Consider the following 115,343-nt stretch of genomic DNA (forward strand, 5'->3'; position numbering starts at 1 on the left):
GTGTCTTTGTGTAAATTTACGAACAAAGGATTTTTCTGCGGATCAAAAACGATGATGGTGCTTTGCTCCCAGATATCCTGTGGGGTGGGCAGTTCGATGATCACTTCCTGGCCGTTTTCGCGGCGGAAAAGCAAACTGTCGTTTCCCGCCATGTGTCTTTTGTACTGGTGCTGATCCAGGTAATCGGTCAGTTCCTTCCGCAGTTGCAGCACGGAATCTGTCAGCGGGTTGGAGGCTGGCTTGAATTCGCGGTACACGTAGCATTTTTCGGTGATAACGTCGTAGGCAGACCTGTCGGTGGTGCGCTCATCGTTACGGGTAGGGTTACAGGCAAACAGCAACAAAGAAATGCCCAGGAGTGATAATATTTTTTTCATGATCTCATAGCTTTAATGTTCGTAACAATCATAGTTGCGTTGGCGGTAAATTTTCCCGTCGCGGAATTCTATGATGGTGCAAATGAATGCTCTCATTATTTGTCCCCGGCGGAAATGACCGGCGTCCACCCCTATTTCCCCTGTCCATTTGGCTTCTACCACCAGGGTATTTCCCGATTCCACTACTTTCAGCACGCTGAAGTGCTGCGATTTCAAAATTATTTTATTGGTGGCCATGCTTTCCAGCATGATCTCAAAGTTCCGTTGTTTAATTTCATTCGAGAGCTGATTTGGATATTCAGTCTGAATAATATTTGGATGAAAGATCCTGGCAAATTCAACGGGATCTGCTGAAAAACTCTCCAGCAGCTGGAAATACCGGTATATAAGCGCCAGTTTCTCGTCCATTTAAAGGGATAAATTGAAATTTTGCGAATGACGTATTTATGCGAAAATATACATTTCGCACTTATATGTAACCTGCAAATTTTGAAGCGATCTTAATTCGGGTAGCTCACTGGATGCTGCTGAACGCGAGTTTATCCCTGTTATTTGTTTTGTCGATGATGTTATACACCAGCTTCAGTACATGTAGGGTGCCGTCGTAGTTCACTTTGTTTGCGGGGGTGGAGGTATTTTTGCAGAAATAGAGTACCGGTATATTTTTTTTGTAGAAAGATGCATGATCAGAGTTGCTGATACCGCTGGAATCATATACCAGTGGCAGTTCTTTGGAAGCGGCTTCCTGAATGATGGCCGACCAGCCGGGGGAAGTACCTGTACCGCCGATCTGTAATGCAGTACCCGGGTTCAGGGCGCCGATACCATCCATGTTAATCATGTAGTTTACCTGTGAAAGGTCTACGGTGCTGTGGGAAGCAAAGTAGGAAGAACCTGATAATCCCTGTTCTTTTCCGGAAAAGGCGATAATAATATAATTGTTGTTATGAAGACGGGAGCCTTTCAGTAAGCGGGCTATTTCCAGTATGGCGGCGGTGCCGCTGGCATTGTCCTCCGTTTTGTCGGTGGTTTCCCAGCCGCGGTAGTCGTAATGCGCGCCAATCACAATGGTTCTGGGGGCTTTGTTGTTGATATAGCCGATTACGTTGGTGCCATTACGTTTAATGGCTTTGAAGGCTACCTGCATGTGGATGGGGAATCCATCGGCATCATCGGCGCTCAGTTTTTTGCTGACATCGGCATTGAGCCACACGGCGGGGATGCCCGCAGCTTTGGGGCGTTCGGCCAGCCATTTCATTACTTCGGCGGCAGTTTCCCTGCCATTATAAAATACCACACCGGTAGCGCCGGATTTTTCGGCGGTCTGTGTTTGTTGCAAATACTGTTCTGCCATGTTTTTGCGGCTGTCGGTATCCAGGTCGGCTACATTGATCAGCCAGATGTTATCCGGTTCGTTCACCCCGGGAATGGCCTCCCCTTTGGCCGATTTGCCGGCGCTGAAGGGCAGTGGCACAAATTGTTTGCCCGCCTCCAGTTTGCTTTCACCAATGGTCATCTGGCAGTCTGCCGATGGCTCACGGGTTTCTTTTACGGTAAATGCCTGTAAAAAGCCATCTTCGCCCATAGGTGCAAGTCCCATTTTCTGCATTTGTGCAGAGAGGTAGATGGCAGCCAGCTGTTCGCCGGGAGCGCCGGTGCTGCGGCCTTCCAGCTTGTCGCTGCTCAGGTAACTGATGTGTGTTTGCAGGTTACCAATTGTTTTGCGATCTTCCTTTTTCTGGGCATGAACGTGTAAGGTTATAACTACCAATGGTAACAGCCAGGTTTTCTTTTTCACAGCAAATCTGTTTTGGGTGTTGCAGCAAAATTACGAATTACGGACGGCCCAAAGTGCATTGGCTCCTAATTCTTTTGACTATAGTATTGTATTTTAAGTAATTATAATGTATACCTTTCGTCTTAAAACAGTCATACGCCGTTTTATATTGGCCGTTCATAATTTTCAAATCGCTATTTTTGCCCCGTTTTAAAAACAAAGTATGAAAAACACGCCTTTTACAGAGAAACACATTGCGCTGGGCGCCAAGATGGCTGCCTTTGCGGGTTACAACATGCCTATTTCCTACACTGGTATTAACGATGAGCATCAGGCGGTACGCACCAACGCCGGCGTGTTTGATGTAAGCCACATGGGCGAATTTATTCTAAAGGGTGAAAATGCGCTGGACCTGATTCAGCGTGTTACCAGCAATGACGCCTCCAAACTCACTGCCGGAAAAGCGCAGTACAGCTGCCTGCCAAACAACGAAGGCGGTATTGTAGATGATCTGCTCGTTTATTGCATCGAAGAAAATAAAGTATATATGCTGGTGGTAAACGCCAGCAATATTGAAAAAGACTGGAACTGGATCTCCCGGTTCAACACCAAAGGGGTGGAAATGCATAACATTTCCGATAAAACCTGTTTGCTCGCCATCCAGGGGCCCAACGCTACCAGCATCCTCCAGCCGCTCACAGAAGTAGACCTGGTAAACATGAAGTACTACACCTTTGCCAAAGGAACCTTTGCAGGCGTACCGAATGTAGTGATCAGCGCCACCGGGTACACCGGCGCAGGCGGTATTGAAATTTATTTTGAAGATACGGATGGTGCAGCAGATAAGATATGGGAAGCCATCTTTGCTGAAGGCGCTCCAAAGGGCCTGAAACCTATCGGTTTAGGCGCACGCGATACCCTTCGCCTGGAAATGGGCTTCTGTCTTTATGGAAATGATATCGACGATACCACTTCTCCAATGGAAGCCGGCCTGGGGTGGATTACCAAATTTACCAAACCATTTACCTCCAGCGAGTTATTCGCCAAACAAAAAGCAGAAGGCGTTACCAAAAAACTGGTAGGCTTTGAAATGGTAGATAAAGGCATTCCGCGTCACGACTACGAAATCAAGGATGCCGCAGGCAACGTAATTGGCCGCGTAACTTCTGGTACCCAATCGCCCTCTATGCAGAAGGCTATCGGTCTTGGCTATGTGAAAACGGCTTTTGCAGCGCAGGATACAGAAATTTTTATTGCGGTAAGAGACAAGGCGCTGAAAGCAAAAGTGGTAAAAGTGCCTTTCCTCAGCTAGGAATATGTATGAATAGCCGGTTAAAGTTGTTAATTTCGGTGCCTGGAAAGTTTTCGGTGCACCGGAATTTTTATATTTTATTACCATATCTATGCCTTCTATTCATTTAACTACCGTTATCTATGCCCCCCTGGAGCGGGTCTACGACCTGAGCAGGAGCATTACGCTGCATAAGCGAAGTATGTCGCACCGGCAGGAAGATGCGATAAAAGGTCGCACCAATGGCCTGATATCCTATAATGAAACAGTGACCTGGAGAGCAAAGCACCTGGGAAAAATGAGGGAACTGACCACTAAAATCACCGCCATGCGTCAAAACGAGTCTTTTACCGATGAGATGACCGACGGGGATTTTACCCATATGAATCATGAACATTATTTTAAACCAATAGAGAATGGCACCGTGATGATTGATATCATGGACTTTGGCACCCCTTATGGCTGGTTTGGAAAAGTATTTGAGCGGCTTTACCTGCAAAAATATATGACCAGGCTCCTGCGGGAAAGAAATAATACCATTAAGGATTATGCAGAAAGTGAAAAGTGGAGGGTAATCCTTGATTAAAGCAAAACGAAACTGAATGACAGATAGCAACAAACCCAGCCTGGAAGTGTGTTTATCTCCGGCATTATTACATTTGTTTGATGTAAAAAACAGTATCGTAGTTATCATAGATGTACTACGCGCTACCTCTACCATCTGCACCGCCCTGTACAACGGCGCTTCCCGTGTAATACCGGTAGCCAGTGTGGAAGAATGTGTGAACATCGGCCGAGCTATCAGTGGTATCACCGCCGGTGAAAGAGATGGCAGGATAGCAGAAGGACTGGCATACGGCAATTCTCCCTTTGAATATCCGCGTGAGTTCGTGGAAAATAAAACGCTGGTGCTCACTACCACCAACGGTACCAAATTACTTCACATGGCTAAAGACGCCATACAAATTGTTACCGGCTCCTTCCCCAACATCAGCGCTGTTTGCGACTACCTGGTTGCACAAAACCAGAATGTAATCCTGGGTTGTGCTGCCTGGAAAGATCGTGTAAACATGGAAGATACCTTGTTTGCCGGCGCCGTGGTAAGCCGCATCAAAGAACACTTTGATGTAAACTGCGACTCCGCCATTGCTGCGGAAACACTTTATCATTCCGCTAAACACGACATCTATACCTTTATGAAACAGGCCTCCCACTACAAACGCCTCGCGCAGTATGGCCTGGAAAAAGATATTCACTATTGCCTTACTCCAGATGGCGCCAACGTGCTGCCCCTGTTCAGAGACGGAGAACTCATTGCAGGGTAAGCGGAGGTTGTCTTATTCAGGATTACGCTGATTATACTGATTAGCTTTTTGTGATTTTGGGAGATTGGAGCGGAGGTTGTCTTATTCAGGATTACGCTGATTATACTGATTAGCTTTTTGTGATTTTGGGAGATTGGAGCGGAGGTTGTCTTATTCAGGATTACGCTGATTATACTGATTAGCTTTTTGTGATTTTGGGAGATTGGAGCGGAGTTTGTCTTATTCAGGATTACGCTGATTATACTGATTAGCTTTTTGTGATTTTGGGAGATTGGAGCGGAGGTTGTCTTATTCAGGATTACGCTGATTATACTGATTAGCTTTTTGTGATTTTGGGAGATTGGAGCGGAGGTTGTCTTATTCAGGATTACGCTGATTATACTGATTAGCTTTTTGTGATTTTGGGAGATTGGAGCGGAGGTTGTCTTATTCAGGATTACGCTGATTATACTGATTAGCTTTTTGTGATTTTGGGAGATTGGAGCGGAGGTTGTCTTATTCAGGATTACGCTGATTATACTGATTAACTTTTTGTGATTTTGGGAGATTGGTGGGGATAACAGGGGGTGAATAAACACTGCTTAAAGGTGGACTGGGAAATGCTTCACTTATACTTTGCATATGCTTAGCACATGCTTAATACATGGAGATGCCCCGGAGGTGACGTGGAGGGGATGTGGACTTGATCATGGAACCCTTTACCACAGAGCGTTACAGGCGAAAAAGTACAGCGTGCTTATGCGGGTACTACCATATTAATGAAATGGTAGGCTTATATACCGGTAAAATTGCGTGAGCGGCATTCAATAAGCATTGCTGTTAAGGGTCGCTCATCTTTTTAAATTATTTAAGGAATAGCGATGGTAAAGCCCTTTTATTTTACTGAATTTTCCGAAAATTCTATGAAAAGCCAAAAATAAATCAATTTCCCCAAGAGAAAATATTAGATACTGAATTAAAATCTGGCCAGCACACTCATCTCCCAAAATCACAAAAAGTTAATCAGTATAATCAGCGTAATCCTGAGTAAGACAACCTCCGCTCCAATCTCCCAAATCACAAAAAGTTAATCAGTATAATCAGCGTAATCCTGAATAAGACAACCTCCGCTTACCATACAATGCTGAACTTGCCCCCTTTACCCAAAAAATCCTATATTCTGTTTTCTAAAGATGAAGACATGACACACTATCTCTGTTGCACCTGCGGGGTGCAATATGGCGCAACAGACAAGCCGCCTGCGCAATGCCCCATTTGCGAAGATGAACGGCAGTATGTAAACCCAGGCGGACAAAGCTGGACCACCCTTGAACAAGTGCAGAAAACTCACCGGAACATTATAGAAATGGTGGCGCCCAATCTTTACGCTATTTATACAACGCCGGATTTTGCCATCGGGCAGCGGGCGCATTTACTGATCACTCCGTCCGGGAATATCCTCTGGGATTGCATTGCTAACCTCGACGCCTCTACGATAAGTATTATTGAGAAACTGGGCGGCATCAAAGCTATTGCCCTCTCCCATCCGCATTATTTTTCCACCATTGTGGAATGGAGCCATGCGTTTGGCAATATCCCCGTTTATGTGCACCAGCTGGATGCTCATTGGCTGCAGCGCCACGACGGCGTGATTAAATTATGGGCGGGCAATGAACTGCTGTTGTGGAACGACATCAGGCTGGTATTATGCGGCGGGCATTTCGACGGAGGAAATGTATTGTATTCCCCGGAAGGAAAGGGTTGTTTGCTGGTAGGCGATGTTGTACAGGTGTCTTCCGACAGGAAAACAGTATCGGTGATGTACAGTTATCCGAATAACATTCCGTTATCAGCCACCGAAATTAATACCCTGCATGCCGCCATTAAACCGCTGAACTATGATGCGATGTATGGTGCTTTTGGAAAATATATTAAAACAGGCGCCAGGGAGGCCGTGGATTTTTCTCTGGAAAGATATCGGAAACGTATCCGGTAAATGGTTGATAAACAGGCTTCTATATTTAAAAAAAAGAATGTTGAAAAATAGGCGTTACACCGCCATAGTAAACGGAGAGCGGTTAATGGGTTGTTAATGAGTGAGGCGCGGGTTATTAGAAATTTTCTGCTTACTTTTGTGGATTGCCTTTTTATCAGCTGTTAAGTTTTTTTGATATATCTAGTAACCCTTTTGCTGATAATAAAAAGCGGGCAACAACGTATAGTATGTCGCTACCCCATTTGCTAAAATATGTTTACAACAACGGCACTGATGAAGTGATCCGCAGGGGGAAGCGTATTTTTTCGGCCGGGGGCGTTGAACTCATCGAGGCAGACCCGGTGCTGAAAACAGCTACCTTCCGCGTTAAGAGCGACACACATGCCAATTATTACCGTGTTTCCATCAATAAGTATGGAGAAACTACCGGTATGTCCATCCGGTGCCAATGCCCTTACAACCTGGGCGACATCTGCCGGCACGAGGCGGCAGCACTGTTCCAGCTCCAGGAAATGCTGGACAAAAATCATTTCGAGAGCTTCGACACACAGTTTGATCAGCAGCATACGCTGATTAAAATGAAGTCTATCGATATTAAATCCATTAAACTGCTTACCTCCGGTACTATACTGGCGGAAGCAGAGGAAATTGCCAAGAAACATCCCGCCAAAATAAGCCTGGCAAAAGATGAGAAGGTAGAAGCCCTGCTGAAAGTTAATGGAGAAGAGTTTCCACTGATCATTCAACGGAACGAGGAACGTTTTTTTGATACACATTGCACCTGCGATGAAACAGAACACGCACTATGCGTGCACAAAACAGCCCTGTTCCTGCAACTCCTGCAGAAAAACGGCCCGTTTTATTTCGATACCCTCCGCAACTGGGACAAGGAAAAGAATAAGCTGCTATCCTTATACGGCTATTCCCTTACCGACGACCTGGACGGAAAGTTTGCCTTCTCCTACATGGATGGTAAACCGTTTTTACGTGTACTGGACCCTACCATCAAACGGGTAGATGGCGCCGCCGCAGGCCGCAGGCAGCCGGTTACGGCTCCCCCACCCCCGGAAGAAACCATCACCATTACACAACGGCTGGCAGCAGTTTTTAATGCCAACGAAACATTATATCCTTATTTTAAAATAGACCTCGTAAGCGGCGAAATAAACGAAGAACAAACCGCCTTCGTATCTCTCGCCAGCAAACTGGATCTTACTAAATATGTTGACTTCTACCAGTTCAAGGAGAAAGACCGGGAACTGATAGCGCCTATACGAAAATTGCAGGGCAGCGAAGTCAGTAAATTCCTCAGCAAAAATTCTCCGTTTGCAGGTATCTGGGAAAATATTACGCATGAAAATGCGGAAGAACTTCCTACCGAAACAAAAGAACTGATGCTGGAATACCTGCATCCTAAACTTGCCAAACTGTTCCCTCAGCTGGCAGAACACGGACTGGTATTTGAACTGCCCAACCGGCAGGCGTTTAAAACAAAGAACCTGCAACAACTGCAGATAGGCGCCGACAGGCTCAAACTGGTCATTAAAACCAACACCGGCGATACGCATGTAGACATTAACTGCTACGTGACCATCGAAGGCGAATTGGTAAATGTGTCTGAAAGCGAATGGGAAAGCCCGTTACTGTTCCTGCACAAACAAGTGATCTATTTGTTTGAAAGTCCGCAGGATGCCCTGCACGTGGAACTCTTCCGCCAGAATGGTCAGCTGCGCATCGCTAACAAAGACTGGCCCGCTTACCTGAAAGATTACCTGCTGCCGCTGAGCCGTCAGTACGATATCCAGTTCGATAAAGGACTGCTCGCAGAACTGAAAGATGTAATGCCTGAACCCCGGGTGTTCCTGAAAGAACTGGGCGAAACCTTTATCATACAACCGGGATTTGCTTACCGCGGCCAGGAAGTGGAATGGAACGATGAGAGCAAGATCACCGTACAGGAAGGAAATAAAGTGCTCATCATCCACCGGAGTAAAGAAGCAGAAGAAACTTTTGTAAATAAACTCCGCACTTTACATACCAACTTCGCACAACACGATAACCACAATTATTTTTACCTGCGCGCCAAAGAAGCGCTGAAAAATAACTGGTTCTTCCTGTTCTTCGATGCACTGAAAGAGATGAACGTGCGGGTGTTCGGATTCGATAACCTGCGTAACTTTAAATTCAGCTCGCATAAGCCGGTTACCAATTTACAGATCAGCTCCGGCATCGACTGGTTTGATGCACAGATCGAAGTATTGTACGGCGATCAGAAAGTAAGTATCAAGGATATTAAAAATGCGCTGGCCAACAAACAGAACTATGTTCAGCTGGCAGATGGCTCCCTGGGGCTGTTGCCGGAAGAATGGCTGCGCAAATACTCCCTGCTCTTTAAAGTTGGGGAAGAAAAAGACAAAGGACTCAAACTCAGCAAATATAACTTCAGCGTAATCGATGAACTTTATGAGTTTATTGATGATGAAGCCGTAGTGCTGGAACTCGAACAAAAGCGCCGCAAGCTGCTGCAGTTCGATGAAATCCGCAACATTGCCCTGCCGGAAAACCTGCAGGCAACCCTGCGCCCTTACCAGGAAAGCGGCTTCCAGTGGCTCAACTACCTCGATGATATCAAATGGGGCGGTATCCTCGCGGATGACATGGGGTTGGGTAAAACCATCCAGGCGCTTACCTTCCTGCAATATTACAAGAATAAGCACGGCGGTAAAACAATGGCGCTGATTGTTTGTCCTACCACGCTGATTTATAACTGGGAAAATGAAATCAGGAAATTTACGCCTGATATCAGGCATCATATCCACCACGGTCCTGCGCGATTAAAATCGTTTGAAGAACTGGGTAAATTTGACGCCATCATTACCACTTACGGCACGCTCCGCAGTGATATTCAGTTGCTGATGAAACTGGAGTTTGATTATGTCATCCTCGATGAATCACAGGCAATTAAAAATCCGCAGTCGAAGGTTACCAAAGCCGCACAGCTGCTCCAAACAAAGAACAGGCTGGCGCTGAGTGGTACCCCGATGCAGAATAATACCTTCGATATTTATGCCCAGATGAACTTCCTGAACCCAGGTATGCTCGGCAGCGTAGACTTTTTCCGCAACGAATTTGCTACGCCGATCGATAAATTCCAGGATGAAGAAAGAAAGGAACATCTGCGTAAACTGATTTATCCGTTTATTCTTCGCCGTACCAAAGAACAGGTGGCGAAAGACCTGCCGGAAAAAATAGAAACTGTGATCTTCTGCGAAATGGATGCGGAACAACGGCATATTTATGATGCCTACCGGAATACCTATCGCTCCAAGATTCTTGGTGTTATTGAAGATCAGGGTATGGAACGTTCCCAGCTCACCATTCTGCAAGGTTTGATGAAGCTGCGGCAGATTTGTGATTCACCGGCTATCCTGAATGATACGGAACAGTATCCGAACCATTCTGTGAAACTGCATGAACTTACCCGTGAAATCTCTGAAAATATTGGCAACCACAAAGTGCTGATCTTCTCCCAATTCCTGGGAATGCTCGGATTGATCCGCGACCGGATGCAACACCTCAAAATACCTTATGAGTATTTTGATGGCAGCACTTCGACCGTTGATCGGGAAAAGGCTATTCAGAACTTCCAGAACAACGACGAATGCCGCGTGTTCCTCATTTCACTGAAAGCCGGTGGTGTGGGGTTAAACCTCACCGCAGCCGACTATGTATACATTGTAGATCCGTGGTGGAACCCGGCCGTAGAGCAACAAGCCATTGACCGTACCCACCGTATCGGGCAAACGAAGAATATCTTTGCTTACCGCATGATCTGTAAAGACACTGTGGAAGAAAAAATATTGCAGTTGCAGGAACGTAAGAAATCACTGGTGAAGGAAATTATTTCTGACGACAGTGGTTTTGTGAAGAAGCTGACGAAAGAAGATGTATTGTATTTGTTTAGTTGAGGATGTCTTTTGAAAACCTCTTTTGTCGTAAATTTATTACGTGGAAAAAATCGGCTACATAGAAATCAGGATAACCGGCTCCAAGGGCAACCTTGATTTAACCAGGGATAACTATGATATCCGGGAGGTCAGGGATATGTTGGATCAGGCTGAAGGTCTCTTAATGCCTAATGATAAGAAGGAAAGACCCATAATTAGTTATCAGTTGGAAAATGGGTCTGTCAGACATATTTTTAAGACATCAATACAATATATTATAGGGTTTAATGCCATTCTTGGTCAAATTGCCGCTGGTAAGTCAATAGATTTTCTGGACTTACCAACGGCAAAGGCGTTCGAAAAATTTCAGGAAGTGGCAATAAGGAAGCAGTATTCATTCGAGATAAATACTTCTATTGACCATTCCAATACGGTCAATATTGATGCAACTACGAAATTCTCAAGAACAGTTTCTATTTGGGCGAATGCCGAATTCTACTTTTATGGTAGAGTTATCAGTATGGGAGGAAAGGATAAATCTAATATCCACTTAGCCACAGGAGATCAGGGTATCGTTATAATTCAAACGAATAAGGAGTATCTTGAACAACTGGAGAATAATCTCCTTTATAAATCTTACGGCATAAGAGTTATAGGAAAGCAACATACAGAAACCGGCGAAATTGATAAATCAACTTTGAAGTTCCTGGAATTGATTGATTACCAGCCAAAGTATGATGAGGGATATTTGAAAGAACTCAGAAAGAAGGCACGTAATAATTGGTCAGGTGACTTCAATGCAGACGATTGGCTCAAAGAGATAAGAGGAGGGTATGATGCATAAGGGAGTTCTGATGGATACCAGTTTCTTTATTCGATTTCTGAACGAGGCGGATCCCTTGTTTCCCAATGCGGACGGCTATTACCGTTATTTTATTGAGCAGGATATTCCAATGTTTATTTCTACCATTTCGATAGCTGAATATTGTGTTCTTGGGGATGTCAATGAACTGCCATTAAGAAATCTTCAGATTGTGCCCTTTAACTTATCCATGCAATGCGTACCGGGGAATTTGCCAAAATTGTTTTTAAAAACAAAGGCAGGTTGAAACTTAATGAACGGAATATAATTCCCAATGACGCCAAACTTTTTGCAACTGCTGATGTAGAAGCAACGATCACTTGTTATCTGTCCTCTGATGGGGAGAGTTATAAGATTTATTCGCTTTTAAAAGAACTTGACGCTGCCCCTAAATTTCATTTTATTGATTTGAAAAATAAGCACACGACAACCTTTGGTCTGCTCGATTTCTAATTGTGTCATTACGCCCATTTCCGGTTTAAGCTTTTCATTTTTTGCATACACCCTACCATTTCTGCATGGTTTGGCCAATGAATAGCTTCTCCCTATCTCCCCCAAATATTATTTAATATACTGATTAATAACCGTTTGTGTTCGTTTGAAAGGCTCTTTCCCAATGCTGGCACTCCGCTGGCATTACCCCATTTGTATCAAAACAATTGATTCATATGCTACCAGACTCAAAAATCTCTCAATTGATAGGTTTACAGATTCCGGGGTTAACATTTCCCGCAGAACAGCAACAGCCTGCAAAGGGTTCTATCAGTAAAGTGATCCACACTTTTGCTGATTATACCGGCCGGATGATCCGGAGTGAACAACTTCATGAGGTGAAACGTTGTTTTAATGTGGCCGCTGTATTGTATCATAATGGGAGCAGTGCCTTGCGTAACGCCATCGAAAGCGCGTTTATGTATACCCTCTCCCCCCTGCTCTGCGGAAAGCATAAGGAACTACTTCCCATATCACTGAAGAACGTAAGGATTCAACATTTACAAACTATAGCTATTTAAAACACTTTTTATGATGATGACTATTCTCCTGGTGCTGGCAGGATTGGCCTGCTTCGCCGTATTCTTCAAATCGGTCGACTATTTCGAAAAGATCTAACTAAAACGCCTGTTATTATGAATGCATTATTTGTTTTATCACTTTTCGTTTTCGGCTACATGATCTATGTACTGTTGAAACCTGAAAAATTCTGATTGGAGATTTTACTCCCACGCCTATACGCAAAGCTTATTTAACTGACTATAGAAATGACAACAGAAATCTTAGGCGTAATCGCCACCTACGGCATTACGCTTTTACTGGCCTGGCCACTGTCGAGGTACATTGTAAAGGTATTCAGGGGTGAACGGACCTGGTCCGATTTTATGGCGCCCCTGGAACGCCTCTTCTTTAAAATTTCCGGTATCAATCCTAAGGAGGAAATGAACTGGAAAGAGCATCTGAAGGCATTACTGACCATCAATTTGGTATGGTTTGTATATGCCTTTTTTGCACTTTTCTTCCAGGACAAGTTGCCGCTGAACCCGGACGGGAACCCCGGCCAGTCGGCCGATCTGGCGTTTAACACCGCCATCAGCTTCATGGTGAACTGTAACCTGCAGCACTATTCCGGTGAAACAGGCCTTACTTATTTCACCCAAATATTTGTACTGGCCTTCCTGCAGTTTGTGAGTGCCGCTACCGGTATTGCTGCGCTGATTGTGGTGTTCAAAGCCATGAAGGAAAAAACAACCACTAAGCTGGGTAACTTCTGGGTTTTCTTCCTGAAAACAATTACCCGCATACTGTTACCAATAAGTATTGTGATTGCGCTGATCTTTGTTTTCAATGGAATGCCCGCCAGCTATGCCGGCAAAGAAGCCATTGTTACCATGCAGGGCGACACCGTGAACGTTTCTCATGGCCCGGTAGCGGGCTTTGTGGCGATCAAGCACCTCGGTACCAATGGTGGTGGATGGTTTGGCGCTAACTCCGCACATCCGCTGGAGAATCCTAACTATTTTACCTGGATGACGGAAATGGTGGCGCAGGTCCTCATTCCTATCGCAATGGTATTTGCACTGGGGATGTTTATACAACGAAGGAAATTTGCAATGGTGATCTTCGGGGTCATGACCATTGGCATGATATGCCTGCTGATTCCTTCCATGCAGCAGGAAATGGCCGGTAATCCTGCCATTGCCCATATGGGTATCCAACAGGCTACCGGGGCTATGGAAGGTAAGGAAGTGCGGTTTGGAGCCGCCGCCACAGGGTACTGGAGTACAGTAACTACCATTATTTCTACCGGTTCTGTATGCGGCTTTCACGATAGCACCATGCCTATGACGGGTATGATGCAGCTGCTGGGCATGATGCTGAACTGCTTCTATGGCGGTTGTGGCGTAGGTATCCTCAACTATTACATCTTTATTATTATCGCGGTGTTTATATCCGGACTCATGGTAGGCCGTACGCCTGAATTCATGGGACACAAACTGGAAGCGCGGGAAGTAAAGATCGCCGCTATCATTACGTTGTTGTCGCCGTTCCTGATACTGGCCGGTACCGCTTTATCATCGTGGGTATTATCGCACCATCCGGATGCCAACTGGGCGGTGAAGCCATCGGCCTGGTTAAATAATCCCGGCTATCACGGCTTCTCTGAAATGCTGTATGAGTATACTTCTGCCAATGCCAACAACGGTTCTGGTTTTGAAGGTTTGGGAGATGGAAACGTTTTCTGGAATGTATCTACCGGCTTTATAATGATCCTCGGCAGGTTCCTGCCTATCATAGGACCGGTTGCCATTGCGGGTTTAATGGCTTCTAAAAAATATATACCTGAATCCGCCGGTACGCTGAAAACAGATTCACTCACTTTTGGCGCCATGACTTTCGCGGTGATCGTTATCCTCACTGCCTTGTCTTATTTCCCCGCGCTGGCACTGGGTCCGATCGCAGAGTATTTTTCCCTGTAATTTTTTAATGACTGACTACCATGAAGCATGATAATAAATTGTTTCCGAAAGAATTGGTGATGGAGAGCCTGAAGCAGTCTTTCGTAAAACTGAATCCAAAATTAATGATCAAAAACCCGGTGATGTTCACCGTGGAAATAGGTACTGCCGTAATGCTGATAGTAGCGCTGTATGCGCTCTTTACCGGCAATAAAGAACAAGGCAGTGGGGCGTATAATGTCGCCATCTTTGTAGTACTTTTCCTTACTGTGCTGTTTGCCAACTTCGCCGAAGCCATTGCAGAAGCGCGTGGTAAAGCACAGGCCGAGAGCTTACGTAAAACAAGGGAAGAAACACCGGCAAAGAAAATAGAACTCGTAGGTGAAATTTTCACCAACGAAATCAAAATCGTATCCTCTTCTTCCCTGCGCAAAGGCGACATCTTTGTATGTGAACCGGGCGATATTATCCCCGCCGACGGTGAAATAGTACAGGGCCTCGCCAGCATCGACGAATCTGCCATTACCGGCGAAAGTGCGCCGGTGATCCGGGAAGCCGGCGGCGATAAATCCAGCGTGGTAGGCGGTACCAAAGTTTTGTCCGATCATATTAAGGTACGGGTGAGTACAGAACCAGGTGAATCTTTCCTGGATAAAATGATTGCCCTCGTAGAAGGCGCCAGCAGGCAGAAAACGCCTAATGAAATTGCGCTGACCATCCTGCTGGCCAGCTTCACCCTGGTATTTATCATTGTATGCGTAACGCTGAAACCATTTGCAGACTACGCGCAAACACCGATCACCATTGCGGCCTTCATCTCCCTGTTTGTATGCCTTATCCCTACTACCATCGGCGGTTTATTATCGGCCATCGGTATTGCGGGAATGGACCGTGCTTTGCGTGCCAACGTGATCACCAAATCGGGTAAAGCTGTGGAAACCGCCGGTGATATAGATGTGTTGTTGCTGGATAAAACCGGTACCATCACTATCGGTAACCGTAAGGCCACCAACTTCTACGCCACCAACGGCATTTCTACCGCAGAATTTATCCGCCTCTGCGCACTCAGCTCTTTATCTGATGAAACACCGGAAGGTAAATCCATCGTGGAGCTGGCAGGTAAAGATGTGGTAAGTAAATTATCGGTGAGTGGCTCCAGCCTGGTGAAGTTCACCGCCGAAACCCGCAGCAGCGGTATCGACCTGCCCGATGGCAGCCGTATCCGTAAGGGCGCTTATGATGCCATCAGGCGACTCGCGGAAAAAGAAGGATTTACTTTCCCGGCGGAAACACTGGCTAAAGTAGAATCTATTTCCAACGACGGCGGTACGCCACTGGTAGTAGCGCTCAACAGTAAAGTACAGGGCGTTATTGAATTGCAGGATATTATTAAGCCGGGTATCAGCGAGCGTTTCGACCGCCTGCGTAAAATGGGTGTAAAAACGGTGATGGTGACCGGTGATAACCCGCTTACCGCTAAATATATTGCCAACAAAGCCGGTGTAGACGACTTCATCGCCGAAGCCAAGCCGGAAGATAAAATGAGCTATATCCGTAAGGAACAAAATGAAGGTCGCCTGGTAGCTATGATGGGCGACGGTACCAACGATGCGCCCGCCCTGGCCCAGGCAGATGTAGGCGTGGCCATGAATAGTGGTACACAGGCTGCGAAAGAAGCCGGTAACATGGTGGACCTCGACAACGACCCTACCAAGCTGATTGAAATTGTGGAAATCGGTAAGCAGCTGTTAATGACACGCGGTACCCTTACTACTTTCTCCATCGCCAACGACGTAGCAAAGTACTTCGCTATTGTGCCTGCGTTGTTTGTAGCGTCTATACCAGCATTGCAGGGTATCAACATCATGAAACTGCACAGTCCTGAAACAGCGATCCTGAGTGCCGTTATTTTCAACGCCATCATCATCCCGATGCTGATACCGCTGGCCCTTCGCGGGGTGGCTTATAAGCCTATCGGCGCCAGTGCGTTACTTCGCCGCAACCTGCTGATTTATGGTGTAGGTGGTATCATAGCGCCTTTCATCGGCATCAAGCTGATTGATATGCTGATAGCGCTTTTCATGTAATTCTAAACTGATAAATTTTAAAGAGATGAAAAAATATCTTTGGCCTTCTGTAAAACTCACACTGTTACTGGTGGTATTACTGGGAGGATTATATCCGCTGTTTATTGCTGGTGTGGCTAAAATGGCTCCCGGTAAAGGCGATGGTATCAAAGTGACGCATAACGGAAGAGTAGTGGGTTATGAAAACATTGCGCAGAAATTCAGTGATGATAAATATTTCCAGCCCCGTCCTTCTACCGTGGATTATAATGCCGCCGGTTCCGGTGGTTCCAATAAAGCGGCGGGTAACCCGGATTACCTGAAAACCGTACAGGAAAGAATTGATTCCTTCCTGGTACACAACCCGGATGTGAAAAAAGAAAACATCCCGGCAGAACTGGTCACCGCTTCTGCCAGCGGTTTAGATCCGCACCTCACTCCTGCTGCGGCCTATGTACAGGTACCGCGTGTAGCGAAGCTAAGAGGCATTCCTGCGGATAAGCTGAAACAACTGATTGATGCCAACACCAAAGGCCCTTTAATGGGACTGTTTGGTTTATCTACTGTGAATGTGTTAAAATTGAACATAGCGCTCGATGATATGAAGTAGGGCGCAGTCCTGTTATTCCTTTAGCCTGTGAATGTCTTATGAAAAACCTTTTACCTGGTAGTCTGTCGCAGCAGATTACCAGTGATGCTAACAACACGAACCTATATATTTAAGATGAAGAAAATTTTATTACTGGCCGGCGCCCTGGCAGCTGCTACTACTATGTTTGCACAGGACGCACCGCCACAAGAAAAAGAGAAAGGAAAAGTGACCTTTTCCGGCTATGCCGAAGCGTATTACAGTTATGATCTGAACAACCCGGCGAATCATACAAAGCCCGGGTTCCTGTACAACTACAATCGTCATAACGAATTAAACATCAACCTGGCGATGGTAAAGGCCACGTATACATCGGACCGTATCCGGGCCAACGTGGGACTGATGGCAGGCACTTATCCGCAATACAACCTGGCATCGGAACCTACCCTGATGCAGTATGTATACGAAGCTAACGTGGGTATCCGTGTAGGGAAAAACGTTTGGATTGATGCAGGGGTAATGCCTGCACATATCGGTTTTGAAAGCGCCATCGGAAAGGATTGCCCCACCCTCACGCGGAGCATCCTCGCAGAGAACTCGCCTTATTATGAAACCGGCGCCAAAGTAACGTGGACGCCTAACGACAAATGGTCGTTTGCCGCCATGTACCTGAACGGATGGCAAAGGATCAAAAAGGCGGATGGTAACCAAACCCCTGCTTTTGGTACACAGATCACCTTTAAGCCAACAACAAAAATATCGCTCAACTGGAGCACTTATATCGGTAATGATCTCCCGGATAGTGTACGCCAGATGCGCTACTTTAATAATGTTTATGGTACCTTTAGCATAACGGATAAATTTAGTGTCATTGCAGGATTCGACTATGGATTACAGCAAAAGGCCAAAGGATCATCCGACTTCAACAGCTGGTACAGCCCTGTTGTAATTGCCCGGTACGCATTTACAGATAAATTTGCGATGGCAGGACGTGTAGAGCATTACAATGATAAGAACGGCGTTATTATCAGCACCGGTACACCGGATGGCTTTCAAACCACCGGCTACTCTCTTAACCTGGATTTTACCCCGGTGAATAACGTGATGTTCCGGCTGGAAGGCAGAACGTTTAACGGAAAAGACAAAACATTTATGAAAGGAACAGAACTGAAAAACACCAATACTGCCATCACGGCATCACTGGCCGTATGGTTCTAACTAAATAATAATGACAGAAAAAGAACACTCCGTACAGCAATTTCTTAACCTGGCTAACCGCGCCGGCAGAGGGAAGTTTAAGATCTATATTGGCATGAGCGCCGGTGTAGGTAAAACATACCGTATGCTGCAGGAAGCGCATGCCATGTTAAGAAATGGGGTGAATATCCAGATCGGTTATATTGAAACACATGGGCGTGCGGAAACGCATGCCCTGCTGGATGGACTGCCCCAGATACCCCGCCGGCAGGTATTCTACAAAGGAAAAATGCTGGAAGAGATGGATCTTTCCACTATCCTGCTCCTGGCGCCCGACTGGGTAGTGGTAGATGAACTGGCGCACAGTAATATCCCCGGCTCCAAAAATGAAAAACGCTGGCAGGATGTTGTGGATCTGCTGAATGCAGGGATCAATGTTATTTCTGCCGTGAACATTCAGCACATCGAAAGCATTAACCAGGAGGTGAAATCCATTACCGGTGTGGAGGTGCAGGAACGCGTTCCTGACCTGGTGCTGCAAATGGCTGATGAGGTGGTGAACATCGACCTTACCGCTGATGAGCTGATTACCCGCTTAAAAGAAGGTAAGATTTATGACCGCTCTAAAGTAGAGAGCGCCCTGAGTAATTTTTTTCAGGCAGATAAAATCCTGCAATTACGTGAGCTGGCACTGAAGGAAGTAACCACACAGGTAGAACGGAAAGTGGAGATCCAGATTCCGCGTAACCTGCAGATGCGCCATGAGAGCTTCCTTGCATGTATTTCTACCAATGATGAAGTGGCCCGGAAAGTAATCCGAAAAACAGCCCGGTTGGCTGCTTATTATCACGCCGACTGGTTTGTATTGTATGTGCAAACCCCGGGCGAAAGTGCAGATAAGATTGCGCTCGCTGCCCAACGTCATCTTATTAATAACCTGAAACTTGCTACAGAGCTCGGCGCGGAAGTTATACAGGAACATAACGCCAATGTATCGGAAGCTATCATTAACATTGCATTGGAAAAACATGTTACCACCATTTGTATGGGAAAGCCGCATATCAGTCTTTTCCGTATCATTTTGCGCACTAACCTGTTTAACCAGTTATTGAAAACGCTTTCTTCCAACGATATCGACATTATCATATTATCATGAGTACGTTCAGATTAAAAACAAAGATTACGCTTGGTGTACTGTTCCTGTACATCATGCTGCTGGTGGTGAGCATACTGGGCTATTACTATCTGAACCGCCTGAACGAAAAGGCGAAATTCATTCTCAAGGATAACTATGAATCGCTGGAGTATTCGAAAAATATGCTGGTAGCTTTGGAAGATCTGCCGGCTCATCGTGCAGCTGCTATGCAAACTTTTTCCGTTAATCTCAAAAAGCAACAGGCTAACGTAACGGAAAGAGGTGAGAAAGATGCTACCGAAGCAGTGACCCGTATTTTTGAATTGCTGAAAAAAGATTCTACCGTAGAAGCAGGCGCTATAAAGAAAAATATCTACACCATTATGGACCTCAATATGGCGGCCATTGTAGGTAAAAATGAAAGAGTAAAGAAAACAGCAGATAACGCGCTGCTTTATATTGCTATTATCAGCGGGCTTTGCTTTGTGCTGGGATTCACTTTTGTTTATAACTTTCCCGGGTACATTGCCAACCCAATAGATGCGCTGACACAGGGGATTAAAGATATTGCCAACAAACAATACGGCAAAAGACTTTACTTTAAATCCGGCGACGAATTCGGCGATCTGGCCACCGCTTTCAATACAATGGCCCAGCGGCTGGATGAGTACGAACACAGCAACCTGGCGCGTATTGTATTTGAAAAGCAACGTGCGGAAGCTGTGATCAGTAGCCTGAAAGATGCCACCATTGGACTTGATGTAAATAATGTGATCCTGTTTGCCAATACTCCTGCGTTGCAGTTGTTGAACATACCCGAAAAGGATCTCATCGGACAACCGGCGGAAGAAATCGCCAAACGTAACGACTTGCTGCGTTTCCTTGTGAATACAAAGGAAAACGCCCCCCTTAAAATAGTGGTGGACGGGAAAGAATGTTTCTTCACCCGCGAAACAACCGATATCAGGCATGAAGAAAAACGTATAGGCTATGTAGTGATTCTCCGGAATATTACCACTTTCAAAGAACAGGATATTGCCAAAACGCATTTCATTGCCACCATTTCACATGAGCTGAAAACGCCGCTGGCAGCATCTGATTTCAGTATTAAGTTGCTGGAAGATGAAAGGACGGGTGTATTGAGTACGGAACAGAAAGAGTTGCTGGACAGCCTGAAACAGGACAACCGGCGCATGATAAAAATTGTGAGTGAGCTGCTGGACCTGTCGCAGGTAGAAAGCGGCAATATACAATTGCAGCCGCAGCCGGTTACTGCGATGAACATTGTGCAATACGCGATGGACACTGTGCAGAAACAGGCCGCGCAACGAGAAATCACCATCCGCACACAGGTGCCTGACACCCTGCCAAACGTACTGGCAGACGTGGAAAAAACTGCCTGGGTACTGGTGAACCTCTTAACCAATGCGATCCGTTACTCTGCCCACGGCGCCGCCATAGAACTAACGGTAACGCCTACCGGAACGGAAATGGTATCGTTTGTGGTACAGGATTATGGGAAAGGTATTCCGGAAGCCTTCCGGAGTAAAATTTTTGAAAGGTTTTTCCAGGTTCCCGGTATGAAGGGCCAGGGAAACGGGCTTGGACTGGCCATTTCAAAGGAATTTATTGAAGCCCAGGGCGGTATCATTGGCGTAAACAGTGAGGAAGGAAAAGGCAGCCAGTTTTATTTTACTTTGCCTGAGGCATAGCGCTGTCAGGGTTGTTCAATGTGCGCCTTTACGAGGTGTACATGCCGGTAATAGATAGCGGTAATTTCCTGCAACCGGGCAGGAATGCTGTCGAGATTTTCTTCGAGCCGGGCATCTCTTTCAACAGACAAGGCTACATCCGATGCGTATTGCATGCCTACCATGTTCAGGTTAAATTTCATCTGGTGCGCGAGCATATAAAGCGGTTGCCAGTCTTTTTCAGCCAGCAGTTGGGTCATCTCTGAAAGTTTTTGTGGAATGCAGTCCAACAGCTCTTCCAGCATTATTTTCACATGTTCTTTTTCGCCGGACATCATGCTGTATACGGCGGAGAAGTTTAGTTCGCTGAAAGGTATTTCAGCGGGTTCTTTTTTTTCAATGATTGCTTCCGGTATTTGTTCTCCCAGTCCTTTCAGGATTTTATGAAACAGGTCGGTGCGGTCGAATGGTTTGGAAACATAGTCGTTCATCCCGGCAGCCAGGCAGCGGTCTTTTTCTCCTTTCAATGCGGAGGCGGTCATGGCAATCATGTAGGTCCGGATGCCTTTCCGGCGGATGGCCTGTGTAGTTTGGTAGCCATCCATTCCTGGCATCTGGATATCCATAATGATGCAATCATAAGATTTGTAATCCAGCATTTCAAGGGCCGATTTTCCGCTGTTAACCACATCTGTTCTGGCGCCGGCATTGCGGAGCGTATGGAATACCACCTGTTGATTGATATCGTTGTCTTCCACTACCAGTATGGTTTTCCCTTGCAGTGGTTTTTCTGCATGGTGCAGGTGTCCTTTTTCATCTTTACCGGTAACTTCCTCGTTGTTGCGGGCAAAGGGAAGCTCAAAGTAAAAAGTGGCGCCTTCGTTCAAACGGCTGTTTACCCGGATGAAGCCATGTTGAAGGGTGATGAGTTCTTTGGTGATGGCTAATCCCAGGCCGGTGCCGCCAAATTTGCGGGTATTGTCTGCATGTGTTTGGGAGAAGCTTTTAAAGATCATCTCATGTTGTTCCGGATCGATGCCTATGCCGGTGTCTTTTATTTCAAAGCCCAGCTGAAGGGTGGATTGTTCTTTATTTTCCTTTACCAGTGATACTTTCACGGTTATTTTTCCACTGTGGGTAAATTTAATGGCGTTTTCCACGAGGTTGGTCAGGATCTGGCTGAGGCGTACTTCATCTCCTGAAAGATAAGGTGGGATGGCGGTATCTATCTCATCAAAAAACAACAGCTCCTTTTGTTGTGCCTGTAGTTTCAGGGGGAAGAGTGCATTGTCTATTACCTCGTAAATATCAAATGGTTCGTGGAGGAGCAGTAGCTTACCCGCTTTTATTTTTGAAAAGTCGAGGATTTCGTTGACGATCACCAGCAGGTGGTTGGCGGATGTTTTGATGGCGCCGGCATACTCCAGTTGTATGGGGGATAGCTGGCTTTGCTGCATCAGGAGGTTGGTCATGCCGATGATACCGTTCATGGGGGTACGAATTTCGTGGCTCATATTGGCGAGGAACATTTCCTGTGCGCTGATGGCTTCCTGTGCCAGGTTATTGGCATTTTCAATAGCGGTGATATAGTTGTTTTTTTCGGTGAAATCCTGTCCTATAGCGCAGATGCCGATCATTTCACCTTCCGGATTCCGGAGCGGAAATTTGGTAATAAGAAAGTGATAGGTCTTGTCGTTCACGGTAATGCTCTGTTCTGATTTTACCCTGGCGCCTGTTGTTCTTACTTCAAGATCCAGGCTGGTATAACGTTGTACCCAGTCGTAAGGCAGCTCTGCATCTGTTTTGCCAATAATATCTTTTTTATCCACGCCATGTATTTCGGTAAAACGGTTGTTGACGAGCAGGTACTTGCCGGGCATATCTTTTATGAACATCATAGATGGCATAAAGTCGAGGATGGCGTCCAGGCGTTTCTGGAGATACATCACCTGGTCTTCGTTTCTTTTTTTCTTATCAATATCCCTTACTACGCATTGAAATTCCTTTACCCGGCCATCTTCTCCGTATACCAGTGCAGCCATTTGTTCCACCCATTTTTTTGTGCCTGACCTGGTAATGATTTCGAATTCCCGGGAGGTGTAGTCGTCGCCTGTTTTCACCTGGTTCATATAAAAAGCTTCGAGTTGTTTCCAGGTATCCTGTTCCAGGAACAGGGAGTAGTGTTTGCCTACCAGTTCTGTGTTGGGGTAGCCGGTCATTTCGGCGGCGCCTTTGCTCACGTAGGTAAAGATGCCGTTTACCCGCGATTTATAGAGGATGAGTTCTGTTTCTTCAGCCAGGCGGAGGAAGGATTGTTCTCTTTTGTAAAGCTGGTTGGTTTTCAGCTTCAGCTTTTTGAACATCCGGTATAAATACCGCGATTCGCCCAGTAGCAGTACCAGGGTGAAGAGGCTCATGACAATGGTGGTCCAGAAGGAATACAGGGTATAGCGATTGTCTTTGTCGATCCGCTCAATCAGTTTACGCCGGTTTTCCTGCATAAAATTATTCACGGCTATTCTTACGCTATCACGGAACAGGGTGTTTTCGGGGGCAGTGATCAGTTGTTTGGCCAGTGCCGGTTGGGTGGCTGCTATGGCGAGTATCCGCTGATGATAGCTGATTTTTTTTTGAAGAAGGGTACTAAAATTATCCAGTATTTTTTGAGAGATGGTATCACCGGGCATACTGGCTGAAACAGCCTGCAGGAGGTGTAGCACACTGTCCGGCAAGGCATAATTGGCGGCGGGAGTGCGGGACTGCCCCATGAGCAGCATGTCGCGGATGCTGTTAGTATAGTTATTATCCAGTACGGCTACGGTTCTTACCTTATCTATCAGCAGGTTGGTTTGTATCATGTTTTCCGCCGCGCTCCTGCTTCTTTTTTTAACCATCCAGGCATAATATACAAAACCCATGAGCGCCATAAATACCACCAGGATAAGTACCAGAACTGTATTTACAATTTTTTTCATGCGTAGGCTTTTCAGCGGCTCTTTAATAGCGTTGGCAGGGGTTATGAGCTGGGTGACGGATTATTTATTCAAATTAGGATATTTTGCGGCAATATTGTTGTTCATCTTGTTCAATCCAACGTATGGATTTGGAAAAGATTATGGCGGTCAGTATTTCTTTTTCTGTTACTTTCGGCGTGCGAATGTATTACGGGGTAAATGTTTTAGCAATACTTTAACGGATTGTCTTTACAATCATTCCATTATATTTGCCTAATATTCTTTTTCCTAAGTATGTATATTATATGAAGAAAATAATTTTTACCCTGGGTCTGATAGCTGTTTCTATTGGAGTTTTTGCGCAGGAGGGCGGCTCACCGATGAATAAAGCGGTTAATAAAGTTACCCATTCCAACGACTTTTTAATGGTACAGTTGTCATACGATGGCTGGGCGGGTGCGCCTGACAGTATTAAGAGCGGCCTTAACAGGGGTTTTAATATTGCCCTGATGTACGACTTCCCGTTTAAGAAATCCAAACTGAGTATGGCAGCGGGTTTAGGTATCAGCACCAGTGGTGTTTACCTGAAAGATCATACGATGGACATCCAGGGAAAGCTGAATCCTAACCAGGTGTCTTTCCCTACTTCCACAGCTAAAAAGAATAAAGTGGCTACCACTTACCTGGAAATTCCTATTGAATTAAGATATCGCAGTGTGCCGGACAACGCCAACAAGGGCTTCAAAGCCGCGGTGGGTGTGAAAGTAGGCGCCCTGGTGGATGCTCACACCAAAGTAAAATATACCGGCGCCAATGGTAGCAAGGATATTGATAAAGATGCCAACAGGGGATTTTTTAACCCGTGGCGCTTTGCGGCTACTGCCCGTGTAGGATATGGTAACTTTGCCTTATTTGGCGCATATTCCCTGAATCCATTGCTGAAAGACAATGCCAACAATAACCTGGATATCAGACCTTACCAGATCGGTATTTGTTTAAGCGGATTGTAACAGCCTCCGGGCTTTTATATAGAGAAAACGGCCCGGGTTTAACACCTGGGCCGTTTTTTTATTATGAGATGATCAGAGCGACCTCTTATCTTTTACCGGTTACTCACCTTTGAATACGGGCTTTCTTTTTTCGAGAAAAGCCTGGATCCCTTCTGCGTTATCGGCGGAGTTGCCGGCAATTTCCTGGCAATAGGCTTCGTATTCGAGTACTTCATCCAGGTTATCCGTCATGCCTTTGGTGAGCATTTTTTTCATGAGTGCAATGGCTTTCGTAGGTGCGGCAGCGTAGTAAGCGGCTTCCGCCTGTACGGCGGCATCCAGTTCGGCAGCGGGCACCACTTTGTTTACCAGTCCCAGTTTCAGTGCTTCCGCCGCGCTTACTTTACTGGCTTTGGTAGCCAATTCAAAGGCCCGGTGGTAGCCCACTGTACGGGGCAGGAAGTACGAAGAGCCGGAATCAAGCACCAGCGCGATGTTCACAAAAATTTCTATCATGGTGGCTTCCTCGCTGGCAATGATCAGGTCGCAGGCCAATGCGAGGGAGCATCCTGCGCCGGCCGCCACGCCATTGAGCCGGCAGATAACCGGCTTGGGCATATTGCGGATGGCGCGAATGATCGGGTTATAGCGTTTGTGCAGCGATTCGCTCAGGTCGCGCTTTCCGGCCTCCATAGAGGCCTTTAGGTCCTGACCACTGCTGAAAGCTTTGCCGGCGCCTGTTAACACCACCACTCGCACTGCCGGGTCTTTTTCTGCTTTTTTTAATGCGTCCTGCAGCTCATAGCTGAGCGGGTCATTGAACGCATTGTATACTTCAGGTCTGTTTAATGTGATGGTAGCAATACCATCCTGAATATCCAGTAATAAAGCAGCCATGATAATATGGTTAATAAGTGATTTACAGGGTTTCTTTCAGCCAGTTAAAGAATTCGCGCTGCCATACAATGGCGTTCTGCGGTTTCAGTACCCAGTGGTTTTCTTCCGGGAAATACAGCAGTTTGCTTTTAATGCCTTTCAGCTGTGCCAGCTGGAATGCCTGCAGGCCCTGCTCAATAGGAACGCGGAAGTCGATGCCCCCCTGGATAATAAGAATGGGCGTATTCCATTTATTGGCGTATTCACTTGGGTTGAAATGTTTGTAGCCGTTGGCATTGGCAGCATCCCAGTAAGCGCCGATATCCCAGTTGGCAAACCATAACTCTTCGGTGGTGCCGTACCAGCTTTTCAGGTCAAATAAACCGTCGTGTGCAATAAAGCTTTTGAAGCGGTTTTCGTGCACGCCTGCCAGCATGTATACGGAATAACCGCCGTAACTGGCGCCTACAGCGCCCCGGCGTGCTTTGTCCACATAGCTTTCCTTGCTCACATCATCAATTGCGCTCAGGTAATCGCGGATTGGTTGTCCGCCCCAGTCCTTGCTGATAGCCGCATTCCACGCTACGCCATGACCCGGCATCCCTCTTCTGTTGGGAGCCACCACGATGTAACCCTGGGATGCCATCAGCTGGAAATTCCAGCGGTAGGAGTAAAACTGTGATACGGCCGACTGCGGGCCACCCTGGCAATACAGCAGGGTAGGATATTTTTTAGCAGGGTCAAAACCCGGCGGGAAGATCACCCAGGTAAGCATGTCTTTACCATCGGTGGTTTTTACCCAGCGTTTTTCAATTTTGCACATGCCTATTTTATCGTAGGCCGCTTTGTTTACGGTGGTAAGCGGGGTAAGGGCGCCCTTTTGCAGATCTACTGTAAACAGTTCCGCTGCATGGTTCATATCTGTGCGGGACACTACCAGGGTGTTACCGGATTGTGCCAGCATGTTGTTGATATCGAAGTCGCCGGTGGTTACCTGGCGTATATGCTTCTCCGTTGTCTGGGCGATATTTTTCTGCAGGGAAATTTCCAGCAGTTGCTCGGTGCCTTTTATTACGGCGAGGAAGTATATTTTTTTCCCGTCGTTGCTGAACCGGGAGGAAGCGGCGGTGCCATCCCATCCTTTGGTAAGGTTGGTGATAACGCCGGTGGCGTGGTCCATGATGATCACGTCATTTTTATCTGCTTCATAGCCATCGCGGGCCATGCTTAGCCAGGTGAGGTATTTGCCATCCTGGCTGAAGGTGGGCGCCACATCGTAGCCCATCATTCCTTCGGAAAGGTTGCGGGTAGTTTTGGTATCCAGGTTATATTCGTAGATATCTGTATTGGTGCTGATAGCGTAATCTTTCCCGAATTTCTTCTTACAAACATAGATCACACTTTTTCCGTCGTGGCTCCAGATCATATCTTCAGGGCCACCGGAGGGCATTTGCGGGCAATCGTAGGGTTCTTCCGCCATAATATCTACGGGAGTGCCTACTTCGCCATTATTGTAAGTGGCATAAAAAACGTGCGAGAAATTACCATCTTCCCAGGTATCCCAGTGACGGTAGTTCAGGTTATCGTAGATCTGTACATTGGATTTCGGAAGATCCGTGTAATGATCGCTGCCGGAGATCTTCTTTACTTTTACTTCTTTCGAAAACAAAATATGTTTCCCGTCGGGAGAAATGCGGATATTCTGCATCCCGCCGTCTACGTTGGTTTTCTGCACCGGATCGGAGCCATCGGCATTCATTTCATACCACTGTTCTTTCAGGGAGAAACCAATTTTATTGCCGGGTAATACGGCTACATCTCCTTCTGCGCCGGGAGTTTGGGAGAGCTGCTTTGCAGCGCCGCCTGCCAGCGGGATAGCATAGAGGTTCTTCTCGCTTTTGTTCTCTGTCATATTGATCTGAGATACGCTATAGATAACGGTTTTGCCGTCAGCACTCAACGCCTCTCCACTCACCCGTCCAAGTTGCCATAGCAATTCGGGTGTCATCTTATCCTGGGCTACAGCCATAGTTGATATTAATAGTCCTGTCAGTAAAAAAGGTTTAAACATGATATCGAAAGGTTGTTTTGGATCGGGTAAATGTAGGAAGAAATGGCGTAGCGATTAAATTCTCTGTAAATTTGCTCCAAATTCTGAAATAACTTGATTGACAAAAAACAAGTAGTACAAAAAGAGGAAAGAGCCGTTATAGTTGGTGTTATCACCAAAGACCAGACAGAGCGCCAGGTGAATGAATTCCTGGATGAGCTGATGTTCCTGGCGGAAACGGCGGGGGCTACGGCTGTTAAGCGCTTTACCCAGCGGCTGGCACACCCCGACAGGGCTACCTTTGTTGGTAAAGGTAAGCTGGAAGAAATCCAGCAGTTTATTGCAGGGAGGGATATATCACTGGTTATATTTGATGATGAGCTTACCGGCTCACAGATTGCCAATATTGAAAAGGTGCTGAAAGTAAAAGTGATCGACCGTAGTGACCTGATCCTGGATATCTTTGCCCGCCGTGCCCGCACAGCACAGGCAAGGGTACAGGTGGAACTGGCGCAGTACCAGTATATCCTGCCACGTTTGCGTGGTATGTGGAGTCACCTGGAAAGACAGGGAGGCGGTATCGGCAGCAGGGGGCCTGGTGAAACGGAAATTGAAACGGATCGTCGTATTGTAAAAGACAAAATAGCGCTCCTGCGTAAACGCCTGGAGGATATCGACCGTCAATCCCTTACCCAGCGTAAGGAACGCGGCGAATTTATCCGTGTGGCACTGGTAGGTTATACCAACGTTGGAAAAAGCACGCTCATGAACCTGCTCAGTAAAAGTGAGGTGTTTGCAGAAAACAAACTGTTTGCTACCCTGGATACCACCACCCGTAAGGTAGTATTTGATCAAACGCCTTTCCTGCTCAGCGATACGGTAGGGTTTATCCGTAAACTCCCCCATCACCTGGTGGAAAGCTTCAAATCCACGCTGGACGAGGTACGCGAAAGCGATATCCTGATTCATGTGGTAGATATCTCCCATCCGCAGTATGAAGAGCAGATTGAAGTGGTGAACCGCACACTGCAGGAACTGAAAGCGTTTGAGAAGCCCACCATTATGATCTTTAACAAGATGGACCTGTACGAGGCCAACACCTTTGATAAATGGCTGGAGCCGGAAATTAAACAGGATATCCTGGATACCCTGAAACAGGACTGGGAAACAAAAACCCAGGGGAACTGTGTATTCATTTCCGCATTGGAAAAAAGGAACATCGAGGAATTGCGCAAAACCATCCTGGACAAGGTAACCCAATTGTACAGGGAGCGCTTCCCCTATAAAACCGAATTCTTCTACTAATGGCCAAAGAATATTCCTGGTATAAATTAGAAGAAGGCCGTTTGCCCTTTGCAGAGAAAGAGATCAGCGTAATGGAGGTAAATGGCAAGAAAATTTGCTGTACCCTGCACCAGGGACAGCTTTTTGCCTTTGCATATAAATGTCCGCATGCCGGTGGCATTATGGCCGATGGAGTGATAGATGCCGCCGGTAATGTGGTATGCCCGCTGCACCGTTATAAGTTCAGTCTTAAAAATGGGTACAATAGCAGCGGAGAAGGATACTACCTGAAAACCTACCCTATAGAACAGCGTGAAGACGGGCCCTGGCTGGGCATGGAGAAAAGTGGCTGGTTCTGGTAAAACAATTATCTTTTTGTTAAGAGTGATCGTCATATTTGAAGTAACCGGCAGATGCCTGTAACTTTTCGCTATGCTGTCTACAACTGTTACACGCTCATTTGTTCTCTCTGAGAAGCAAGTATGGCTGCTCATCACCGCTATGCTGGTACTATTGCAGTTTAGTGCCCTTTTTGTACCCATCCTGGAACCCGACGGCGCACTATATGCCGGTATTGCCAAAACAATGGTGATAAAACACGACTACTGGAACCTTTATGCAGATGGTCACGACTGGCTCGATAAGCCCCACTTCCCTTTCTGGATGGCGGCTATCAGCTTTCAGCTCTTCGGCATCCACACCTGGTCTTATAAGTTGCCTGCCATTCTTTTTTTGCTGATGGGCGCCTGGTATACCTACCGCTTTGCGCTTCATTTATATGATGAAAAAATAGCCCGCTGGGCAGTGTGTATCCTGCTCACGGCGGAACATCTGGTTATTTCCAACAACGATGTACGGGCAGAGCCTTATCTCACCGGGCTGATCATCGCGGCAGTATATCATTTCTACCGCCGCGGTATCCTCCTGGGCGCCCTTTTTACGGCCTTCGCCATCATGACGAAGGGGTTGTTCGCCCTGGTGCCGGTTTGCGCCGCTATTGGCGGCCATTTGCTGTTTACGCGCAACTGGAAGGAGCTGTTCCACTGGCGCTGGGCGCTGGCAGCAGTATTAATAGCGCTTTTCATTACGCCGGAGCTGTATGCACTGTACCGGCAGTTCGACCAGCACCCCGAGAAAACCGTATTCGGCGCCACCGGCGTATCGGGCATCCGCTTTTTCTTCTGGGACAGCCAGTTTGGACGCTTCATGAACACCGGTCCTATCAAAGGCTCCGGCGATCCGCTCTTCTTTTTTCATACCCTCCTGTGGGCTTTCCTCCCCTGGTCGGTGATGCTATACGCTGCGGTCATCATCTTTATAAAAAAATGGAAACAGCAAAAGGAATATTACTGCATCTGCGCAGCCCTGGCCACTTTTGCACTGTTTTCACTTTCCCGGTTCCAGCTGCCGCATTACCTGAACATCATCTTTCCTTTTTTTGCGATCCTTACCGCACAATATATTTTATCGCTGCAAACAGAAAAAGGGCTGAAATTTTTCCGGGTGACGCAGTACACCATCATCATCGTGATAGCCGTTGCCGGCGTGGTAATCGATCTCCTGTACAAGCCGGCTATGCATTACGCGTGGCTCCTGCTGGCCGCGGCCCTGCTCCTGCTCTACCTCCTGTTGCACTACTGGCTGGATAAATCTACCCGGCAGGCGGTATTTTACCGCACCATTTCCATCAGCATTTTACTGAACCTCTACCTGAATACTATTCTGTACCCCGATATGATGCAGTACCAGAGCGGAAGTACAGCCGCCGCCTACGCCAATACACATCTTCCCGGTAAAAGCATAGCGCTGTATCAGGCGAATTCCTACGCATTCGATTTTTATATGCAGGCGCCGGTGTTACGCTCCGATTCCGCCACTGCACTCATTTTTACCACCCCCGATGCAGTGGCCTCCCTGCAACAGCAAGGATATACCTGCACAGTGATCCGGTCGTTCCCGCATTTTTATGTGAGCAAACTGGATTTGCCTTTTGTCCGCAAGGCGACGCGGGCGGGCGCTTTAGGGGAAAGACAGCTGGTAGCGGTGAAAAAATAGTATTGTTTAATCCGCTGTGGTGGCGGGGTTTTAAATTTTTTCTCAAAAAAATGAAATAAGATTTTGCAAAAATGAAAATTTACCTATTTTTGCAATCCCAAATCGCGCAAACGATACGGGAAACACTCCTCCTTAGCTCAGTTGGTTAGAGCATCTGACTGTTAATCAGAGGGTCGCTGGTTCAAGTCCAGCAGGGGGAGCACTACTAGACAAAGGTTCAGAATTTTCTTCTGAACCTTTTCTTTTTTCTCTTAAACCCTTACTGGTTCTAAGTAAGAGATCAACAGGGATCAAGTTGAAAAGTTGGGGGATAGTGTAAATTTTAAGCATACAGTTTAGTTAATCTATAAAGAAAGAATTCCACATCCCGTACCCCTCTTAGGGCGTTTCTAAAGGACTTTATTTTTGCATTAAAAGATTCGGCAGCGGCGTTAGTAGCCCTGTTATTGAAGAAGTTGAGGATGCCCAGATAATGAGTTCTGATAGTCCTGGCAACGGTTTTGAAGGATAATATCCCCGCTTCCTCTACGTCATTATACCACAAAGCCAGTTTCTTAAATGCTTCTTCTTTACACTTGCAGTGCTTATAAACCTCACCCCATCGAAGGGATAGCTGGTAAGATTTATGAATAAGAGGATAGTTACTAAACAAGAGCTCCGCTCTCTGCCGCTGCTCCCTGGTCCATAGCCTGGGATGTTTAAATAGCAAATATCTGCTTCTGGCTAACAGCTGCTTAGCGGTGTCGCCATTGGGTAGCTTGACAGGCTCATATTTTACTGCTGTTCGTTTTGCCTGTTCATATTCCAGGTTCTCCTGTTCCAGAGCCTCCCAACGATGTTTTATTCTTATTTCCTGTACCGCTTCAAAAGCCAGGTGTTGTACGTGGAAACGATCTATTACCCGGTGAGCATTAGGGAAACAGGCTTTTACTGCCTTATTCAAACTGCCGGACATATCAACAGTGACTTCGTGTACTTTCCCGCGAAGACGCTTAGGAATTTTAAATAGAATTTCTTTCAGAAATTCAGACTGAGTACCCTTGATCATAGCCACTATTGAGCCTTTACGTCCTTTAGCTAGCTTATTAGTAACGATGGTATACAGTTCTCCACTTGAAAAGGCTGTTTCGTCTATGCTTAAAGTGGTGCCGATATTTTGCTCGAATAGCATCCATTCACAAGCGTGTTCCTTTTGATCCCAGGTTGTAAAATCACTAAGATGATGCTTGTATTGCTGGCCTAACTGTTTTCCGTCTATCTGATAGAAATGGCCTAATTGTACTGGGCTTACAGGATATTTATCTAAGTAATCCTTTTAAAAAAGCACCGAACTCTGGAGTCATTCGCGTGCCTTTTTTTACTATTTCCCAATCTCTTGTTATTATTTCTCCATCCTCTAAAACCTCCCACCGCCGCCGCTTGGCATGTAGGGTGACCCTTTGACCACGTATAGGAAAATCTTGAATTGCAATTTCTGAGAAGAAGCCTTTGGAGTGTGCTTTTTTATGCTGATGTTCTACTGGAATCTTATTCTTTTCCTCCAGATATATATTTATACCCTCTTGGTCCTGGCTTGAATCTATTAAGTCAAAATACTCTAAAACCCCTGCGGGTAATAGCATCTCTACAAGTTTACGAAAGTTCTGATCCATGTGCGTCGTTGGCTAATCTGCTGCAAAACAACTATTTTCTACGCTATCCCCCAACTTTTCAACTTGATCCATCAACAGCCGGGGTATAAGTGGGAGTTTGATAAGTATTATTTTCAAAAATTAGCTTGTCCTCCAAAATCACCCCTAGAATTCTCCGCTTAATTTCAACATTGCTGTTCTTATAAGCCTCGGAAAGATTCTTTAAAAGAATTGAGGTCTTAGCCAGATAGTTTTTGAATTGATGCTTCATATTACCCGCTAATGTTGTTTTCTGATTAATTAGGTCATTAATGTAGCCATCTAACCTTTTTCTGGTGCTATTATAGACGTCCGCTGGAATCCGTTCATTAATGTAGTCATCTTCCTTATTGCTCCGCTTCTGCTCATAATCGACTATCTGCTTATTAATATCTTTAAGCTGATTTTTTATGTTTTGGAACTGCTACCTTTGAGTGGACATATAGTTAAGCTCTTTCCTTAACTTTGATTACAATGAGTAAAAAAGAAAGAAGGAGGAATTGTAATCAGTTTTACCTTCATAAATTTTTAAGTTTATTGTTTTAAAAAAATATTTCTTTTGTTCCAAAAACCCCATCATTTGTAAGGTTTAGTGATAATTTGGAATTGGATTTTAAATAATCAGATACTCTTGCATTAGAATCGAATTTCCTATCTTTCTCAATAGCAGAGCCTTTCTTGATAGTGGAGCCATCTATTTTTAATTTAATCACCTTGATACTTTTAGTGAAAATTAATTCAATGATAACTTCAATTTTCTTCTGACTTTGTTTATCTAATAGCTCCCATCTATCTATAGAACTATTACATGAATCACTCTGAAACCCTTTATTGACATATGTTTCATTGTAAAATTTTTCATTCAATACTTTTTTGTTTCTCATTTATTTTTTCTGCGATTTTGATAAAGGTGATGGAGGAAAAAATAGAAAAGAAATATTTTGACTTTTTTTTTGAACTTTATTTTTAAAAGGTTTCTTAAAAAAATTTGTTTTTTATATTTCGTATAGTGGCTGTGGGTTTGAGCTTGGAAAGAAAATATGTATAGTTTTTATTATCAATACATCATTAGAATTAATGATTTTTGGAAAAGGAAATAATAAAAAAGCCGTTAGATAAATAACGGCTTTGAACATTCACATCATACATTAAGAAGCATAAATTAACTACTAAAAATGCCAAACTTAAATTCATACATTAAATACATCATGTTAATACAGGTTAATATCCATCCAGCTATTCTTAGCCCTTTACCTTTTAGACTCTCATTCTCTTTAAGTCGATAATAAGAAACAATACCGGCAATAAAGCCAACAGGAATAAACAGTATAGGAAGAATAGCAAAACCTCCTAATCCCGCTGCAAACGTTATGATCACAAATGGATCTGTTTTCTTTTGTTCTTGTTCCATAGATTAATTGATTTTTGAAACGGTTCTAACGCTACCGTTGGGATATTGCGCTATTGCTATTTTTTTTGCCTCAAGATCAGATGTGGCTTCAATAATTGGAGTAATGGTACGGGAAAAGCCATGACTGTCCTTAATTACTACCATAACGGAGAATTTGTATGTGGTTGCCATATTTAGAGGTTTTTATTGTCACAAATAAAATACACATACCTGTATGTGTGAAATATTTTTTGGGACAATGATTCTTTGTGGAACTAAAAAGTTCCATCAATGGCTGAAACCTTGCATAGTCGTATAGAACAGTATGTAATAGATAAGGTAAAAGAGAAAAGAATAGAGAAAGGCTATTCTCAAAAGGAATTGGCCTATATGCTTGATGTATCGGTTGGTTTCATTGGAGATGTAGAAAATCCGAAATATAGAGCCAAATATAACCTTAATCACATAAATGAACTCGCTAGAATATTTGAATGTTCTCCCAGAGAATTCTTGCCAGATACACCTTTTTGATTGAAGGGAATTGGCTTGTGTATAGCGACTGAAGTTTTAGAAGATTGAAAATGTCAAGATAATTATTTGTGCAATAATGGAATAAATCTTATATTAAGGGACTCTATAACCGTAACCACCCCTAAAATGAATATTGACTTGAATAACGTAAATCCCCCTATGACATTTGAGAAGCTTCATCAGGATACCAGTTGTAATTGCATAGAAGATAGCTGCTTTGAAGATGCGCAATCTCATTGGGGCATCAAGACAAATAAAGAATTTCTTAGAGAAGCTGATTTTCGCTCAAAGCATGAAAAAGGACAGACAGAGGAGGGAAAGACCTATGATTGCGGCGAGTTGTGTTCACTAAAAGGCGTGTCAATGAGTATTATTAAAAATAGTGCGCAAGATCATAAAGAGAATATCCTCAAGATATATAAGCAACTTTTTCCATCATCACCCAAATACAAGCCGTACTTAAGTATTATAAAATTTAAAGAAGGCTTGGGGGTCATTAAATTTACCCCCTTAGAGAATAATCCTTTGCATCATGATTTTTATAAATGTGATGTCTTTAATCATTCTGAAGTGGAATTAATTGAATCAATTTCATTAGCTGGCAATGTTTGAAGTTAAGCCACATAAGGTCATCATCAAGGATTTACATAAAATTGTAAATAATTATTCTCCGTTGGTAAATGATGGAGAATACGATGTGATATATACTGGCACTAATGCCTATGGTAGCCAAATTTTAGGAGTAATCATGTTTGATGATGATGACAATTCCTTTCTGCGATTTATTCATACATTGGTTACAGACAAGCAATATGGTGACTATGTCAATAGAAAGATTTCTTTGCGCAGTATACTCGAAGAAAATAAATCCGTTTTCCTTGTAGACAAAAAGTATAATGGTTCAGAGATTGCCGTAAATATTGCGAGCTTAGAAGAAATACCAGAAGAATTTTTGCCACTTGAAAACTCATATTGTCCTGATTTCCTTCTAACATCGACTTTCAACTATGCGGTAAGTTTAAAGGGAAATTTGGCTGATTTGCATTTAGCTGAACCTGAAGATGTGAATAATGTGAATCACCATATATCATCATTTATAAAGACTGCAACGGACTTCATAAATGATTTAGCATTAACTAGAAGGATATATGTGGAGGCTATGGCAGCAGGGAGTTTTAAAATAAATTTTAAAGTAGAGATAAGCCATGTAACGGCTAATTCTTTGTTTAATGTATCCTTAAATGATGTAAGCTTGTTCATGACCTCATATTTCAAATATGTTTTTGAAAAATTACCTAAAGAAAATGTGGATGCACTTAAATCTGCTGAAATTAAATCGGAGGACTTTAAAGGGTTAGAACAAGCATTTCATTCCTTACATAATTCTGCCGGAAATCTGCCTGCTGCTGGGGTTGAACAGAAATTGATAGATAACATGAATTATGCAATAGAAAATTTAAAAGATATCCACTTTGGGAGGAGCTTTAATCGTATTGAATTTATTAATTATACAACTTCAGGAGCTGAAGTTCCAACTGGCTTGATAGATGAGAAATATTATGAATCGGTAAGTGACAAGTTCTTTCCTGTGGAAAAAGTGAATAAGGAAGATATAGTAGAAATAGATGAATATCCTAAGGAATACTTAATTCAAGTATATTCTCTTAATAAGGAAACTGGTAACGGCTGGGCTTATCTAAGCGTAAATAATGGAATACAAAAGATTGGTCTGCATTTAAGAGGCCGACCTAATTATCAGAATACAGTATTTACTCATAATATGGATGAAATAGAACCTCAACTAATGAATATAAAAGCAATAGCTAAAAGAGTAAATGGACATATAAAGGAGATAACCTATACATTTGATAAATTGTAGCATGATTGATTGCTGGTAGTAAAATTCAAGCAATAAGCTTAATAGCACCAACATATGTTTCTAACGCTTTTCACATAATAATTATAAATGGCGCAATTTTTTGACATTTCTGATTGGAGCGAATTTTCATGGTTCAATACGGGTGGAACACGCGCTAAGAAATTTGTTCAATCACCCAATGGAGAGTTTTATTACTATAAAAGATCGCAGTACAAATCAGCGACTTCAACTAAGCCAGGCAAAGATTTTAAATATGAGTTTTGGAGTGAGATTATAGCTCACCATGTTGGCGTACATTTGGGATTTAATGTACTGAAATATGATATCGCATATGATGGATCAACTGTAGGCTGTATAAGTAAATCCATGGTGAACCCTGAAAATCAACATTTTTTAGAAGGAATCAGATTTCTTCAAGGATATAATCCTAATTATGACCCAGAAAATAAGGCCCATAGGAGTTTGTATAATTTTCAAGCCATAGAAGCAGCTTTGGACAAGTTCGCAATGGCAAGATTTAATAAAGATATCGTTGAAACAATAATTTTTGATTCTATTATTGGGAATGGGGATCGGCACCAAGAGAATTGGGCTATAATATTAGATCATACCGCAATTCCAAATGCTTTAAATAGATTAGCTAATCTACCCCAAGATGAGCGAAAAAATATTGATAAGAACACCCTATTTGAGCCATCGAGCATGGTTTTTGCTCCAATCTATGATTCAGGAAGTAGTCTTGGACGAGAACTTACTGAAGAAAGAGTGCATGAACTATTACAATCAGAAGTCAAATTAAATTCCTATATTCAACGAGGCTTGGCTGAAATACACTGGAATTCAGATAAGGTATCCCATTTCAATTTATTACAAGAACTTCTGCATTCTAGACACGATTTCTTTGTTTTGAGTGTACTAAAACGGGTATTTAATATAGATTATGCCAGTTTTATATGTGAAGTGATTGAAGACATAGATACGGAAGTACCTGAATTTCTGAAAGAGCACAAAATTCCCAAACACCGGAAGGAATTTATTGCTAAACTAATTATCACAAGGATAGATGAATTAAAGAAGCTATGCAATGAATGAATTTGATACCATATACTTGAGTTGGAGAGCTGGCCAAGGGTCACGCCGATTTATTGTTGGAAAACTCCGCCGACTAATAGAATCCAAAGACAAATACGAGTTTAGCTATTTTCCACAAGAGATAGAAAAAGCGTTGGAATTTGGATTTTCACCATATACAGAGTTCCCTGATATCAATATTGCTTATACCGGCAATGTGTTAGATGTTTTCGCGCAAAGGCTAATAAAAGCAGAAAGACCGGATATTCAACGGTTTTATGATTTTTGGGAAATAAAAAGCACATATGCAAATGATAAATTTTATTTATTAGGACATACCCAAGGCCTATCACCGACTGATAACTTTGAATTTTTAGCAGATTACAACCCTACAGAGAATTTAAGTTTTATTACTGAATTAGCTAGTCTATCAAAACAAAACCTTCCCAGCGATACAATATCTGTTGGAGATATATTAGATTTTGAATTTGAGAAAGACAACTTGTATGATCCTAATGCAATTAAAGTTTTTAAGGATAATCGACTTCTCGGATATATAAAACAGGTGCATTGTCGTTTTTTTCACAAAATAGAATCCGATAGGATTGTATTAAATGTAAAGGCTATTGAAAAAAATGGAATAATAAAACGTGCATTTGTTAAAGTTAGTATTAAAGACAGCAATAGTAATTAGCTGAATTCTAGGAATTAGGCATGTATTGGGGTATCCCTTATTTAGCGGTTTAACTACAGCATCCCTAGTATATTTCAACACTATTATCCAGCGGTAATTAAGCTGGTGCTAATTGTTCTAAAGCCACTGCCAGTGCATTTAACTTTTTCAGGCTCTCATATAAAGAGTTTAATATTAGTCCAGTAGACGGAGCGAAAAAATAAAACATTTAAAAGGTCGCAATAGCGGCCTTTTTTGTTTTTTGCCAACAATGTGCCAGCAAGGTGTATAATGGTCCCCGAAAAAAGGTCCGGTATTTAAGATAGAAAAAATCATCTTAAATTGCCAAAGTAATGACTAAAAAGAGCAGACGTAAATTTACCGGGGACTTCAAAGCAAAAGTTGTATTAGAAGCCCTGAAGGAACGCAGCACAATTGAGGAGCTGGCGAAGAAGTATGAGCTACACCCAACACAAATAAACACGTGGAAACGGGAAGCTGCCGCGAAATTGGCTGGAGCATTTGACTCTGACGCTCCCACCAGCAATAGTGAAGACCAGGAGGCACAAATGGAGAAACTATATGCCCAAATCGATCAATTGAAGGTGGAGAATGATTTTTTGAAAAAAAAGTTGCGGTGAAGTCACTAGTCTCTCGTAGAAAAATGATTGAATCTTCAAATCCATCAATAAGTATTCGTCAGCAATGTCGACTATTGAGTTTGCATCGTAGTGGATTATACTACCAGCCGCTTGCAGAAACGGAGGAGAATCTGACAATAATGCGCTTGCTTGATGAGCAGTACTATAAGACTCCATTTTTCGGGGAACGAAAGTTAAAGATCAGGTTGCGTGGCCTGGGATACTTCGTCAACCGCAAGCGGCTTGGCCGCTTAATGAAGCTAATGGGCTGGGAGACGTTATATAAAAGACCTGGTACAAGTGATCCGAATACATCACATAAGGTATACCCCTATTTACTTAAAGGGTTAGCGATTACGAGGGCCAATCAGGTATGGGCAACGGACATTACTTATGTGCCCATGCGTAAAGGCTTCATGTACCTTTGTGCGGTAATTGATTTGCATACCCGGTACGTAGTAAATTGGAGTGTCAGCAATACGATGACCGCAGACTGGTGTAAAAGCGTAGTTGAAGAAGCGATAGCGACAAGTGGTAAACCTGAAATATTCAATACTGATCAAGGGAGCCAATTCACCAGTGAAATATTTACCAGCATCCTGAAAAAGCATGAAATACAGATCAGTATGGATGGAAAGGGAAGAGCGATTGACAATATTTTTGTTGAGAGGTTATGGAAAAGCGTGAAGTATGAAAATATTTATTTGAACGTATACGAAGACGGAGTAAGTTTGTATCAAGGATTGCAACAGTACTTTGAGTTTTATAATACAGAGCGCTTCCATCAATCACTGGGATACAAAACACCAGCGGATCTTTACAGAAAGATTGCTGCCTAGCCCCTGACGGGGCTTATGCTAACAAAACAGATGCGCAGGCGCATCCATTTTGTTAGCACTTGAAAAAGCTTAGATCTACAAATTATCGGTCCTGACATTGGGGACCATTATAATTTTACCTTGTTTTTCTAACGCCCGGTCGCTTGGTAATTTCTTCGGGTCATCCTCTGGCTTTCACCTTTTTTCTTCAAACCGTTCTCTCACAGTAATGTATTTGTAAAAAATTTATGATTAAATCGGTTAATATCCGATTTGTTAGTGGGTTTTCAACATGTAGTTGTTAATTTTTTAGACAAAAATCGGATTATTTCCGATTTTTGCATTAAATTCTTACAATATGAGATTCAAGGATGCCGTATATGAATACGCGGAAGAGCCACTCACCAGGCAAATCATGATGGATCTGTTAAAGGATTTCAAACGTCCAAACGACAAAATAAATGAGTTGATCAAAAAAGGAGAATTGACAAGCATAAAGAAAGGGCTATATGTGACTGGACCTAAAATCAATATTGCCAGGCCCGAACCTTTTCTAATAGCCAATCACCTCTGGGGACCAAGCTATGTATCCATGGAAGCGGCCCTTTCATACTGGGGATTGATTCCCGAAAGGGTATTTGAAATCAGCTCCCTTACTACCAAAATATCGAAGATGTATAAAACTTCAATTGGTAGATTTAGTTACATGAATGCCCCATTACCTTATTACTCCTTCGGGATTAAAAGTGTTCAACTTACTCCCAAACAGGTTGTTTTAATCGCCTCTCCGGAAAAAGCGATTTGTGATAAAATAATTACAACATCTGGTATAATTCTACGTAGCTCCAGGCAAGTACGGGAATATTTGGTTGATGATCTAAGAATAGATGACGAGAAATTGCACGAACTTGACCTGGTGGCTGTTAGTTCCTGGATCAAGGATGCACCCAAGAAAGAAAGCTTATCTATGCTGGTAAAAACAATCAAGAGCTTATGATAAAGGAATGGATTCAGGAATATAATCCTCAAAATAAAGAGCAAGCGGAATCCGCATTGCGGGAAATCATGCAGGAAGTCGCCCTGGCAGGTTTACAAAGAACAGGCTTTTTTGAGAAAGCAGCTTTTTATGGTGGTACTGCCCTCAGAATATTCTACGGTTTAAACAGGTTCTCTGAAGATCTGGATTTTTCCCTGCTTGAGGTAAACCCGGACTTCTCTCTTGAGTCATATTTTGAAGGTATCATCAAGGAGTTTGAGGCTATTGGAATGAAAGTAAGCATTAGAGAGAAAAAGAAAACCAATCAAACGAACATAGACTCCGCATTTCTAAAATCTGAGACCGTTTGGAAAGAGCTGATCCTTGACGGAATTATACCACAAGCAGGGGTACAAGCTTCTCCAAGCATAAGGATTAAAATAGAAATAGATCGTGAGCCTCCTCTTGGTTTTGAAACAGAAGAGAAGCTATTATTGCGCCCCTTCTCTTTTTATGTGAAATGCTTTACGTTGCCGAACCTCTTTGCCGGGAAAATGCATGCATTGCTTTTTCGAAAGTGGAGAACGAGGGTGAAAGGCCGGGATTGGTACGATCTCGAATGGTATATCAAAAAGGGTACAATACTTGACTTGCATCACTTTCTACTTCGTGCGCGGGATACTGGTGATTGGACTGACGACACCATCACCCAAGATCAATTGATTGAATTATTAAAAGCAAAAATCGATGCTGTTTCCTTTAATAGTATCCGGGAAGATATTGTAAGGTTTATCCCAGATGCTTCTGTACTTGACATTTGGAGTCCCCAATACTTTAAAGACCTGGTCGATAAGCTAAAGACAAAGTAAGCCGTTAATTATTCCTGCAATGAAAGGCCATAAAATGAAATAGTCACATTACGTTGGGAGAAATAAATGAGGTACCAAGAAAGTCTCAAATGTAGAACAACACAGATGGCCGTGTTGGAATCTCTAATCTGAGCCACTTTTTTGAAATTGGCTCAGATTAGCAAACAGCCTTCCAGGCGATCAATTGATTCACGATTTATGAATACCGTCAGAAACCGGGATAGTAGTCTTTAAAAGCCACTACCTTCAGTGAATATTCCATTTTGACCTACTTCTCGAAACTATCGAGGTAACTCTCTGTAGTCTTCATTCTGGTATGACCCAGTGATTCCTGGATAAACTCCGTACTTAGGCCAGATTTTTTAAGGATAGTCGGGAAAGTATGCATGGCCACGTAAGTAGTCACTTTTTCTCAATGCCTGGTTTCTTCCTGATCTTGGCCATCCAGTCATTGTATATGAAAATAAGTGTAATGCTAATTATACTTCAGCTTAATAGTCACTTTCCAAATCCCTTCTTTAAGAATAGATATGTCAAATCAATAATTGAAATAGTCGCCATTGATTTCATCAACACCTGCCCTGCTACGAATGGCAGCGGGAGCCCGGCTATTTCCAGCTCCAGGAGATCCGGGAATTCAGTGTATTTGGTAGGATTGTTCAGACCGAGGTTATTCTCCACATGGAATTTTAGTAAAGAAACATAGCAATTCTCTTATACAGGTCCGCCGACAGCATCCCTCCCGCCGGAACGATTTATACATCACCCAATAAAAATCAATATAATCTGCACATTTAATCAAATATTTAACTAGATTTGCCGCCGATGTTTACAAAAAGGTGATCATCTTCACTTGAATAGGCTTATAGTCATATTCCTCCTTAGCTCAGTTGGTTAGAGCATCTGACTGTTAATCAGAGGGTCGCTGGTTCAAGTCCAGCAGGGGGAGCGAAAAGAGCCTGGTAATTTTACCAGGCTCTTTTTATTTGAAGCCGTGCAATAGCCACGAAGTATTTTCTTTAACTTCCGGATTAACAATCGTTCCATAATGGATAAATTTATAGCGGTAGAAGGTTTAGATGGCGCGGGGAAGTCAACGCAGATAGACCTGCTGACAAAATACCTCGAGTCAAAAAATGAGAAGACCAAATTTATACACTTCCCCCGGAGCAACCAGGGTGTGTTTGGAGAACTCATTGCTAAATTCCTGCGCGGCGAATTCGGCGACGTGAAAAACGTACACCCGCAGCTGGTAGCCCTGTTGTTTGCGGAAGACCGTAAAGAATTTGCGGTCACTATCAACCAATGGCTGAGCGATGGTTATTTTGTGCTGGTAGACAGGTACGTGCTGTCAAATATTGCTTTCCAGTGTGCTAAACTCCATAGTGAGGACGAAAAACAATACCTGCGCAACTGGATCAATGACTTTGAATACAACTATAATAAGATCCCCAAACCCCGTTTCTCCATTTACCTGGATGTACCGTTTTCTTTTACAGAGTCGGCACTGGCTAAAAGACGCGCAAACGAAGACAGGGAATATCTCCAGGGAAAGGATGATATCCACGAAGCAGATTTCTCCCTGCAGCTTGCTGTGAAAAAGGAATATGACGCGCTGTTAACAGCCGATAAAACCATTAACAGGATCACCTGCTATAATGAAGCCGCACAGATGCGCCCGATACAGGACATTCACGAAGAAATTATTCAGCTGGTCAATAGCCAGGTGCAGTTATAAGATCCCTATTTTCGTGTAGCCATCCCCGCTAGCATCTCCTGAAAAATATTTTCACCGGTTGTAAGTAATTACCGGTTATTTACCTGTCCTCCTATGTGAGCGCCTGCGCCAACCCGGTTCCACTGTTATGAGCGCGCAGGCTCTTCCCCTATTGCGTTATACGGCTTTATATACGACTGGCTGAGCACATTGAAAAACTGATATCTTTTTATTCCACAAAACTGAAAAACATGAAAACTCAAACGCTTTTCTACAGCACCTGCATGGCAGTGCTCTTCCTGGCATTAGTGGCTACCGGCTGTAAGAAACCGGAAATGATCAAATCTTCCGGAAATACCCTCAAAAGTACCACCTCCAACGGGGTAACAATTAACTCCGTACAACCCGTGAAATCTGAAGCACTGCTGGCTATGCAATGCTACAATAACGCATTTTATCACCAGTACGGCGCCTATGGCCCTTCGTTTAAAGCCTACTATTATTCGGATGTAAACCAAACCGGCCGGATGGATTTCTGGCGGCAGGCAGAAGCCATCGAAACACTGATTGATGCATACAACATCAACAACGATGCAGATCTCAGAAACAAGATGGTGTATCTCTACAACGGCATGCGGGACGCCTATGGCCTGCTCTGGACCTCCAACATTTACAACGATGACGTAATCTGGGGCGCATTGATGTGTATCCGCGCTTTCCAGATCACCAATGACGGCGGCATGAAAGATATGGCCAAAAACAATTTCGATATGGTGTGGAACCGCGCATGGGATACCAACCTCGGCGGCGGCCTTTGGTGGACCACCGCCAACAATACCAAAAATGCCTGCGTAAACGCGCCCGCAGCCATTTGCGCCATGTACCTCTACCAGGCTACCGGCGACGCCTCCTATAAAACCAAAGCCAAACAAATTGTCGACTGGATGGTGACCAAACTATATGTGGCCGGCACCGGCGAAGTGAAAGGCGCCATGAATGCAGCCGGCATAATTACTGAAGGAGCCCGTACCTATACACAGGGCACCTTTATCGGCGCCTGCAGCATGCTCCACAACTCCTACCCCTCCGATAACTACAAAACAATGGGAGCTAAAGCAATGGACTATACGAAAATCAGCATGTGCAATGCACAGGGCCTGCTGCCGGATGAATACGACACTGATGACTGCCAGGGCTTCAAAGCCATCTTCGCCCGCTGGGCCTGCAGGTTTGTAAAGGATCATAGTTATCAAAGCACTTACGCTGCCTGGCTTAACTACAACGCGGCGGAAGCCTGGAACTACCGCAACTCCAATGGTTTGATGTGGGGCCAGTGGTGGCACAGAACCCCGGACAACTACGTGAACTCATTTGAAACCACCTGCGGCGTCGCTATGATGAACGGCGTTTGGCTGTTTTAGTTTCCAGCTTTTGTTTTTATTGCGGGAGATAATTAATTTGTGTGAAAACAAACCCCTACCTAACGGTTATGATGAACACAAAAAGAATCGCACTGCTGTTGCTCGTAATATTTTCAGGCATCACCACACAGGCGCAATCCCTGGCGGATATCGTTAATAAAAACGTGGCGGCACTCGGTGGCCCCGAAACATTGAAAGCACTGAAAAGTCAATATGCAGAGGGCACAATGGAAATGCAGGGAATGAATTTCCCCTTCAGAAGATGGGTGTTGCAGGACAAAGCCATGCGCCTTGAATTTACAGCTATGGGTACCACCAACATCCAGGTGTTAACAGATAGAGGAGGTTGGGTGCAGTTGCCTGTAATGGGTAAAACTAATCCGGAAGACATGGACTCCGCCACCATTAAGGCGATGGGGAAACAGCTGGATCTGACCGGCGATTTTTATCGTTACAATGAGAAAGGCAATAAGCTGGAACTGCTGGCGCCCGACACGGTGAATGGAGCTAAACTGGCGAAAGTGAAAGTTACCTATACTAACGGGAACGCCACTACGTGCTTTGTAGACCCGGTAACAGGTAATGTGCTGAGAACATCCAATTCACTGGAAATTCAGGGGCAGCAGATGGACCTGGTAACAGACATCAGCAATTTCCTGAAAACGGCCGACGGCTATACTTATGGCACCGCTATCCTGCAGGACCCTGTTGGTATAAAAATCAATATCGCCAAACTGGAAAATAATGTACCGGTAGACGAAAGCATCTTTAAAAAGCCATAAAAAATTAAAAGGCTGGTCTTTTGCGGACCAGCCTTTTTTATTTTGTGAGTAACGACTCCAGCAATCTTATCTTTTTAAGATCCGGCTTTGTGGTAAATATCCCCTGACCACTAACATTCCTTACGCCACGCACAAAGCAATAGATAACGCCCCCAAACTGCTTCTCGTAATTAAAGCCAGGGATCCGGCTTTCCAGGTATTTTTTTACGGCTATTGTATAAATAAAATACTGGAGATGGTAATTGTTTTCGTTCATCGCTGCCGCTAAACCAGCCGCGTCATAGTCGGCCACACTGTTGCCCAGGTAATTCGATTTCCAGTCGAGGATGTAATACTTCCCCTGGTGTTCAAAAAACAGGTCTACTTTCCCGTTCATAATACCTTCGAGTTCCTGGCTGCTGTATTCGGAAAACCGTTTTACGCTCACACTTACCTGGTCGTCGGACAAATTATTGAGCAGGTTCGACTTAAACACCGGTACGGGGAAATCAAATTCAAATTCCGCGAGTCGCTGCTGCCGCCCTACCGATGCCAGCTGGAAGCTGGCGCCATCAATATGTATCGTGGAGTACATTACATGTTGCAGCATTTCGTTGAGCCGTTCGAGATATACTTCCCTTTGGCCGGGTACAAATTTCCGGATGGCTTCTTCCAGCCAGTGTTCCCACTTGCTGCTATCGGAGAAGTTGATGCTTTCAAAAATAAAGTGCAGCAGGTTACCGGTTTTGGCGCCCCTGCGCAGCGTGGTAAATATAAAGTTATCGTATGGGTCGGGTTGCTGGAAAGAACGTAGCCGTGGCTGGTGTTCGGGTTTTGCTGCTAACATGGTGTAGCTCATCTTCCGCCAGTTTTGCTCCTGCAAATGAAAGGACACCGGGGCCCGGTTCACGGCCAGCTGGCCTTTATTGATTTGTTGCCGGTAGCTTTCTGTGGGCGCTTCCGGCAATGCTCCCTGTAGCTGTATCAGTGAGGCATCCGGCGGTTCAGCGGCCAGTGCTTTCAGGAAAACAGACAACGAAGAATCTTTAAAGGCGTGATAACTGTTTTTAAAGAGATAACATTTATACACTGCACGGGTAATGGCTACGTATATCAGGCGGCGGTTTTCCTGTTCCTGCTGATGCTGGTAGGCTTTTAGCTGCTCTTCTGTAAGCAGGGCTTTTTGTGTGCCGAGGTAGTCGCCGGTGGCCGGATCGCGGAAGCTCACAAATTCAATTTTGGACTTCTCCACAAAATCGAGGAAGGGGGCCATCACTATTTTATATTCCAGTCCTTTACTTTTATGGATGGTGACTATGTTTACGGCGTCTTCATCGCTTTCCACGCGTTGTGCATACTCATCGCCGTCGGTGGTCATGCCATCGATGCCGCGTTTGAGCCAGGAGATGAGATCGCGCATAGAAAGGTTTTTGCGGCTCTGCACCTGGTGTACCAGTTCGGAAAGCTGGTACAGGTTGGTGATGATCCGTTCCCCGTTTTCAGTATGGCCATCGAGCAGCACCTGGCGTACGCTGAAATCTGCAATAAACTCCATGAGGGCCGTATACGCACCATCGCGCTGCCATAAGGTGCGGTATTTGCCAAACAGGTCCAGCATGGTTTCATCGTCCAGTTGCAGGATGGTATGACTGTTGTAGCCGGTAAATGACCCCAGTAATGCGCGGTTAATAGACGAACGGTCCGGCGTTTCCATTGCTTCCAGCAGGTGCAGCAGTTGCTGCGCTTCAGCGGATCTCAGCACTTTTGTCTCATCAATGGTAACTGCGGGGATGCCCAGTTTGGCGAGGGCATGTTTAATGTCCCTGCCTTCCTGCCCGGTGCGTACGAGAATACCAATGTCTGATGGTACGATGGCGCGGGCGCCTTCTTTATTTTCGATGCGGTAGTTTTTATCCAGCAGCAGCTGCGCAATTTGCGCGGCCACGCTGTTGCAGATGGTTTCTTTTTTATCGCAGGCAATCACTTCAACAGGCGCCTCCGGTGTATTGCCTTTATAGAGATAGCCTTTCCTGTTGTTATCGGGACTATGTACGGGTATATAATCAATACTGTCGTTTTCTTCAGCGAAATCAAATGTTGGGAAGCCTGGAATGGGTTCAAAGAATACGTTCATGGCCCGGATCATATTTTCCGACGAGCGGAAGTTCTGGTTCATGTCGTACACGTGTTGTACCCCGTTGCGTGCGTTGAAGTAGGTAAATATATCCGCTTTGCGCCAGGCGTAAATACTTTGCTTGGGGTCGCCGATGTAGAACAGGATGGTGTTTTGGCCGAAGGCACGATCGAATATCTCGAACTGCTCTTTATCGGTGTCCTGGAACTCATCCACGAAAACGGCCTTGTATTTAATTTGTAAAGAAGCAATGAGTTCTTCGTTGTTGTTTTTTACGAGGGCAGTATGCAGGTTGTTGATCAGGTCATCATATCCCATCATGTTGCTGCGTTCTTTGAAGGCGCGCACCTGTTCGCTGATTTCCTTAATGGCGGCGTAGTATACCTGCCGGCGGATCAGCTGTTGATGTTCCTGTAGTTGTTTGCCGATTTCATCTGCCTGGTCAATTGCAGGAAGCAGATCTGCAAAAATTTTCTCAATGTATTTGGCACTGCTCCTTTTGCTCCGGATCTTTTTTACCAGCAATTCCGGTTGGGAAATCAGTTCAGGCCATTCTTTCCGGGTATTATGATTGGTGGCGCAGGCAGCGGCAATGTGCGTACTGTTGGCTTCAATGTATGCATACAAAGTTTCGTTGGCTGTTTGTTCTTTTGCCATTAACTGCTGCAGCTCCTGCATCCATTGCTCCTGCAGGGTTTCGCTGATATCATCGGGGGTGTCTTCCCGGTAGCCCAGGAATTTTTTTCCGCTGAGATGTTCTTTGATCACATTCAGCATCTCCGTTTTCATATCCTCCTCCCAGATCTGTTCCAGTAAGGAGGCATTGAGCGTGGTTACATTCCTGCGCCAGAATTTATTCAGTTCATTTTCAATGACTGGCGTGAGATCGGGCACCATAGTGGCGCCAAACAGTTGGTTAGTTTCAAACGCAAATTCATTCAGTGTTTGCTGGCAGAAGCCATGAATGGTGAGTACGGAAGTTTCATCGAGCAGCAGGATGGCGTCGCGCAAGAGTTGCTGCACGGGGCGCGGATCATCGAAGTCGATTACGCTGAACACCAGGTCCATGATCTTCTGATCGCTGATTTCCTGTCCGCAGCTTACTTTGTATGCCTGCCGGATAAACAGCCGGATCCTTTCTTCCAGTTCAGCCACGGCAGCGCGGGTAAAGGTAACCATCAGGATTTCCTTGACAGACAGCTTCTGTTCCAGTATCAGCCGTAATACCAGTATGGCGATGGAGTATGTTTTACCGGTGCCGGCGCTGGCCTCAATGAGGTTGCTGCCTTCCAGCGGAACGGTACCTGCGTCAAACTGTTTATATATAATGTTATCGATCATTTCTCTTTATCTGGGGTTTCTAAATAAGCCGGCAGCAGGGTTGTTAGCGGCAATATCAGCAGCTCATAAATATCGAGGTAGCCCGCCAGTGCTTCTTCTTTCTCAAAAAATCCCTGCTCATATACCTGTACAAGATAAGGGTCCGGCGATTCCTGCCGTTCGATCATCCCGGATATTTTATCCCTGAACTTTTTAAGGTCCATAGAGAGCCACTCTTTTTCCGTGATCTCCAGGTCAGGATAAAAGGATATTATTTTGCTGAAGCCTGTCTTATAAACTTTTACAATTTCTGTTAGCCGCCTTAATGCTTCTTCAGGTGTTAACGGAATTGCCTGGAAGGCGTCTTCTTTTTTAGCGCCGGAAATATAGCAGAGGTCTGTTACCGCGTTTGCCGCTTTTCCCGCAAGATAACGGAGATAGGCTTCCACCAGGTATTTGCTCTCTTTCTTTGACCACGACACCTGTACCAGGGTTTGATCAAAAATCCGGAGATTTCCTTTCAGCATACTGTCATCTACCATTAATTCAACGGAAATGCGTTTTTCTTCTGCGCCTTTGGTAACAGCTTCATACAGGCTGCGCACGGGTACTACCAGTTCTTCCATTTTCTGCATGGAAACAGTGGCCATATTGCGGAGCGGTAGCTTACCTTTCTTTACCAGCGTGGTTTGCAGCGCATGCTGTTTATCGCCGGCTGCTGGTAGCAGTTCATTTTTAACAGACCATTGCTGTAGTCTGTTAAGGCTGAAGATTTCTGTTTCGCTGAGCAGCAGCTGGCTGTCGTTATACCGGATGCCCAGCACTTTGTTGTAATAAGCCCGGAAAGGATTTTTAAAGAAGCTGATCAGTTCTTCCAGGGTAATTTCTTCGAAGGTTAAGGGAGTAGTAATTTTATTTTCGTTGAGATATATTTTTTTGCCGGTGTCCTTATTGCTCAGATAGGAAAAAAGACGGTTATCTGTACCGGCATATTTCCTGCTGAAGCTTTGTAAAGGTTGCAACGTAACCAGCTCGCTGCGCACGGTTTCCGGCGCTGCTGTACCGGCTTCTATATAATCCACCAGTTCATCTACCAGCACGGATGGCGGAAGATCGGTATTATCTTTTGCATCTTTCCCGATATAGCTGATATACAGGTATTCCCTTGCGGAAAGCAGGGTTTCGAGGAACAGGTGTTTATCATTTTCTTTCACATTACGGTCGCCTTTCTGCTGGTCTTTTTCCATGAGGTTAAAGCTCGACTTATTCTCGCGGCGGGGAAATTTATTGTAGTTCAGTCCCATCAGCGCTACCACTTTGAAGGGGATACTACGCATGGGAATGAGCGAGCAGAAAGTAACGCCGCCGTTTACGAACAATCCTGCGCGGGTGCTGCCGGTAAGCGTGTCCAGGAAGCTGTGGCTAAACACTTCGAAGGTTACCTTTTCACTCATAAATTCATTCAGCGCGTTGTAGGCGGTGAGTTGTTTGATGAGGGTGTTGTAGTCTTCGTCAATATCGTCTACCGGTTCGTATACGATGTTATGCAATACTCTTTCGGTATAGGCTACCCACTCCACAATGGTGCGTGGGCGGCGCCTGTCGAGGATGGACGACATCAGCACTTCCGCAAAATGACAGAAGCGGATCACATCATGTGCGTCGCTGCCTTCGGTAATATCCAGGGGGAAGAAGCTGTCTTCCCCGAGGCCGTATTCTTCTTCCCCACTCATACAGATACCAAACATAATCCGTTGGATACCGTATTGCCAGCTTACAAAATGTGTTTCTTCCTTTTTGCTGCCATTGATGCCAAAGCGGATATTGGCGGCTTCAATGATCCGGCGGATGAGCACGGGGTCCTGGAGGTTAAAGCGTTTGCGGATATAGGAGAAGTCCAGCAGCTGCATCACTGCTTCAGATTTGAAGTTTTCCTCATTCATGGTGAGGATGGCGTGCAGGGCGTTAAAGAGATTGTCGTTATCGGTGTAGCTCTCATCCGCAATCGTATACCGGAAGGTATAAGGTGCGTTATTGAAAACGGCTTTGATATAGGGTGCATAGGCATCTATATCGCTTACCATTACCACGATGTCGCGGGGAGATAGTGCTTCTTTCCGTTGTGCAACCAGGTGTACCAGGTAGTTGTAGAGTACTTCCACTTCGCGGGCTACAGTGTAGCAGGCGTTGATGGTAATGGAGCCGTCGCTGATATCGGATGGTGTGATCAGCTGCCGGTCGGCGGTGGTGGCTGCGGCGGTGAAAATGTCGTGTTGTATTTTATGCAGGAGGCTATCCGGTTCCGGTTCCACGGTATCAATTTCTTCGTAGGCGTTAATGAAGGCATCGTATGCAAAGAAGAGGCCGAAGCTGTCCTGTATAACCCGTCCCCAGCCGGTGAGCAGGGCGTTGCCGGCTTTGGAGTCCTGGATATCTTTGAGTCCTTTCTGCCGCCAGCGGGCCAGTTGTTTTTCGTTGCGGTCGTCGAACCAGAATACAACCGGTGAAGGGTTGATGATATGAAAATGTACGTCTATAAAAGACGACAGTTCATGCAGGATTTTTACGTGGTAGGCGGTGATGATGGATAAGCCAAACAGGTGTACTACCGGCATGCGGGTTAATAGTCCTGTTTTCGGGCTGTTGCTGCGCAGGGCGTCGAGGATAAAATTTCCTACGATGGTTTTATCCGGCAGCGAGCCACCGGAGAGCTGTTTTACTTTTACCCAGAGCCAGTGCTGCCATCCGGCGGTGGCTAGTTCAGGGGTATCGGTAAAGGTCCATGCCTGGATCATTTCCGGGCGGTATACCTGGTACTGGTCAAACAGATCGGCTACTTTTTCCGCGAGGGCCATACGTTTCAGGTCACTTTCCGATTCTTCCGCGGTATAGTAGGCGGCAACTTTCGGGTATTTGGCGATGAACTCTTCCTGGCCAAGCAGTTTAAAAACCAGCCAGCTGAGGTTTTGCGGGGATAGCACTTCTGAATGCGGACCGCCCAGCACTACATATAACTGGTAGAGCAGGTCGTTGGGCTTCATGAAGCGGCAGTTGGCCGCAATGCCCAAATGGTTGGCCAGCTGGAGTTTCAGCCAGTTGTTCATCCCTTCCGTTTGGGTAATGATATAGTGAGGTTGGAACACACTGTTGCCTGCATCGCGGAGGTTTTGCGCCAGCCCGGATGATAAACTGTTCAGTGAGTTCGAAACTTTTAAAAACAATGCCATTGATCATTTCTTTGTTTGTACTCCGCCATTCCCGAAGCAGGTGATTTAATTTACTGCTGTATTCACTTCGCTGAACCTTGAGGCTATGCCGGAGGCTCTTTCCACGAAGCGTTCTGCTGCCATGAGTATTACCTCCGGCGTTCCCTGTACATACACTTTATTTTTTGCGCGGCTTACGGCGGTGTACAGCAGTTCCCTGGTGAGAATGGGTACATCGGTGGTATCCGGCAACAGTACCAGTACTTCCCCGAATTCGGAGCCCTGGCTTTTATGGATGGTCATGGCAAAGGCGGTTTCAGCCTGGGTTAAATAGCCGGGCAGTACAGCTTTTAATGCGCCGGTGCTGTCTTCAAACCAGGCCATGAGCACTCTGTTTTCATCTGCACGGATGATGCCGGTATCGCCATTAAATAAGCCATGCTCATAATAGTTACGGGTGAGGATCACCGGCCGGTTTTCATAGAATTCCGTATTGGTGGTGATCAGTTTTTTATCGGATAAATACTTTTCTATTTGTTTGTTGACGGCGTATAATCCCTGCGGTCCTTCCCTTACGGCGGTGAGTACACGTTGCGCGTTGAGGCGTTTGAGTGCGGTGGCAATATCTTTTTCTGCGATGAAAGCGGCGTAGCCGGCGATAAAGTCTTCGAACAATGGTACCGAAGCTTCCGGGTCCACGATTACCTGTTCATCTGCCGAAGGCGGAAAAAAAGAAGTAATTACCGGTACATGATTACTGATGATGGCCTTGCTGAATTTACCAATGCCTTTATCGTCGGTAAAACGGTGACTGCGCCTCAATTCCACGAGGTGTTGGAACAAAGGGTGATGGTCATCGTTTTGCTCTGCTGTAGCGGGAATATGCCTGTTTTCTTCCGGCATAAAACTATTGATCAGCTGCCGGCGGCTGGTAGTAAAGCGGTTCAGGTGTTCCTGTGCCTGGCAGAGATCTCCGAACAAGCTGCCGGCTTCCACGGAGGCCAGCTGGTCCTTGTCTCCCAGCAAAATGAGGCGGGTATCCGGATGGATGGCGTCCAGCAGCTTGGCAAACAGCGCCACATCTATCATGGAGCATTCATCGATGATGACTACATCGTAGTTGAGCGGATTATCTTTATTGTGCCTGAAGTAGGGGCTGCCGTTGATAGATTTCAGCAAACGGTGTATGGTAGCCGGTTGCAGCAGCCGGAACTTTTCAGTGATGTGCGCATCTACTTCGATGGTAGTATTGCGCAGGCTTTCCGCCATGCGGGCGGCGGCTTTACCGGTAGGCGCTGCCAGCGCCACTTTCAGCGCCGGATCGGTGGCAAACAGGATCGCCAGTATTTTGGCTACAGTGGTGGTTTTTCCGGTTCCCGGGCCACCGGTGATGATAGTGAAATTGTTCAACACCCCGGTGATGGCGGCTGCCAGCTGCCAGTCGGCCGGATCGTTATGATCGCCGCGGAACAGTTTACTGATCAGTGGTTGCTGTTGTTGCAGCAGGGCAATCCTTTCGGGCAGGTGTGTTTTTTCCTTTACCAGGAAATCGCGGATACGTTGGAGGAATGCTGTTTCATACCGGAAATAGCGTTGCAGGTACAGCCGGTTCTGGTAAATCACAAAGGGTTGTTTATCGTTGCCTTGTGTACCTACCAATGGAATGCTTTCCAGGAGCTGATTGCTGGTTTCTATTTTTTGATAAGATTCCGGGAGATTTTCTTTTTCTGCGGTTATTTTATCGAGATGAATACAGATGTGTCCTTCGCTACCTTTCTTTGATAACAGATAAGCATACGGTTTCAGCGCCGGTATATCAAAATACTCGGCAAATTGCTGGTGTACATCATTTAAAGTGGGTATGTTTCGCATTGTTATCCGGACACTTGAAAAGATTAAAGTACAACTTTTTCTGCTTCCCCTGAAACGCTATATATTGTGGGGATTCTAAACCTATATTCTATACTCTATGAACAAGAAATTGCTAACCCTTAGCACCATTTTTTTATTTGTTTGTTTACATGTCAGCGCTCAGGAAGATCTCTGGAGAAAACCAGGTCAGTTGAAAGCAAATATTTCCCTGGTGGGAGCTAATGCAAATTACGAATTGCGGTTGTTAAAATATGCCACCCTTAACCTGGAGGCGGGAATTGAGATGGGCGTTTCTTATTCCAACAGCAGTTATTGGGGAGAAGAATGGGAGTTTGCACTTTACCCGGTTTTTTCTGCGGAGTTCAGGCAGTACTATGGTATTGCCCGGCGGGCTGCGCGGAATAAGAGGATAGATAATAATGCCGGGAACTTTTTCAGTTTCACGGGCGGATACCAGGGGCGTCCTATCACTGCAACGGACAATTATTATTCCGGTACGGCGGTTTTTACGCCGGCGTGGGGAATGCAGCGCAGCTGGGGCCGTCATTTTAGTTTTGAAAGCCGCTTTGGGGTTTCTTTTGTGCCGGGCGATGTTGACGATAATACGGTGTATCCCAGTGTACGCGTCAGCATTGGATATGTGATCCTGTAATGGGCGTGTTTTTGTAAATTAGCTGCTTAAACAGTGAGATATGTCATCCAGGATAGTTAAGCAGGTAATAGTGATGCGCAAGGATCTGAATATGCGCAAAGGAAAAATGATTGCACAGGGCGCCCATGCTTCGATTGCTTTTTTAACGCGACATGCCACTATCGATGGGCATACGTTGCAAACCAATATCAGGAATCCGGAAGAGGTTTCGGAGTGGATGACGAAGGGGTTTACAAAGATTTGTTTGTCGGTAGATTCTGAAGAAGACCTGGAGAGAGTGTACCAGCAGGCGGTGGAGAATGGACTGAATGCCACGTTGATCACCGATTCGGGGTTAACAGAATTTGGTGGTGTGCCCACCAAAACCTGTTGTGCCATCGGGCCTAATTCAAACGAGGAGATAGACCGGATCACTAAGGATCTGAAGTTGCTTTAGTCTTCCTCTCCTACCACATCTGTTTCTACTACTCTGCCTACTTGTCCATCTTCCAAGCGTACTTTGATACCGCGGGAATGATAAGCGGCAGAGGTGAGCAGATCCTTTACAATGCCATAGGTTTTTTTACCGCTGCGTTGATCTTTTTTCAGGATGATAGCCACTTCCAGGCCAGGGTAGATATCTTTTCTATATTGTCCGTCCATAACTGCAAAGCTACAGATTTTCTAAAAAAGGTGGATCATACCATGACCCACCTTTTTTATTTAGAGATGAAGATTTGCCGCAGCTGATCTATCAGTACACCGTTTCCGCTGACGCTGATGCTGTTGATCTTTTCCGCGATTTTTTCCACATACTCCATTTCCTTCAGTTTAAACAGCATGGGATTGTCTTCCATCAGCTTGGCGGTATTCAGCAAGCTCCTGGTGCTGGCAGTTTCTTCCCTTCGCATGATGATATTGGCCTGTGCTTTTTTTTCGGCTACCAGTACCTGGTTCATGATGTCTTTCACATCACCTGGCAGGATGATATCCCGGATAGCGAAGCTGGTCACGTTAATGCCGAGAACTTCCGCCCTTGTGCTTACTGCTTTCAGTATAGCCGGCGCGAGGGTATCTTTCTTTTCCAGCAATTCATCGAAGTTCAGGGCTGCGATATATTCCCGCAAGGCCAGCTGGAACAGTACATACAGCTGCCGTTCGTATTCCTTGTTTTGCAACAGGGCTTTATTGATATCTGTTACCCGGTACTGTGCCCATGCGTTGATTCGCAGTGCTGCTTTGTCTTTAGTCAGAATTTCCTGGCCATTTACTTCCACCTGCAACTGGCGGGTATCTATTTTACTAACGGTGATGGTGATGTTATTCTTCCACCTGAAGTAAACGCCGGTGTACAGGGTCATGGCATACTTACCGTCTACCAGCATGATGGCCTGTTCGTGGTTTTCCACGCTGAAAGACCTTACGTAAGGCGCTACCAGCCGGTGGCATAGGGTGGACCGGTCAATATTTTCAGTGATCGCTATTTTTGCGATATCTGCGCGAACAAATTTATTGTCGATGATATTTTTCCAGAAGGCGTATCTGCCGGCGGTCAATACCTGCTTCAGCAATCCATTTTCGTAGTGCAGCACAATTTCAGTTTCTTTTACCTCCACTACCTGCAATGCGTTGGCTACGTCTGCATCCTGCAGGAGGATGTTCAGTTCTACCGGAGCGATGAATGGCTTGTTGATATCGAAGATGGTTACATCTTCGTTGATCAGCCAGTGGCGGCCTACCTGCAGCATTCGCTGGTAAACGCCGTTTTTAAAAGTCAGGCCTCTTTCGTAGGCGTTGATGGTTACTCTTTTCATTTTCTTTCATTTTGGGGGTGTTGATAAAAAAGCCAGTGCTGTTGTCCGGATGATGAACACGGAAACCAAGTATTAATCAGTGCTTATTCATCAGTTAGGGCGGAAGTGCTAAGTGATGATAAGGGGCTGATGTAGTCCTTGTTTGCAGGTGGTGACCAGCCTGCCGGTATCATCCTTTTGATGACGTGGCGGGGCGGTGAGCCCTGGCTTTGTTTGTTGTTGTAAAGGATTTTCAGTCCTTCTGATTTAATCGTCTATTGCTCTACCAATGAGCTATCGTTTTTCAAGAACGAAAAGGATTCGAACCTTTTACCCATAGATTAGGAATAGTGTTTTGCAGCAACAGCATACAGTTCGTTATTACGGCTGCACTGCGGAGTAGTATGATACTCCTGCCTGGTTTGCTGTGAATGATAGCTATTCCCGTCTTCCTTTTAAGGAAGCTTTTTAGCAAATGCTTTTCATTTGCCTGGTGGATGAAGCAGGAGTCGAACCTGCACGGGCGGTGCTTCAAACCGCTGCTCTACCATTGGAGCTATTCATCCGTTTTGTGTGAGTAGCAGGATTCGAACCTGCTAAGCCTGTTAAGGCGATGGTTTTACAGACCATTGCGACGCTCCCGCTTCGCCGTACTCACTTCGGGGTTTACGGTTTTTGGGATTATGATGGGTGCAGGCGGGGTTCGAACCCTGATCTCCCGGTTCACAGCCGGGTGTTCTGCCTTTGAACTACAAGCACCGTATTTTAGTAAGCACAAAAAAACCGGGCGTTCAGGACGACCGGTTTCTACGTATATACATAAGCGTTACTTATGTTCGTCGACACCGGTGTCGTTGATGAAATATTTCATAGCGATAGCAAACCGATAACAGTGGTTTGTTATAATCGCTACTAAATTGTATGTTATGAATATGCATTTGCATGCGTATTTTTAGTTTTAAGTACAAATAAAAAGCCCCGCAATCTCTTGCGGGGCCTGTGTTATATCGAATTTGTTATTTCAACTTATTCTTCGGCATAACATGCCCCGCCACTGGTATAGCCTGGTATCAGACTAAACTGGTGTTTTGATTGTATGTTAAAAATTGAGCGGTACATGTTGATTGTTTTTTTGTTGATGCAAAGGTGGGGATATTTTTTTAATATCTCCAAATAAATTTAAAAATATTTTTGGGGCTGGACAAATGAAACGAATTTTCTGAGCAGGCGAATTCGTTTATGCGTGTACTTTATTTCATGTTAAAATGGTTTTTATTAATGAAATGTAAATACCTGGCGTATTAACAAATGTTTCGGACTACTAACTTTCTCAAATGTTTGTTAATGATGATTAACAAATGAAGATCATGTATACTTACGAAACCCTTTATTGTATTATGGTTCACTGTTTTGATAATAAAAAATGCGGTTTGATTTTTAGAATTAAATTTTTCCGTTAAGATTTCGGGTTTAGTGATGAATAGTTTTTTTCTTTGAGGAATTAATTTAAAATCCATGAATTCTATTTGTATCAATCAACATCAGTTTTATATAAACGGAAGGCATATACGAACACGTCTGCTTCCGGAATTATGTGGATATTTTTTAACTTATTTATTCCTATAACCCAAGTGATTTTAATTATGAAAAGTCGGATTTTACATGCTGAAGATGACGCCATTTTTTCTGGTATTGTAAGAAAAATACTCCATCAGCAAGGTTTCGAGGTTTATAGCGCGTTTGATGGAGAACATGCATGGCTGCTATTTAATGAAATGTCGTTTCATTCCTGTTTGTTGGATATTATGATGCCCCGCCTGAATGGGATAGATCTTGGAGAACGCATTCGTAGTAAGGATAAGTACATCCCTATTTTTTATTTATCCGGGGAAGATGTTACGCTGGTATCGGCAGAAGTATTTGGCAGAGGGGGTGCAAATGGTTATTTCCCTAAAACTTTCAACTTGCGTGAATTGACGGGTAGATTGCAAGCGTCTCTTACCTATACAAATAATTATATCTTATGAAAGGAACTATGGGAGTACCTTATTATTCTGCCGAAAATAATGAGTTTTATGGCTTCCACGGAAGGCCAAGAAAAGTTGAACTGAGAGTTAAGAAAGTATACAGATGCTTATATGATAACAGCAACGAACTAACAAGCATGGAAACGATCATGGATACTATTTTTGGAAAAGATAATCACGATATTAAACAATTATATGTATATATATCCAGACTCAAGCGAATTATCAAAGATCACCCAGGTTCAAGCATCCACAATGTTCGTAGTAAAGGATATAAATTAATTATGCCGTAACTTCCCAGGTGTATTTTCTTTGCCTGTTTATCCCGGTACCTGGGTAATAAAAAGTATTATTTTTTGTGCTGTTGGTATGTTTTCCTAACCAGATATTTTATTATATTCGTTACTGTTTAGTAAACCCAAAGTACAACCGTTAACCATATTTATTTACTACAAAATTATTAACCATGAAACTCCACAGAACATTGCATCATCCTGATGGTGGGCGTTCATTAGCTGAATATGAAATAAGAGACAATAATGTTTTTACCACTATCCACCACGCAGGCGGATCCCGTTCACTACCCTGGTATGAGGTGAGAGAGGATAAGCTGTATCCCACTATTCACCATCCGCAAGGCTGGAGCTCCTTTCCCTGGTTTGAAATTAATGGTACCAGTATCCGGCCATCTGTTCACCACCCAAAAGGTTGTGACGGGTTGCCGTGGTATAAGATTGTGTAACCTCTGAAGAAAGTGGGTTTATAGAACTGGCCTGGCAGGGATGCCGGGCTTTTTTGTGGAGAGGATGGGGATTAAAAGCAAGCCCGGGAATTCCGGACTTGCTGCCTGGTTATTTATTGCACCTCGGCTACTTTCTCCGTGTAATTCTTCACCGTATCAATCAAATGGTCCGCATGCAGAAAAATGTCATCCAGAGATGTAAGCTCTTTTTTGATTTCTGTTTTATCGCTTTTGAAGAGTCCTATTTGTTTCTTGTTATTATTAAGGTAGAGCCGGCATATCGGTTTCCTGTTGTTATCGTCATATAGTACAGCAAAGTAAGATTGAGCATCTCTGCAATTGATTTTTATTATGGGTACCGTTTTGCGTAGTATAGATTTTACAATATTATATCCGTCCAGTTCTTCCTGGGTTGTTACTATTTTTGCTTCGGATTCCATCACCGGCTCTGTCAATTCTGGTTTGTTTTGCTCAATTTCTTCCGTTTTAAGCGCTGTTTTCAATCTTTCTGTGATGAGATCATTAATGTAAATCTGAAATGCTTTTTTTGTCAGTTGAGAAAATTGGTCCATTACCTTTTGCGTCAGAATTCCATTAGTGTATACGTGTTTGGCAAAATGCCTTACGAAGTCAGGCCCTGGGCTATTGATTTCATTACCAATCATACTTTTGATTTGGTTTAGATATTTTAGTTCGCTGGCGGTAGATACAATAGTTTCTGTATCGAAATAATTTTTGTGGAACTTTTTCAGTTCTTCTATTTGGTTGTCCCTGATATCATTTAAATCAAATATAAAGAATGGTTTCTCATCCATTTTGTTAGGCTCATCCAGGTCGGTATAGAACCGGGATTCAAAGCCGTTAGTCAGAATAGAGAATTTCGCTTTTGTAGTATGAAAATATCTGAATAATTGGGAGTTGTGAGGGTCCAGATTAGAGGACCAATGCTTACATTCAATTAAAATGAGCGGCTGTCCGTCTTTCATGATGGCATAATCAACTTTCTCCCCTTTTTTTATTCCCAGATCTGCTACAAACTCAGGAACTACTTCCAATGGGTTAAATACATCGTAGCCTAGTGCCTGAAGAAATGGCATTACAAAGGAATGTTTAGTAGCTTCTTCAGTTTGAACGAGTTCTTTGTGTTTGAGGATTCTTTCAGCGAGTTGCTTGAGGAGGTCTTTAAAATCCATAAATAAAATGTTTGTGATGGAGTAATTAGTTTAGGGAATTAACTGTCCCCGGGAGGAAACAGCGTATCAAGTTAGGAAAGATTTGGGGAATTAGTTCTGTTCGTTGGTAAAATGAATGAAAATAGATAGGTCCGTTCTTCAAGAAGCCAGAAGTGGCCTTATGTTGTTAAATCCCGATGATCCAATCACTCTTTCCGAAGTCCTCATTAAGAAATTTGTATTAATATATTGGGCGAAGTGAATGGGGTTAAAAATTTGGTATTTAAATAGTTAAGAGATGTATCAATCGCGCTCTTAAGCTAGTCTTCCTAATAATGCAGCTATACTCCTTGCATACTTCTCCGGTACTTCTCGCATACTTCTCCGGTACTTAGGAGTCGTCTATGTGTCGTATTCCCTATACAGTTCCCATACAGTTCCTATACAGTCCTCATACACTTACCATACACTCACTATACACTCACTATACACTTCCCATACACTCACAATACACTTCCAATACACTCCCCATACACTTCCTATACACTTAGAACCGCTTGCGCCCGCTATTTTCAGTTGGTCAGTTCAAATTACAGTTTTCACAAATAAGCATTGACCCCGGCACCTGAATCTCTTTATCTGCGCCAGATCCTGATGTTTGCAAGCTTGCTGCATACCCCTATACAGCCAACTTTGGGGCCAATGCTGCTCATTTGAGATGGAATTGATATCAAAGTGATATTATCAGTGCTTCGTTACTATTTGCGGCCTTTAGTAGGCTTAAAAGGTAATTGGCATCCAGTAACCTTAGTAGCTCGTTGTAAAGTAGAAGCAAATCCGCCCTGTGCTGGGCATTTTCATATTGGGTATCCTCAGCTGCGAGCGTTTCCGAAAGCCAGAGCCATAGTGTTTGTCGCGCGGCAGCCGGAGGGAACAGTTCGCAAAAGCGGTTAATGGCGAGCATGGGATCAGTAGATTCCGTCTCGGATAAGTGTGTGAAATGAAAAAAGGATGGAGAGGTTTGCATAACAATAGATTTTTGATTAGTACAAATTTATATAAAAATATCAATATTAGGGATATTATAATCAGTTAAATGGATATAAATATGTTATTAAGGGATATTTTTTAGAATCATAATGAGAATTATTCTGCCTAAATTGATGATAAATATGCTTTTAAAGCTTTTTTATGAGTGTTAAAGTATTCAATAGAATAAAGGCAGTACTGGCTGAGAAAGGAAAAGCAAACAAATGGTTAGCTGAAGCCATTGACGTTAATGTAAATACAGTTTCTAAATGGTGTACTAATAAAATACAGCCTTCTGTAGAAACTTTGTTTGAGATTGCAGAGGCATTGGACGTTGAGGCAAGGGAATTGCTTGTACTTAGAAAAGCCAAATAATCTACTACCCTTCATTAAATGTTACATAAAGAAAGTCTTAACCTCTTCCGTCAACGAATCCCCATTGGCGCCCGTCATCGCCTTAACCTGCTTAACCAAACAAACGGAAATGTAGAACAAGCGAGGCTGCTATTTGAAGCAGAAATGATTCAAATCATTACTAATAAAACTGCTGTTTCATCAGACATAGCCAGGAAGCATTTGACAATCCATAATTATGACATCGCCCAAACCATTGCCAGCATTGATGAAGAACGCTTTACCTTATCTCAGCGTAGCTTAAGAAAAACAAAGAATAATAAAGAAGAAGCCTTAACACTCATCGTACAAAGCATTGAGTCCACGGAGAATATTCAGCGTAAATTCTGGTTGCCTTTAGAAGAGCTGGGACATTTGCCTCCTCCCGTATATTGCTTGTTAGTATTGCATGATTTTTTAAGTTATGAAGATTGGGAAAGCTTCAGCAGCGCTGTTTACTTCCATTCAGATTTAGTTGCTTCGCAGCTGGAAACGATGCTCAACTTGCCGCAGGTTGCTTGTCATTTGCGCGCTGCCGAGAAACGTAGTGATGAAATTTATCAACAATACAAAAGAAGAACGGAGTTTGGAATTGAGTCGATAATTGCGAATAAGCTGGCCGCTGATGCTGAGTTTTCTGAGCATGAGGCAGGGTTTGTGGTAGGAAGATCGGTGATTTGATTGTTGATAGGTTGTATAATCTGGTGGTGGATAATGTGGGGTTGCTTCCTTGAGCCAAATTAGGTTACAGTGAGGTATTGCTAAAATTACAATAACTCACTGGCTTCATTTTTTTTAGGGAGTGTTAAGATAACTGTGTAAAGGCCAAAGATAATATGTAGAGGCTGCTGTAGCAGCTTACAGTAGTCTCTAATTAAAATCTTACCTTTAAACTAATCAGTTATCTTATGGACAAGCTACAGCAGGCCATTGAAGAAGAACTGGCCAACCGTTTAAAAAGCGGCAAAATTAAATCCAGTAAAGATCTCTCCGATCTTTTCCATGAAATGTACCGCCTGGGCATCCAGGAGATGCTTAAAGCCGAAATGGACGAACATCTTGGTTATGAAAAACATGCTCCTGAAGGAGTCGAGCACGTCAACAGCCGAAATGGTTACGGCAAGAAAAAAGTCAAGTCCAATCTGGGTGAAATTCCCTTAGAAGTTCCAAGAGACAGAGATGGCAGCTTTGAACCTCAGTTAGTACCGAAGCGAAGTCGGGTAATGGCTGAAATAGAAGATAATGTCTTGAGTTTATATACTCATGGTATGACAGTTCGTGATATTGAAAGTCACGTTCGGCAGCTATATGGAGTAGAAATGAGTGAGGCAACTATCTCTCACATCACAGACCGGGCAATCGATCATATTGAGCAATGGAAGAACAGAAGGCTGGAACGGGTGTATATGATTGTCTGGATGGACGCAATAATATTCAAGGTACGTCAGGATGGCAAGGTGATAGATAAGGCCGTTCAGATAGCTATAGGACTTAACAACAGTGGTTATAAAGAGGTGCTGGGGATGTGGATTTGCCAGAATGAAAGTGCTGCTTTCTGGATGAATGTATTGACTAATCTGAAGGCCCGTGGAGTTGAAGATATTTTGATCACCAGTACTGATAATCTAAAGGGTTTTGTGGAAGCGATTAAATCTGTGTACCCTCAGACAAAAACTCAAATCTGCATAGTTCATCAATTAAGAAACTCATTAAAATTTGTTGTTTGGAAAGACAAGAAGGACGCTGCCATTGCTTTACGCCAGATATACAGTGCTCCCGATGCTGATATAGCAATTCGCTCAAGGCAATGATCTTCCGGTTTCTGCGATCAATACTCCCTCTATCCGGAGAAAAATAAAGATCGAGTGCAAGTATAATTTCATCCCTATGCCACTTTGGATTGCTTTTCATAGTACAACGATGTATGGACGCTCAAAATCACGATGGGTAAAGCTTGTCTTGAAATGATATTTATAATATCAATATGATATACAAATATAAATATAGAATCCTTAATCCCCCCTTTGCTAATCCCCCCTTTTCTCCCTATTTTTACCATAATGTCCACGCACCATCCAAAACAATCTCACCTCCAACTGAAGTCATTATTTGACCTGCTATACCTGCGCCTTTGCCGATTTGCCGATCTTTTGATCGCGGATTCCGCTATGGCAGAGGATATCGTTCAAAAAGTGTTCGTAAATTATGAATGTGAAGATGATGATTTCCCGGCCATCAAAATGTTCCTGTATAAAGAGGTGTTAAACGCCTGCCATGAGCACAAAGCGACCGTAAAAACTGCTTTTCTCAGGGCGGAAGTAGGTGGGGAAATAAACCGGGCGATTGCCGCACTGCCGGAGGGATGCGGTAAAGTTTTCAAGCTTAGCTATGTAGAAGAACTGAAAAATGAAGAGATTGCTGCACAGATGTCGATGCCGGTGAGCTGGGTGAAAACGCAGAAAGTAAGGGCACAGGAGTTATTGCATTGGCAACTGAAACCGGAAACTTTTCTCGTATTAAACTTCTTCCTATCCATTGCGGAGTAATCTGGAATCATATTACCACCGGTCCCGGTTAATAGTAAAGTATTGGGAAAACACGCTTTCAGCAGAAGAAAGCGAAGAGCTGGAGGCATGGATAGATGCCAGTGAAGAGAACCGGTTGTTGTTTGCGGAGTTGAGCAAGGAAGTTACTTTGAAAGAAGAGTTGAAACAGATGGGTAAGTATCATCCGCAGCAGGCATGGAAAAAAGTAACAGCAGGAAGAAAGGAAAAGAGGCAGGTTCCGTGGGCAGGAGTTATTGCTACGCTGATTATGTTGTTGCTGGCAATTACTTTAAAGTGGTGTTATCTCCGCGAGGCGCCGCCTGCAGATAAAAAAATAGACAATAGGGGTATCAGCCGTTGAGCTGCGTCCTCTAGTGAAAGAGGGATTTCCTCTTCTTTCCGCCATAGGTTTTTATAGAGCGTCTCCTTCCGGGGGCGCTTTATTTGTATCCGGCAGCCTGTAGTTCAAATAATTCGGCGTAGCGTCCTTTGCGGGCCAGCAGTTCCTCATGGCTCCCGATTTCAACCAACGTGCCCCGTTCCAGCACCAAGATGCGGTTGGCCATGCGTACCGTGGAAAACCGGTGGGATATTAATACGGCGGTTTTATCACGGGTAAGATCGGCAAAGCGGAGAAATACGTTGTATTCTGCCCGGGCGTCGAGGGCGGAGGTGGGCTCGTCCAGTATGAGGAGTTGGGCGTCTTTCATGTAGGCCCGTGCCAGCGCTATCTTTTGCCATTCGCCACCGGACAGTTCTATGCCCTGGTTAAAGCGGCGACCGAGCATCTGATCGTAGCCGAGCGGCATCTTTTCTATAAGCGGGGAAGCAAGACTTTGCCTGGCCGCATCCTCAATCATAGGGAGGTTGCTGCTTTGGGCGATGTTTCCCACGGCGATGTTTTGGGAAACGGTCATCTGGTAACGTTGGTAGTCCTGGAATATAACGCCTACCTGCGTACGTAATTCTTTAAGATCGTATTCGCGGAGATCTAAGCCATCCAGCAGGATGCGCCCCTCTACCGGATCGTAGAGGCGGGATAGCAGTTTCACCAGGGTGGTTTTGCCGGCGCCGTTCTCCCCTACCAGCGCTAATTTCTCGCCCGGATGAAGGGTGAAGTTGAGGTGCCGGATGGCCCATTTGTCGGAGTTGATATATTTAAAGCCTACATCTTCAAAAGTAAATCCCTGTTGAATAGGACGCGGAAACGCCCGGGGATGAAGCACCGGAACCATTTTAGGCTGTATCTCAAAATATTCAAACAGGTCGCGGAGGTAAAGGGCGCCCTGTGTAACACTGGAAAACCGGATAAGGATCCCCTGGAAGGTAGTACGCAATTGCCTGAAAGACCCCGCCAGGAAAGCCAGGTCGCCAATGCTGAGATGGCCCCGGATTGTTTGCAGGATAATGATCACATAGGCGGCGTAATACCCGGCTGCACCTACTATTGCGAAAACGGTTCCCCAGATGGAATCCCTGATCTGTAATACTTTTTTATCGGTATAAAATTTATTGGAGATGGACTTGAAGCGGTTGATCAGGAAATTGGAAAGATCAAACACCTTTACTTCTTTGGCAGTTTCGTCGCTGGCGCCGAGATAGCGGATATAATCCAGCTCACGCCGGTCGGAGGTTTGGCCCCAGGCCAGTTTATAATACAGGTCGTTGAAGTGCGATTCATTCAGGAAGGCCGGAATTACAGCCAGCAGTAATAATAATATGAGCCAGGGGTTGAAGAATACCAGTCCTGCCGCCAGGAAAACAATCGTGATGATGTCCTGTACCTGGCTCAGTACTTGTGCCAGCAGCACGGTTCTGCCGGAGGTTTGCTGCCGGGCGCGTTCCAGTTTATCATAAAATTCGGCATCTTCAAATTGGTCGAGGTCCAGTTTGGCGGCATGTTCCATGATCTTCACGGAGGTATGGTTGGCGAAGAGGTCGCCCAAAAGGCCATCCAGCAGTGAAATAGCCCGACTAAGCGCATCGGATACTATCGCCAGTCCAAATTCCAGCGCTACCAGTTGCCACAGCCAGGTAGTGGAGTGCCCCGGATCTTTGGTAAGATGTACCACCTGGTCGATGATCAGCTTACCCACATATAACAACGATAACGGCATGGCCGATTGAGCCACCCTGAGAATAGTATTTCCTATAGCGAGCCCCGGACTGGTTTGCCATACCATCCTGAAAAATGCCGGTAGATTGCGGAGGGCCGCCAGCCGCTCTTTAAAGGTTAATTTTTCGTCTTTCCCCGGGCGTTTTTTCCGGGGAGTTGCCATTGCACTCATAGAAGTAATTTACGAAAATTGCTTCTCCAAACATAAGCGCATTATCTAAAAGGATTTGTTTAAATTTGAGTTCGTGTGAATAAACCCAGGATGCTATGTTATTACTGATCGTTTCCTTACTGATCGTTTGTTGTGTGATTATTGCCGGCGTTGTATACGCTGTAAATGAACAATCCAAACAATGGGCGGCTTCAGAAAATTAATACTGCGCTTTGATTGCAGTAACATTTCTTTGTAAATACCGGATATCCAGGCCGAATAAATAAAAACTACAATAGAGGGATACCCCCTCCAGGTGCGTTATACCTGCGTACTATAGCTTTTATTTAATTAGCAATTATGGATATGCGTGAAAAAAGGAATGTGCTGACTTACCTGGCAGAAAAGGAATGGCTGATCATGAGTTTATGGTTTGGCCTGTCCTTTATTGGGGCCATCATGGAAATTTCCCGGAATAATTTTAATAACTATCGCATATTCAGAGACGTATTCTTTCACGTCATTCACCAGCAGCCTTTATATATCCCCTACCCGGCCGATTACTACGATGTAAATCTTTATGGCCCGGTATTCAGCATCGTGATTGCTCCTTTTGCAGGTTTGGAGATCCGCCTGGGAGCCATGTTGTGGTCGCTCACCGGTTCGGCAGTATTATTTTACGCTATCCGGCAGTTACCGCTTTTACGCCAGCAACAGAATATTATCCTGCTGTTGTGTTCAATGGAGCTGATGGGGGCCAGCAGCTGGTTCCAGATGAACCAGTTCATCGGCGCTTTCATTATCCTCACGTTTACCAATACTATTAAGGGGAAGGAATTTTGGGCCGCTTTCTTTATTGTATTGGGAACGCTTACAAAGTTTTACGGCATCGTAGGACTTGCATTCTTCTTCTTCAGTCCTAATCCCAAAAGATTTATCGGGTACCTGTTTTTATGGGGCGCAGTGATGTTTGCATTACCCATGATAATATCTTCTCCCCAATATATTATCCAATGTTACTTTGATTGGTATGCTGCGCTGGTACACAAAAACGAACTGAATGAAGGCGCGAATATCCTGTTCCAGGATATATCTGCCGGAGGCTTTATAAAACGGGTATTTCATTTGCCGGGCATGAGTAATAACGTAGTGCTCATTCCTGCGGTAGTACTCTTCTTTTTACAATATACCCGGTTAAAAGATCGCTATAACTTGCGTTATCGCTTCTATATTCTCTGCTCTACACTGATATTCCCGGTGCTTTTCAGCACCAGTTCTGAGTCGCCCACCTACATCATCGCTATACCGGCGGTGTGTATCTGGTATGTACTGCAGCCATCCACAAGACGGAATAACATATTTATGTTTTTTGTCATTTTCCTGATCAGTTTTTCCCACTCGGATATCCTTACTCCCTGGGTAAGGAAAAATATAGCGATGCCATATGCCGTGAAAGCCTTGCCCTGCCTGGTATTATGGCTGGTGATCGTTTATCAGATCTACACCCGGAAATATTTGTTAGAAAAAGATGTTTCCCCGGCGTCAGTCAAGGACCTGGAGCCCGCTCCTGTATTGTGAAAAAATTAACTGAAAAAGTAATAATCCGGGCGTAAATTGCCGCATTATTAAAGGTTTTTGATTATGAACACGGGAATCAAGATAGGTAGTGCATTTGCGTTATCTGCGATGCTGTTTCACGGCATTCAAACAAGTGCACAGAAGAAGTCGGCGCCATTGCCAGGCTTTGTTGAAAGTAAATCAGTTGCTTCAGTAGATCCTTATATCGGCTCCGGCGGCCACGGTCACGTATTTGTTGGCGCCAGCGTTCCTTACGGCGCAGTACAAACAGGACCTACCAATATTGTAAAAGGTTGGGATTGGTGCTCCGGTTATCACTATTCAGACAGCGTATTAATAGGCTTCTCGCAGATGCACCTCAGCGGAACAGGTATCGGCGACCTGGGAGATGTACTCATTATGCCCTACACCGGTAAAGTAAGAACCAACCGCGGCACACAGGAAGATCCCACTTCAGGATATGGCTCCCACTATTCTCATGACCGCGAAACCGCGCGTCCGGGCTACTACGCCGTTCAGCTGGACGACTACAATATCAAAGCAGAATTAACCGCTTCAGAAAGAGTGGCTTTTCATAAGTACACCTTCCCGAAAAATCAACCTGCCAATATCATCATCGACCTGAAAGAAGGTATCGGCTGGGATGCACCAGTAGAAACATTTATCCGCCAGGTAGATGAATATACCCTCGAAGGATACCGCTACTCCAAAGGATGGGCGGTAGATCAACGCCTCTGGTTTGCCATTAAATCAAATGTGCCGGTGAAACAATTCCAGGTATTTGATGGAGATAATAAACAAACCGGTAAAGAAGTAAAATCGAAAGAAGCCAAAGGCGTTATCGTATTTGATAAATCGCCCGGACAGGTAATGCTGAAAGTAGGCATCTCCCCTGTAAGCAGTGAAAACGCACTGGCTAATATCAAGGCGGAAATACCAGGATGGGACTTTACCAAAACCATCAACAACGCCAACGCTAAATGGGACAAGGAACTGGCCAAAGTAAGCATTGAAACAAAAGACGAGGCCGCTCGCCGCGTATTTTATACCGCCATGTATCACACCATGATTGATCCGGCTTTGTTCAACGATCATGATGGCAGCTACCGTGGCACCGATAAAAAAGTATATGCCAACCCCGGCTTCGATAACTATTCCGTATTTTCTCTCTGGGATATCTATCGCTCCTGCGCTCCGCTCGCTACCATCCTGCATCCTGAAAAGGTGAACAGCTTCGTGAACTCGATGCTCACCATCCACAAACAACAGGGCAAATTGCCGGTATGGCCGCTCATGGGTAATGAAACCAACTGTATGGTGGGCTACCACGCAGTACCTCCTATTGTGGATGCTTACCTGAAAGGATTTAAAGGATTCAATGCAGAAGAGGCTTTTGAAGCGATGAAAGTTACCGCCAACCGCGACGACCTGGGCCTGAAATACGTAAAAGAATTAGGCTACATCCCGGCAGATAAAGAATATGAATCCGTTTCCAAAGCAATGGAATACGCCATCGATGACTGGTGCATTGCGGCTATGGCAAAGAAGTTAGGCAAAACAGCCGACTTCGAATACTACAAAAAACGCGCGGCTTACTACCGCAATTATTTTGACAGCACCATCCGCTTTGTACGTCCGCGTATGAGCGATGGCAGCTTCAAAACACCATATGATCCGTTTAACTCCGTTCATGAAAAAGGCGATTTCACCGAAGGCAACGGCTGGCAATACACCTGGCTGGTGCCACAGGATGTGGAAGGACTGATCCAACTCATGGGGGGCGACGATGCCTTCACCAGCAAACTCGACAGCCTCTTTACGGCTAAAGGCGATATGGGCGCAGAAGCATCTAATGATATTTCCGGCCTCATAGGCATGTATGCGCATGGTAATGAGCCAAGTCACCATGTTACCTATATGTACGCTTTCTCCGGTTACCAATGGAAAACTGCTGAAAAAGTAAGACAGGTAATGAAAGACTTTTACTTCGATCAGCCGGAAGGGCTTGCCGGTAATGAAGATTGCGGCGCGATGTCATCCTGGTACGTATTCTCCTCGCTGGGTTTCTATCCTGAAAACTCCGCCAGTGGCGTATATGTATTAGGCAGCCCGCTGTTCGACAAAGCATCTATTAAAGTAGGCGCCAATAAAACTTTCATTGTACAGGCGATCGATAATAGTGCAGAGAATATTTATATCCAAAGCGTTACCCTTAACGGTAAACCATATACGAAAAGCTTTATCACCCACCAGGATGTGGTGGCCGGTGGAACGCTGGTAGTTAAAATGGGTAACAAACCAAACCTCAGCTTTGGTAAAGCAGCAGCAGACAGACCATCGAATGCGCTTTAAGCGTATTTTGTCTTTCTCAGGATTAAAATGATTTTATTGATTTAGGGATTTGATCCTTTGTGATTTTTTTTGATTTTGGGAGATGTAAGCGGATATTTTCGCTTATATCTCCCAAAATCATTTTAATCTAAACGTGATCAAATCCCTAAATCAATAAAATCATTTTAATCCTGAGAAAGACAACATCCGCTTAAGCATTTTCACCCAGCACCCGCAATACCTCCGGTGTTACTTCACCAAAGATAGAAACGCCTGCTGCTCCGTTCTGGATAGCCAGTTTCACGGCTTCGGCCAGGTCGGCGTAGTTGCCGTGGAAGTCCGGAAGATACAGTCCTGCATACAACGGAAATGCGCCATGCAGCCCCTTCACCCCTTCTGCCACTGCATCGCCTATCCAGCTCACATTTTCCCTGTAAAAGCCATGATAGATCATGGGGCAAATGGCGTTCAACGGCCAGTTGGTCCAGTCCTGCCGCACAATACGTTTGGCAATTTCAGGAGTAGGAAATACCGCCGCGGAAATTGGTTTTTTATGTTGCTGCGCTACCTGTGCCAGGTTGCTCACTACGTTGGTGATGCGGTCGTAGCGAAACTTGCGCCAGGAAGGGCTTTGGTCGGGATGCTCTATCTGTAATGGGTCTGCGCCGTGTTTTTCTTTATAGGCATTGCGGCATTGTTCGCAATAACAGAAATCATACTCCGGTAATTCTTTCGACTGATCAATACCATAATTACTCCAGAGATTTACGGGCAATATCACATCGCAGTAGCGAACATAATCAAGATGAATGCCATCCACATAATCCAGTGAAAGGATTTTTTCCACCTGGTCTTTCAGATAATTCACCACCTCCGGTTTGCTGGGACACAGCCAGCGGTAGTAATCCACATAAGGAGGATGGTTTGCACAGGACTCACCTTTCCGGTTTTGAGCATACCATTCCGGGTGACTTGCCAGCAACTCTTTTTCTCCACGGTTCATTGTCCACATCCAGCGGTGCGCTTTGATACCATTGGCTTTGGCAGTTTTGAAATGCAGCTCGCTGTCGGCCTCAAACATGATATCTGTGATCCCTGCTCTTCTGTAAGCAGCGTATCTTGCTTTTAAAATGGCAGCAGTATCTTTATGATCCGGATTGATCCACACCCGGTGTTGCACGGCGTTCTTTTCCAGCGTGGGCGCTGTTTCTTTTACAATAGCGGCGCTGGCTGGCAGCGTAGGTTTTACCAATGTCAATCCCCCGATACCCAATGATTTTATAAAAAGACGTTTATCCATAGCTGTTATTTTCTGTTACTATACACTTTACCTTCCTGGTTAATATTTACGGAACCGGGGAAATTACTACCGGAAACACTGGCATTGTATTGCGATGAAATGCTTTCCATTGATAGGGTATATACCTCTTTATTAGTGCCGGTTTGTTTTTCAGAGATCTTCAGCTCTTTTAAACTTTTGGCATACCGTCCATTGGCTTGCCTGTATTGCAATTGGGCGCTGTAAATCTGCCAGAGGTATTGTTTGGCTTCCTCCGCCGGAGGCAACTGGAAAGTAGTATTGGCTTTGCTGGTAAACAACAGGTATCCCCACCGTTCCGGTGCGTGCATATTCACAATTCCTTGTGGCGACCAAACCCAGTTATGCTCCGGCTGTTGTTGTTTTACGTACCTGCCGTTTTTAATATCTGTGTCCCACTCTACCCGGGAGAAATTGATCCGCCAGAGGCTATTCTCCACCGGCCGTTGATTTTTATTGAAGAAGCTTAGGGCGCTGAAAGGCACGGCCATCTCCACGGTCCACTCTTTATCGGTGTCTGACGGATTATTTATTGTACCGTCGATATGTATAGCAGTAATAATGCCTTTGGTATCCCAGTTAATCAAAGCCTCTCCCGTATTGCGGTAGGGCTTACCCATAAACAGGTCCATCACCGTATTTAAAGCATTGATTTCTATTTCGTAGTATTGGTGGGTATCTCCATCGGGATCTATAAATACTTCAAAGTCATTATCCCGGAAAATAATAGCATCATGATCTACCAGTGTTCCCCAGATATGAGGTTCCTGCAGCGTAGCGGCGATGTAAAGATACTGCTGGTCCCACATCATCTTCACCCTGGTACGCAGTGGTGGTGTGGGTTTGGCATCGCCTTCAATATCTTTAAAGTCGGCTGTCCAGGTAGCTTGTTGCCATCCGGCTTCATCCAGTTTGCCGTCAATCACCACTTTGGTTGTTGTTTCCTGGCATACGTAGTGGCGGGGTATTTCCTTGGCCGGCTTATACAATTCCAGCCCGGTTTGAGCGAAGGTTGTCTTACTCAGGATTACGCTGATTATACTGATTACGCTGATAATTTTTTTTATGATTGAAGGATTTATTGTCATTTGTATTTTCCGTTGATTAATCTTTTAAATTCAAGGCTTGGCCGGCCAAAGTTAATAAGTAATCCGGTTTCTACGTTATATGCTTCGAGATAGCTTTTGGCTTGTAAAATGTTTGATTGCTCCATTAATGATAAAGCCTTTAGTTCTACAGCAACAACGTTTTCCACCAGAAAGTCTGCCCGTCTGCTTCCTACTACTTCACCTTTGTAATACACAGGCATCTCTTTTTCTCTTTCAAAGGGAATTTCTTTTTCACTTAATTCTATTGCCAATGCGCGCTGATAAATTATTTCCTGGAATCCGGATCCCAGTATGCGATGCACTTGCATTGCACAACCAATAATTTTTTGGGTAAGCTCAGAATGCTTATAAATTGGGTTAATCATACAATATATATTAAGGGTAAAACAAACAATGACACTAATTTAACTATTCCAATAATCAAAAAAAAGGGGCCGGATAATGTATCCGGCCCAAACAATAAAAAATCAAATCAATAAAAAATCAAAAAAATAAATCAGTATAATCAGCGTAATCCTGGGTAAGACAACCTCCGCGTTACCATATGCGCACGCGTGCACTATCCGGCCGGTACATACCGTCTCCCGGTTTCATGCCGTATACTTCATAAAACGCATCCACATCGCTGAAAGGTCCATTCACCCTGAATTTGGCGGGTGAGTGTACATCAGTGAGCACCTGCCTGGCCAGTGATTCTTTTTTGGTATGTCCGAGCCAGCCCAGGGAGTAACCCATGAAATACCGCTGTGATGGTGTGTATCCGGCGATCTTTTCGTTCTTCTTAAACTGATCTGTTTTTTTGAAAGCTTCCCATCCGAGAAGGATACCGCCAAGATCCGCGATATTTTCACCAAGCGTGGCCTTACCGTTGATACGTAAAGTATCTACAACTACATAGTTGTTGAACTGCTTCACCATTACAGCCGCACGCTCATTGAACTTTTTCTCGTCGTCTTTGGTCCACCAGCTTTTCAGGTTACCGGCGGCATCAAACTGACGGCCTTCATCATCAAACCCGTGTGTAATTTCATGGCCAATGGTGGAGGCGCCGGCATAGCCGTATACAACAGCATCATCCAGTTCTTCGTCACGCTTACCGGGAACGGTGAAGATACCGGCGGGCAGTACAATTTCGTTGTTGCTGGGGTTGTAGTAAGCGTTGTAGGTTTGCGGGGTCATATCCCATTCGCTACGATCTACGGGTTTGCCCAGTTTGTTGATCTGGTAGTTTTGCCACCACTGGTGGGCTGCTTCGATATTCTGATGGTACGACTGTTCCTTGATATCCATCGCGGTAAAGTCTTTCCACTTATCAGGATAGCCTACTTTTTTTGTGATTTTAGAGAGTTTGTATAATGCTTTTTGCTTGGTGCTGTCGCTCATCCAGTCGAGGTGTTCAATACGTATTTTCAGTTCAGTACGTATTTCCTCTACCAGGTTTTCATATCTTTTTTTAGCCGTAGTATTAAAGAACTCTTTTACGAACAGCTGCCCCAGGGCCTCTCCCATTGCGCTTTCCTCGGCATCCAGCACTCTTTTCCAACGTGGTTTCTGCTTGTCCTGTCCTTTGAGCAGGGTGCCATAAAACGCGAAGTTAGTGTTGGCGATGGTGTCGCTAAGATGTTGGGACGCAGCATTGATCAGGTTCCACTTGAGGTAGTCTTTCCAGGTTTGGAGTGGTTGCGATTTAACGGCGTTGCTCAGGTTGGAATAAAACTCCGGCTGACCAACAATAATGGTATCGGCAAATTTGTTGATGCCTTGTTGTTTGATGAATTCATTCCAGTCGATATTCCCGGCAATTTTATTCAGCTGGGTTACAGCCATTTTATGATAGTTGGCTTCCGGATCGCGGAGAGCTTCCAGCTTGCGGCTGTTTTTAGCCAGGTTTGTTTCCAGTTGTACGATCCCTGCAGCAGCTTTTTTAGCGGCGGTGCTGTCGTAGCCAACAAATTGCAGCATTTTGGCAACGTGGCCGGGATAGGCGTTCCGGATGTTGGTGGTACGCGCATCGGTGTTGAAGTAGTAGTCGCGGTTAGGAAGCCCTAATCCGCCCTGCCCCAGCTGTACAGCAATGACATCACTATTTTTGGCATCCTGTCCGATGTATAGACTGCAGAAGGCGCCGGTGGTGATATTCAGTTTGGAGGCTACCTGCACCAGTTGCGGGATGGTGGTAATAGCATCAATGGCTTTCAGCTCTGCTTCGATGGGCTTTATACCATCCTGGTTGATGCGCACAGAATCCATTCCGCTGGTCCAGAAGGCGGCAATTTTCTTTGAGATAGGATCGGTAGGATTTTCTACCGCTTTTTCGTTGATGATGCGCAGGCGTTTGTACAGTTCTTCCTGTACCAGGTTGCCGATACCCCATGAACTATATTCTGCTGGTATAGGGTTGCGTTTTATCCAGCCGCCGTTGGCATAATCAAAAAAATCTTGTGTGGGATTTACGGTGCTGTCTACATTAGCGGCTACTGCGTCGGGGGAGGAAGAAGCGTTGGCGCCGGGTTGTTTCTGCCCCTGGTTACATGCGGCAAGGCAGGTAATGGCAGCCAAACCGGTTCCGGTGAGGATGGATTTTATCATAAGCTGTTGAGATTTTGTTACCGGAAGAAAGGTAATTATTTTTTATCACCCTGATTATTAAAATGGGCTTAACGGCAGCTGGAGAATATAAAGTAAATAATGTATTTTGTTACAAAGTCATTTCCTTACCTGCAACGCTTATGATCAACAATTTAAAGACTGGCCGCATTTTATCTATCGATACTTTCCGCGGGATTACTATTCTTGTCATGATTTTCGTTAACAGTGTGGCGGGTGTGAGCGGTATTCCTTCGTGGATGCAGCATGCGCATGGTAATGAAGACAGGATGACATTTGTAGATGTAGTGTTCCCGGCTTTCCTGTTTATAGTGGGTATGTCGGTGCCTTTCGCCATCAATAGCCGGTTGGCAAAAGGAGATACCTTCTGGCAGTTGCAGCGGCATATTGCCTGGCGTACATTAGGCTTGTGGGTGCTGGGTATTTTTATGGTAAATGGGGAGAAGGTAAACGCGGCTGCTACCGGTATGAGTGGCGCCGCATGGTCGCTTTTATTTTACGTATCCGCCATACTGGTATGGAATGTTTATAAGTTCAAAAATGCATGGCTTTCATGGTGTTTCAAAGGAGCGGGCATGATAGGATTGATCGTACTGGCATTGATTTTCCGCGGTGGTGAAGATGGAACGGAACGGTTAACGCCGGATTGGTGGGGCATCCTGGGACTGATAGGCTGGGCATACCTGTACGCATGTGTTATTTACCAGGTATTTAAAGGGGTGGCCGGCGCTATTATGCTGATGATAGCTGTGTGTATCGGGTACTATATTTTATGCAAACAGCCGTTCATGGGAGAATGGAGCTGGCTTACATCGCAGGCAGGCCATGCGGCGCATACGGCTATTGTTTTGTCGGGCATGTTGCTGACGTTATTTTATTTTGATGAGGACCTCGGCCTGAAAGGGAGTAAGCTGGTGTCGCGGGTAACCGGGTACTTTGCTTTACTGTTGATTGCCGGCATGATGTTAAGGCCTGCCTATAAACTATCCAAAATCCAGGCTACACCCAGCTGGTGCCTGTATTGCAGCGCGATATGTGTGGCCATATTTTCTTTGTTATATTTTCTGATAGATGTAAAACAGATCAGTAAGTGGACGGCTTTCTTCCGGCCTGCCGGTTCCAATCCTTTGCTCACCTATATACTGCCGGATATTGTTTTTTATGGAATGTTGCTTGCGGGGATCAGCCTGCCGGCTGTATTGGGAGAAGGACTGCCAGGTATTGCCTGGTGCGCTTTTTTTGCAGTAATCATGCTCTTCCTGGTAAAGGGATTAAACAAGCTGGGAATTCGTTTGCAACTGTAACAATCTTACATATTACTTCGTTATAGCTCTCGAAATGTAGAGAAATAGATTTTTATATCCCAAAAGTTCCCCCCCATGAAAAAAATTGCAATTGTACTAGCGTCAGCAGGATTGATTTTAGCTATCTTAGCGCAGTATGCCTTAACCAACGACTGGATGTGGTTCAAAGTGTTCCACACGCTGGGATTTATAGGCTACATATTGATCATCAGCGGTCTTGCTTGTTTTTTCCTGTGGTTAATTCATCAGTTTTCCCGTGATGAAAAAAACAGGATTAAACGTTACTATCATCGCCAGCACGGTGAAAGCGAAGTAAATACTGCACAACGGTAATAATGATATGTCTGACTTCTTCACACTTAAATTTGAATACAAAGGGCATCCGCACATCCTGGATGTGCAAACCGCTCATCAGCAATTCAAAACGGTTTATAAAGTAGCCATTGAAGAGCATGAAATTACTTTTGAGCCCGATGAAGAAGGCTATGTACGCGCTGTTTCCAGCAAGCCTATGCACGATCATTTAAACCCGGTAGATGTGGGGCTGTTACATCATGTGGCGGAACTCATTATCCAGCATATTCAACAGTAAATTATTCCTCATCAATTTTTTCTCCCCGGATCTCATCACGCAATGATTCAGGATCCCAGCCCTGCCCTTCATCCAGCCATGTTTTTACACGGTCGGAGGAAATGAGCTTTTCCATTTCATCAATACGTTCCTTCATGGAACTGATATATTGCTTTTTATCGTCGCGCAGTGCAGATAAGCCTTTCAGGGTACGTTCATCCTGGCGGAAAAATGTCCGCGCGGCACGTTCACTCCGGTAAGCCCTTCCGCCCAGCATGCGCAGGGCATCCACACCAAGACGCAGGGACGTGTCTACCGTTTCACGGTAAATATGGAGTATGCCCAGGTCCATCAGTTCAAAAGTATCTTCATTGTTTTCTGCCCTTACCAGTAGTTGCAGATGCGGAAAATACCGCTGGGCCATTTTCACTATTTCCAGTGTTTGTTCTGCATGATCGGTAGCAATGATCAGCATTTTGGCATCTTTAGCGCCTGCGGCAACCAGCAGATCATAGCGGGATGCGTCTCCATAATATACTTTAATACCCAGGTTGTGCAGTGCGTCTACCCGGTCGGAATCCAGGTCCAACACCGTAGCATGAATGCCATTGGCCCGCAGGAAACGCCCGGTCATGCTGCCAAAGCGGCCAAAGCCTGCAATGATCACAGGATTCTTTTCACTGATCTCATCTGCTTCCCTTTCTGCCTTTAATTCCGACCGGGTATAATATGGCTGGATCACTTTTTCATATACCAGCATAATCAATGGGGTGAGCGCCATACTGATGGCTACTACCGCTGTTATCATGGCGGTCATTTCCTTACTCATCAGCCCTGTTTGACCGGTAAACGACAGCAATACAAACGCAAATTCCCCGATATCCGCGAGGGCAAAGGCAAATAACAGGTTCTGATCGGTACTCAGCTTAAATATTTTTCCCAGCAACAACAGTACAATACCTTTTAATGCCATAACACCCGCCACCAAACCCATGATTAGCCAGGGCTGCTTTATAATCAGACTGAAATCAATAGACGCCCCAACGGCAATGAAAAACAAACCGAGTAACAAACCCTTAAAAGGTTCAATATCACTTTCCAGCTCATGACGGTATTCACTGTTGGCAAGTACTACTCCACCCAAAAATGCTCCGAGCGCAGAACTGAGGCCCACCAGGTTCATCAGCACGGCAATGCCCACTACCATCAGCAAAGCGGTGGCAGTAAATAATTCGCGTACACGGGTGCCGGCAATGATACGCATCAGCGGCCGCACCAGGTACCTGCCTGCAATGATGATAATGGCTACAGCTCCCAGGACAACCAGCGTTTGCGCCCAGCCAGGTAAATTATCCCTCAGGGAAGCATTGTGCGAAGCAGCATCTGCTGCGGCATTGCCTGCCAGCAAAGGAAATATGGCCAGCATGGGGATCACGGCAATGTCCTGGAATAGTAACACTGAAAAGGCGCTCTGCCCGGCGGAAGTGCCCATCCATCCTTTTTCATTCAGCGTTTGTAGTACAATGGCGGTGGACGACAGCGAGAGGATCATACCCAGCGCCAGCGATGTATTCACCGGTTGTCCTACCAGGTAGGCAATGCCCGCAATGGCCGCGGCACTTAATATCACCTGCAGCCCCCCCAACCCGAGTATGGAGGAACGCAGCCGCCACAGCAGCGCCGGTTCCAGCTCTATACCTATCAGGAATAGCATCATCACTACACCAAATTCCGCGAAATGCATAATATCTTCTCCCTCCCTTCCTATAAAACCCAGTAAAGAGGGGCCAATGATGATACCCGCGATCAGGTAGCCTAAAACAGCTCCCAGTCCCATCTTTTTGGCCAGTGGTACAAATACAATGGCCGCAGCCAGGTATACCATCGACTGAAATAGCAAAGAATGTTGATCCATATTATCTGGTTTGAGCGGGTAGTTGAAGTATTTGATTCAGATCTTTCAGGCCAGGCAAAGGAGTAAGATCAAATTTATCGTCGCGGAGACGCTCCAGCACCTGTTTCAGCCGGGCTGCATCCTCCTGGATATCTGAAGTATCCTGCCGGTGCACGCCGTATATCACATAAGGCGCGGTGTAATGCATGTTGCACAATTTGGCGGTTTGCATAAAAGGCAGCAGAAATTCATGCACGGTATGCTCATGATGGCCATCCGGCTGATAGGAATGTGCTGCGCCTCCCGCCGTAATAATATTGCCGAAATACTTTCCCTGTAAGGCTTTGCCGGTATGCCCATATGCCCAGCCATGTTCCAGCACCAGGTCCAGCCACTGCTTTACAATAGCCGGTGCGCTGTACCAGTAAAAAGGATGTTGCATAAAAATAATATCGTGCTGCTCCAGCAACTTTTGCTCACGGGCTACATCCACATCCAGATCGGGATATTGCTCATATAAGTCATTGAAAGTAACCCCCGGGATATTTTTAACCACCTGCAGCAGCTGGGAATGTACCCTGGATTTTTCCAGGGCCGGATGTGCAAAATTTATCAGAACTCTCGCCATTATCGGATTTTCGTATAAAGGAATTTAGGTATTTTGTTTCAAAAGTAGCCCTTCTGTGTTAACAAATTCCCCGTCAGCCTTCCGAATACTCCTGCAAAAGTAACCGGTATTTATTGAGGATACTGGATTTGGAAATGAAGCCCACCAGTTGCTTGTCCTGTACCACCGGTAGGTTCCATGCCTGGGCGGTATCAAATTTTTTGATCACCGCGTTAATATTATCTTTTAAATTAACTACTGCCGGCGGGGCCTGCATCAGCTTCTTTACGGTAATGGTATCGTACATTTCAGGATTAAACATAATCGGCCGGATTTCATCCAGCGTAATAACGCCTTCAAACAATTGTTCGTGGTTTACTACGGCAATAATATTCCGGCTGCCTTCTTTCACCAGTTCTATGATATCCCGCAGGGTGGCATCAATGGAAATTGTTTGCACATCTTTCTCTATGAGGTCTTCCATTTTCAGGAGCAGCAGGATGTTTTTATCATGGGCATGCGTAAATACTTTACCGTCTTTTGCCAGTTCTTTGATTTCCGGGGAGATGGGTGAAAACCATTTTGCCATCAGGAAAGAGATGGTGGAAACAATCATCAGCGGGATGAAAAGGTCGTACCCGGAGCTGGATTCGGCAATCAGGAAGATGGCGGTAAGCGGGGCATACATCACTCCGGCCATTACGCCGGCCATACCAACAATTACCAGGTTGGTAACCGGGATATCGGTGAATCCCATCTGCTGACAAACCATCGCATAAAAAAATCCCAGGAAGCCACCTGCAAAAAGCGACGGCGCAAAGTTTCCCCCGTTACCACCGCTTTGTATGGTAACGGAGGCGGCCAATGCTTTCAGCAGGCACACGCAGCCGGTAAACACCAGTATCATCCAGCTTTGTATAGGAAGATACCGGAAGAAACTATTTTGGAGAATAGCTTCACCGCTGCCGGAAGCCAGCGATTTCACACTGGAGTAGCCCTCCCCGAATAAAGGAGGCAGCGCCACGCAGAGGGCGGATACCAGCACGCCGCCCAGGAGGGCGCGTTGCAACGCTGTCCAGTTGAGCGAGTGAAAGAAATGTTCTATTTTTTGAGAGATGACTACGTAATATCTTGCATAAAATCCGCTGAGTATTCCCAGGGCTATATAATAGGGTACGTTGTGATAGTTAAAAGCAACCCTTGACTCGAAATGAAACAACGCTTCTTCCTGTAAAATAATTTTAGAGAGTAAGCTACCGCAAACGGCGGCTACAATCAGCGGCATGAAATCAGAAAATACCACGCCGGTAAGTAATATCTCAAAAGCAAACATCATCCCGGCAATCGGTGCATTGAATGCGGCTGCTATACCGGCAGTAGCGCCGGCGGCCAGTAACAGGGTACGTTCTTTATAACCAAGTTTATAGGTACGTGCATAATTGGAACCAAGGGCGGCGCCCGTAACAGCGATGGGGCTTTCCAGCCCGGCAGAGCCGCCAAGTCCTACGGTGATGGCACTCTGCAATATCTGGGAATACATTTTTACAGGTGGGATCAGGCTGGAGTTCCGGGCTATTTCATGCAGGATAGCCGGTATCCCTTTCCTCGACTGCCCCTTGAAAAACCAGATAACCATGAGGGTAGTGAGCACAATTCCCAGGAAGGGGAATACTACGTAAAAAATCACCTGGGTGCTGAAATGTACTTTATAGGTGATTACATAATGAATATAGTGGACGAGGCTTTTTAAAATGACGCCTGCCAACCCTGCAGAACATCCAACCAGGATACCTGAAAGCAGGAGGAACTGGCTGCGGCTCATTTTGCTGTGTAACCAATGTAATATGAGTTCATAGCTTTTAGCACTCTTTAAACTATATTGTTCAAAATCCTTTTTGAATCGAAAAAAGCTATGGTATCTCCGCAGGCGGTTAAATTGACTCATGCGGCAAATTTAAGGATCAAAGCTCAATCAGCGCATAAACTTTATCATTCATATAGGGTCCGCCGGGGCGACGGGCCGTATAATCAAGGTTTATCCAGTACTCGCCTTTCAGCTCGTGATAATATATTTCTTTTACGGCGGGCTTCGGGAAAAGCGTGATGATGGCCTGTTTCATGATTTCAAATTCCTCTTTGTCGCCACAGTAAAGCTCCGGGTAGGCATGGCCTTTTACCAGTACAATACGGCATCTCGCCCCGATCGATTGCAGGCAGGAGGTCATGAGGATGGAGTGGTCGTCGCAGTCGCCGCCCAGGCCATTTTGTATGGTTTCCTGTGCGGTGGCAAAGTATTCGTCACGGCGGGAGTCCAGTACATATTTAAACTGGCTGTTGATAAAGCGGAACAGGGACAGGAACCGGGTTATTTTTCCGTATTTATAAAAATATTCGTCGTAATAATCAAGGGAGTGTTTCACGGAGAAGTTGCGAACCACGGAATCCTGGAAGTTGATCTTCTCCCGCATGCCGCGCACGGTTTTATCGCGGTAGCTTTCTACCCTTCTCGGGTAAAGGCTGAGGATATCCAGCTGTTTGCTGCCTTTGGTGTTGAGGTTTCCCTGCACCATACCCTTGTAATCGTTGAGCACATTATAAAAGGTGTAGCGGTCAGTAAGTTTGTTAATAACCATTACACTGCATACCAGTAAAAAGACGGGGATGATCAGCGGCCTGAAGATCCAGCGGAGTAAATAAACAATGATGAAACTTGCCACCACGGCCAATAGCAGATCGATGTGCCAGCCATTTGCCACGATGGGAGGCGTAAAGCGGTTGATATAGGGTGCCAGCAATAATAAAGTCAACAGACTCAATGTGTTGAACAATATATTCTGTACTACGGTATATTTGCTTTCGTCTATGGCCATTATGCTACGCAATAAAGCAAAATTATGCCATAATCACCTCGCAAAGTTTGAAACGGCCTGTTTAAAGGAAGTACTTTTCCGGATGAGTTCTATTTGCTGCACCGTATCATTTTTTTGTTTATCCATTTGCAGCTGCTGATAGATCTTGTTCAGCAGTCCGAAATTCATCAGCGCCAATACTTTGAAGTCCAGTTTCTGCGCGTTTTCCACGGCAGTTTCTGCCGTACGGATGGCTTTATTGAATTCATGTTCATTAAAATATACTCCTGCGTACAGTAGTTTCTGTACAGACTCCAGGTATTTTCCACCAAAATAATCAGCAGAATATTTTTTGATCACCTGGTCGGTGTGGCGGCAGATCCGTGCAGCCGAAGCTGTTTGACCGAGGCCAAGGTAGGCTTGTGCCTGCCAGCAGAGCAGCATGAGGCGCAGCGAATCTGTTTTACGGTGTTGTAAAGATGGATATGTTTCAAAGATCCGGGTGGTAAAGCTCAGCAGATGTTCGTTATCTCCCAGCAGGGTGAAAACGATCCCCATATTCCGGAATACGATTTCCTGGGGCTCACTGATGGGCTTCTTGCCACCGCCGGTCCAGTAGCGGAAATAATTATAGATCTTCTCCCGGATATCTTCGTTTATAATACCAAATTTGAGGAATTCGTAGATGAAGAGCTGGATTTCATAAGGTGTTACCCAAAGTTCATCTTCAAATTCATCGGCGGTGTAGATTTTTTTTATATTGTTGAGTTCTATTTCGCACTGTTCCGCATCGAGTTGCAGCAGGGCCATTGTGAATAATTTACTTCTGATTTTGAGTTTATCTTCCCGGGCTTCAGCAAGTCCCAGCAAAGCGGTAAGTACTTTGCGTTTCCTGAAATGAATAAATTCGTCACTGATAAAGGGTCCAATAGGGTTCTTCTTGAAGAAGCCCGCCGGGAAGATGGATTTAAGTTCTCCTTGATTGTTGCCGTCGTGCTGGTAATGTAATACCAGGTATTCCAGCAGGTGGGATTTTTCTATGTTGGATAATGGTAAATGCAACATTTTGATGATGCCATCGATCTGTGCGTGGTTGATGGCGTAGCGGAGCAGCCATCTGAACACGCCTATACGGTATGGCGACTGTGGCAGATGTTCGAGTATTGCCGTCAGCAGTGATTCATTTATTTCCTGGCCGTTTTTTTTCAGGTAGTGCATGGCCACAAAATATTCGAGCAGCATGGTATGGGCAAAGCGCACCTTCACATTGAACATAATTTCCTGGCTCAGGTTTTCTTCCACCAATATATTATCGGCAAGTAGTTCTTTATAGGCAGGGAACAGATCGGCATTTTGGGTGAGCAGTAAATTTTTATCTGCATAGATCCCTGTTCTGCCGAGATCGAGCAGGGTCAGTAATTTTTCAATGATTTTTATTTTGAAAGAATTGCTCTGGGAGTTGAACACGCGGTTCTGGATAAAGCGCGATACAATCTCGAACAGGCTAAGGTGTTCATCTACAAAGGTTTGATCCGGACCGCTGTTGAGCTGACAAAAGAGTTGCAGGTAATAAGGATAACGCAGTTTTTGCAGGAACTTTTCAGAGAACAGTCGTACAGTGGCAGGATCAAACAGGTGGTTATAGAGAATAGATTTCACTTCCTGTTCCGTAAGCCGGGGCATGTTGATATTGGTTTCTTCATCCATTTCAGCGCCCAGGTACCAATAGCGCCGGAAGGCGGGATATTGCTGGGAGTGCTGGAATATTTCGGCCCATGTGCTGCTCCGGATAGAAAGGATCACTTTTACCCAGGGGTATAGATCGTTGGAATATACGAAGTCTTCCAGTTTAGAATATAGTAAACGGAGTTTTTCGCCTGCTACGGCGATTTCGTCGAAGCCGTCTATTATTAATATAAGGCGTCCGCCTTTTTTATCGAAGTGGCTGGAAAAGTATTCGCGGAAGTTTTCGCCGTTACCGAGGTTCATCTGGTTATCCAGCCAGGAAGAAAGGGAGAATCCTTTCAACAGGAGGCTGCCGGCGGCGTGAGCATGGATAAACCAGCAAACATCCTGTTTATAGCGGGCTTCTTTACCAAACCAACAGTATTCCGCGAGGTGTACCAATGCCAGTGATTTGCCCCATCCGGAGGGAGCTATTAACGCGGTAGCCGCGTAGTCGCTTTCCAGGAATTTTTCAATGTGGGCGTTACAGAAGGGTCTGTGAACGGTGTACGGGAAGGCAATACCAGAGCGATTCTTGAGGGTGAGCATGGTGTAATGGGAAACGGCGTCTGCTTTGTTTTTCAAATCAGACCATTTACTATTATCCAATGCTGCGGCTGAAGTAGACGCATTGGTTGTCTTGGAAGCGGTGTTCAGCTTCCGGTAGTGATGTTGCTGAAAGTCTTCCCAGTCTTTATATTGGCAATATTGCGAAAGCGTATTCAGCGTGTATCTGGAGAAGCTGTGTTGAGCTACAGCAAATCCGAACACCCTTTTAAGCGTAGTTTCGCTTACCAGTTTCGTGGTGTTATCCAATATGGACTGAGAGAGATGTTTGCAATCTCCTGGCAACATGACTTCAACACCAAACCTGCGTAGAACTTCATTCTGCAGGGTAATGATAAAGTCATAGGATAGATCAATCATAGGGGACAATAAATGGATTTTCGAATTGTCGGTACCTGTTTAATTACGTATGGTGTTTACGTTTAGATTTTCGAATTGCTGAATGAACAAAATGAACAGAAAACATTAAACTGAATTATATATATAAAAATAAATAATAACAAATATCTATCTCTTTAGTTGTTATCTGAATATCATATATAAATATGATGACGTACAATATAATATTTTTATATAAATAATATTAATATATTATTTTTTTAAGCTTTGATGGAAATGAAGAGAAGTATAACTTTTTGCTGATGGCGCTGAATTTTTTTCTCTACCCCTGTTTTAATCAAGTCGTTAGGTATTTTCCAACCTCTTTTTCTCCCAATTCCTCTTTTTGAATGAACAAAATGAACAGTGAAAATCAGGATTGAACAAACTGAACTGTTTGCAGGAAATGAACAAGAAAGACATATCAATAAACCAGCCCTTCAATATATTTTCGTAACGTTTTTTGTAACATTCTTTTAACAAATAACCGCGGGGAAGTATACTTTTTTATTAACCAGTATCCTTTCCCATGACATTCCTAACCGCATGCCTTCCTTTAGAGTTTTGTTGTATTGCAATGAAACTGAACAATTTTTATTCAAATATTTGATGCTATGCATTCAAAAGCTACTCCTAATAGCCCTTTTACTGCCCTTTTCTGTTTCCCTGGCTTCGCAGGGAAGGATGCTGTGAAAACCAGCATTGCCCACTTTTTCCGTAAGGCCGGGTCAATAGCGTGGAAAAGTCTACTGTTGCTACTATTACTATTTGGTATAGGCGCTCAGGTTAGCCAGGCGCAAACGTATACCGCCAGGGTATACGCCAATACACAGGTAGGCAGGGCCACAGGGCTTTGCGTTGGCTGTGGTGTAACAAATGGCGCACAGGCCGTGGATGGTTCCCTCACTACAGCATCCACTATCACTACATTGGTTACACTTTTAGGTGCTACGGCATCGCAGGATCTGATCTTTCCTGCGCCCGTTACCAATAACACGCCGGCGGTAGTTAAAATCGGTACTGCCGGCACACTCGGTACTCTTGTAAATCTGAATCTGCTTGGAGGAGTTACAATACAGGCTTACAATGGCAGTACTCCGGTGGGAGGTACCGTCCTTGCCAATAATTCAGTATTGACCCTGCTGGCAAGCGGTAATCAGGCCGAGATATTTTTACCTGCTCCCGCTGGAACATACGACCGTGTAAGAGTAACAGTAGATGGTGGATTAGCAGGTGTTGCTGGTAGCATACAGGTATTTTCAGCATATTATGATACGCCTGCTTCTGGTACAATAAACTGCGGCGCAGCAATAGACGTACTATACGGTGTTACCGGGCAGGCAGCTTCACTCGGCGTGGTAACCAATCCTGCAGCAGCTGGTGATGGTGTTGTTACAGCGGCGAACTATGCAACGTTAAGCAGCGTTGTTGGCGCATTGGGCAGTAGTGCCCAGGTAACTGCAGTATTCCCGGGTCTCTCTAAAACCGGTGATTCTATCCGCGTAGTGATTTCTGATCCTGCCTCATTGATTACTTTACAGTTACTCAGCTCTGTTAGAATTATTACTTATAATGGACCTAACGTTGTTGATAATATTCAGGCCGACGGTAACTTATTACATCTCAATCTTCTTTCGGGAGCGGGAAATTTGCAGGCATTAACTTTTCTGCCTACTGCTCCTTTCGACCATGTACAGGTGCAGATCGGATCAGGACTGGTAGGCGCACTCGCCTCCCTGAGAGTACATGAAATACAACGTTTCCCGGCTGGCCCGTCAACAGGAGCCGGTGGGCCATTGAGGACTACCTGCCTGAATGCGCCGCTTACATTGAATGTAAGTAATCCGGAAGCCGGATTAACTTATACATGGTACGACTCTACTCAAACTACCATCGTAGCTTCCAACAGCACCAGCTACAGTCCTCCTGTAGGTGTAGCCGGAAGTTTCCGCTATTATGTTTCTGCCACCAGGGTTGGCTGTTCAACTGAATCAGCCAAAACACTGGTAACAGTAAAGGTTAATAATTTCTCAACCGCAGCAGATATCACTGTTCCTGCCAGTACGCAGGGCTGCCTGTCGGACACCGTAACAATTACTCCAACTTCTGCTACCGTTAATAATAACCCGGTATTCAACTGGTATAAAAATGCTGATAAAACCGGTCCTATTACAAATGGCCTGATAGAAGGAGCCGTTAAATACAGCATCGATACAACCGGAAAATTAAGTATTACCGGTCTCGCTGCAGGATCATACACCTATTATGTAAGCGTATCAGACAGCGATCATTGTGAAAATGCAGCTAACGCCCTGAAGGCGGCCCCGGTAACGGTATCTGCGCAAATTGCGCCACCAGTACTTTCTCAGACGTACGCGGTAACAACCGGCATACCACTGGTGTTAGCAGCCACTCCGGTATCCGGTGCTAACATTGAATGGTACAGCGATACCACACAGGCGCCCGTTGCGGTAGGAAATTCCATTACCCTGCCACCGTTTACGAGTCCGGGTGTGTTTACCTATTACGCAGGCGTAAAAACTACCGGGGGCTGTATGTCTTACCGCGTTCCTGTTGTGATTACCGTAACCGGCCCTGTTACCACTACCAGTTGTAACGTGCCCACCAGCCAGGTAACCGGAACCACTTTGGGTTGCATATTGTGTAGCGTTGCAAACCCGGGTTTTGACATAGATACTATTTCTACTAATTTCACCCGCCTCAATATACCGGTAGGTTTATTGGGAGGATCAGTTTATCAACAACTTATCTTCCCTGCCGCAGGTGATGCAACAGACAGCATCCGTCTTGATCTCGCCTCCCCGGGCGGACTGGCAGATGTAAGTTTACTTGGAGGCGCCGTGGTTACCATTTATAATGGTGCAACGGTTGTAAGCACACACACTTTATCCCAGTTGGTCACTTTAAGATTATTGAGCGGTACGCGCTACTATGCTACCGTAGCCGCGGGTGGTGTATACGACCGGGTAGAGGTGAAACTTACAGGTGTAGCCAATTTGCTTACTTCCCTGGATATTTATGGTGTGCGCTCTCTTGTACCGGATCCTGTTATTACAGCCGGCAATGTAACCGTATGCGCCGGCCAGCCTGCTGTATTCACGGCTACTCCTGCTGCTGGTACAACTGTTCAGTGGTATGCTGATTCAACCAGTAATATCTCCCTGGGTAGTCAACCGACATTTACTACCGATACATTGAGAACAGCCGGTACCTTTACTTATTATGTACAGGCAATGGACGGTACCTGCGCGAATCCAAACCGTATACCGGTTACCGTTACTGTAAACGCGTTGGGTACTGCAGCTGATATCACGGTTGCCGATACTACCAATGTTTGCGGAAGCGGTGCAGCCACACTCACACCAACTGCTGCAGGGGTAACAACTCCGGTATTTAAATGGTATACAGATGCTAATAAAACAACGCTCATTACAAACGGCGCTGTTATTGGCGGTGCTACCTTTACTATAAATGCAGCCGGTAGCCTCTCCGTTACCGGTCTCTCACTGGGTAATCATACTTATTACGTGAGCGTATCAGGCGCTAACCGTTGCGAAAATGCAGCCGGCAGCCTGAAACCTGCTACGGTAAAAGTAACTACCCCACCTGCACCTCCTACCCTGGTTCAGTCATACACCGTAACTACCGGGTTACCATTAACACTGGTAGCTTCACCTGCTCCGGGATCAACGATCGTTTGGTACCGCGATTCTACGCAGGCTTCCATTGGTAGCGGTAACTCTATTACATTACCGCCGTTTACCACTCCGGGTGTATACAGCTATTTCGCCGGCGACAGCCTGCCGGGTGGTTGTGTTTCAAGCCGCATGCTGATCACCATCACTGTAACTGGTCCTGTTACTACTACCAGTTGTAATGTACCTACCAGTCAGGTAACCGGAACTACTTTTGGTTGCGTGTTGTGTAGTGTTGTAAACCCAACCAACGACATCGATACTGTCAGTACTAATTTCACCCGCCTCAATATACCGGTAGGTTTATTGGGAGGTGCTGTTTATCAACAGCTCATCTTCCCTGGCTTAGGCGAAGCAACTGATAGCATTCGTTTTGACCTGGCCTCACCAGGCGGACTGGCAGACGTAAGTTTACTGGGCGGTGCAGTAGTAACTGTGTACAATGGCGCGACAGTGGTAAGCACACAAAACTTATCACAGTTGGTCACTTTAAGATTCTTAAGCGGTAACCGTTACTATGCTACAGTACCTGCCGGTGGCGTGTATGACCGCGTAGAAATAAAATTAACCGGTTTAGCGAACCTGCTTAATTCCCTGGATATTTATGGCGTGCGTTCTGTTGTTCCGGATCCGGTTATTACCGCCAGCAATGTAGCGGTATGTGCCGGCCAGGCTGCTGTATTCACTGCTACTCCGGCTGCAGGTACTACTGTTCAGTGGTATGCTGATTCAACCGGTGGCGTTTCCCTGGGTAATCAGCCTACCTTTACAACAGACACATTAAGAACGGCCGGTACCTTTACCTACTATGTGCAGGTAATGGATGGCACTTGCCCTAATCCAAACCGTATCCCGGTTACAGCCACTGTAAACCCATTGGCTACTGCGGCAGATATTACAATAGCAGACACTACTACCGCCTGCACCAGCGGGCCGGCAGTATTAACTCCAACTGCACCAGGTGTTACAGCCCCTGTATTTAAGTGGTATAAAAATGCAAACAAAACATCTCCGATTACCAACGGCCTGGTAGAAGGCGCGGTAAGCTATGCACTGGACAGCACAGGTAACCTGACCATTACTGGTTTGGCTGCCGGTGCCTATACTTACTATGTAAGTGTATCCGGAACCGGGCAGTGTGAAAATGCCGCTGGTACGTTGAAGGCAGCAACAGTACGCGTAGTACCAGCTCCTGCAGCTCCGGTTGTAACCGGCGATGTAGTAGTAACTACGGGTGTAAATGCTGTATTAAGAGCGCAGCCAGTACCAGGTGCTACCATCGTATGGTATAGAGATGCAACTACTGTTCAGGGTATGGGCGACACCATCCAGGTAGGACCATTTAATACGCCGGGTACTTACACATATTATGCAGCGGTAAGAATTGCCGGCGCCTGTGAATCTGCCCGCGCAGCTGTAAATGTGAAAGTAACAGGAGGTGTGATTCCTTCTCCGGATTGTAATGTTCCAACCAGTCAGACATCTGGTACTACCCTGGGTTGTATCCTGTGTAGCGTAAATAATCCTACTAATGATATCGACAGTATCAAAACCAATTTCACTACGCTGTCTGTTCCTGTTGGTGCACTCGGAGGCTCAGTATATCAACAGCTGATCTTCCCACATGCAGGATCAGCAGCAGATAGTGTTCAGGTACGTCTTGGTAATTCAGTAGGACTTGCAGATTTGAGTCTCCTGGGAGGTACACTGATTCGTCTTTATAACAATAATACACTGGTTAAAACAGATACCCTGTCGAGATTGCTTACCCTGCGTTTACTCAACGGTCAGCAGTTCCTGGCTACCGTAGTAGCTCCTGCTGCTTACAACCGGGTAGAAGTAAGAATGACAGGTGTACTCAACCTCCTGAATTCAATTGATATCTATGGTGCAAGGATCATATATCCTAAAGCAACTGTAAATACTACAAATGCGACCGCTTGTATCAACAGTAAGGCTACGCTTTCTGTAACACCTGCGGCTGGTACATCTGTACGCTGGTATGCTGATTCAACCAGCAGCACCGTATTAAGCACACAGAATACTTATACTACTGATACGCTGAAAGTAGCAGGCAAAGTAACCTACTATGTAGCGGTACTGGGTGGACCAGACAACTGTCCTAACCCGGATCGTATGCCTGTAACCGTTACTGTTACACCTGCTCCTCCGGTACCCGGCGCTCCGGCTACCGTGAATATTTGCCCTGGTTCAAATGCGTCACTGCAGGTAACTAATCCGGATCGTCAACTGACCTATAACTGGTACAATGTACCAACCGGAGGTACGAAGCTGAACTCCGACAGTGGCTTTGTATTTAATGTAACAGCAGTTAACAGGGATACTACCTTCTATGTAGAAGCTGTTAGCAGTTGCGGTGCTGCATCAGGCAGACAAGCTATCAGCATTGTATTATCTTCTTCATTAAGTGCGCCGGTGGTAACACCAAACCCGGATTCAACTGTAGTAGGCAGACAAGCTGCACTGACAGCCACTTCCAATACAGCAAATGTTCAGTTTGTATGGTATGCAAGTCAGGCAGGTAATGATAGCCTGTTCACAGGACCGGTATACACGCCTCCAGTATCCAATGTACAGGGAACCGTTACCTACTGGGTAGAAGCCAGGTTAACAGGTGGCGCTTCCTGCAAATCTATCAGGGTACCTGCTGTGGTAATATATGGCCCTGAACCAGGTCCGGATCCTGGCCCATGCGAAGGCGCTTCTACGCAAACAATCGGCGGCAGCGGATTACTCATACTGGGTAATGTGTACAATCCTGCCCTGGCGGTAGACGGTAGCCTGAGCACCGGATCTTCCCTGGTAATCAACCTGGGTGCATTGAATGCACAGGTATGGCAAAGAACTAAATTCAACGGAGTATCTGCTCCTGGAGATACCGTAAGGGTATGGCTGTCGAACCCAAGCCAGGTGCTTTCTGCAGCACTGCTAGGTGGCGTACAGTTAACAACTTATAATGGTACCACTCCTGGCGACTCTCTCCTGATAAATAATCCGCTCATTAAACTCACTATACTGAGCAGCAAGAGACAAGCTATTCTCGAATTTGTACCGACTAAAGCATTTGATGCAGTAGAAGTAAAACTGAAATCAGGTATACTCGGTGCATTAACAACAGTAGACTTCAATTACGCGCAACGCGCACTGGCGGCTCCGAAAGTTCAGGCAGCGCAGGTAACGGTATGTGCCGGCAGCACCGCTAAACTGGATGTACAGGATCCTGTGGCTGGTGTTACTTATCGCTGGTACAACAGTAAAGGTGTTTATCTCACAGGTAAAGATGGTGTATCCTTCACCACCGGTACCCTGACCACAGACACCGCCTTCCTGGTAGAAGCGTTCAGGAACAATTGTGCCAGCAGTGTTCGCACAAGAGTGGATGTGAAAGTGGTGGCAGCACCTGCACCTCCTGTAGTACGCTCTGCAAATGTGGAAGTGTGCGCAGGATCTGATGCAAAACTTGCTATCAACAACCCTGTGAGTGGCTATAGCTACGCATGGTACAATGTGGCTACCGGTGGAACCAGACTGAATCCGGTTCCGGACAGCGGCTTAACATTTACCGTGACCAACGTAACCGCACAGGCAACCTATTATGTAGAAGCTATCAACGATAGCTGTAATACAATATCTGCTACCAGAACAGCGGTTACCGTTAAAACAGGTACTTCATTGGCTCCGCCAACAGTAACACCTGTAAATGATACCGTTGTGATAGGTCAGCGTCCGCTGTTTATTGCAAAAGCTGATGCAGCGAATGCAGAATTCTACTGGTTCAGAACACAAACAGCAACAGACACCATATTTAAGGGCGCATCCTTCGAAGGCCCTGCATCTACTGCCCTGGGAACTGTTACCTACTGGGTGGAAGCAGCACTGCCGGGTGCTGCAACCTGTAAGTCTGCAAGGATAGCGGTGAATGCCATTACCGTAACTCCGTCAGGTCAGGTGCCATGTGAAGCTGCAACCGGACAAACAATAGGTGGATCTGGTTTGCTGGTGCTGGGTAATGTTTACAACCCACAACTTGCAGTGGATGCCTTCACAAGCACAGGATCTTCCCTGGTAATCAACCTCGGAGCGATCAATGCAACAGTATTCCAGAAAGCAACCTTCAACGGATTGTCTACTCCAGGTGATACCGTAAGAGTGAAACTGACCAACCCAAGCCAGATCCTTTCTGCAGCGGTGCTCGGCAGTGTACAACTCACTACATACAACGGTAATACACCAGGTGATTCGGTGCTGACTTCTAATCCAATTCTGCACCTGGATCTGCTGAGCGGCAGCAGAAGTGCTATCCTGTGGTTTGTACCAACCAAACAGTTTGATGGCGTGGAAGTGAAACTCAGGTCAGGTATACTGGGAGCCTTACTCGATGTTGATTTCAATTACGCACAACGTGCCATTGCTCAACCGAAAGTACAGGTGAACAACGCCACTATCTGTAAGGGTAAACAAGCTACCCTCAGCGTAATAAACCCTGCACCAGGTATCACTTACAGCTGGTACAATAGTCAAGGTAACCACTTACTGGATAGCATTGCTTATGTAACACCAACCACACTTGATTCCGGAGTACATACTTATACAGTAGTACCAACCAGGAACGGTTGTCCGGGTGCAGCATCAGCAGCAACTACAATAACCGTTCAGGGATCACCATCAGCTCCGGTTCCGGAAGCCAATAATGTATCTACCTGTCTGAATACACCAACTACCCTCAGGGTAAAAGCAGTAGCAGGGGTTCAGTACAATTGGTACGACGCAGCAACAGGTGGAGCAACACTGGTAACTAACAGTAATGAATATACTACGCCAGCCAGTCTGCAGTCAGGTACCTATAACTTCTATGTGGAAGCGGTAAACGCGGGTAACTGCGCTAACGACAGCGGACGCACCAGGATTACCCTCACTGTAGACAGTGCTTCAACAGCTGCCGATATTCAAATCACCGATAAAGTAATTTGTGCAGGCGATACAGCGGTATTAACACCAACTACCACCACAGTACAGAATCCTGTATTCAAATGGTATGCTAATGCCGACAGAACCGGTCCGATTACACAAGGTGTAAGCAACGCAGGCGTATTAACTATCACCGGACTGGCGCCAGGAGCATACACCTACTATGTAAGTGTAAGCAACGCCGGCAAGTGTGAAAATAAAGCAGGAGACTTGAAAGCAGTAAAAGTAACGGTGAATAATACCGCCACACCAACAGACATCGTAGCGGCAGATACAACTATCTGTGCAAACACTACGGTTAAACTCACAGCTGCTTCAACAACCGTAATAAATCCAATATTCAAATGGTATGCAGATGCCGCCCTGACAACATTCCTTGCATCAGGCGCAACATATACTACCAGTGCCTTGAGCGCAACCACTTCTTACTATGTAACCGTAGAAGGAAGCAACAGATGCGCAAATGCAGCCGGCAGCGCGAAAGAAGTGAAAGTGACAGTGAGTGATATACCGGCTCCGATTATTAGTGCATCAGCGATCAGTATTTGTGTGGGAGATACCGCAACACTGAGTATTCAGAACGTGGATAATACGTTGACTTACCGCTGGTATAGTGCGGCAACAGGTGGTACATTACTGTTCACCGGTCCGGTGTACCAGGTAACCGGCCTCACTGCTTCGAAAGACTTCTATGCAGAAGCTTCTCTGGGTGGATGTAGCAGTGCTGCCAGAACGAAAGTGTCAATAGGCGTAGGTGTTGCTCCAACCCCGATACTCGAAAACAATAATGTAACAGCATGTCAGGGTGGAACAGCAGTACTGAAAGTAACGTCTTCTGTGAATAATATCACATACAGATGGTATACTACATTAACCGGGGGAGTGGCTGTCTTTACAGGACCAATCTTCACCGTGAATAATGTAACAGCTAATACAACCTACTATGTGGAAGCCACCGGTGATACTTCAAATTGTGGTAAACCTTCTGTAAGAGCTGCTGCGAAGATCAACGTGGTGCCTGTACCACCTGCTCCTGTACTGGTAAGCAACAGTACGGAAGTTTGTGAAGGTCAGAATGTAACGTTGCAGATACAGAGTCCTGCAGCCGGCATTACCTACGAATGGTTCGATGCAGCAACAGGCGGCAACAAAGTAAACGAAGGATCAACGTTTAATATCACGGCACTGGATTCTACAGTGAGCTACTACGTACAGGCACTGGTAAATGGAGGCTGCCCAAGCGCAAGCAGAACGAAGGCCACCATCACCGTTAAGAGCGTACCGGCAACACCTGAAATTTCATCCACTTCCCTGTTCGTTTGTCAGGGTGGCAGTGTAACACTTTCTATTCAGAATCCGGTAGCTGGTGTAATCTACCGTTGGTACAGCGCTGCATCTGGTGGTACGTTGCTTGGCACAGGCAATAGCTACACAACCGGCGCATTAAATACAAGTACTGATTTCTATGCAGAAGCTAACAATGGTAATTGCAGCAATAGTGTAAGAGCGAAAGTTTCCGTAGGTGTAGGACAAGCACCAACACCAATCCTGGAAAGCAACGCACTCACTATCTGTATGGGAACTTCCGGTACACTCCGTGTAACCTCAGCTAGCAACGGAATAATCTATAAATGGTATACCTCTGCAACAGGTAATGATTCTGTAGGTGTTGGACCGGTATTCCAAACAGGACCGCTCAATACCAGCATGGATTATTATGTGGGAGCAACGGGAACTACGGGTCAATGCGGTAGTCCATCCGTGAGGGTGAAAGCTACTGTAACAGTAGTGGCGCCGCAAACAGCCCCGGATGTAGTAGCCTCTGCACTTAAAACATGTGCTGGCACAGGTATCACCGTATCGGTGAAAACAATCAAACCTGGAGTTACCTATCAGTGGTACGACGCTGCAACAGGCGGCAACCTGCTTTCTTCTGATGCAGTGTACAGCGTACCGGTGGTTACTCAGAATACTACCTTCTATGTACAGGCGAATCTGGGAAGTTGCTCCAGCAGCAGAACAGCGGTGACAGTAACCGTTGACCCAACTCCGCCAATACCGGAAGTAAATGCTGATAACCTGACCACCTGCATAGGCGGTATCGTAACATTCAGTATCAAGGGAGCAGACGCTTCAATGACTTATCGCTGGTATGATGCGCAGAATAACGGCGTATTCCTCGCAAGCGGTACTTCATACGCAACGAAACCACTGGCGGCAAACACTACATTCTATGTAGAAGCGCTAAACAGTCAGGGTTGCAGCAGCGGACGCAAAGCAGTAACAGCAAATGTGAGAAACGACATAGATGCACCACTGGCAGATCCGTTGACAGTATGTAGCGGACACACGGCAGTACTTTCTGTGAAAGGCAGACAGCCGGGCATCATTTACAAATGGTTCACCGTATTGCGTGGCGGAGTAGAAGTATTTACCGGTGCAGATTTCACCATCACACCAACCATAAATACAGTATACTACCTGGAAGCATCTACCAGTGGAGGTTGCATCAGTGCAAGCAGAACAAGGGTAGAAGTAACCGTGAATCCGTCACCAGCTGCCCCTGCAGTAGCCAGTGCAACAATTAAAGTTTGTACCGGCCTGGTAGCTACACTGAATGCGCTGAATCCGGATAATACACTCACATACAAATGGTATACTACCGCAACAGGTGGTACTGCTATCTCCACCGGTGCTTCTTATACAACGCCTGCGGTAACAGCTAACCAGATGTACTACCTGGAAGCATCCAGCAATAATGGTTGTTCAAGTCCAACACGTACTGCGGTGAGCGTTGAAGTAACACTTCCACCAGCCGGACCACGCGTAACCGGAAACGATCCGATATGCCCGGGAAGCACAGCAATACTGATGGCTACTTCCACCACACCGGATGTTGATTTCCGCTGGTACACTGTAGCAACTAACGGTACGCCGGTAACCACAGGTGCAACATTTGTTACACCAGCGCTGAATGCCAATACTACTTACTATGTAGAAGCATTTACTGCAGGTGGTTGCACCAGCTCCGCCAGAACAAGGGTAGATATCAGCCTGGCTCAACCGCTGCCTGCACCAGTTGTAACAGTGGATAACACTACGGCTACGTCTATTACCTTCCGCTGGTCACCGGTTACAGGAGCACAACGCTACGAAGTAACAGTAGACAATGGTGTCACATTCATAGCGCCAAGTTCAGGTGCAACTGGTACCACACATACCATCTCCGGCCTGCAGCCAAATCAGAGTGCTACGATCCAGGTACGTGCCATCGGGGCATCCACCTGCCAGAACAGTGCACTGTCTGCCGCAGTAACGGATAAAACAGCAAATCCGCAAGGCAACAACATCTTCGTACCAAACCTCTTCAGCCCGAACGGCGATGGTATAAATGATATCGAGTATGTATATGGAACCGCCATTGCACAGCTTGAATTCAGGATCTACAACCAGTGGGGTCAGTTGGTATTCACATCGAAAGACCAGCGTCAGGGATGGGATGGTACCATGAGCGGACAGAAACAACCTGTTGGTGTATATGTATGGATAGTGAAGGCTACCATGCAGGATGGCACGGTGATCACGAAGAAAGGTAACGTAACCCTCATGAGATAATGATGATTCATCAGCAAGATCAAATCAAAAATAAAACCGGGGTGCTGCAAAGCATCCCGGTTTATCCAGAAATACTTAAAAATGTTCCTATGAAAAGGATTTTTATAGTTGCAATGATTTTATGGAGCAGCTTATTGCCCCGCACTTCTGTTGCCCAGGTTGATCCGCACTTTTCGCAATACTATGCGTACCCGTTATGGCTTAATCCTGCTCTTACAGGCGTGATAGATGGCGACTACCGGGTTAGTGCCGACTACCGTAATCAGTGGGCCAATTACGGGAAACCATTCTCCACTGTGGGTGTTTCTGCAGATGCCGCCACGGATAAAAATATAGGCGTAGGTATTAATGTAATGAACATGTCCGCAGGTGATGCAGGCTATAATTACTTCAATGCTATGGCCAGCGTTTCTTATTCCGGTGTAAAATTTGGCCGCACCAAAACCAGCCAGCTGGTGTTTGGGATCAATGCAGGCTTGATCAACAGAAGGCTGGATCCTGCCAAATTCCAGACCGGCAGCCAGTATCAGCCGGTAACCGGTTTTGATCCGAGCATATTTAACGGGGAGAATGTAAGCAATACCACGTCCAATCAATTTGACGCAGGAGCAGGCGTAGTGTTTTTTGATGGTAATCCAAATCATACGTTAAATCCATTCGCCGGATTTGCAGCACAGCATCTTACACAACCGAAGGACCCGTTTTCCTCCGATGGCACCGAAAGAAAACTGCCGGTAAGATACCTGGTACACGGTGGTACCAAAATCAGGCTGAATGATGCTGTGACCCTTACTCCTACCGGGCTTTACATGAGACAAGGAAATGCTGAAGAAATTGTGGCTGGTATGTATGCTCAGCTAATGGTGAATCCTGAATTCGATTTCCTGGTGGGAGGTAACTATCGCTTCAATGATGCCGTAATTCCTTTTGCCGGTTTCCATTTCAAAAGCTTTGTACTGGGATTAAGCTACGATACCAATACCTCCAACATGCGCCGCCTGGTAAATGGCAGCCAGAGCTTTGAAATATCACTCTCTTTTATCAGCCGCAAAAGAAGGACGCTTAACGAAGAATACTTTATTTGTCCCAGGTTATAATTTATCAAAAACCGGATCAGAATGGAGGCAAAAACATATACAGAAAAAAGAAATGGAACCCTCATGAAAAAAATTACACTCTGTTGGCTGGTGGTTTTTACAGGAATAATTGGCTCTCTACAAGCGCAGTATGTTTATGATTTTAAACATACTGCAGATGTTTTTTATGGCTCACGGGATTATTACTCCGCTGCACAGTACTACAATAAGGCACTGGGCACTTTCAAAATCAAGCCAGAGCAGGTATTACCCTATACAGTCGCAGGCGCCCCTCCCAGCGGTAAATTGAAAGATTATCAACAGGTGGTAGCCAGGCTGGCTGAATCTTACAGGCTCTTCTACGACTATGGTAATGCAGAAACCTGGTATGCGCAACTGGTTGGCTTTAATAACCCGGCATATCCCCAGGCCCGTTATTGGTATGCCATCTGCCTCAGGAACAATGGAAAATACCAGGAGGCACTGGACGAATTTAAGAAATTCAAACAAAGCTATACCGCCGCCGATGAACTGTCTGTAAGAACCCCGCTTGAAATTGCCTGTTGTGAATTCGCACTCTCCGAGGCCAATAAGGAACCAAGATTTACGATCGTAAAAACTGCCGGTAACGTTAATGAAGGTGGTGCAAACTATGCGCCGGTGATACTGGATCCGGGCACTTTAATGTTTACCTCTTCCCGTGCGGAAAATCCACCGCTGCCTACCACTGTTAAGCAGCCCACCACAAAAAAACAAGTAAAAAAAGGAACCCCATATGTAAATGACCTTTACACTGCTACCGGTAGCGGTAATACCTTTGATAACAGCCAGAAGCTGAAAATCCCTGCCTCTAAAGGATTTGACCAGGGCGTATCCGCCATCACCCCGGATGGCAACTCTCTGTATATCACGCGCTGGTCGATGAAAGATGGTGTGAAACAATCCGCTATCTATTTCAGCAGTCGCCAGAATGGAATGTGGTCTGAACCGAAAATATTAGGCGACAATGTAAACGTTACAGGGTATAATTCTATGCAGCCCTATATTACCGCTGATGGAAAATACCTGCTGTTTGCATCCAACAGACCCGGAGGTATGGGCAAAAATGACCTGTGGTATTGCATCATGACCAACGGCACGCCTGGTGGCGCCCGCAACATGGGTACAGCCATCAATACAAAAGATGAGGAACAAGCGCCATTCTACGATGCAGAGAAAAACCTGCTCGTATTCAGCACCGATGGCCGCGTAGGTTTGGGGGGGCTCGATTTCTTCCAGAGCGAGGGCGACTTCGGCACCTGGTCGGCCCCGGTTAACATGGGTAAACCATTGAATTCTCCTAAAGATGATATCTATTATACGGCATTAGATAATACACATCCCTTTGCAGCAGGATTCATCAGCTCAGACAGGGAATCTATCTGCTGCCTGGAAGTATTTAGCATTAACCGCATCCGTAAAATAGCAAGCGGCTTGATCATCGACTGCGATACCCATCTGCCGCTTGAAGGCGCTACCGTTACCTTACTGGATACAGTGAGAAGAAAAACAATCCGCAAAGTTACACTGGACGCCACCGGAAGATATACCTTTGAAGTGGATCCACAGCGCTTTTACAAAGTGATTGCGGAAAAAGACAACTACTTCACCAAAACACTCTATTTTAATACAGATTCATTGGTGAGGATAGATTCTATGGACAATCCCACCCTTTGCCTCAAGCATTATGAAATAGAAAAACCAATTGTACTTAATAATATCTACTACGATTTCGGAAAGGCAACTCTACGTCCGGAATCTAAAGCGGTATTGGATACAGTGGTTGATATGCTGAACGATAATCCGAAGTTAACGATCGAGATGAGCGCACATACCGATAGTGTAGGCTCCGTGAAGTTCAACGAAAAACTGTCCCAGGCAAGGGCTCAATCCTGCGTGGATTACCTGATCAGCAGGGGTATTTCTTCGGAAAGACTTATAGCTAAAGGTTACGGTAAATCCAAACCAATTGCACCAAACTCACTGCCTAATCATAAAGACAACCCTGAAGGACGTCAGCTTAACCGCAGAACTGAATTCAAGGTGTTAAAAAGACAGGTGCAGGTAAAGGTGGAAGATGGTAACAGCAGTAGTCAATAAAAATTTTCCCTTAAACCGGCCATTTTATTGGCTGGATCCTTCCATATCCTGTAATAACCATTTAGAAAGCCGGCCTCCTGGTCGGCTTTTTTATTTAATGATTTGCGTTATCTGTTATAATTTTATTTTAATAAGGATTCCTTCTTAAATAAAACAAAGCGGAAAGCATGTTCAAAGTAAATGAACATGCTCTCCATAGTTTTAATGTAATTTTTCCGACTTTAGAATTAGTTGCTTTTGCCAAAGAGACCAATAGCAATGGTGTCGGCGGCTTTCATTACTTTCAGATAAGAACTGAGTTCTATCGCATTGTTATACTTGAATGCAGTATCTTTCTGAACGCCGCCTGGCATTGAAACTTTGATAGATTTTACTTTTGTTAAGAGATCTATTTTCAGTGCGGCGCCGGTTCCTTTAAACGTTCCTTTAAGCAGGGTATCTGTTTTGGGAGCCGCCGCAGTACCCGCAATCAGGTAAACGCCATGATCTGCATCCTTCACGTTTTTAGTGAGGTTCAGTACAACGTTCACACTGCTATCTGTATTCTCGGTGATGGTAATATCACCTACCTTTTTATCTTTATCGGCGCCGGATCCTTTCAGCTCAAACGACTTGGAACGTGGTGTTGGAGGAGGAGGTGTTGGATTATCATCATCTTTGCAGGAACTTACAGTAATACCCAATACAGTAGCAATCACTACTCCCGTCAGGAGTGTGTTTTTGTTGAACATAAGCATGATTTCAGTTTTTTATGAAGGTTTTACGATTGTAATTTTGTAATTGTAATGTTTGTGATTGATCTTGTTTTAATATAGGTTTTCAGCGCTTACTTGGAATGTTAAACGGAAGTGAAAATGAAAAGTTACAGCTATAGGTAAAGTATTTTTTAAATATTTTTTTTCACCTGCCTGTAACCTTTATCTATCATGGATCGTAGCGATCGTATTTGCTTTTCATGAAGAAATACCTGTTATAACTGATGTTGACCTGCGTATTTTTAAAGATGGTTTTTGATGATTGAAAAATTAAATTACATTTGCGGAGCATCATAAGATGCCAGAACTGATAGCATATGAAAATTTATTAAGACCACGGTACTTCCGTTTGTCGCCCTCCCACTTTCCTGTTTTAGTTTGCAGTGCCTGTAGTGCACTGTTCCTCGTTATTATTTTCAAAAGTAAATTATGCCTCTTTTAACGAACGCGCTACAGCGTACACGTCGTTTTTTTCAATTATTTAAGATAGCCGTTACAGGTAGTGAAAAGGAATTCACAACGGGAAGTATCGACCGGGCTATATTCCTGCTTTCCATCCCCATGATCCTTGAAATGGCGATGGAGTCGCTGTTTGCGGTAGTCGATATTTATTTTGTGAGCCATTTGGGCGTAAATGCCATTACAGCGGTAGGGCTTACGGAATCCGTGCTCACATTGGTATATACCGGCGCTATGGGATTAAGCATGGCGGCCACCGCTATGATTGCCCGCAGAACCGGTGAGAAAGATCCTGATGCCGCAGCGCATGCGGCCATGCAATCTTTATACCCGGGATTGCTTATTTCTGTGCTGATAAGTTTGGCGGGAATATTTTTTGCGAAAGATATCTTACGGGTAATGGGCGCCGCCAAAGAAGTAGCCGACTACGGCTACGTATATACGCAGATAATACTTGGTAGTAATATTGTGATCATTTTATTATTCCTGATCAACGGTATCTTCCGCGGTGCTGGTGATGCGGCACTGGCGATGCGATCGTTATGGATTGCGAACGGACTGAATATTATATTGTGTCCGCTGTTAATTTCGGGATGGGGACCCATTCCTGCATTGGGCCTGAAAGGCGCTGCTATCGCTACTTTTATCGGAAGAGGCACAGGCGTGATGTACCAGTTATATCACCTGGTAAAAGGAAAAGACCTGATCCGTATTACGAAAAAGCATCTGGCTCCGGCATTTCCATTGATTGGCGCCATTCTTAAAATTGCGGCCGGCGCCACTGCACAAATGCTGATAGCTTCTGCCAGCTGGATTTTCCTGGTGCGTATTATTTCTCATTTTGGAAAAGACGCAGTAGCAGGATATACCATTGCCATCAGGGTGGTGATCTTTACTATATTACCCGCCTGGGGAATGGCGAATGCTGCTGCTGCATTGGTAGGGCAAAATCTTGGAGCGCAACAACCGGAGCGGGCCGAAAAATCGGCCTGGAGGGCGGCTTTCTTCAATATGATCTTCCTGGGCGTGGTGGCGGTTGTATTTATGGTATGGGCGCCTGTCATTATCGGGTTCTTTACAACCGATCGGGTTGTAATCACCTACGGTGTACAGTGTATCCGGTTAATGAGCGCCGGTTACGTGTTTTTTGCCTATGGCATGGTACTTACCCAATCTTTCAATGGCGCCGGCGATACACGTACGCCTATGTTGATCAACATGTTTATTATGTGGCTATTCCAGATGCCGTTGGCCTATACGCTGGCTATCCTGCTTAAAATGGGACCTGTAGGGGTTTTCTGGGCGATGGCTATATCTGAGTCTACTTCCGCTTTGGTGGCTGTATGGCTGTTTCGCCGGGGCACCTGGAAGCAGGTGAAGATTTAGCTTCCTGCTTTCTGTATAAGTAGTTACCTTTGCGAGGTTTGCATTAAATTTTAACATAATAAAAATAACTCAATAAGCATGTCACTCACAGTTGTAGGTACTATGGCGTTCGATGAAATCGAAACCCCCTTTGGAAAGTCAGGTAAAATCATTGGTGGTTCCGCCACCTACATCGCATGGGCAGCGTCTAACTTCGTTCAGCCTATTAACCAGGTGTCTGTAATAGGTGAAGACTTCCCGGCGTCGGAGCTGGATGCGTTGACTGCTAAAGGAGTGGCATTGGATGGTGTGCAGGTGAAGAAAGGAGAAAAGTCGTTCTACTGGTCAGGTAAGTATCACATGGATATGAATACCCGCGATTCACTGGCAACGGAACTGAATGTACTGGCCGATTTTCAGCCCGTTATCCCGGAGAGCTACCAGGGAAGTGAGTTCCTCATTCTCGGTAACCTTACCCCACAGGTGCAGATGAGTGTACTGGATCAGTTGAAAGAACGCCCTAAGCTGATAGTGATGGATACCATGAACTTCTGGATGGAAGTGGCACTGGACGACTTGCTGAAGGTATTAAAAAGAGTAGATGTGCTGATGGTAAACGATGGAGAGGCCCGTCAGCTGAGCGGTGAATACTCTTTGGTGAAGGCTGCGCGTAAAATTATGTCTATGGGGCCCCGTTACCTGATCATCAAGAAGGGAGAACATGGCGCATTGTTATTCTACGGAAATCACGTGTTCTTCGCTCCTGCTATGCCGCTGGATGATGTATATGATCCAACCGGCGCCGGCGATACTTTCGCAGGAGGTTTCATTGGCCACCTGGCTAAAACAAAGGATATTTCCTTTGAAAACATGAAAACCGCTATCATCGTAGGCTCCGCTATGGCTTCTTTCTGCGTGGAAAAATTTGGAACTGAACGCATCCGCGAAATTACACATGAAGATATTGCCGCCCGCCTGGAGCAGTTTGTTCAGCTGGTGAATTTTGATATTGACCTGGTGTAGCGACATATCGCCTTCGGCGATAGTAAATTGTCTTGGAGCATAGTCAATTTAATCCTGCTCCAAGACAATTTCCAGCGCCGGAGGCGCCACACTCGCTTATTTATAAATATTATTGAGGATAGCCGCCAAACGCAACCCTCCTTTCAGCAATTGCTGATTCAGGTCCTTCACAAAAACATAATTATACCGGTAGCTGAGCTTGGCATCCGGCTGGGTGTAGGCATATACCCTGTCGGAGAGTTGGTGTGAGTCAAACATCCAGTCGGCAACAGAACCCTGCTGTATGGTCTTAATTTCCGCTGCAGACGCGATGTCCAGCGCTTTGGTGTATTCTGTATAACTCAACTGCTGGAAATCGATCAGTTGTTCATCCCATACCTTATGCAGATTGGAGGGTTTATCGAACCACATCACTGCAATTTTGTTGCCGCCCATATCTTCATCACGGCCTACGTGCAGCGGCTGATGCATGTCGCCCATCATATGAACCAGGAAAGTAAGTGCAAACCGCTGTTTGTCTTTCGGCAGGTTACGGTTTTTCAGGTCCTTTATCATGGCCTGTGTTTCCGTGTACAGGTTTTCACCGTTAGCTGCATTTAACAGCTCATCAAATTTTGCCCGGTCGATATTGCCGGGAAAATCGAGGTAGTGCCATTTACCGGTGTGATCGTACTGGTGGGTGGTGTCTGATTTGATGAAGTCGGGCCAGTTAGCGATCATGGCCAGGCTTTCGCGGCCCAGGATATTGGTAATTGCTTTGCGGGCCTGGGGGGTGAGGTGAAGCCAGGCTATTTCGGCGGTAATACGGTGGCCGTTAGGGCCCCAGGCAAAAGTGGCAAGGGGTAACAGGAAGGCCAGTATCAGCCCCGTTAAAATTTTTTTTCTCATAAGTCCTTTCTTGATTGTGGCAGCAAAATTAAAGCTTCTTTTTTAACACTTTCACTTCCATATTCTTAGTATTTTTACAGATACTTCTCAAACAGAAATTTCAATATGTCTTTTAATATACATGCTCCATACGCTCCAGCTGGTGACCAGCCGGAAGCGATCAAACAATTAACAAAAGGAATAGAGGAAGGCGAACCGTTTCAGACGCTGCTGGGGGTAACCGGCTCCGGTAAAACCTTTACAGTGGCTAATGTTATCCAGCAGGTGCAACGCCCTACCCTGGTGTTGACCCATAACAAAACGCTTGTAGCACAGCTTTACGGCGAACTCAGGCAGTTTTTCCCGGACAATGCGGTAGAATATTATGTTTCCTATTATGATTATTACCAGCCGGAGGCTTATATGCCGGTGAGTGATACCTATATAGAAAAGGACCTGGCCATTAACGAGGAACTGGATAAGCTTAGGCTGAAAGCCACTTCCAACCTGCTTTCCGGCAGAAGGGATATTATAGTGGTAGCCAGCGTATCCTGTATTTATGGTATTGGTAACCCTACCGATTATGAAAATGGTATCATCCGTATCCAGAAAGGACAAACCGTGAGCCGCAACACCTTGCTGCATAGCCTGGTAAACTCCCTGTACAGCCGTACTACCGGCGATTTTAACAGGGGGAACTTCCGCGTAAAGGGCGATACCCTGGATATTAACCTGCCCTATGTGGATTATGGTTACCGGATTACTTTTTTTGGAGATGAGATAGAAGAGATAGAAACCATTGATGTGCAAAACAGTAAGCGGATCACAGTGGTGGACAATGCGGCCATTTTTCCTGCAAATATGTACCTGGCTCCAAAAGATATGATGCAGCAGATCATATTTGAAATACAGGATGAGTTGAAGGCGCAGGTGGAATATTTTAAGGCCAACGGAAAGCTGATAGAGGCGCAACGTTTGTCTGACAGGGTAAATTATGATGTGGAAATGATCCGTGAGCTGGGTTATTGCAGTGGTATTGAAAACTACTCCAGATTCCTGGACCGTCGTAAGCCCGGCGCCCGGCCTTTCTGCCTGTTGGATTATTTCCCGAAAGATTTCCTGCTGGTGGTGGATGAAAGCCACGTAACCATCCCTCAGATCGGCGCCATGTATGGCGGCGATAGATCCCGTAAACTGAACCTGGTGGAATTTGGCTTCCGTTTGCCGTCTGCGCTGGATAACCGCCCACTGAATTTTTATGAATTTGAGAATATGGTAAACCAGGCCATATTTGTAAGCGCCACCCCTGGCGATTATGAACTGAAGAAAACAGAGGGCGTGGTAGTGGAACAGGTGGTGCGTCCTACAGGCCTGCTGGAGCCGCCTATTGAAGTGAGGCCCAGTGTGAACCAGGTGGATGATCTGCTGGAGGAAATAGACAAGCGGGTGCAAAAGGGCGATCGTGTGCTGGTGACTACGCTGACAAAGCGCATGGCCGAAGAAATGGACAAATATCTTGGACGTATTAATATTAAGTCGCGTTATATCCACTCCGAGGTGGACACCCTGGAACGTATTGAGATATTACGTGACCTGCGGTTAGGTAATATAGATGTACTGGTGGGGGTAAACCTGTTAAGGGAGGGATTGGATTTGCCGGAAGTGTCGCTGGTGGCTATCCTGGATGCGGATAAGGAAGGATTTCTGCGGGATGAGCGCTCTCTCACGCAAACGGCGGGTCGTGCGGCGCGTAATGTGGATGGGCTGGTGATCTTCTATGCTGATAAGATAACAGAGAGCATGCAGCGTACTATTGATGAAACGGATCGTCGCCGCGAGAAGCAGGTAGCATTTAATATAGAGCACAATATTACTCCCCGCACCGTCCGTAAGAGCAAGGAACAGATCATGGGGCAAACTTCCGTACTGGAAATCAAGCACTTCGATGAAAATTCACCAATGGCTATCCACGACGAGGTGCAGTTGGTGGCAGAAGATGCGATGGCGTATGCGAAATCCTCTGCGGCCAGCGTAAAAACCATTCCACAGATGGAGAAGTCCATTGCTAAAGTGAAGAAGGATATGGAGAAGGCAGCCCGCGATCTCGATTTTATGGAAGCTGCCCGTTTAAGGGATCAGATGTTTGCAATGGAGCGCGAATTACTTGAAATGAAACAATAATCGGCTTCGCAAATTCAGAACATCATATGTAGTTATTTGTAATATAAATTAGTTGTTCCAGCAATTAAAGTAATTAATTTATAATCTGTATATATTTATTTATCTGGTGTTTATGTGGAGTCCTCCCTTATTACAGTAGCGCGTGCACCTGGTAAATTTGAAAATTGTTAACCTTTCCTTAATATTCTTATAATAGTGCTGATATTCAATTGCTTATACTAGTATTTTATCTCTTTAAAAGTCTTGATATCTTAAAAAATAATAATTAATATTATTATAAATTATAATATCATTGATTTAATCCTAATTATCGCACCTCTTATTCAAATATTTCTATTTTTAGCCCCTTCTATTTGATGTTTTAAATTTCGGACCTACTTTTATTTAAGAAATTTAAAAATCAAACGCTATGAAGAAAATATCTTTTCAGGACTATCTCCCCTTCATTTTCCTTGCGCTCATCGCAATAGTTGGAATTTTTATGCCTGCCCTCCCGAATTTTGCTGATGCCAGCAAATATAATTCCGCTGATATCGCCTGGATTCTTGTAGCATCGTCCCTGGTATTTTTGATGACTCCCGGTTTATCCTTCTTTTATGGAGGCATGGTAAATAAGAAAAACGTGATTTCTACCATGATGCAAAGTTTTATTGCTACCGGTTTAATCAGTATCGTTTGGTTAGTAGTTGGATTTAGCCTGGCGTTTGGTAAATCTGTTAATGGTATCATTGGTGATCCCCGCACATTTTTTATGTTTCAAAATGTAGGGTCAGGAGCCCCCTGGAGCCTGGCCCCCACTATTCCGCTGTTACTGTTTGCACTCTTCCAGATGAAGTTTGCAATCATTACTCCTGCACTGGTAGTAGGAGCAGTGGCGGAAAGGATCCGTTTCACTTCATATGTATTGTTCATGGTATTATTCAGTTTGCTGGTGTACGCACCAATTGCACACTGGACCTGGCATCCTGATGGCATCCTGTTTAAATTGGGGGTACTGGATTTTGCCGGTGGTACTGTAGTACATATTTCTGCAGGTTGCGCTGCCCTGGCAGGTGCCCTGGTACTGAAAAGAAGAAAGGATCATATCGAAAAGAAAGAATTACAACCTGCAAATATTCCCTTTGTATTACTGGGTACCGGTTTACTCTGGTTCGGCTGGTTCGGTTTCAACGCAGGTTCTGCTTTGAGTGCCAACGCCCTCGCTGCTTCAGCTTTCGCTACTACTAACACTGCTACTGCTGCTGCCGGTTTATCATGGGTATTTTTTGATGTAATCCGCGGACGGAAACCATCTGCACTCGGCTTCTGCATCGGTGCGGTAGTTGGTCTGGTGGCCATCACTCCTGCTGCTGGTTTTGTTGCTATCCCGCAAAGTATATTCATCGGTTTCATTGCCGCTATCATTTCTAACATCGCAGTACACTGGAAATCTAAAACCAGCATCGATGATACACTCGATGTATTCCCTTGCCACGGTTTAGGTGGTATGGTAGGTATGCTGCTCACCGGTATCTTCGCTACCAAAGCAGTAAACGACGCTGGTACCAACGGATGGTTCTATGGTAACTTCGATCTGTTCAAAAACCAGGTACTGGGTCTGTTGCTGGTAGTAGGTTACAGCTTCTCCGTATCTTACGGTATCTTCAAACTCATCAACCTGATTCACCCGCTGCGTGTATCTGAAGAAGAAGAGGAACTGGGACTGGATGTTACTCAGCACAACGAAAACTATCACCCTTCTATGATCAGTGTATCCGACAACGGCTCACTGAAAGAAGAAGACGAACTGATTCACTCCTGAAATAGAACACCTTTCACAGGTATCAAAAAAGAGTTACAGTTCTTTGAGTACGATCTTTATCAACTTTATTAAACGCATATACTTTACGTTGTAAGAACCTGGAATGGATAATTGGTAGTTAAACTTGCTGTAAATAAGTGAAACTCGCACCAATCATTAATTACTGATTATCCATTCCTTCTATTTTCTGAATGTAGCATCAGAAACATTAGCACGCACCCCCCCGAAACAATCCGTGAGAAAAGGCCGCATTAGTACTTACCATTTTATCAACCAAATTTATAAGTATGAAAAGAATGTTAACGACCTTGTTTGCCATGAGCACCACTGTGGTTGCCATGTCACAATCCACGACAGATAGTACATCTGCTCCCGCTTTCAAATTATCAGGATCTGCAGATGTGTATTACAAGTACAATCTCAACGGAAATTATACTGATAATAAAACCAGTTTTACCAACTCCCACAACTCCTTTGAATTGGGAATGGTATCACTGAAAGTAGAACACGGATTCAAAAATGGTAGCATCGTAGCCGACCTCGGCTTCGGTAAAAGAGCCGGTGAGTTTTCCTATAACGATGTACCCGGTTCTTCCAATGGCCTGTCTATGGCTATCAAACAATTGTATGTTTCTTACCAGGTAGCTGAAAAAGTAAAAGTAAGTCTTGGTAGCTTCGCCACACATGTGGGCTACGAACTGGTAGATGCCTACGCCAACAGGAACTATAGTATGAGCTATATGTTTAGCTACGGTCCTTTCTTTAATACCGGTGTGAAGGCAGACATTGCACTTACTTCTTCTTTAAGCGCTATGGTAGGCGTATTTAACCCTACTGATCTGAAATCAGTGACACTCAACAGCCACAAATATATTGGTGCTCAGCTGGGCTTTGCTCCTGCAGAAACACCTATCAAATTATACCTCAATTACCTGGAAGGAAAAGATACTTTCGGAATCCAGAACCACCAGGTAGACCTGGTAGCCACTTACCAGATCAATACTGTATTCGGTTTGGGCTATAACGGTACCTATAGCACCTATGCTGATACACGTGCACCTAAAAGTACCCGCGAAAATGCGAAATGGTGGGGCAGTGCACTGTACGTGAACCTCGATTTCACCGAGAAATTTGGTTTAACAGTTCGTGGAGAATATTTCAGTGATAAAGACGGACTTAAAGTGTTCGGAGCCGTACCTGATGGCGGTAATGTACTGGCCGGTACACTTACCTTTAACTATAAGGTAGGAAACCTTACTATTATGCCAGAGTTTAGGCTGGATAAGGCTTCTGCAGATATTTTCAGCAAGTCGGACGGTAAACCTGCAGATATAACATCCAATGTTTTATTAGCCGCCACCTACCACTTCTAAAAGTTGCATTCAAACAGGTGCAGGAGTTTGCCACGGGAAGAGATCGCCTTCCGGCAGATATCCTGCATCTGTTTTTCAGAACCCCTCCGGATGGTCCCTCAAAATTCAAAAAACCATAAATGATTTGTATTATCTTGCTGGCAAAAAGAAGTAATGTTGCAGCCGTCCACGTTAAAATTTCTTAAGTCACTCAGGCTGAATAATAATAAAGTCTGGTTCGACGAGCACAAAACCGAATACATGGCCGCCAAAGCCGATTTTGAAAGTATGGTACAGCAGCTGATAGATGGTTTGGCAAGACAGGATGCCACCATGCAGGGCCTCCAGCTGAAAGATTGTGTTTTCCGTATTTATAAAGATGTAAGATTTTCGAAGGATAAAACCCCTTATAAAGTAAATATGGCCGCTTCTTTCCAGGCCGGTGGGAAAAAATCTACCCTTGCGGGATATTATTTTCACCTTGAACCGGGAGGAAACAGTTTTGCCGGCGGCGGTATCTGGATGCCTGCTGCGCCCCAGCTAAAAAAATTACGACAGGAAATCGACTATAACTTCCAGGAATTTGAACAACTGATCTCCAATAAAGAATTCATCAAACATTTTGGGAAAATAGAGGGCGACGCACTGAAAACAGCTCCCCAGGGCTACCAGCCAGACAATCCCGCTATAGCCTATCTGAAACTGAAAAGTGTGATCGTTTCCCATCCCTTTTCAGATGAAAGCAGTACACAACCAGCAATAGTAAGAGAAATTCTGAAAACTTTTGCCCTGATGCAACCCCTGCTGCAATTCATCAATCGCGCAATGGACTAAAGCTAAAAAAAGTGGTTTATTGGTTTACGTAAGGATTTCGTACCTCTTTTAAACCAATAAACCACTTCCCCCTGGTTCCTCCAGGATTAATTCTTGTGAATCAGGAATTCGAACGGCCGCGCCTTGCGATTCTTTAAAAGATTTTCCTTGTCCGTACGCGCGTGAGCAAAACGTTGATTGTAAACATTGGCCACCTCTATAATAGGTATAATTCCGTCAAGCGTATCCTGCTGATCAACGATGTTCATGATCCTGGATACTTGTGAAGAGAAATTAGTGCTCCACTCTTCGGTGAACTTGTGCATTAACAGAAGCTCTCGATTGGTGTTGGTTTTCATAGGACTTAAGGGTGTTTTCTGATTAGAAAATAACGAAAAATACCGGCATCTCTAAAATTGGACTTCTCTTTTTTTTCAAAGAGTTAAGTTGGCATAGGATTATTACTACCAAAATTGGATTTTATCCTGCACAAATCAATACTACTTCCGTGTAATTTTTAAGTTTTATGTGTTATGCTTTTGTAAAACGCGCAAAAAAGAGCAAGCGGTAAAATGCTTGCTCTTAACGAGTTATAAATATATTTTCGTATAGTCATATACGGGAGGTGCTATTAAGAGTGGTATACCCCTTAATTACATAGCACAACAGTATGATTACAGCCAGTTTTTACCGCTAAGGTATTCTGCTATCTGTACTGCATTGGTAGCTGCTCCCTTACGAAGGTTGTCTGCTACTATCCACATATTTACTGTTTTGGGCTGTGTTTCATCCCTTCGGATACGGCCCACAAACACTTCATCTTTATCGTGTGCATCCTTTGGCATCGGGTATAAAGCCTTTGACGGATCGTCTACAACTATTACTCCTGGCGTTTTTTCAAGCAATGCCCTCAGTTCCGCCACATCGTATTCATTTTCAAACTCTATGTTCACCGCTTCACTATGACCACCCATCACCGGAATACGTACAGTCGTAGCCGTTACCTGGATGCTGTCATCTCTCATAATCTTCTTGGTTTCATTTACCATCTTCATCTCTTCTTTCGTATAGCCGTTATCGAGAAACACGTCTATCTGCGGAATAACATTCAGATCTATCGGATAAGGATATGCCATTTCACCGGTAATGCCCTGTCTTTCATTCATCAATTGGGTCACTGCCTTTACACCGGTACCGGTTACCGACTGGTAGGTAGATACCACCACCCTTTTGATTTTATATTTTTCGTGCAGGGGTTTCAGCACCAGCACCATCTGGATAGTAGAACAGTTAGGATTGGCAATAATTTTATCTTCCTGTGTAATGGCATCGCCGTTTACTTCCGGCACTACCAGTTTCTTGGTAGGATCCATTCTCCAGGCGCTGGAATTATCAATTACGGTAATACCTGCCGCTGCAAATTTAGGCGCCCACTCCAGGGAGGTACCGCCGCCGGCAGAAAAGATAGCCACATTTGGTTGCATGGAAATCGCCGTCTCAGCACTTACCACCTTCCAGGTCTTGCCCTTAAATGTTACTTCCTTACCAACGGACTTCTCAGAAGCCACGGGAATCAATTCAGTAACGGGAAAATTTCTTTCCGTTAACACCTGTAACATTTTTGAGCCAACCAATCCGGTCGCTCCAACTACGGCAACTTTCATTTTGTTTTACATTTTTAATTTTGGAAGCCCAAAATTAACATATAGCCCCCGCTTTTCATAACATTAAGATTTTTTTTTACCATTTACATGGCATTAACACCGGATGATCAACAGAATGCTAAGTTTGAAAGCAATAAAATAATTGCTCATGCGGTTACCCATTGTTTGTTTCTCCCTGCTGCTGCAGGCCCTCACCGGTTTCACCCAAACACCGGTCATTTATGACGTGGTTATTCATGAAGTAATGCCCAAACCCAATCCTGTAGCAGGTTTACCGCCTTATGAATATATAGAACTGCGGAACATCAGCACCATGCCCGTGCAACTGAGCAACTGGCGCCTCGCGGTAAACAAGCGGGAAGTAGCGCTGCCGGCTTATTTGCTGCAGCCAGACAGCTTGCTGGTGCTGTGCGCTCCGGGCGCAGTAGGCAGTTATAACATTCCCAATATCAGGGGAATAGACCGTTTTCCGGCAATAGCAGACGACAGTGCACTGATTGTTTTATATGATGCATTCAGAAGGGTGATACATGCGGTAGATTACCATCAAGGATGGTATGCAGGCGGAAAGGCCCGCAGGGGCGGAATCAGCCTAGAAATGATCAACACGGCGTTTCCGTGCAGCGGTAAAGTAAACTGGACAGCCAGCATCGCTGCTGCCGGCGGCACGCCCGGTTTCATTAATGCCGCGGCAGCAAATACCCCTGATCTTTCCAAACCCGACCTGTTGTTTGCCGCCATTACAGATAGCATACACGTATTGTTGCAGTTCAGTAAAACGCTGGACAGCACACTGGCCGCCAATCCTGCACGCTATGAAATTAGTGGCGGATTGCATGTAACCTCCTGCCGGGTGCTGCCCCCGATATTCAACAGCGTGGAACTGGAGCTGGACGCGGCTATCCGGCCACAGGAGGTATACGCCATCACTGGCAACGGGGTGGCAGATTGCAACGGCGCTACCAGTAATATCTATAACAGTGTTACACTGGGCATACCGCAACAACCGGTTAGCAACGATATATTAATCAATGAAGTACTGTTTTATCCGCCCACCGGCATCCCCGAATTTATTGAACTGTATAACGCCAGTGAGAAGGTGGTGAACTTAAATGAGCTGCGTGTTTGCGCCCGTACCGCTGGTGGCGGGTTTGGTATTTTTAAAAAGATGACCACCAGCGGCCGTTTGCTGATGCCCGGCCAATTGCTGGCATTTACCACCAACAGGGATTTGCTTTGCAGCTACTACAATTGCCGGTCGCAGGAAAATATCCAGGAAGTAAGCAGCCTGCCGTCTATGCCGTTGGACGGAGGCGATGTGGTGTTGCTGCGGGCCGATAGTACAGTTATAGATGAATTGCCGTATACCAGCGGACAACACTTTCCGCTGGCGAGTGAATTGCAGGGCATTTCGCTGGAACGGTTGCAGTACCAGCTTCCTGCTGCCGACGCTGCCAACTGGCATTCTGCTGCTGCCACAGCGGGATATGCCACCCCCGGGTGGCTTAATTCCCAGCGCCGGGGCGATGCAGGCGATTCGCTGAACATTGCATTGTTACCGGAAGTGTTTTCCCCTGATCATGATGGAACAGCTGATGTAACGCAGCTTTCCTGGCAACTGCCCGCTCCTGGCTTTGTGGGCAATGTTACCGTGTATGATTTGCAGGGTAAACCGGTACGGTACCTGGCCCGCAATATTTTGATGGGAAATACCGGATATTTGCCGTGGGATGGAATTGGAGAAAATGCA

87 protein-coding genes, 4 tRNA genes and 1 pseudogene (2 of these 92 only partly in view) are annotated in these 115,343 nt (G+C 45.2%); 57 read left to right on the top strand and 35 right to left on the bottom strand.

Annotation, left to right across the window (positions count from 1 at the left end; genetic code table 11):
• From ACMXI2_RS28860 to ACMXI2_RS28870, 3 genes are all read right to left on the bottom strand, one after another.
• Positions 1-377 carry the 5' portion of a hypothetical protein gene (locus ACMXI2_RS28860; RefSeq protein ID WP_483779339.1) on the bottom strand. Its footprint begins 34 nt before the window's first position, so only the first 377 of its 411 coding nucleotides appear in the window; it begins with the start codon at positions 375-377; the stop codon falls past the left edge of the window.
• A gap of 12 nt (positions 378-389) precedes the next feature.
• Entirely contained in the window at positions 390-785 is a 396-nt protein-coding gene (locus ACMXI2_RS28865; protein ID WP_483779340.1) for a nuclear transport factor 2 family protein, read from the bottom strand.
• 106 nt (positions 786-891) lie between these two features.
• Positions 892-2,175: a M28 family peptidase gene (locus ACMXI2_RS28870; protein ID WP_483779341.1), complete on the bottom strand. Its 1,284-nt coding sequence runs from the start codon at positions 2,173-2,175 to the stop codon at positions 892-894.
• Positions 2,176-2,377: 202 nt separating this feature from the next.
• Between ACMXI2_RS28870 and gcvT the strand changes: the two genes are divergently transcribed.
• The 14 genes from gcvT (at position 2,378) to ACMXI2_RS28940 (ending at position 21,204) form a co-directional block, all read left to right on the top strand.
• Positions 2,378-3,466 carry a glycine cleavage system aminomethyltransferase GcvT gene (gcvT, locus tag ACMXI2_RS28875; RefSeq protein WP_483779342.1) on the top strand — a complete coding sequence of 363 codons (1,089 nt, stop codon included), beginning with the start codon at positions 2,378-2,380 and terminating at the stop codon, positions 3,464-3,466.
• Positions 3,467-3,557: 91 nt separating this feature from the next.
• Complete coding sequence (locus ACMXI2_RS28880; RefSeq protein ID WP_483779343.1) at positions 3,558-4,031, top strand: SRPBCC family protein; 474 nt, start codon at positions 3,558-3,560, stop codon at positions 4,029-4,031.
• Between the two features lie 16 nt (positions 4,032-4,047).
• The gene (locus ACMXI2_RS28885) at positions 4,048-4,770 is read left to right on the top strand and encodes a 2-phosphosulfolactate phosphatase (protein ID WP_483779344.1); all 723 of its coding nucleotides are present in this window, start codon (positions 4,048-4,050) and stop codon (positions 4,768-4,770) included.
• 1,180 nt (positions 4,771-5,950) lie between these two features.
• A complete protein-coding gene (locus ACMXI2_RS28890) occupies positions 5,951-6,745 on the top strand; it encodes an MBL fold metallo-hydrolase (RefSeq protein WP_483779345.1) in 795 nt (264 codons plus the stop codon).
• A 227-nt stretch (positions 6,746-6,972) separates the two neighbouring features.
• Positions 6,973-10,713, top strand: a complete 3,741-nt coding sequence (locus ACMXI2_RS28895; RefSeq protein WP_483779346.1) for an SNF2-related protein — start codon at positions 6,973-6,975, stop codon at positions 10,711-10,713.
• A 40-nt stretch (positions 10,714-10,753) separates the two neighbouring features.
• Positions 10,754-11,536, top strand: a complete 783-nt coding sequence (locus ACMXI2_RS28900; protein ID WP_483779347.1) for a hypothetical protein — start codon at positions 10,754-10,756, stop codon at positions 11,534-11,536.
• A 213-nt stretch (positions 11,537-11,749) separates the two neighbouring features.
• Positions 11,750-12,007, top strand: coding sequence for a hypothetical protein (locus tag ACMXI2_RS28905; RefSeq protein ID WP_483779348.1), 258 nt, complete (start codon positions 11,750-11,752; stop codon positions 12,005-12,007).
• Between the two features lie 215 nt (positions 12,008-12,222).
• On the top strand, positions 12,223-12,567 hold the full coding sequence (locus ACMXI2_RS28910; protein ID WP_483779349.1) for a DUF7674 family protein: 345 nt from the start codon (positions 12,223-12,225) through the stop codon (positions 12,565-12,567).
• Between the two features lie 246 nt (positions 12,568-12,813).
• Positions 12,814-14,526, top strand: a complete 1,713-nt coding sequence (gene kdpA / locus ACMXI2_RS28915) for a potassium-transporting ATPase subunit KdpA (RefSeq protein WP_483779350.1) — start codon at positions 12,814-12,816, stop codon at positions 14,524-14,526.
• 20 nt (positions 14,527-14,546) lie between these two features.
• Positions 14,547-16,592, top strand: coding sequence for a potassium-transporting ATPase subunit KdpB (gene kdpB, locus ACMXI2_RS28920; RefSeq protein ID WP_483779351.1), 2,046 nt, complete (start codon positions 14,547-14,549; stop codon positions 16,590-16,592).
• Positions 16,593-16,617: 25 nt separating this feature from the next.
• The gene (gene kdpC / locus ACMXI2_RS28925; RefSeq protein ID WP_483779352.1) at positions 16,618-17,181 is read left to right on the top strand and encodes a potassium-transporting ATPase subunit KdpC; all 564 of its coding nucleotides are present in this window, start codon (positions 16,618-16,620) and stop codon (positions 17,179-17,181) included.
• A gap of 114 nt (positions 17,182-17,295) precedes the next feature.
• Entirely contained in the window at positions 17,296-18,378 is a 1,083-nt protein-coding gene (locus ACMXI2_RS28930) for a porin (protein ID WP_483779353.1), read from the top strand.
• Positions 18,379-18,388: 10 nt separating this feature from the next.
• Positions 18,389-19,513: a sensor protein KdpD gene (locus ACMXI2_RS28935; protein WP_483779354.1), complete on the top strand. Its 1,125-nt coding sequence runs from the start codon at positions 18,389-18,391 to the stop codon at positions 19,511-19,513.
• Entirely contained in the window at positions 19,510-21,204 is a 1,695-nt protein-coding gene (locus ACMXI2_RS28940; RefSeq protein ID WP_483779355.1) for a sensor histidine kinase, read from the top strand. Before ACMXI2_RS28935 ends, ACMXI2_RS28940 begins: the two co-directional genes overlap by 4 nt.
• 5 nt (positions 21,205-21,209) lie before the next feature.
• Here the strand turns inward: ACMXI2_RS28940 and ACMXI2_RS28945 are convergent, their stop codons facing one another.
• A complete protein-coding gene (locus ACMXI2_RS28945) occupies positions 21,210-24,158 on the bottom strand; it encodes an ATP-binding protein (RefSeq protein ID WP_483779356.1) in 2,949 nt (982 codons plus the stop codon).
• Positions 24,159-24,442: 284 nt separating this feature from the next.
• On the opposite strand from ACMXI2_RS28945, the gene ACMXI2_RS28950 reads away from it, so the two are divergent.
• Positions 24,443-25,147: a porin family protein gene (locus ACMXI2_RS28950; protein WP_483779357.1), complete on the top strand. Its 705-nt coding sequence runs from the start codon at positions 24,443-24,445 to the stop codon at positions 25,145-25,147.
• 99 nt (positions 25,148-25,246) lie between these two features.
• Here the strand turns inward: ACMXI2_RS28950 and ACMXI2_RS28955 are convergent, their stop codons facing one another.
• Complete coding sequence (locus ACMXI2_RS28955) at positions 25,247-26,023, bottom strand: enoyl-CoA hydratase-related protein (protein ID WP_079471649.1); 777 nt, start codon at positions 26,021-26,023, stop codon at positions 25,247-25,249.
• A 22-nt stretch (positions 26,024-26,045) separates the two neighbouring features.
• Positions 26,046-28,031 (bottom strand): S9 family peptidase, encoded by a 1,986-nt coding sequence (locus ACMXI2_RS28960; RefSeq protein ID WP_483779358.1) that lies wholly within the window; start codon positions 28,029-28,031, stop codon positions 26,046-26,048.
• Between the two features lie 135 nt (positions 28,032-28,166).
• Between ACMXI2_RS28960 and hflX the strand changes: the two genes are divergently transcribed.
• From hflX to ACMXI2_RS28980, 4 genes are all read left to right on the top strand, one after another.
• Positions 28,167-29,357 carry a GTPase HflX gene (gene hflX / locus ACMXI2_RS28965; protein WP_483779359.1) on the top strand — a complete coding sequence of 397 codons (1,191 nt, stop codon included), beginning with the start codon at positions 28,167-28,169 and terminating at the stop codon, positions 29,355-29,357.
• Positions 29,357-29,698 (top strand): Rieske (2Fe-2S) protein, encoded by a 342-nt coding sequence (locus ACMXI2_RS28970; protein WP_429043491.1) that lies wholly within the window; start codon positions 29,357-29,359, stop codon positions 29,696-29,698. The genes hflX and ACMXI2_RS28970 overlap by 1 nt, the downstream gene beginning before the upstream one ends.
• A gap of 70 nt (positions 29,699-29,768) precedes the next feature.
• Complete coding sequence (locus ACMXI2_RS28975; RefSeq protein WP_483779360.1) at positions 29,769-31,391, top strand: ArnT family glycosyltransferase; 1,623 nt, start codon at positions 29,769-29,771, stop codon at positions 31,389-31,391.
• 126 nt (positions 31,392-31,517) lie between these two features.
• Positions 31,518-31,591 (top strand) — tRNA-Asn (locus ACMXI2_RS28980).
• A 122-nt stretch (positions 31,592-31,713) separates the two neighbouring features.
• On the opposite strand, the gene ACMXI2_RS28985 is transcribed toward ACMXI2_RS28980, so the two are convergent.
• The 5 genes from ACMXI2_RS28985 to ACMXI2_RS29005 form a co-directional block, all read right to left on the bottom strand.
• Positions 31,714-32,649, bottom strand: a complete 936-nt coding sequence (locus tag ACMXI2_RS28985; protein WP_483782418.1) for an ISAon1 family transposase — start codon at positions 32,647-32,649, stop codon at positions 31,714-31,716.
• A gap of 40 nt (positions 32,650-32,689) precedes the next feature.
• A complete protein-coding gene (locus ACMXI2_RS28990; RefSeq protein WP_483777571.1) occupies positions 32,690-33,013 on the bottom strand; it encodes an ISAon1 family transposase N-terminal region protein in 324 nt (107 codons plus the stop codon).
• 590 nt (positions 33,014-33,603) lie between these two features.
• Complete coding sequence (locus ACMXI2_RS28995) at positions 33,604-33,945, bottom strand: hypothetical protein (RefSeq protein WP_483779361.1); 342 nt, start codon at positions 33,943-33,945, stop codon at positions 33,604-33,606.
• Positions 33,946-34,223: 278 nt separating this feature from the next.
• Entirely contained in the window at positions 34,224-34,472 is a 249-nt protein-coding gene (locus ACMXI2_RS29000) for a hypothetical protein (protein WP_483779362.1), read from the bottom strand.
• A 3-nt stretch (positions 34,473-34,475) separates the two neighbouring features.
• A complete protein-coding gene (locus ACMXI2_RS29005) occupies positions 34,476-34,643 on the bottom strand; it encodes a hypothetical protein (RefSeq protein WP_483779363.1) in 168 nt (55 codons plus the stop codon).
• A gap of 99 nt (positions 34,644-34,742) precedes the next feature.
• Between ACMXI2_RS29005 and ACMXI2_RS29010 the strand changes: the two genes are divergently transcribed.
• The 9 genes from ACMXI2_RS29010 to ACMXI2_RS29050 all read left to right on the top strand — a co-directional run bounded on the left by ACMXI2_RS29010 (position 34,743) and on the right by ACMXI2_RS29050 (position 41,909).
• A complete protein-coding gene (locus ACMXI2_RS29010; RefSeq protein ID WP_483779364.1) occupies positions 34,743-34,982 on the top strand; it encodes a helix-turn-helix domain-containing protein in 240 nt (79 codons plus the stop codon).
• Positions 34,983-35,141: 159 nt separating this feature from the next.
• The gene (locus tag ACMXI2_RS29015; RefSeq protein ID WP_483779365.1) at positions 35,142-35,594 is read left to right on the top strand and encodes a hypothetical protein; all 453 of its coding nucleotides are present in this window, start codon (positions 35,142-35,144) and stop codon (positions 35,592-35,594) included.
• Positions 35,587-36,861 (top strand): hypothetical protein, encoded by a 1,275-nt coding sequence (locus tag ACMXI2_RS29020; protein WP_483779366.1) that lies wholly within the window; start codon positions 35,587-35,589, stop codon positions 36,859-36,861. The genes ACMXI2_RS29015 and ACMXI2_RS29020 overlap by 8 nt, the downstream gene beginning before the upstream one ends.
• An 87-nt stretch (positions 36,862-36,948) precedes the next feature.
• Positions 36,949-37,953, top strand: a complete 1,005-nt coding sequence (locus ACMXI2_RS29025) for a HipA domain-containing protein (RefSeq protein WP_483779367.1) — start codon at positions 36,949-36,951, stop codon at positions 37,951-37,953.
• Positions 37,946-38,626, top strand: coding sequence for an HIRAN domain-containing protein (locus ACMXI2_RS29030; RefSeq protein ID WP_483779368.1), 681 nt, complete (start codon positions 37,946-37,948; stop codon positions 38,624-38,626). Before ACMXI2_RS29025 ends, ACMXI2_RS29030 begins: the two co-directional genes overlap by 8 nt.
• A gap of 332 nt (positions 38,627-38,958) precedes the next feature.
• Positions 38,959-39,246, top strand: coding sequence for a transposase (locus ACMXI2_RS29035; RefSeq protein ID WP_483779369.1), 288 nt, complete (start codon positions 38,959-38,961; stop codon positions 39,244-39,246).
• Positions 39,247-39,269: 23 nt separating this feature from the next.
• Positions 39,270-40,085: an IS3 family transposase gene (locus ACMXI2_RS29040; protein ID WP_483782421.1), complete on the top strand. Its 816-nt coding sequence runs from the start codon at positions 39,270-39,272 to the stop codon at positions 40,083-40,085.
• 337 nt (positions 40,086-40,422) lie between these two features.
• Positions 40,423-41,061, top strand: a complete 639-nt coding sequence (locus ACMXI2_RS29045; RefSeq protein WP_483779370.1) for a type IV toxin-antitoxin system AbiEi family antitoxin domain-containing protein — start codon at positions 40,423-40,425, stop codon at positions 41,059-41,061.
• Positions 41,058-41,909, top strand: a complete 852-nt coding sequence (locus tag ACMXI2_RS29050; RefSeq protein ID WP_483779371.1) for a nucleotidyl transferase AbiEii/AbiGii toxin family protein — start codon at positions 41,058-41,060, stop codon at positions 41,907-41,909. The genes ACMXI2_RS29045 and ACMXI2_RS29050 overlap by 4 nt, the downstream gene beginning before the upstream one ends.
• Before the next feature lie 268 nt (positions 41,910-42,177).
• Here ACMXI2_RS29050 and ACMXI2_RS29055 read toward each other — a convergent pair whose 3' ends face one another.
• Both ACMXI2_RS29055 and ACMXI2_RS29060 read right to left on the bottom strand, forming a co-directional pair.
• A complete protein-coding gene (locus ACMXI2_RS29055) occupies positions 42,178-42,297 on the bottom strand; it encodes a hypothetical protein (protein WP_483782422.1) in 120 nt (39 codons plus the stop codon).
• Between the two features lie 110 nt (positions 42,298-42,407).
• Positions 42,408-42,590: a hypothetical protein gene (locus tag ACMXI2_RS29060; protein WP_483779372.1), complete on the bottom strand. Its 183-nt coding sequence runs from the start codon at positions 42,588-42,590 to the stop codon at positions 42,408-42,410.
• A gap of 194 nt (positions 42,591-42,784) precedes the next feature.
• On the opposite strand from ACMXI2_RS29060, the gene ACMXI2_RS29065 reads away from it, so the two are divergent.
• The 4 genes from ACMXI2_RS29065 (at position 42,785) to ACMXI2_RS29080 (ending at position 45,829) form a co-directional block, all read left to right on the top strand.
• Positions 42,785-42,858, top strand: a tRNA-Asn gene (locus tag ACMXI2_RS29065).
• Between the two features lie 99 nt (positions 42,859-42,957).
• A complete protein-coding gene (gene tmk, locus ACMXI2_RS29070; protein ID WP_483779373.1) occupies positions 42,958-43,647 on the top strand; it encodes a dTMP kinase in 690 nt (229 codons plus the stop codon).
• Between the two features lie 230 nt (positions 43,648-43,877).
• Positions 43,878-45,047 (top strand): glycoside hydrolase family 76 protein, encoded by a 1,170-nt coding sequence (locus tag ACMXI2_RS29075; RefSeq protein WP_483779374.1) that lies wholly within the window; start codon positions 43,878-43,880, stop codon positions 45,045-45,047.
• A gap of 68 nt (positions 45,048-45,115) precedes the next feature.
• Positions 45,116-45,829 (top strand): hypothetical protein, encoded by a 714-nt coding sequence (locus tag ACMXI2_RS29080; protein ID WP_483779375.1) that lies wholly within the window; start codon positions 45,116-45,118, stop codon positions 45,827-45,829.
• A gap of 37 nt (positions 45,830-45,866) precedes the next feature.
• Here the strand turns inward: ACMXI2_RS29080 and recB are convergent, their stop codons facing one another.
• Genes recB through recD form a run of 3 tightly spaced genes read right to left on the bottom strand, consistent with a single transcriptional unit; the run spans position 45,867 to position 54,340 of the window.
• Positions 45,867-49,283 carry an exodeoxyribonuclease V subunit beta gene (recB, locus tag ACMXI2_RS29085; RefSeq protein WP_483779376.1) on the bottom strand — a complete coding sequence of 1,139 codons (3,417 nt, stop codon included), beginning with the start codon at positions 49,281-49,283 and terminating at the stop codon, positions 45,867-45,869.
• On the bottom strand, positions 49,280-52,489 hold the full coding sequence (gene recC / locus ACMXI2_RS29090) for an exodeoxyribonuclease V subunit gamma (RefSeq protein ID WP_483779377.1): 3,210 nt from the start codon (positions 52,487-52,489) through the stop codon (positions 49,280-49,282). Before recC ends, recB begins: the two co-directional genes overlap by 4 nt.
• A gap of 45 nt (positions 52,490-52,534) precedes the next feature.
• Positions 52,535-54,340, bottom strand: a complete 1,806-nt coding sequence (gene recD, locus ACMXI2_RS29095) for an exodeoxyribonuclease V subunit alpha (protein WP_483779378.1) — start codon at positions 54,338-54,340, stop codon at positions 52,535-52,537.
• A gap of 97 nt (positions 54,341-54,437) precedes the next feature.
• Here recD and ACMXI2_RS29100 point away from each other — a divergent pair, with 97 nt between their 5' ends.
• Together ACMXI2_RS29100 and pth2 are read left to right on the top strand one after the other, a co-directional pair.
• Positions 54,438-54,992 carry a hypothetical protein gene (locus ACMXI2_RS29100; protein ID WP_483779379.1) on the top strand — a complete coding sequence of 185 codons (555 nt, stop codon included), beginning with the start codon at positions 54,438-54,440 and terminating at the stop codon, positions 54,990-54,992.
• 40 nt (positions 54,993-55,032) lie between these two features.
• Positions 55,033-55,428 carry an aminoacyl-tRNA hydrolase gene (pth2, locus tag ACMXI2_RS29105; RefSeq protein WP_483779380.1) on the top strand — a complete coding sequence of 132 codons (396 nt, stop codon included), beginning with the start codon at positions 55,033-55,035 and terminating at the stop codon, positions 55,426-55,428.
• Here pth2 and ACMXI2_RS29110 read toward each other — a convergent pair.
• The 4 genes from ACMXI2_RS29110 to ACMXI2_RS29125 form a co-directional block, all read right to left on the bottom strand.
• A complete protein-coding gene (locus ACMXI2_RS29110; RefSeq protein WP_483779381.1) occupies positions 55,425-55,634 on the bottom strand; it encodes a YwbE family protein in 210 nt (69 codons plus the stop codon). The genes pth2 and ACMXI2_RS29110 overlap by 4 nt on opposite strands.
• Positions 55,635-55,690: 56 nt before the next feature.
• A complete protein-coding gene (locus ACMXI2_RS29115) occupies positions 55,691-56,785 on the bottom strand; it encodes a slipin family protein (RefSeq protein WP_483779382.1) in 1,095 nt (364 codons plus the stop codon).
• A gap of 470 nt (positions 56,786-57,255) precedes the next feature.
• A tRNA-Phe gene (locus ACMXI2_RS29120) sits at positions 57,256-57,330 on the bottom strand.
• A 6-nt stretch (positions 57,331-57,336) separates the two neighbouring features.
• Positions 57,337-57,422: transfer RNA gene (locus tag ACMXI2_RS29125), tRNA-Tyr, on the bottom strand.
• A 985-nt stretch (positions 57,423-58,407) separates the two neighbouring features.
• On the opposite strand from ACMXI2_RS29125, the gene ACMXI2_RS29130 reads away from it, so the two are divergent.
• The 3 genes from ACMXI2_RS29130 (at position 58,408) to ACMXI2_RS29140 (ending at position 59,533) form a co-directional block, all read left to right on the top strand.
• Positions 58,408-58,791: a response regulator gene (locus ACMXI2_RS29130; protein ID WP_483779383.1), complete on the top strand. Its 384-nt coding sequence runs from the start codon at positions 58,408-58,410 to the stop codon at positions 58,789-58,791.
• A complete protein-coding gene (locus tag ACMXI2_RS29135; RefSeq protein WP_483779384.1) occupies positions 58,788-59,084 on the top strand; it encodes a helix-turn-helix domain-containing protein in 297 nt (98 codons plus the stop codon). The genes ACMXI2_RS29130 and ACMXI2_RS29135 overlap by 4 nt, the downstream gene beginning before the upstream one ends.
• A gap of 173 nt (positions 59,085-59,257) precedes the next feature.
• The gene (locus ACMXI2_RS29140) at positions 59,258-59,533 is read left to right on the top strand and encodes a hypothetical protein (protein WP_079471664.1); all 276 of its coding nucleotides are present in this window, start codon (positions 59,258-59,260) and stop codon (positions 59,531-59,533) included.
• Positions 59,534-59,646: 113 nt separating this feature from the next.
• Here ACMXI2_RS29140 and ACMXI2_RS29145 read toward each other — a convergent pair whose 3' ends face one another.
• On the bottom strand, positions 59,647-60,726 hold the full coding sequence (locus tag ACMXI2_RS29145; protein ID WP_483779385.1) for a type I restriction endonuclease: 1,080 nt from the start codon (positions 60,724-60,726) through the stop codon (positions 59,647-59,649).
• Between the two features lie 1,170 nt (positions 60,727-61,896).
• Between ACMXI2_RS29145 and ACMXI2_RS29150 the strand changes: the two genes are divergently transcribed.
• From ACMXI2_RS29150 to ACMXI2_RS29170, 5 genes and pseudogenes are all read left to right on the top strand, one after another.
• Positions 61,897-62,109 (top strand): helix-turn-helix transcriptional regulator, encoded by a 213-nt coding sequence (locus ACMXI2_RS29150; protein ID WP_079471666.1) that lies wholly within the window; start codon positions 61,897-61,899, stop codon positions 62,107-62,109.
• 18 nt (positions 62,110-62,127) lie between these two features.
• Positions 62,128-62,808 (top strand): hypothetical protein, encoded by a 681-nt coding sequence (locus ACMXI2_RS29155; RefSeq protein WP_483779386.1) that lies wholly within the window; start codon positions 62,128-62,130, stop codon positions 62,806-62,808.
• 227 nt (positions 62,809-63,035) lie between these two features.
• Positions 63,036-63,923, top strand: a pseudogene (locus ACMXI2_RS29160) (IS256 family transposase); the annotation flags it as partial.
• 264 nt (positions 63,924-64,187) lie between these two features.
• On the top strand, positions 64,188-64,673 hold the full coding sequence (locus ACMXI2_RS29165) for a sigma factor-like helix-turn-helix DNA-binding protein (protein WP_483779387.1): 486 nt from the start codon (positions 64,188-64,190) through the stop codon (positions 64,671-64,673).
• On the top strand, positions 64,663-65,034 hold the full coding sequence (locus tag ACMXI2_RS29170; RefSeq protein WP_483779388.1) for a hypothetical protein: 372 nt from the start codon (positions 64,663-64,665) through the stop codon (positions 65,032-65,034). Before ACMXI2_RS29165 ends, ACMXI2_RS29170 begins: the two co-directional genes overlap by 11 nt.
• A 79-nt stretch (positions 65,035-65,113) precedes the next feature.
• Here ACMXI2_RS29170 and ACMXI2_RS29175 read toward each other — a convergent pair whose 3' ends face one another.
• On the bottom strand, positions 65,114-66,961 hold the full coding sequence (locus ACMXI2_RS29175) for an ABC transporter ATP-binding protein (RefSeq protein ID WP_483779389.1): 1,848 nt from the start codon (positions 66,959-66,961) through the stop codon (positions 65,114-65,116).
• A gap of 339 nt (positions 66,962-67,300) precedes the next feature.
• Here ACMXI2_RS29175 and ACMXI2_RS29180 point away from each other — a divergent pair, with 339 nt between their 5' ends.
• Together ACMXI2_RS29180 and ACMXI2_RS29185 are read left to right on the top strand one after the other, a co-directional pair.
• The gene (locus ACMXI2_RS29180; RefSeq protein WP_483779390.1) at positions 67,301-68,518 is read left to right on the top strand and encodes a glycosyltransferase family 87 protein; all 1,218 of its coding nucleotides are present in this window, start codon (positions 67,301-67,303) and stop codon (positions 68,516-68,518) included.
• A 63-nt stretch (positions 68,519-68,581) separates the two neighbouring features.
• The gene (locus ACMXI2_RS29185; protein ID WP_483779391.1) at positions 68,582-70,870 is read left to right on the top strand and encodes a GH92 family glycosyl hydrolase; all 2,289 of its coding nucleotides are present in this window, start codon (positions 68,582-68,584) and stop codon (positions 70,868-70,870) included.
• Between the two features lie 190 nt (positions 70,871-71,060).
• Here ACMXI2_RS29185 and ACMXI2_RS29190 read toward each other — a convergent pair whose 3' ends face one another.
• The 4 genes from ACMXI2_RS29190 to ACMXI2_RS29205 form a co-directional block, all read right to left on the bottom strand.
• Positions 71,061-72,149 (bottom strand): family 10 glycosylhydrolase, encoded by a 1,089-nt coding sequence (locus ACMXI2_RS29190; protein WP_483779392.1) that lies wholly within the window; start codon positions 72,147-72,149, stop codon positions 71,061-71,063.
• 5 nt (positions 72,150-72,154) lie between these two features.
• Positions 72,155-73,255: a carbohydrate-binding family 9-like protein gene (locus tag ACMXI2_RS29195; RefSeq protein ID WP_483779393.1), complete on the bottom strand. Its 1,101-nt coding sequence runs from the start codon at positions 73,253-73,255 to the stop codon at positions 72,155-72,157.
• Positions 73,252-73,641, bottom strand: a complete 390-nt coding sequence (locus tag ACMXI2_RS29200) for a GxxExxY protein (RefSeq protein WP_483779394.1) — start codon at positions 73,639-73,641, stop codon at positions 73,252-73,254. Before ACMXI2_RS29200 ends, ACMXI2_RS29195 begins: the two co-directional genes overlap by 4 nt.
• Positions 73,642-73,813: 172 nt before the next feature.
• Positions 73,814-75,865 carry a M13 family metallopeptidase gene (locus ACMXI2_RS29205; protein ID WP_483779395.1) on the bottom strand — a complete coding sequence of 684 codons (2,052 nt, stop codon included), beginning with the start codon at positions 75,863-75,865 and terminating at the stop codon, positions 73,814-73,816.
• Positions 75,866-76,005: 140 nt separating this feature from the next.
• On the opposite strand from ACMXI2_RS29205, the gene ACMXI2_RS29210 reads away from it, so the two are divergent.
• The 3 genes from ACMXI2_RS29210 (at position 76,006) to ACMXI2_RS29220 (ending at position 77,779) form a co-directional block, all read left to right on the top strand.
• Complete coding sequence (locus ACMXI2_RS29210) at positions 76,006-77,187, top strand: DUF5009 domain-containing protein (RefSeq protein ID WP_483779396.1); 1,182 nt, start codon at positions 76,006-76,008, stop codon at positions 77,185-77,187.
• Positions 77,188-77,262: 75 nt separating this feature from the next.
• Entirely contained in the window at positions 77,263-77,520 is a 258-nt protein-coding gene (locus ACMXI2_RS29215; RefSeq protein WP_483779397.1) for a hypothetical protein, read from the top strand.
• 7 nt (positions 77,521-77,527) lie between these two features.
• On the top strand, positions 77,528-77,779 hold the full coding sequence (locus tag ACMXI2_RS29220) for a hypothetical protein (RefSeq protein ID WP_111577108.1): 252 nt from the start codon (positions 77,528-77,530) through the stop codon (positions 77,777-77,779).
• Between the two features lies 1 nt (position 77,780).
• Here ACMXI2_RS29220 and ACMXI2_RS29225 read toward each other — a convergent pair whose 3' ends face one another.
• The 5 genes from ACMXI2_RS29225 to ACMXI2_RS29245 form a co-directional block, all read right to left on the bottom strand.
• The gene (locus tag ACMXI2_RS29225; protein ID WP_483779398.1) at positions 77,781-79,673 is read right to left on the bottom strand and encodes a monovalent cation:proton antiporter-2 (CPA2) family protein; all 1,893 of its coding nucleotides are present in this window, start codon (positions 79,671-79,673) and stop codon (positions 77,781-77,783) included.
• Position 79,674: 1 nt separating this feature from the next.
• Positions 79,675-80,280: an NAD(P)H-dependent oxidoreductase gene (locus ACMXI2_RS29230; RefSeq protein ID WP_483779399.1), complete on the bottom strand. Its 606-nt coding sequence runs from the start codon at positions 80,278-80,280 to the stop codon at positions 79,675-79,677.
• Between the two features lie 73 nt (positions 80,281-80,353).
• Positions 80,354-82,204 carry a chloride channel protein gene (locus ACMXI2_RS29235; RefSeq protein WP_483779400.1) on the bottom strand — a complete coding sequence of 617 codons (1,851 nt, stop codon included), beginning with the start codon at positions 82,202-82,204 and terminating at the stop codon, positions 80,354-80,356.
• A 16-nt stretch (positions 82,205-82,220) separates the two neighbouring features.
• Positions 82,221-83,129: a transglutaminase domain-containing protein gene (locus ACMXI2_RS29240; protein ID WP_483779401.1), complete on the bottom strand. Its 909-nt coding sequence runs from the start codon at positions 83,127-83,129 to the stop codon at positions 82,221-82,223.
• Positions 83,130-83,162: 33 nt separating this feature from the next.
• Entirely contained in the window at positions 83,163-85,760 is a 2,598-nt protein-coding gene (locus ACMXI2_RS29245; RefSeq protein ID WP_483779402.1) for an NACHT domain-containing protein, read from the bottom strand.
• 632 nt (positions 85,761-86,392) lie between these two features.
• Here ACMXI2_RS29245 and ACMXI2_RS29250 point away from each other — a divergent pair.
• The 3 genes from ACMXI2_RS29250 to ACMXI2_RS29260 all read left to right on the top strand — a co-directional run bounded on the left by ACMXI2_RS29250 (position 86,393) and on the right by ACMXI2_RS29260 (position 101,313).
• Positions 86,393-98,098: an Ig-like domain-containing protein gene (locus ACMXI2_RS29250; RefSeq protein ID WP_483779403.1), complete on the top strand. Its 11,706-nt coding sequence runs from the start codon at positions 86,393-86,395 to the stop codon at positions 98,096-98,098.
• Between the two features lie 89 nt (positions 98,099-98,187).
• The gene (locus tag ACMXI2_RS29255; protein WP_483779404.1) at positions 98,188-99,195 is read left to right on the top strand and encodes a PorP/SprF family type IX secretion system membrane protein; all 1,008 of its coding nucleotides are present in this window, start codon (positions 98,188-98,190) and stop codon (positions 99,193-99,195) included.
• A gap of 63 nt (positions 99,196-99,258) precedes the next feature.
• Positions 99,259-101,313 carry an OmpA family protein gene (locus ACMXI2_RS29260; RefSeq protein WP_483779405.1) on the top strand — a complete coding sequence of 685 codons (2,055 nt, stop codon included), beginning with the start codon at positions 99,259-99,261 and terminating at the stop codon, positions 101,311-101,313.
• A 227-nt stretch (positions 101,314-101,540) separates the two neighbouring features.
• Here the strand turns inward: ACMXI2_RS29260 and ACMXI2_RS29265 are convergent, their stop codons facing one another.
• Positions 101,541-102,050 carry a hypothetical protein gene (locus ACMXI2_RS29265; protein ID WP_483779406.1) on the bottom strand — a complete coding sequence of 170 codons (510 nt, stop codon included), beginning with the start codon at positions 102,048-102,050 and terminating at the stop codon, positions 101,541-101,543.
• A 447-nt stretch (positions 102,051-102,497) separates the two neighbouring features.
• On the opposite strand from ACMXI2_RS29265, the gene ACMXI2_RS29270 reads away from it, so the two are divergent.
• Both ACMXI2_RS29270 and ACMXI2_RS29275 read left to right on the top strand, forming a co-directional pair.
• Positions 102,498-103,913, top strand: coding sequence for an MATE family efflux transporter (locus ACMXI2_RS29270; protein WP_483779407.1), 1,416 nt, complete (start codon positions 102,498-102,500; stop codon positions 103,911-103,913).
• 78 nt (positions 103,914-103,991) lie between these two features.
• Positions 103,992-104,915, top strand: coding sequence for a PfkB family carbohydrate kinase (locus ACMXI2_RS29275; protein WP_483779408.1), 924 nt, complete (start codon positions 103,992-103,994; stop codon positions 104,913-104,915).
• A 96-nt stretch (positions 104,916-105,011) separates the two neighbouring features.
• Here the strand turns inward: ACMXI2_RS29275 and ACMXI2_RS29280 are convergent, their stop codons facing one another.
• Complete coding sequence (locus tag ACMXI2_RS29280; protein ID WP_483779409.1) at positions 105,012-105,803, bottom strand: S1/P1 nuclease; 792 nt, start codon at positions 105,801-105,803, stop codon at positions 105,012-105,014.
• 105 nt (positions 105,804-105,908) lie between these two features.
• Between ACMXI2_RS29280 and uvrB the strand changes: the two genes are divergently transcribed.
• The 4 genes from uvrB (at position 105,909) to ACMXI2_RS29300 (ending at position 111,950) form a co-directional block, all read left to right on the top strand.
• Positions 105,909-107,963, top strand: a complete 2,055-nt coding sequence (gene uvrB, locus ACMXI2_RS29285) for an excinuclease ABC subunit UvrB (RefSeq protein ID WP_483779410.1) — start codon at positions 105,909-105,911, stop codon at positions 107,961-107,963.
• A gap of 409 nt (positions 107,964-108,372) precedes the next feature.
• On the top strand, positions 108,373-109,764 hold the full coding sequence (locus ACMXI2_RS29290; protein WP_483779411.1) for an ammonium transporter: 1,392 nt from the start codon (positions 108,373-108,375) through the stop codon (positions 109,762-109,764).
• Between the two features lie 287 nt (positions 109,765-110,051).
• Positions 110,052-111,137 carry a porin gene (locus ACMXI2_RS29295; protein ID WP_483779412.1) on the top strand — a complete coding sequence of 362 codons (1,086 nt, stop codon included), beginning with the start codon at positions 110,052-110,054 and terminating at the stop codon, positions 111,135-111,137.
• 153 nt (positions 111,138-111,290) lie between these two features.
• Positions 111,291-111,950 (top strand): DUF2461 domain-containing protein, encoded by a 660-nt coding sequence (locus ACMXI2_RS29300; protein WP_483779413.1) that lies wholly within the window; start codon positions 111,291-111,293, stop codon positions 111,948-111,950.
• An 86-nt stretch (positions 111,951-112,036) separates the two neighbouring features.
• Here the strand turns inward: ACMXI2_RS29300 and ACMXI2_RS29305 are convergent, their stop codons facing one another.
• Together ACMXI2_RS29305 and ACMXI2_RS29310 are read right to left on the bottom strand one after the other, a co-directional pair.
• On the bottom strand, positions 112,037-112,288 hold the full coding sequence (locus tag ACMXI2_RS29305) for a hypothetical protein (RefSeq protein WP_079471700.1): 252 nt from the start codon (positions 112,286-112,288) through the stop codon (positions 112,037-112,039).
• Between the two features lie 315 nt (positions 112,289-112,603).
• Positions 112,604-113,593 (bottom strand): aspartate-semialdehyde dehydrogenase, encoded by a 990-nt coding sequence (locus ACMXI2_RS29310; protein ID WP_483779414.1) that lies wholly within the window; start codon positions 113,591-113,593, stop codon positions 112,604-112,606.
• A 148-nt stretch (positions 113,594-113,741) separates the two neighbouring features.
• Here ACMXI2_RS29310 and ACMXI2_RS29315 point away from each other — a divergent pair, with 148 nt between their 5' ends.
• Positions 113,742-115,343, top strand: partial view of a lamin tail domain-containing protein gene (locus tag ACMXI2_RS29315; protein WP_483779415.1) — the 5' portion only. 108 nt of this gene lie beyond the right edge of the window; the window shows 1,602 of its 1,710 coding nt (coding positions 1-1,602); the start codon lies at positions 113,742-113,744; the stop codon falls past the right edge of the window.

Source organism: Chitinophaga sp. G7 BAM 1005 (assembly GCF_057126945.1).

Excerpts from the sequence above, each read along its gene's own strand:
- ACMXI2_RS29225 (WP_483779398.1), bottom strand. The coding sequence starts at position 79,673 with ATGGATCAACATTCTTTGCTATTTCAGTCGATGGTATACCTGGCTGCG.
- ACMXI2_RS29135 (WP_483779384.1), top strand. The coding sequence starts at position 58,788 with ATGAAAGGAACTATGGGAGTACCTTATTATTCTGCCGAAAATAATGAG.
- kdpC (WP_483779352.1), top strand. The coding sequence starts at position 16,618 with ATGAAAAAATATCTTTGGCCTTCTGTAAAACTCACACTGTTACTGGTG.
- ACMXI2_RS29115 (WP_483779382.1), bottom strand. The coding sequence starts at position 56,785 with ATGAAAAGAGTAACCATCAACGCCTACGAAAGAGGCCTGACTTTTAAA.
- ACMXI2_RS29190 (WP_483779392.1), bottom strand. The coding sequence starts at position 72,149 with ATGGATAAACGTCTTTTTATAAAATCATTGGGTATCGGGGGATTGACA.
- ACMXI2_RS29255 (WP_483779404.1), top strand. The coding sequence starts at position 98,188 with ATGAAAAGGATTTTTATAGTTGCAATGATTTTATGGAGCAGCTTATTG.
- ACMXI2_RS29045 (WP_483779370.1), top strand. The coding sequence starts at position 40,423 with ATGAGATTCAAGGATGCCGTATATGAATACGCGGAAGAGCCACTCACC.
- ACMXI2_RS28960 (WP_483779358.1), bottom strand. The coding sequence starts at position 28,031 with ATGGCTGTAGCCCAGGATAAGATGACACCCGAATTGCTATGGCAACTT.
- ACMXI2_RS28890 (WP_483779345.1), top strand. The coding sequence starts at position 5,951 with ATGACACACTATCTCTGTTGCACCTGCGGGGTGCAATATGGCGCAACA.
- ACMXI2_RS29220 (WP_111577108.1), top strand. The coding sequence starts at position 77,528 with ATGTCTGACTTCTTCACACTTAAATTTGAATACAAAGGGCATCCGCAC.
- ACMXI2_RS29025 (WP_483779367.1), top strand. The coding sequence starts at position 36,949 with ATGGCGCAATTTTTTGACATTTCTGATTGGAGCGAATTTTCATGGTTC.
- ACMXI2_RS29185 (WP_483779391.1), top strand. The coding sequence starts at position 68,582 with ATGAACACGGGAATCAAGATAGGTAGTGCATTTGCGTTATCTGCGATG.
- ACMXI2_RS28930 (WP_483779353.1), top strand. The coding sequence starts at position 17,296 with ATGAAGAAAATTTTATTACTGGCCGGCGCCCTGGCAGCTGCTACTACT.
- ACMXI2_RS29035 (WP_483779369.1), top strand. The coding sequence starts at position 38,959 with ATGACTAAAAAGAGCAGACGTAAATTTACCGGGGACTTCAAAGCAAAA.
- ACMXI2_RS28895 (WP_483779346.1), top strand. The coding sequence starts at position 6,973 with ATGTCGCTACCCCATTTGCTAAAATATGTTTACAACAACGGCACTGAT.
- ACMXI2_RS29000 (WP_483779362.1), bottom strand. The coding sequence starts at position 34,472 with ATGGAACAAGAACAAAAGAAAACAGATCCATTTGTGATCATAACGTTT.
- kdpB (WP_483779351.1), top strand. The coding sequence starts at position 14,547 with ATGAAGCATGATAATAAATTGTTTCCGAAAGAATTGGTGATGGAGAGC.
- ACMXI2_RS28990 (WP_483777571.1), bottom strand. The coding sequence starts at position 33,013 with ATGCTATTACCCGCAGGGGTTTTAGAGTATTTTGACTTAATAGATTCA.
- ACMXI2_RS29245 (WP_483779402.1), bottom strand. The coding sequence starts at position 85,760 with ATGATTGATCTATCCTATGACTTTATCATTACCCTGCAGAATGAAGTT.
- ACMXI2_RS28905 (WP_483779348.1), top strand. The coding sequence starts at position 11,750 with ATGCGTACCGGGGAATTTGCCAAAATTGTTTTTAAAAACAAAGGCAGG.
- ACMXI2_RS29075 (WP_483779374.1), top strand. The coding sequence starts at position 43,878 with ATGAAAACTCAAACGCTTTTCTACAGCACCTGCATGGCAGTGCTCTTC.
- ACMXI2_RS29200 (WP_483779394.1), bottom strand. The coding sequence starts at position 73,641 with ATGATTAACCCAATTTATAAGCATTCTGAGCTTACCCAAAAAATTATT.
- ACMXI2_RS29310 (WP_483779414.1), bottom strand. The coding sequence starts at position 113,593 with ATGAAAGTTGCCGTAGTTGGAGCGACCGGATTGGTTGGCTCAAAAATG.
- ACMXI2_RS29080 (WP_483779375.1), top strand. The coding sequence starts at position 45,116 with ATGATGAACACAAAAAGAATCGCACTGCTGTTGCTCGTAATATTTTCA.
- ACMXI2_RS28970 (WP_429043491.1), top strand. The coding sequence starts at position 29,357 with ATGGCCAAAGAATATTCCTGGTATAAATTAGAAGAAGGCCGTTTGCCC.
- recB (WP_483779376.1), bottom strand. The coding sequence starts at position 49,283 with ATGATCGATAACATTATATATAAACAGTTTGACGCAGGTACCGTTCCG.
- recD (WP_483779378.1), bottom strand. The coding sequence starts at position 54,340 with ATGCGAAACATACCCACTTTAAATGATGTACACCAGCAATTTGCCGAG.
- ACMXI2_RS29030 (WP_483779368.1), top strand. The coding sequence starts at position 37,946 with ATGAATGAATTTGATACCATATACTTGAGTTGGAGAGCTGGCCAAGGG.
- ACMXI2_RS29110 (WP_483779381.1), bottom strand. The coding sequence starts at position 55,634 with ATGGACGGACAATATAGAAAAGATATCTACCCTGGCCTGGAAGTGGCT.
- ACMXI2_RS29240 (WP_483779401.1), bottom strand. The coding sequence starts at position 83,129 with ATGGCCATAGACGAAAGCAAATATACCGTAGTACAGAATATATTGTTC.
- ACMXI2_RS29055 (WP_483782422.1), bottom strand. The coding sequence starts at position 42,297 with ATGCATACTTTCCCGACTATCCTTAAAAAATCTGGCCTAAGTACGGAG.
- ACMXI2_RS29010 (WP_483779364.1), top strand. The coding sequence starts at position 34,743 with ATGGCTGAAACCTTGCATAGTCGTATAGAACAGTATGTAATAGATAAG.
- ACMXI2_RS29155 (WP_483779386.1), top strand. The coding sequence starts at position 62,128 with ATGTTACATAAAGAAAGTCTTAACCTCTTCCGTCAACGAATCCCCATT.
- ACMXI2_RS28935 (WP_483779354.1), top strand. The coding sequence starts at position 18,389 with ATGACAGAAAAAGAACACTCCGTACAGCAATTTCTTAACCTGGCTAAC.
- ACMXI2_RS29295 (WP_483779412.1), top strand. The coding sequence starts at position 110,052 with ATGAAAAGAATGTTAACGACCTTGTTTGCCATGAGCACCACTGTGGTT.
- ACMXI2_RS29210 (WP_483779396.1), top strand. The coding sequence starts at position 76,006 with ATGATCAACAATTTAAAGACTGGCCGCATTTTATCTATCGATACTTTC.
- ACMXI2_RS28945 (WP_483779356.1), bottom strand. The coding sequence starts at position 24,158 with ATGAAAAAAATTGTAAATACAGTTCTGGTACTTATCCTGGTGGTATTT.
- ACMXI2_RS29100 (WP_483779379.1), top strand. The coding sequence starts at position 54,438 with ATGAACAAGAAATTGCTAACCCTTAGCACCATTTTTTTATTTGTTTGT.
- ACMXI2_RS28995 (WP_483779361.1), bottom strand. The coding sequence starts at position 33,945 with ATGAGAAACAAAAAAGTATTGAATGAAAAATTTTACAATGAAACATAT.
- ACMXI2_RS29015 (WP_483779365.1), top strand. The coding sequence starts at position 35,142 with ATGACATTTGAGAAGCTTCATCAGGATACCAGTTGTAATTGCATAGAA.
- ACMXI2_RS29270 (WP_483779407.1), top strand. The coding sequence starts at position 102,498 with ATGCCTCTTTTAACGAACGCGCTACAGCGTACACGTCGTTTTTTTCAA.
- tmk (WP_483779373.1), top strand. The coding sequence starts at position 42,958 with ATGGATAAATTTATAGCGGTAGAAGGTTTAGATGGCGCGGGGAAGTCA.
- ACMXI2_RS28950 (WP_483779357.1), top strand. The coding sequence starts at position 24,443 with ATGAAGAAAATAATTTTTACCCTGGGTCTGATAGCTGTTTCTATTGGA.
- ACMXI2_RS29020 (WP_483779366.1), top strand. The coding sequence starts at position 35,587 with ATGTTTGAAGTTAAGCCACATAAGGTCATCATCAAGGATTTACATAAA.
- recC (WP_483779377.1), bottom strand. The coding sequence starts at position 52,489 with ATGGCATTGTTTTTAAAAGTTTCGAACTCACTGAACAGTTTATCATCC.
- ACMXI2_RS28940 (WP_483779355.1), top strand. The coding sequence starts at position 19,510 with ATGAGTACGTTCAGATTAAAAACAAAGATTACGCTTGGTGTACTGTTC.
- ACMXI2_RS28975 (WP_483779360.1), top strand. The coding sequence starts at position 29,769 with ATGCTGTCTACAACTGTTACACGCTCATTTGTTCTCTCTGAGAAGCAA.
- ACMXI2_RS29300 (WP_483779413.1), top strand. The coding sequence starts at position 111,291 with ATGTTGCAGCCGTCCACGTTAAAATTTCTTAAGTCACTCAGGCTGAAT.
- uvrB (WP_483779410.1), top strand. The coding sequence starts at position 105,909 with ATGTCTTTTAATATACATGCTCCATACGCTCCAGCTGGTGACCAGCCG.
- ACMXI2_RS28885 (WP_483779344.1), top strand. The coding sequence starts at position 4,048 with ATGACAGATAGCAACAAACCCAGCCTGGAAGTGTGTTTATCTCCGGCA.
- ACMXI2_RS29250 (WP_483779403.1), top strand. The coding sequence starts at position 86,393 with ATGCATTCAAAAGCTACTCCTAATAGCCCTTTTACTGCCCTTTTCTGT.
- ACMXI2_RS29165 (WP_483779387.1), top strand. The coding sequence starts at position 64,188 with ATGTCCACGCACCATCCAAAACAATCTCACCTCCAACTGAAGTCATTA.
- ACMXI2_RS29205 (WP_483779395.1), bottom strand. The coding sequence starts at position 75,865 with ATGATAAAATCCATCCTCACCGGAACCGGTTTGGCTGCCATTACCTGC.
- ACMXI2_RS29230 (WP_483779399.1), bottom strand. The coding sequence starts at position 80,280 with ATGGCGAGAGTTCTGATAAATTTTGCACATCCGGCCCTGGAAAAATCC.
- ACMXI2_RS29150 (WP_079471666.1), top strand. The coding sequence starts at position 61,897 with ATGAGTGTTAAAGTATTCAATAGAATAAAGGCAGTACTGGCTGAGAAA.
- ACMXI2_RS29175 (WP_483779389.1), bottom strand. The coding sequence starts at position 66,961 with ATGAGTGCAATGGCAACTCCCCGGAAAAAACGCCCGGGGAAAGACGAA.
- gcvT (WP_483779342.1), top strand. The coding sequence starts at position 2,378 with ATGAAAAACACGCCTTTTACAGAGAAACACATTGCGCTGGGCGCCAAG.
- ACMXI2_RS29215 (WP_483779397.1), top strand. The coding sequence starts at position 77,263 with ATGAAAAAAATTGCAATTGTACTAGCGTCAGCAGGATTGATTTTAGCT.
- ACMXI2_RS29235 (WP_483779400.1), bottom strand. The coding sequence starts at position 82,204 with ATGAGTCAATTTAACCGCCTGCGGAGATACCATAGCTTTTTTCGATTC.
- ACMXI2_RS29290 (WP_483779411.1), top strand. The coding sequence starts at position 108,373 with ATGAAGAAAATATCTTTTCAGGACTATCTCCCCTTCATTTTCCTTGCG.
- ACMXI2_RS29265 (WP_483779406.1), bottom strand. The coding sequence starts at position 102,050 with ATGCTTATGTTCAACAAAAACACACTCCTGACGGGAGTAGTGATTGCT.
- kdpA (WP_483779350.1), top strand. The coding sequence starts at position 12,814 with ATGACAACAGAAATCTTAGGCGTAATCGCCACCTACGGCATTACGCTT.
- ACMXI2_RS28910 (WP_483779349.1), top strand. The coding sequence starts at position 12,223 with ATGCTACCAGACTCAAAAATCTCTCAATTGATAGGTTTACAGATTCCG.
- ACMXI2_RS29040 (WP_483782421.1), top strand. The coding sequence starts at position 39,270 with ATGATTGAATCTTCAAATCCATCAATAAGTATTCGTCAGCAATGTCGA.
- pth2 (WP_483779380.1), top strand. The coding sequence starts at position 55,033 with ATGTCATCCAGGATAGTTAAGCAGGTAATAGTGATGCGCAAGGATCTG.
- ACMXI2_RS29145 (WP_483779385.1), bottom strand. The coding sequence starts at position 60,726 with ATGGATTTTAAAGACCTCCTCAAGCAACTCGCTGAAAGAATCCTCAAA.
- ACMXI2_RS29130 (WP_483779383.1), top strand. The coding sequence starts at position 58,408 with ATGAAAAGTCGGATTTTACATGCTGAAGATGACGCCATTTTTTCTGGT.
- ACMXI2_RS29005 (WP_483779363.1), bottom strand. The coding sequence starts at position 34,643 with ATGGCAACCACATACAAATTCTCCGTTATGGTAGTAATTAAGGACAGT.
- ACMXI2_RS29180 (WP_483779390.1), top strand. The coding sequence starts at position 67,301 with ATGGATATGCGTGAAAAAAGGAATGTGCTGACTTACCTGGCAGAAAAG.
- ACMXI2_RS29275 (WP_483779408.1), top strand. The coding sequence starts at position 103,992 with ATGTCACTCACAGTTGTAGGTACTATGGCGTTCGATGAAATCGAAACC.
- ACMXI2_RS29140 (WP_079471664.1), top strand. The coding sequence starts at position 59,258 with ATGAAACTCCACAGAACATTGCATCATCCTGATGGTGGGCGTTCATTA.
- ACMXI2_RS28880 (WP_483779343.1), top strand. The coding sequence starts at position 3,558 with ATGCCTTCTATTCATTTAACTACCGTTATCTATGCCCCCCTGGAGCGG.
- ACMXI2_RS28955 (WP_079471649.1), bottom strand. The coding sequence starts at position 26,023 with ATGGCTGCTTTATTACTGGATATTCAGGATGGTATTGCTACCATCACA.
- ACMXI2_RS29260 (WP_483779405.1), top strand. The coding sequence starts at position 99,259 with ATGAAAAAAATTACACTCTGTTGGCTGGTGGTTTTTACAGGAATAATT.
- ACMXI2_RS29305 (WP_079471700.1), bottom strand. The coding sequence starts at position 112,288 with ATGAAAACCAACACCAATCGAGAGCTTCTGTTAATGCACAAGTTCACC.
- ACMXI2_RS29050 (WP_483779371.1), top strand. The coding sequence starts at position 41,058 with ATGATAAAGGAATGGATTCAGGAATATAATCCTCAAAATAAAGAGCAA.
- ACMXI2_RS28865 (WP_483779340.1), bottom strand. The coding sequence starts at position 785 with ATGGACGAGAAACTGGCGCTTATATACCGGTATTTCCAGCTGCTGGAG.
- ACMXI2_RS29280 (WP_483779409.1), bottom strand. The coding sequence starts at position 105,803 with ATGAGAAAAAAAATTTTAACGGGGCTGATACTGGCCTTCCTGTTACCC.
- ACMXI2_RS29195 (WP_483779393.1), bottom strand. The coding sequence starts at position 73,255 with ATGACAATAAATCCTTCAATCATAAAAAAAATTATCAGCGTAATCAGT.